Below are 111609 nucleotides of genomic sequence, written 5' to 3' on the forward strand. Positions count from 1 at the left end.
CTGACCCCATGCCGAACTCAGAAGTGAAACGCTGTAGCGCCGATGGTAGTGTGGCATTCGCCATGCGAGAGTAGGACACTGCCAGGCACCCAATTTTAGATTACGCATTGAGCGTGGTCTTTACCGGTTAGTGTGCTGATATGGCTCAGTCGGTAGAGCGCATCCTTGGTAAGGATGAGGTCCCCAGTTCGATTCTGGGTATCAGCACCATTTTCAAGCAGTACAGCTTTTGCCTGACGGCAATAGCGCCGTGGAACCACCTGATCCCATGCCGAACTCAGAAGTGAAACGCGGTAGCGCCGATGGTAGTGTGGCATTCGCCATGCGAGAGTAGGACACTGTCAGGCACCTATTCAGAAGAGGCCTCCCATACGGGAGGCCTTTTTGCATTTCTGTCCTCCCGCCGCAATTCCCTGCTTCTATTTCAGTAAAAATGCTGGGCTATCAAGGGATTGCTCGTTACTCTTTAGCCGTTGCCCGATGAACACGTGATGCTGCCTGCGAGGTATTGATGGCTACGTTGAAGGAAATTGCACAGGAGGCGGGGGTATCGCTTGCTACCGTATCCCGTGTGCTGAACGAGGATCCCAGCCTGAGCGTCAAGGACGAGACCAGGCAGAAGATCTTCGAGATTGCCGAGCGGCTGGAGTACAAGACCAGCAGCGCCCGCAAAGGGGTGCACAAGAGCAAGCTGCAGCTCCTGGCTGTCTACGCCTATCCCCAGAGCACCGAGGTCAACGATCCCTATTACCTCGCCATCCGCTACGGCATCGAGACCCAGTGCACCCGCCTCAACATCGAGCTGGCCCACTGCTACAACGGTGCCGAGGGGCGTGAGCTCTCTGCCGTCGATGGCATCCTAGTCATCGGCCATCTGCCGGAAGAACGGCTGGCCGTGCTGCGCGGCTTGTCTGCCCAGCTGGTGTTCGTGGATTGCCGCTCTCAGGGCGATTTTGACTCGATTGATGTGGATCTGGCACTCATCAGCCAGCAGGTAGTGGACTTCTTCATCGCCGAGGGCCATCAGCGCATCGGCTATATCGGTGGCCAGGATGATGGCCCGGATCTGCGGGAACTCGCCTTTCGCGATTATGGCCAGCGGCTTGGCGTGGTGCAGGAGAGCGACCTCTATCGCGGAGACTTCTCCAGTGCCTCCGGCTACAAGCTGGCGAAGGAGATGCTGGCAGGGGATTGGCCCAAGGCGCTGTTCGTCGCCTCCGACTCCATCGCCATCGGCGTGCTGCGTGCCATCCACGAGAAGGGACTGGCGATTCCCCAGCAGATCGAGCTTATCAGCGTCAACGATATCCCGACCGCCAAGTTCACCTTCCCGCCGCTCTCCACGGTGCGGATCCACTCCGAGTTGATGGGCTCCCAGGGGGTCAATCTGCTGGTTGAGCGGCTGCGAGACGAGCGTGATATTCCACTCCGGGTGTTGGTACCGAGCAAGCTGACCCTGCGTGGCACTACCCGCTAATTTTAGTAAAACACTTTGCTTTTTAGTCGCACCATCTTGCGGTGGTGCGACACCTCTCCCAAGCAAACCTCTTTCCCATATCATCCAGTAACTTCATATCATATTGTTTTATAATTGATTTTGTTGATAGTCAGCCAACTCTTATCAACATCCATGCCACTCCTCCATATCTTGCCTTCCTTTATCTCCCGCTTCTGATCTCGCTCACAAAACCATCTGTTCATTGTGATCAGGTTAAAACTTTACCAATTCAAAGCTGATATTTAGTAAATGTTTATCTAGAGTTTACCCAGTTAACGTTGCCTTGTTCCGGGAGGACATGTGAATAACTGGGAAAACGTCCAATTCGTTGGTGAAAACAGGCTGGCCCCGCGCGCCTACTTCTTCTCTTATGCCGACCACGCGCTGGCGGCCACCATGCAGCGCGAGCTGAGCCGCCGTTTTCTGAGCCTTGGCGGCCAGTGGCAGTTCTACTACTTCGACCACCCCCTGCAGGTGCCGGAGGCCTTCTATCACAGCCCCATGAACGAATGGGGCCAGATCACCGTGCCCAACATGTGGCAGATGGAAGGACATGGTCAGCTGCAGTACACCGACGAAGGCTTTCCCTTCCCCATCGACGTGCCCTTCGTGCCGACCAACAACCCCACCGGCGCCTATCAGCGCAGCTTCACGCTGAGCCCGGCCTGGGACGGCGAGCAGGTGATCATCAAGTTTGACGGGGTGGAGACCTACTTCGAGGTCTATGTGAACGGCCACTACGTCGGCTTCAGCAAGGGGAGCCGCCTTACCGCCGAGTTCGATATCAGCGCCTACGCCAAGGTTGGCGAAAACCTGCTCTCGGTGCGGGTGATGCAGTGGGCGGACTCCACCTACATCGAAGATCAGGACATGTGGTGGATGGCGGGTATCTTCCGCGACGTCTACCTGGTGGGCAAACCGGCGGTCCATGTGCAGGACTTCTTCATCCAGACCGCGCTGGCTGACGACAACCAGAGCGCCACCCTGAGCTGCGACATCCAGCTCGAAAACTTGGGCGAGTCGGCCAAGGATCACCGTCTGGTCTGGTCGCTGCTGGATCAGGGCAGCGAGATCGCCAGCGGCTCCCTCGACCATCTCGCCATCGACGGCAAGCTCGACTGCCGCTTCACGCTGGATCTGGCCAACCCCCATCTGTGGAGCGCCGAAGACCCTTACCTCTATCAGCTGCAACTCTCCCTCTACAACGCTCAGGGCGAGCTGCTGGAGGTGATCCCGCAGCGGGTCGGGGTGCGTGAAATCACCGTCAAGGATGGCCTCTTCCATGTCAACGGCCACTACCTCAAGCTGCACGGGGTGAACCGCCACGACAACGACCACCTCAAGAGCCGCGCGGTCGGCATGGACCGTGTTGAACGCGATATCGTGCTGATGAAGCAGCACAACCTCAACTCGGTGCGCACCGCCCACTACCCGAATGACCCGCGCTTCTACGAGCTGTGCGACCAGTACGGTCTGTTCGTGATGGCGGAGACCGACGTGGAGACCCACGGCTTTGCCAACGTCGGCGATCTCAGCCGCATCACCGATGACCCCTTCTGGGAGCCGGTGTTCGTGGACAGGATCGAGCGCCACGTGCACGCCCAGAAGAACCACCCCTCCATCATCATCTGGTCGCTCGGCAACGAGTCCGGCTACGGCTGCAATATCAGGGCCATGTACCAGCGCTGCAAGGGGATCGACCCGACCCGGCTGGTGCACTACGAAGAGGATCGCGATGCCGAGGTGGTGGATGTGGTGAGCACCATGTATTCCCGCGTCTCCCAGATGAACTGCTTCGGCGAGTTCCCGATGGCCAAGCCGCGTATCCTCTGCGAATACGCCCACGCCATGGGCAACGGCCCGGGTGGCCTGAGCGAATACCAGCAGGTGTTCGACCGCCATCCCCACATTCAGGGCCACTACATCTGGGAGTGGTGCGATCACGGCATTCTGGATCAGGACGAGCAGGGCCGCCCCGTCTACAAGTACGGCGGCGACTATGGCGACTACCCCAATAACTACAACTTCTGCATGGATGGCCTCATCTACCCGGATCAGACCCCGGGGCCGGGCCTGCGTGAATACAAGCAGGTGATCTGCCCGGTCAAGGTGCGGGCAGTAGATCTGGCGAGCGGCAAGCTGGCGGTGGAAAACCGCTACTGGTTCTCCACTCTCGACGATATCCGCCTGCTGGTCGAGGTGAAGGCCGAGGGCGAACTGCTGGCCAGCCAGCAGCTCCGGCTGGAAGGGGTGGCCCCCGGTGCCATCACCGAGTTGCAACTCGAACTGCCATCCCTCGATGGGCGAGAAACCTTCGTCCAGCTGCGGGTCATCAAGGCCACCGCTACCCGCTACAGCGCGGCGGAGCACGAACTGGGCCAGTACCAGTTCCAGCTGAAGGCATCGACTCGCCAGCTGCAGCCCTTTGCCAATCCCAATGCCACCCCGTTGCAGATTGCCGATGAGCGCCTCGCGCTGACCCTGAGCGGCAGCGGCTTTGCCCTGCGCTTCTCGCGCCTCGATGGCAAGCTGGTGAGCTGGCAGCAGGATGGTATCGAACTCATCGAGCGAGCCCCACGCCTCACCTTCTTCAAGCCGATGATCGACAACCACAAGCAGGAGTACGAGAGCCTGTGGCACCCGAACCACCTGCAGATCATGCAGGAGCACTTCCGCACCTTAAGCTGGCGTCAGCTGGGCGAGGCGGTCGAGGTGACGGTGGAGAGCCTGATCGCGCCGCCGGTGTTCGACTTCGGCATGCGCTGCCGCTACGTCTACACCCTGAGCCCGAACGGCCAGCTGCACGTGGCACTCTCCGGCCAGCCCTACGGCGGTTATGACGACATCATCCCCAAGATCGGCTTCGAGCTGGGCATTCGTCAGGATCTCGACCGGGTGCACTACTACGGCATGGGGCCGGGCGAAAACTATCAGGACAGCCGCCAGAGCAACTGGATCGACAGCTTCCAGAGCACAGTCAGCGAGATGTGGGAGCACTACCCCTTCCCGCAGGACAACGGCAACCGCCAGCAGGTGCGCTGGGCGACCCTGACCAATCGTCACGGTGCCGGTCTCTACGTGCGACCCGATGCCCCCATCAACCTGAGCGTCTGGCCCTACAGCTGGGAGCATATCCACGCGGCGCAGCACATCAACGAGCTGGAACCGAGCGGTTATCTCACCCTCAATCTGGATCACAAGGTGCTGGGGCTGGGTTCCAACTCCTGGGGCTCCGAGGTGCTGGACTCCTGGCGGGTGCGCTTCGAGCCGTTCAGCTTCGGCCTGACCCTGCTGCCCATCGCCCGTGGCAACCTCAATCCGGCTGCGCTGGCCGGGCTCGATCTCACCATCAACGGCGGGAGGAACCTCGCATGATCACCCTGGACAACCTGACCCTGTTCAAAAACATCTACCGGGAGGGCAAGAAGTGGGGCCGCTGCGTGGAGGCCATCAACAACCTGCCGAACCTCAAGCCAGGTATCTGCCACTCCATCGGTGACTCCCTCACCTACCGCTTGCAGGAGGGGGCCAGCCCGGCCACCTCACTGTTCGAGGGGCAGCGCCGCTACTTCGACGTTCACTACTACCTGGAAGGGGAAGAGACGGTGGAGTGGGCAGCCAAGAGCGAGCTGGTGGTCGAGCAGGCCTATGACGACACCACCGACCGCGAGTGGCTGGCTGGCGAGGTGCGTGAGCGCCAGCAGGTGGGTAATGGGCAGGTGGTGATCTTCGAGAACGACGAGGCCTACCGATTCGTCGGCGACGGGCCGGTGCGCAAGGTGATCATCAAGGTCACCGTCGAAGGCGGCTACTTCAAAAACAAATAACAAGCCGCCGGTTCTGCACTGACAAAAGCCGGAAGGGCGGGGCTCGCCCTACACATCACGCCCCGCCCTTTCGCTGAGATAACTACAGGTCTGGAGATGCACCATGTCTGATTCCAAACGCAATACGATAGGCAAGTTTGGTCTGCTGTCGCTCACCTTCGCGGCGGTATTCAGCTTCAACAACGTCATCAACAACAACATCGAGATCGGTCTGGCCTCGGCCCCGATGTTCTTTCTGGCCACCATTTTCTACTTCATTCCGTTTTGCCTGATCATTGCGGAATTTGTGTCACTGAATAAGAACTCCGAAGCGGGCGTCTATGCCTGGGTGAAGAGCTCCCTCGGCGGTCGCTGGGCCTTTATCTCGGCCTACACCTACTGGTTCGTGAACCTCTTCTTCTTCACCTCGCTGCTGCCGCGGGTTATCGCTTACGCCTCCTATGCCTTCCTCGGCTACGAGTACATTCTCACCCCGGTGGCGACCACGGCCTTGAGCATGGTGCTGTTCGCCTTTGCCACCTATGTCTCCACCAACGGCGCCAAGATGCTCGGCCCCATCACCTCGGTGACCTCGTCCCTGATGCTGCTGCTGACCCTCTCCTACATTCTGCTGGCAGGTGCGGCACTGGTGGGCGGCGTGCAACCGGCTGACCCCATCACGGTAGAGGCCATGGTCCCCGATTTCAGCTGGGCCTTCCTCGGCATCACCACCTGGATCTTTATGGCAGCCGGTGGCGCCGAGTCGGTGGCGGTCTACGTCAATGATGTGAAGGGGGGCTCCAAGTCCTTCGTGAAGGTGATCATCGTCGCCGGGATCTTTATCGGCGTGCTCTACTCCATTGCATCGCTGTTGATCAACGTGTTCGTCCACAGCGACACCCTGAAATACACCGGCGGCTCGGTGCAGGTGTTCGAGGGGCTGGCAGCCTACTTCGGCCTGCCGGAGATCCTGATGAACCGCTTCGTCGGGCTGGTCTCCTTCACCGCCATGTTCGGCTCCCTGCTGATGTGGACGGCGACCCCGGTGAAGATCTTCTTCTCCGAGATCCCGGCCGGCATCTTCGGCAAGAAGACGGTCGAGCTGAACGAGAACGGCGTGCCCGCCCGTGCAGCCTGGATCCAGTACCTCATCGTGCTGCCGCTGATGGTGATCCCGACTCTGGGCTCCAACACAGCGCAGGATCTGATGAACACCGTCATCAACATGACCGCCGCCGCTTCCATGCTGCCGCCGCTGTTCATCATGCTGGCCTACCTCAATCTGCGTCTGAAGCTCGATCACCTGCCGCGGGATTTCAGGATGGGTTCGCGCACCACCGGCATCGCCGTGGTCTCGGTGCTGATCGTCCTCTTCTCGGTGGGCTTCCTCGCCTCCACCTTCCCGACCGGCGCCGACATCATGACCATCGTCTTCTACAACGTCGGCGGGATCGTGATCTTCCTCGGCTTCGCCTGGTGGAAATACAACCGATACGAGGCCTCCCTCAGCGCCGAAGCGCGCGCGAAAGAGGCCGAGCCAGCGGCGCAGGTCGTCATCCAGCCGTCATGACCCCATCAAACCGGGTGGCCGTTGGCCACCCGCAAACCGTTGAACCAGAAAAGGAAAAGTGCATGAGCGAGACGATCGAGTTTGCCGAATTCAAGCGGGTCGAGATGAAGGTGGGCAAGGTGCTGGAGGTGGTGCGTCACCCCGGTGCCGACAAACTCTACATCGTCCAGATCGACGTGGGTGGCGAGCGGCCGCTGCAGACCGTCACCAGTCTGGTGCCTTACTACAGCGAAGAGGAGCTGATGGGCAGCCAGGTGGTGGTACTGACCAACCTCAAGCCCACCAGGATGCGCGGTGAGCGTTCCGAGTGCATGTTGCTCTGCGCCGAGACCCCGGACGAGAGCCAGAGCGTGCTGTTGCAGCCGCGGGTGCCGATGGCGCCGGGCACCCCGATCGTCTGAATGGTATTGCGAGCCGGTGCGGTGAGATTGCACCGGTTCACCAAGAAGGCCGTCCACGCGGCCCGATCATAACAAGAGAGTAAAGGGCAGGGTCGACAGACCCTTGCCAAACACATCACAGAGTCACAGCGTTACCCGCAGGGAGCGCGAGTCCACTGGAGGACACCATGTCTGAATCCGTACGCGGCACCATAGGCAAGTTTGCCCTGTTGTCGATGACCTTTGCCGCCGTGTTCAACGTGCGTAACATCGTCAACAACAACATCGAGCTGGGGCTCAGTTCCGCCCCCATCTTCCTGCTGGCGACCCTCGTCTACTTCATCCCGTTCGTCTTCATCATCGCCGAGTTCGTCTCGGCCAATAAAAACTCCGAGTCGGGGATGTACGACTGGCTGAAAAAACCGCTCGGCACCCGGATGGCCTATCTGGGCTCGTTTCTCTACTGGTTCGTGAACCTGTTCTGGTTCGTTTCCCTGCTGCCCAACGTCATCGCCTACGCCTCCTACGCCATGCTGGGCTATGAGTACAGCTTCTCGCCCATGGTCACCTCGGTCATTTCCATCGTGCTGTTTGCGGCGGCGACCCACATCTCCACCAAGGGGGCGAGCTGGCTCGGCAAGATTGCCGAAATAGTGGCCTACGGCGTCTTTGCCCTGTTCGCCATCTATGTGCTGGGCGCCCTGATGGCTCTGAGTGGCGATCATGTACCGGCCCAGCCCATCACGCTGGAGGCGATGACCCCTACCGTCAACTGGGCGACGCTGGGCATCATGTGCTGGATCTTCCAGGCGGCGGGCGGTGCCGAGACGGCGGCGGCCTACCTCAATGATGTGAAGGGGGGCCAGAAGTCCTTCATCAAGGTGATCATCAGCGCGGGTATCGTCATCGGTGCCATGTATGCGGTCGGTTCCCTGCTGGTGAACGTGTTCGTACCGCGCGAGAGCCTCACCTATGCCGGCGGCATGGTGGAGATCTTCACCGGTATGGCGCAGTATTTCGGGCTCTCCGAAGCGCTGGTGGGCCGCTTCGTCGGCGTGGTGCTGTTCATCGCCATGTTCGGCTCCATGATGATGTGGACCTCGGCACCGGTGAAGATCCACTTCTCCGAGATCCCGCAGGGGGTTTACGGCGAGAAGACCACCCAGCTCAACGAGCACGGGGTGCCGGTGCGTGCCGCCTGGTGGCAGTTTGTCTTCGTGTTCGCGATGCTGGTGGTCAACGGCTTCGGCTCCGAGTCGGTGCAGCAGATGATGAACACCGCCATCAACCTCACCGCCGGGACTGCCATGTTGCCGCCGATCTTCATCATGGTGGCCTACTTCGTGTTCCGCTGGAAACATGACGACACCCCCCGCGACTTCCGCATGGGGTCGCGCACCTTCGGGATGGGCGTGGTGTCGGTGCTGATCGCCATCTTCGTGGTGAGCATGAGCGCCTCCGCCTTCCCGGCCGGAGTGGATCTGGTGCGCGCCTTCTTCATCAACGTCTTTATGACCGCGGTCTTCTCGGCGCTGGCCTACTGGTGGATCTCCCGCTTCGAGAAGCGCCAAGCCCGCAAGCTCGGCGGTAATGAGAAGAAAAGCGGCAGCGGCAAGCTGGCCAGCCAGCGCTGACCGGCATGTGGCAAACAGGAGACGGGCGACCAGGGTCGCCCGTTTTTTGTTGGCCGGATCCGGGGCCGGAGGGGCAAACTCGTTTAGTTTTGCTGTGAGAATGTGCTTTATCGTTTAACAAAATGAAACAAATGAGGCTGCCGCTCAACTTTGCACCACAGGGTGTTCGGGGTAAGCTTGTCCCTTCGTATCCGGGGTCGCCGTCTGATGACGCCTTCCCCGTGCCCTGTCGTCCCCATCCCGTGCGGGATGCGCTTTCTCTGGAGACTCCCCGTGCGTCTGGATCCTTTTACCTCTGTGCTGATTGCCGTGGTGGCCCTGGCCTCCTTCTTCCCCTGCGAGGGACAGGTGGCCGTCTGGTTCGGTCTGCTGACCAAGCTGGCGGTGGCGCTCTTGTTCTTCATGCATGGTGCCAAGCTGTCGCGCCAGAACCTGCTGGCGGGCCTCGGCCACTGGCGGCTGCACCTGGTGGTGATGGCCAGCACCTTCCTGCTCTTCCCGCTGCTGGGGCTGCTGCTCACGCCCCTGGTGCCCCAGTGGCTGAGCCCGGCCATCTATCTCGGCTTCTTGTATCTGTGCGCCCTGCCCGCCACCGTGCAGTCGGCCATCGCCTTCACCTCCATGGCGGGGGGCAATGTGTCGGCGGCGGTGTGCAGCGCCTCGGCCTCCAGCATCCTCGGCATCTTCCTCTCGCCTGTGCTGGTGGGGCTGATGATCAATGTGCAGGGGGAGGGGGTCGATACCTGGCACTCCATTCAGGCCATCATGGTGCAGCTGATGCTGCCCTTCGTGGTGGGCCACCTGTCACGCCCCCTCATCGGTCGCTGGGTTGACAGCCACCGGCCACTCATCGGCAAGCTGGACCAGAGCTCCATCCTGCTGGTGGTCTATGTGGCCTTCAGCGAGGCGGTGGTGCAGGGGATCTGGCACCAGGTCGGCTGGTACGATCTGGCCAGTATCGTGCTGCTGAGCTGCGTGCTGCTGGCGCTGGTGCTGGGGTGGAACGTCTGGATCAGCCGTCGCCTCGGTTTCAACAGGGCGGACGAGATCACCATCGTCTTCTGCGGCTCCAAGAAGAGCCTGGCCAACGGGGTGCCCATGGCCAACGTCATGTTCCCCGCCGCCAGCGTCGGTGTCATGGTGCTGCCGCTGATGATCTTCCACCAGATCCAGCTGATGGTGTGCGCCGTGCTGGCCCGCCGCTACCGCGAGCAGGAGGCGGTGCCCCAGGTTCAGGAGGGGTAAGCGGTCCGGATAAAGAAGAGGGAGGCCAGTGGGCCTCCCTCTTTCGTTTGCCGCGTCGTCAGCGTTTGCGCCAGACGGTGAGCTGGGCCACCGTGTGCTGGTACTTGCGGGCGGTCTCGCGGATGACGAAGGGGACGTCCCTCGGGGGCATGTGCTCCTCGAACTCCTCCGCCAGCAGCCGTTGCAGCGCCTGATAGGTGCCGAGGGCCTCGCCGTTTTCCCGGATGCCACCGAGCCAGTTGGCCTTGGGGGTATAGTCGGTCAGCCAGGTGTAGGGGCTGGTGAGCACCAGCAGGCCGCCGCTGCGCAGGCGCGGAGCAATGTCCCGCAGGAAGCGGGCGGGCTCTCGCAGCCGGTCGATGAGGTTGGAGGCGAGCACCAGATCGTAGTCGCCGTACCTGGGCTTGAGGTTGCAGGCATCCCCCTGGCTGAAGTGGACCCGCTCGCTCTGCTCGCGACCGAGCTCGTGGCGGGAGAGGCGCGCCTCGCAATATTCCACCAGATCCCCTTCCACCGGCACCGCGTAGCGGAAGCTGTCCTGTCTTGCCAGGGTCAGGGCCACGTCGATGAAGCGGGCCGAGTAGTCCACCCCGTCCACGTGGGCGAAGCGGCGAGCCAGTTCGAAGCTGGCCCGGCCGGTGGCGCAGCCGATGTCGAGCGCCCGCTCATGGCGGCCGCAGAGCTCGCTGGCAAGACCGGCCAGAGCCTCGGCGTAGTTGGCGACCCCGAAGTGGCTCGGGCCGTACTGGAAGTCGAGATACTGGGCGACCAGGGTGTCGGTTTCATAAGGGTTCACGATGACGGGCTCCTGATGGCGTGAGACCAGGTAGCGGAAGCCCGCATGCTGGAAGAAGTGGCGACGGAAGGCGTAGCGGGAGGATTTGAGTGCCTCGTTGCCGGTGCTGATCCAGCTCCCGCCCTTGATGAGGGTGTGCTTGCCGTCGAAGGTGGGGGTGGAGAAGTCGTCGTAGAGGGGATGCACCTTGAACCCCTCGAAGCCGTCGATGGCGGTGCTGGTCCACTGCCAGACGTTGCCCACCAGATCGAAGAAGCTGCCCTGGGGGCAGGCATCCACCGGGCAGGAGGAGGCGAAGCGGGCCAGGTTGATGTTGCCGGGGGCCTCCATCCAGTCCGGCTGATCGCCGGCCAGTTGCTCCCGCAGCAGCATCCACTCCCCCTCGCTTGGCAACTGGACGGGCAGGCCGGTCTGATCCGCCTTCCAGCGGCAGAAGGCGGCGGCCTCCAGCTGGTTCACCTCCACCGGCCAGTCCCAGGGCATGGGGACCTGCTCGGTCATCAGCCGCAGTTGCAACTGCTCGGGTTCATTGGGATCGCCGACCCAGAAGGTGGGCATGCGGGCGTTGGCATACTGGCGCCAGCCCCGGCCCTCGTCGTCCCACCAGGCGGGCGCTTCATATCCGCCCGCCTGCACGAAGGCCAGGTATTCGGCGTTGCTCACCAGCATGCGGCTGGCCTGGAAGGGGGCCAGCTCGATGTGGCGCTCGCCGTATTCGTTGTCCCAGCCGTAGGTGGCATCCTGCTTGCCGAGTCGCACCTGGCCGCCGGCCACCGGCAGCAGGGTGTTGACGGGGACGGCGGCGAGATCGTGGCGCGCCTCGGGGCAGACCGGCCATTGGGGCTGGCTGCGCACCCAGGCCAGGGGCAGCTGGCGGATCAGCACGCTGGAGGTCTCGAGGTGGATGCGCTCGTGCTCTATGCCCATCAGGATGACCCAGGCTGGGCTCTGCCAATGGATGGGCAGCTCGATCGGCATTCGCTCGATGAACTCACACACCAGGGCGCGCACCCGGCCCCGATAGTCACGCAGCTCGGCCACAGTGGGCCAGTCGTAGTGGGTTTCGTCCAGATCGTCCCAGCTCATCTCGTCCACCCCGATGGCGACCAGGGCCTCGATGCGGGGGTCGAGCCGACTCTCGATGAGACGGGCCGCCAGCAGCTTGTTGACGAAGAAGGCGGCGGTATGGCCGTAGTAGAAGATGAGCGGGTGGCGCAGGGGGATCGCCTTGTTGAACCAGGCCCGCTCGTCGGCCAGGCAGTCGAACAGCGAGTCGTAGAGATCGAAGGTCTGGCAGAAGTAGGCGAGCAGCTCGCGGCGCTTGTGGTCGGGATCGTCGCCGGTCAGCAGCGGGGTGCGGGTGGGGGCAGGCAGGCCCGGATGGACGAATGAGTGGCTGGCTTGGGTCACGCTCTGACTCCTTGTTGATTCTGGCGGGTGAAGCAGCGATGGAGTGCTCTATACGCACCAGGTATCACTATTGGCTCAACGAACCGGGGCGGCAACCAAAAAAATGGGTCAACACCCCCCTTCGGGTGTGGTCAGATTGACCAGATTGTGGTCTGAATGACTCTTTGTTATGGACCCTTCGAGCCTCGAAATATTGAAATGGATAGATAAATCATGATGTTAGCCATATGGCACAGGGTTTGCTGATTGCCACTCACCTGCCGCGTCGTGCGGCAAAGAGGAAACGAGGAGTAGCGGGATGAAATGGATGCTGGGAGTGGTGCTGGCCCTGGGACTGACCGGATGCAGCTGGCAGGATGACGTCAAGGTGCGCGGGGAGGGGGCCGTGGTGGAGCAGCAGCATCCCCTTGGGCATGAGGTGACCCGGGTGCTGGCGGGCGTGCCCGCCAACCTGTACCTGGTGGCGGGAGAGAGCCATACCCTCAGGGTCAAGGGGGAGGCCAACCTGCTGCCCTATCTGGTGCTCACCGAGAAGGGGGAGAAGCTGGAGATCGAAGTCAAGGATGGCTACCGGCTCGACCCCACCCAGCCGCTGGAGATCACCATCACCCTGCCGACGCTGCACGAGTTGGCACTGGCGGGAGTTGGCAACGGCGCCTTGCGCGACTTCAAGGGGGATGATCTGGTGCTCTCCCTGGCGGGCACGGGGGACATCGTCGCCAGCGGGCTGACGCTGGATCGGCTGGAGGGCAACATCGCCGGGCTGGGCAACCTGGATCTGGGGCAGGGCTCCGCCCGGGTGATGACGCTGAACATCGCCGGCGCCGGTGGCGTCAAGGGGGCCGGGCTCACCAGCGAGGAGGTCGAGGTGAGCATCGCCGGCAGTGGCGAGGTCGAGGTGCGGGCCCGATCGCGGCTCAAGATAGAGATCGCCGGTGCCGGTGCGGTCAACTACTGGGGCAGCCCAGCGCTGACCAGCGAGATCGCGGGTTCGGGTCAGGTGAGCCGGTTGGGGAGCTGATCCCATCATCGCAACAATGAAAAAGGCCCCTCGGGGCCTTTTTTGCAGGATGCGACACTGTGGGACGACGCCTCACTCGAGGGGGAGTGCGAGGCCCAGATCGGCGTTCAGGCGCATCAGCAGCCACTGCATGCCGGCGAGGTGCTGGTGGTCATGGCTGACGAGCAGGCGCACCAGACCGTCCAGGGTCACCTCCCCATAGCCGCCATAGCGGGCGCGGCGATGCCAGGCGTCGGACGGCACCTTCTTCAGCGATTCGACGGTCTGCAGGCGGGCGGTGCGAAACCGGTCGAGCTGCGCGGCGGTATCCTGCCGGGGGTAATCATGGTCCAGCGCCAGCTGGTAGCCATCGAGGGAGGCGAGCTCCGGCAGGCCCTCCGCCAGGGTGCGACGAAACCGCACCTGATAGCCCAGCACCTCGATGTCCAGCAGGTGGCAGAGGTGCCCCCTGGCACTGAAACGCTCGGAGGGGATCCCGGCCCAGTTGGCGGGTTCCCAGTCCAGACGGTCGGTGGGGACCTGTGCCAGCAGTCGCTCGAACTGGTCCGGCATGGCCAGCAATGTGGTGAAGAGAGGCATCCTTGTCTCCTGTTTCCGGGTGAATGGCCGCCCGCTGACGGGGCGGCCACAAGCGGGTCAGCCTCAGGCCGGTTCGCCCAGGTGGTTGGCGTGAAAGCGCAGGTGCGCCTCGATGAAGCTCGCCACGAAGTAATAGCTGTGGTCGTAGCCGGCATGGCGGTTGAGCGTCAGGGGCCACGCCCGGGTGGCGGCCACTTCGGCCAGGGTGTCGATGCCGAGCTGCTCCGCCAGGAAGGGGTCGTCCAGCCCCACGTCCACCAGGGTCGGCAGGGGCGGGCTGTCGTGGTGGCGCAGCAGTTGGCAGGCATCCCACTCCTGCCACAGCAGGGGATTGTTGCCGAGGTAGGCGCCGAGGGCCTTCTGGCCCCAGGGGCAGCGGCTCGGGTGGCTGATGGGGCTGAAGGCCGACACCGAGCGGTAGCGACCCGGCTCGCGCAGGGCGGCGATGAGGGCGCCGTGGCCTCCCATGGAGTGGCCGCTGATGGCGCGCTTCGTCGAGACCGGGAAGTGGGTCTCGATGAGCTCGGGTAGCTCCCGGGTGACGTAATCGTACATCTGGTAGTGATCCCGCCAGGGGGTCTGGGTGGCGTTGACGTAGAAACCCGCCCCCATGCCGAGGTCATAGCCGGGATCGTCCGCCACCCCTTCACCGCGGGGGCTGGTGTCCGGCGCTACCAGAGCGATGCCGAGCTCGGCGGCGATGCGCTGGGCCCCGGCTTTTTGCATGAAGTTCTCGTCGGTGCAGGTGAGACCGGAGAGCCAGTAGAGCACCGGGACTTTCTGGCCGGTGAGGGCCTGGGGCGGCAGGTAGATGGCGAAGCGCATCTCGCACCCCAGCACATTGGAGCGGTGGCGATACTGCTTGTGCCAGCCGCCGAAGCTCTTGTTGCTGCTGATGATGTCCAGATTCATGTAAGGACTCCTTGCCCCGCCCATGCGATGGGCGGGGCGCTCATGGGATCAGTAGTGGATGACGGTGCGGATGCTCTTGCCTTCGTGCATCAGATCGAACGCCTCGTTGATCTGCTCGAGGGGCATGGTGTGGGTGATGAAGTCGTTCAGCTTGAACTCACCCTGCATGTAGCGCTGCACATAGCTCGGCAGCTCGCTGCGACCGCGCACGCCGCCGAAGGCGCTGCCGCGCCACACCCGGCCGGTGACCAGCTGGAACGGACGGGTGCTGATCTCCTGGCCCGCGCCGGCCACGCCAATGATGACCGACTCGCCCCAGCCCTTGTGGCAGCACTCCAGCGCTGCGCGCATCACCTTGACGTTGCCGATGCACTCGAAGGAGAAGTCGACGCCGCCGTCGGTCATCTCGACGATCACCTCCTGGATGGGCTTGTCGAACGTGTTCGGGTTGATGCAGTCGGTGGCACCCAGCTTGCGGGCCAGCTCGAACTTGCTCTCGTTGATGTCGATGGCGATGATGCGGCCGGCCTTGGCCAGGCGCGCGCCTATGATGGCGGAGAGGCCGATGCCCCCCAGCCCGAAGATGGCGACGCTCTCACCCTCTTTCACCTTGGCGGTGTTCATCACGGCACCGATGCCGGTGGTGACGCCGCAGCCCAGCAGGCAGACCTCTTCCAGGGGGGCGGCCGGATCCACCTTGGCGATGGAGATTTCGGGCAGTACCGTGTATTCGCTGAAGGTGGAGGTGCCCATGTAGTGGTAGATGGGCTGGCCGTCCTTGGAGAAGCGGGTGGTGCCGTCCGGCATCAGCCCCTTGCCCTGGGTGGCGCGGATCTTCTGGCACAGGTTGGTCTTGCCGGATTTGCAGAACTTGCACTCGCCGCACTCGGGGGTGTAGAGCGGGATCACGTGATCGCCGACCTTGACGCTGGTGACGCCCTCGCCGACGGACTCGACGATACCGCCCCCTTCATGGCCCAGAATGCAGGGGAAGACCCCTTCCGGATCTTCACCGGAGAGGGTGAAGGCATCGGTGTGGCAGACGCCGGTGGCGACGATCCGCACCCGTACCTCGCCGGCCTGGGGCGGCATGACCTCGACCTCTTCGATGGAGAGGGGCTGACCCGGTCCCCAGGCGATGGCGGCTTTACACTTGATGCTCTGAACCTGTGCCATGAATGACGTCCTCGTAGTGGTTGGATGAACGGAAATGAGTTCGGAGATCCAGTGTAGTTTCCCGCCGATTTGGTGATAATAACGCTAAATATCAAATCACTTTTACACACAGGTAATAATGTTCGGCTGGGAAGGGGTCTGTGAATTTGTCAGCGTGGCGGAGCAGGGGGGCTTTACCCCGGCCGCGCGCAAGCTCGGGGTGTCGGTGGCCCAGGTGAGCCGCCAGGTGGCGCAGCTCGAAGACAGGCTGCAGGCCAAGCTGCTGCTGCGCACCACCCGTCAGGTGCGTCTCACCGAACTCGGGGAGATCTATTTTCGCCACTGCCGCCAGTTGCTGGACAACCTCTACGAGGCGGAGCTGGCGGTGGGACGCCATCAGGCGGTGCCCCAGGGCTCCTTGCGCATCACGGCCCCGGTCTCCTACGGCGAGAGCCGCATCGCCCCCCTGGTGAACGACTTCATGGTGCGCTTCCCCCAGCTGGAGGTGACCCTCAACCTCACCAACCAGTTGCTGGATCTGGTGCACGAGGGGTTCGATCTGGCGATCCGCCTCGGCCACCTCAAGGATTCGACCCTGGTAGCCCGCAAGCTGGCGCAGCGGGTACCCTATGTGTGTGCCTCCCCCGCCTACACCGCCCGCCACGGCATGCCCAACAGTCTCTCGGAGCTGGCCCGTCACACCTGCCTGGTGGGCAACGGCGACGAGTGGCACTTCACCCTGAACGGTAAACCCCATAGCGTGCGGGTACGCGGTCTGCTTCAGTGCAACAGCGGCCACGCTCTGCTGGATGCGGCCATCAAGGGGATCGGCATCATCCAGCTGCCGGACTACTACGTGAGCGACCACCTGGCCCGGGGGGAGCTCATCGAGCTGCTGCCGGAGTTGCGGGCCCCCGAGGAGGGGATATGGGCCCTCTATCCCCACAACCGCCACCTCTCCCCCAAGGTGCGGCTGCTGGTGGACTATCTGGCCGAGCGCCTCAGTGATCCCCACCAACCCGCCCTGGTTCGGCCCATCGGTTGAGCCGTCGCCCGAAAAAGAAAAGGCCCGCATGTGCGGGCCTTTTGCATGGCATGAAGGGCGGGGCTATTCCCGCTCCTTGACGTAGGGGGTGCCGAGGGCCTTGGGGGCCACCGCCTTGCCGATGAAACCGGCCAGCAGGAAGACCGTCAGGATATAGGGCAGCGCCTCGATGGCCTGCACCGGGATCGGGAAATCGCCGATGCTGACCCCTTGCAGCCGGATGGCGACCGCGTCGAGGAAGCCGAACAGCAGACAGGCCGCCATGGCGTTCCAGGGGCGCCACTTGCCGAACACCAGGGCCGCCAGCGCCATGAAGCCCTTGCCCGCGCTCATGTTGGGGATGAACTGGGCGGTCTGGGCCACCGCCAGATAGGTGCCCCCTATCCCCGCCAGCAGGCCGCCGATGATGAGGGCGGTGTAACGCATGCGCACAACGGAGATACCGGCGGTATCCACCGCCGCCGGGGCTTCGCCCACCGCCCGCAGCCGCAGGCCGAAGCGGGTGCGGAACAGCACCCACCAGGCCAGGGGTACGGCGGCGAAGGCCACGTACTCCAGCAGGGAGTGACCGCTCAAGAGCTCGCTGTAGAGCTGGCCGATGACGGGCACGTCATAGAGCTCCTTGGCATAGGGCAGGTCGATGGGGGCGAAGCGCGCCGCGCCGGAGAGCGCCGGGGTCTGGCCCCCCTGATCGAACCAGTAGCGCCCCAGGGTCACGGTGAGGCCGGCCGCCAGGATGTTGATGGCCATGCCGCTCACCACCTGATCACCCCGGTGGGTGATGGTGGCGAAGCCGTGCAGCAGGGCGAACAGGATGGAGATCCCCACCCCGACCCCCAGCCCAATCCAGGCGGAACCGGTGACGGCGGCGGCCGCCGCACTGGCGAAGGCGGAGGCCAGCAGCTTGCCCTCCAGGGCGATGTTGACCACCCCGGAGCGTTCACAAAACATCCCGGCCATAGCGGCAAGAATGAGCGGCGGCGCGGTACGTATGGTCGCGTCCAGCATCAGGATCAGCATTTCAAACATGGCTTGGACTCCCTTCGGCTCGCAAAACATCCCCGTCATCCATGGCCGCCAGGATGAGCGGAGGCGCGGTACGGATGGTGGCATCCAGCATCAATATCAGCGTTTCGAACATGGTCAGGCTCCTTTGACTTGCGCGGCTGAACGGTTGGCAAAGGCCAGATAGGCCTGCTCGATGCGCGGGCGCAGCATGTGCTCCAGGGCGCCACAGAACAGGATCACCAGACCCTGCAGCACCACGACGATGTTGCGGTCCACCCCGAACTCGAAGCTGAGCTCGGCGCCACCCTGATAGAGGAAGCCGAACAGCAGGCTGGCGATGATGACGCCGACCGGGTGGTTGCGGCCCATCAGGGCTACCGCGATGCCGGTGAAGCCGAAGCCTTCCACGAAGTTGAGCTTGATCTGGTGCAGCTCACCCTGCAGCACGTTGAGGGCGAAGAAGCCCGCCAGCATGCCGGAGATCACCATGGCCAGGATCACCACCTTGGGGTAGGAGATGCCCGCATAGGCGGAGGCACTCTGGCTTGCGCCCACGGAGCGGATCTCGTAGCCCCAGCGGGTATGCCAGATGAAGACCCACACCAGGGCCGCACAGATCAGCGCCCAGAAGAAGCTGATATTGAGCGGGCTGTTCGGCACCGTCACGCCGACCGCCGCCAGCAGCTCGCTCATCTTCGGCAGCCAGCTCGCCACGGCGAACACCTTGCTCTCGGTGGCCATGGATCCTGGCGGCTTGAAGACGTCGACCAAGAGGTAGGCCATCAGGGAGGCGGCGATGAAGTTGAACATGATGGTGGTGATGACGATGTGGCTGCCCCGCTTGGCTTGCAGCCAGGCCGGGATGAAGGCCCAGGCCGCGCCGAACAGGCCGCCGGCGATGATGGCGAGCGGCAGCAGCAGGGCGAACGGCAGCACGTCCCCGAGCAGCAGACAGACCAGACCGACCCCGAGGCCGCCGATATAGGCCTGCCCCTCACCGCCGATGTTGAACAGGCCGGCGTGGAAGGCCACCGCCACCGCCAGACCGGTGAAGATGAAACCGGTGGCGTAATAGAGGGTGAAGCCTATCCCCTCGCCGGTACCGAAGGCGCCGTACCACATGATTTCGGCTGCCTCGATGGGGCTGATGTCGAGGTAATAGAACAGGATGGCCGACACCAGGAAGGCCAGCAGGATATTGACTGCGGGCAGCACGCCCACGGATATCCAGGCAGGAACACGTGCTTGGCTCATGAATGGGCCTCCTTGATATCGTCGGGGACTGGTGTGTTGACCATCATCAGGCCGAATCCGTTACAAGTGGTTGTGACCTTCATGATGTGGCTCCTTGTGATTGGCTTGCCGCCACGTCGTCAGGAACTATGTTCGCCATCATCAGGCCGATGGTGCGTTCATCCGCCCTGGCACCGTCCAGCTCGCCGACGATGCGGCCATCGGCGATGACCAGAATGCGGTCGGAGAGGCTCATGATCTCGTCCAGCTCCACCGACACCAGCAGCACCGCCTTGCCCTTGTCGCGCATGGCGATGATCTGCTGGTGGATGTACTCGATGGCGCCGATGTCGACGCCCCGGGTCGGCTGGCCGACCAGCAGCACATCCGGGTCCTGCTCCACTTCTCGGGCGATCACCAGCTTCTGCTGGTTGCCGCCGGAGAAGTTGGCGGTCTTGTGCTCCGGGCTCGGCGGGCGCACGTCCCACTTGTCCATCTTGGCCTGGCAATCCTGGCGGATTGCCTCCTTGTCCTGCAGCCAGCCCTTGTTGTACTGGGCACGGCGGTGATAACCGAGGATGAAGGCCTCTTTCGCCTCGAAGCGGTTGATGAGCCCCATCTTGTGCCTGTCTTCCGGGATGTGGCCGAGGCCGAAGTTGCGCACCTGCTCCGGATCGGCCGGGTGGCTCTGGCTCACCTCGTGGCGCTGCGCCCCGGCGATGGTGAAGCCGCCCTTGCTGGGCTTGAGGATGCCGCCGAGCATGCTGAGCAGCTCGGACTGGCCGTTGCCGGAGACCCCGGCGATGCCGACCACTTCCCCCGCCCGCACCTCGAAGCTGACGGATTTGACCCGTTCCACCCCGGCGTCATCGACGTAAGAGAGGCCCTCGACCTTGAGCTTGGCCTCGCCCGGCTGGGCGGTGCGCTTGTCGACCTTGAGGCGCACCTTGCGGCCCACCATCAGCTCGGCGAGCTGCTCCTTGTCGGTGTCTTTGGTGGCGACATGGGCCACCATTTCACCCCGGCGCATGATGGAGACCTGATCCGTGATGGCCAGGATCTCCCGCAGCTTGTGGGTGATGAGGATGACGGTCGCCCCCTGATCCCGCAGCTTTTTCAGCACCTCGAACAGGTGATCCGCCTCTTGCGGGGTCAGCACCCCGGTGGGCTCGTCGAGGATCAGGATGCGGGCACCGCGATAGAGCGCCTTGAGGATCTCGACCCGCTGTTGCAGGCCCACCGGCAGATCCTCGACCTTCTCGTGCAGCGGCACCTCGAGACCATAGTCCCGTGCCAGCTCGCCCAGCAGCTTCTCGGCGGCCGCCAGGCTCTTGCCCAGGCGCCAGCCGTTCTCGGCCCCCAGGATGACGTTTTCCAATACGGTAAAGTTGTTCACCAGCATGAAGTGCTGGTGCACCATGCCCACCCCGGCGGCAATCGCATCTTGGGAGCCATGGGGTTTGAACGGATTCCCGTCGATCAGCATCTCGCCTCTGTCGGCGTGGTAGAAACCGTAAATGATGCTCATCAGGGTCGACTTGCCGGCGCCATTTTCGCCGACGATGCCGTGAATGCTGCCTTTACGAACCTGAAGGTCGATCTGCTTGTTGGCGTACACGTCGCCGAACCGCTTATCGATACCCCTTAATTCGATGGCATAGCGATCTGTCTGGTCCATGATGCAGTCCTTGCGGGTCATGAAGTAGAGACTAAAAACCGGCCCGTGCGGGCCGGTCATCACTGGTTGAGAGTCGTAGCAGGGACTCAGTACTTGCAGGAGTTGTCGCTCATGTAGTCGTGCACCTTGATCTTGCCGGCGATGATGTCGGCCTTGATGCTCTCGACCTTGGCTTTCATTTCCGGGGTGATCAGCTTGGCGTTGTTCTCGTCCAGCGCCCAGTCAACCCCGCCTTCGGCCAGACCCAGGGACTGGATGCCCGGCTTCCAGCTGCCCTTGGCGGCGTCATCCCAGCTCTTGTACGCGGCCAGACCCACGGACTTGACCATGGAGGTCAGCATGGTGCCCGGTTGCAGGTGGTTCTGGTTGGAATCCACACCGATGGCCAGCTTGCCTTCGTCCTTGGCAGCCTGATAGACACCGATACCGGTGCCACCGGCGGCGGCATAGACCACATCGGCGCCCTTGGCGAACTGGGACTTGGCCAGTTCTGCACCCTTGGCCGGGTCGGCGAAGGCTGCCGGGGTGGAGCCGGTCATGTTCTGATAGACGTCGATCTTCGGATTGATGTACTTGGCGCCTTGCTCATAGCCGCACTGGAACTTGCGGATCAGCGGGATGTCCATGCCGCCCACGAAGCCGACCTTGCCGGTCTTGGAGGCGATGGCCGCCAGGGCACCCACCAGGAAGGAACCTTCATGCTCCTTGAAGATGAGGGACTGGACGTTCGGCTTGTCGACCACCATGTCGATGATGGTGAACTGGGTGTTCGGGAACTCGGTGGCTACTTTCTCTACCGCGGAACCCATGTTGAAGCCGACGGCGACGATGGGGCCGTTGCCACGGCTGGCCAGACGACGCAGGCCCTGCTCGCGCTGAGCTTCGTTCTGGGGTTCGAACTCCTTGACCTTGACGCCTTTGTCCTTGTTGTAGACTTCGACGCCGTTGCGGAACACGGCTTCGTTGAAGGACTTGTCGAATTTGCCTGCGGTGTCATAGATGACGGCGGGCTCGGAGGCTGCCTGGGCGGACAGGGCAGCGAGGGTGAGGGCGGCCACGGTGGCCAGCTTGAGCACTTTAGTCACGATCGTATCCTTGATTGTTATGTGAGGGTCCACAACCTGTCTTGGCAGGTCATAAAGCACGCTGGCTAACTGTAAGTGAGCCAGCCCGTTGGTCAAGGGGATCATAGAGGAAAAACGTTTGCGTTAACGGTTTGAAATATAAGCAAATTGCCTTATAAGTGTTTGTTTTATGGTGTTTTTGCAGAATTAAATTCCGAGATTAATAGGGCTCGATCGACATTTTTGTTTGGATTCATGACGTTAGGCGCAACCGTTTTCCTCCCCTGATGAAAAAACTGGCTTCCATCGGCACCAGCCCTGCGGCCTCATCGACGCCACGTTGGCGGGCGGGCTGGCCCCCGGCTGCTCACGGCTTGGTCTCTGGCGGCTCAGGCCGTATAATCCCCGCCTGTATAAATAAACAGGAGTGGTGATGGACGTTTCAACCCTGCTCGACGGGCTCAATGACAAGCAAAGAGACGCGGTGGCGGCCCCCCGTTGCAACCTGCTGGTGCTGGCCGGTGCCGGCTCGGGCAAGACCCGGGTGCTGGTGCACCGTATCGCCTGGCTGATGCAGGTGGAACGCTGTTCACCCTTCTCCATCATCGCGGTCACCTTTACCAACAAGGCGGCGGCCGAGATGCGCGGCCGGGTCGAGAAGGTGATCGGCGACGGCGTGCGCGGCATGTGGATCGGCACCTTCCACGGCATCGCCCACCGCCTGCTGCGGGCCCACCATCTGGATGCAGGGCTGCCGCAGGATTTCCAGATCCTCGACTCCGACGACCAGTACCGCCTCATCCGCCGGGTGCTCAAGGCGCTCAACCTCGACGAGAAGCACTGGGCCCCGCGCGCCGTGATGGGTTACATCAACGGCAAGAAGGACGAGGGCTTGCGCCCTGGCGACATCGACCTCTACGGCGACCCCGTCACCCGCACCTATCAGCAGATCTACAAGACCTATCAGGAGACCTGCGATCGCTCCGGGCTGGTGGACTTCGCAGAACTCCTGCTGCGCGCCCACGAGCTGTGGCTGAACAAGCCGCACATCCTCGAGCACTACCGAGACCGCTTCCAGAACATACTGGTGGACGAGTTTCAGGATACCAACGGCATCCAGTACGCCTGGCTGCGGATGCTGGCCGGCGACACCGGCAAGGTGATGATCGTCGGCGACGACGACCAGTCCATCTACGGCTGGCGCGGCGCCAAGATAGAGAACATCCAGCGCTTCCTGACCGACTATCAGGGCGCCGAGACCATCCGCCTCGAGCAGAACTATCGCTCCACCGCCAATATCCTGAAAGCCGCCAACAGCGTCATCGCCAACAACGCGGAGCGCCTCGGCAAGGAGCTGTGGACCGAGGGGGCCGAGGGCGAGCCGATTTCGCTCTACGCCGCCTTCAACGAGGTGGACGAGGCCCGCTTCGTGGTCGGTCGCCTCAAGGACTGGAAGGAGAAGGGGGGCCTGCTCACCGACTGCGCCATCCTCTATCGCTCCAACGCCCAGTCCCGGGTACTGGAAGAGGCGCTGATGCAGGACGCCATGCCGTATCGCATCTACGGCGGCCTGCGCTTCTTCGAGCGTCAGGAGATCAAGGATGCCATGGCCTACCTGCGCCTCATCAACAACAGAGGCGACGACGCCAGCTTCGAGCGGGTGGTCAACACCCCGACCCGCGGCATCGGCGATCGCACCCTGGAGATCCTGCGCAACAACGCTCGCGATCAGGGCCAGAACCTGTGGCAGTCCGCCAAGACATTGCTCAATGACAAGGTGCTGACCGGCCGCGCCGGCAACGCGGTGCGCGGCTTCGTCGAACTGATCGACGCGCTGGAGGAGCAGGTCTCCCTGCTGCCCCTGCATCAGCAGGCGGACATCGCCATCCAGCACTCCGGCCTCAAGGCCATGTATCTCGCTGAAAAAGGTGAGAAATCCCAGGCACGGGTGGAGAACCTGGACGAGTTGGTCACCGCCTGCCGTCAGTACCAGCGCCCGGACGAGTTGGAAGACATGAGCGACCTTTCCGCCTTCCTCGCCCACGCGGCGCTGGAATCCGGCGAGAATCAGGCGGACGAATACGCCGATGCGGTGCAGCTGATGACGCTGCACAGCGCCAAGGGGCTGGAATATCCCCTGGTGCTGCTGGTCGGCGTCGAGGAAGGCATGTTCCCCAGCCAGCAATCCACCGAGGAGTCGGGGCGGCTGGAGGAGGAGCGCCGCCTCTGTTACGTCGGCATGACCCGCGCCATGGAGAAGCTCTACATCTGTTATGCCGAGAGCCGCCGCATCTATGGCCGCGAGATGTTCCACAAGCCGAGCCGCTTTATCCGCGAAATGCCCGCCGAGTGTCTGGAAGAGATCCGGCTGCGCACTCAGGTCAGCCGCCCCACCCAGTACGGCCGCTTCAGCCAGAACGAGGTGCAGCAGAGCTTTGACGCCAGCGGCATCAAGCTCGGCCAGCGGGTGCTCCATCCGAAATTCGGGGAAGGCATAGTGCTTAACTTCGAAGGGGTCGGCCAGCAGAGCCGGGTGCAAATCCAGTTCGACGACGTCGGCGCCAAGTGGCTGGTGACGGCGTATGCAAGATTGGAAGCGCTCTGATTTTTCCCGCTCTTGATGTAACCAACCCGGCTTAGGCCGGGTTTTTATATCAACCATCGCAACAAGCTTAAAGACACGATTACCACATAATCTTCGACATTTGCCCCTAAACCCCTAGGGGCTTAGGCAAGATAATCAGCATTGTGTTTAAAAAAGACAATAACTCATGTAAAGTGTATAAAAATGACGCTTAGCTAAGGGCCTAGAAGCCCTTAAGTTCTAACGGGAGGTTCGTATGAGTAACTTGTCTTATGTGTTGGGCAAGGTTGGTTTTGCCACCATTCCCAACAAAACACTGAAAGATGCTATAGACGCTATTCAGGAGAAGCTGAGAAGGCAGTATCCTGTTATTGGTGCTATGACAACTATTGAATACAACCAAATTGAATTTAGTGGAGCTGGCTCACCTCAAACAGTCACTATATCTCATCCTGTTCTTGTTATGACAGATGCAGATCGTGTTTTTGGTTTTAGGTTGACACCAGACTCCTTATTTGTACATACGACATCATATGTTACGTATAAAGATTATATTACTAAGTTTACTGAAATAATTGACTCCATTACTTCTGTAATAGAGCTCACTCATGTTAACTTTATCGGCATGAGATATATCAATAAATATCAATGGGACAACCAAGCTGGTTTTAGTAATTTTGTTAAACGTGGCGAATTTCTTCAGCCTGAGCTTCTTGGTTTGCTACGAGCTGGTGGCAACATGACATCTGCTTTTTTGTCAGAGAATAAAAGACTTGTTGTCAATAGTGGAGTGACGATCGACTCTGTAAAATATCCTCACGATGTTTTCGAATTGGTTAGAGACTTCATGATTGAAAATGAGGTGAAATCAGGTCCATGGGCACATCTTGATTTTGACAGTTTTGAACCATTTGAGAAAATGATCCCTTATAATATTAATACTATAATAAACTGCTTCAGTTTACTGCATGACAACATAAAACGAGCATACTTAGACATTACTGTAAATTAACACCGGAGATAATATGGCATACGTCAACTACTCAACAGCACCAAGAGGAAGACATATTCCTTACGAGGAGAGTGGTATGCATAATGGTGGATTTTGTAAAACTGAGTCATTCGATATCGGTAAAGATATTTTTACCGGTTCAAATAGCATGGATATTACAAGAAGAGTGCGGCAGCAACAAACTTCTTCATACACTCACATTATCCAGAAAAGTATTTTTATAATTACTTTGGCGGTAGGTTCATCTGTTATACCAGTGACCTCATCTGCGCCAAAACTAGATTATGGCTATGGACAGAATGCTATAAAAAAGAGCATAGGAAATAAAACCTACGCAGCCGTTCAGCCATCTGAAAAAAAGGATGCATTGGACGACAATATAATTAAAAAATCTTTTTCATTAAAAGATTCTTTTGGTTTTTCAAAAATAGCTCAATGGGCTTCTGTTCTTAATGTTGAAAGAAAGACTATATATGATTGGCAGAAAAATCCAAAAAAGAATGTACATGAGAGAATCGCCAAGAGAATTGAAGCCTTAGATGTTCTTCACGAAGACATGCTAGAACCACATCGTAAATATCTGGCCCTATTCAGTTTTGGGAAATATTCTGATCCAATACTTAAAAATGCCTTAATTGAAGAGCCAATGGATAAAGAAAAACTTTTAGAAAGTTATGATCGTCTATTTGTTAAATTTGATGGACTAGCCGTAAGAAAAAGCTTGGAAATAGGTTAAGTTCTCAAAGGGGGGAGTGATGTCTGTTACACATGAATGTTTAACTTCCGAATCTCATAACAGAGAGGGGTGGATTAAATCTGGATGGAGCAGGGGGGTTTTTATTAGCCTGAATGATAACGCCCATCTTAAGGATATTATCCCCGCTGAGATTTTATCTTATGTAGAGAAAAAGGAATCTATTTACCTTGTTCCAGTAACTTACGACTGCGCACTTGTTGACGAGGATTTCTCTCGTGAACCATGGGCTCAAATTATCCTTCTATGGAAGGCAGATAATGAAAATGGAAATTTTAAATTCGGCAAAAACCCAAGAGTTATTCAAATACCAGTCAACATCGGTAGCAACATTGAGCATTATGAGGCTCAAGCTATTGGAATTTGCCATGTCAAACGGGACACTCTACTACGTTCGAACATAGATAAAACTCGAACGCTCTCCCCAAAATTTTTAAAAATTGTCTTAGGTTGGTGCGCGGCACGTATTACTCGTTCTGTTTTCCCTGACTCATGGAACAATAGACTAAGTAAATCAAAGAAAATTTTTGAGAAAATATGGAATGATGACACGTTCAACAGTTTAATTAGTGGTGTTTATATTAATGCAATACCATTTAATGAACAGGCTGATGATAAATTTTATGACGCCAATGTTATACTTTGTTTTGATACCGAACAGCAGGAAGTAAATCTGCGAAAGTACAAAGATAAGTTTGAGCAACAACATATAGAGATGATAAGTGGTGCATTTAAAACCACCTTGAATATAAACTTGAAATCTGTCAAAATTCTTGCCGACACGGAATTTACAAAGAGCATGGAACGAGATTTCCATCTACTAGATTTAGAGTACTTTAGTTCTAAAGAATAATTGTTAACGAAAACTCAGATTAAAATTTTCATTATTGGTATCCCGACAACGCTTGGTCAATGTTGATGGCTAGACTATCGTGCATGCAGTCAAGAAATATTCCAATCCCTTCTGGCCGATCTGCCACTTACATTAGGTAAACATGCTTGAGTGGGTTGCTCTAAATATCAACAGATGGCCGAGTTAATCCACGACCACCTATATAATACGCGACAACGTCAGCCTATCACTTAACCAACTTGCTCTCCATCACCCCTTGCTTGCCCTCCTCTTCACAGACCTGACTCGGCTTGGAACGTGCCATCAGCAGACCCATCTTGACCTCCTGCCAAACTCAACAGTTTTTGCCCGCCTCGGCACTGAGGGTCTAGGTGGTATCGTACTCCGGCTTGTGATAGCTGCGGCAGCCCCGCACCCTCTGTTTTGGTTGTAAGAAAGACAAATAAAGGTTCGCATGGAGCCTTGCTGGCACGCAACCGCTCAGGTTGATGCTGATGTGACGGGATTCAATATTTCGACAATTAACGGACATGGCGTACCGCTTTGACGCTGAAACCAGCCAAGGCATACTGCCCCGTCACCAGATGGGAGTCATTGATGTCTAAGTGGATGCCGACACTGCGCCGGATGGGGAGCTGGCTTTTGCGAAAAACGGCGCTGGCGTTGCTGACCAGCCTGCTGTTTCTGATTTCGTTTACCCTGTTCCAATACGCTTCCTGGTGGCCTGCACTGGCCGAGGATACGTCTCTCGAATGGAGCGGTTTCTCCCAAGGGCGGACCTTTGCCGAGCTGGTCCCTGCCATGCTGGAGTTTAGCGCTGTGCTCGCCTCTGCTTTCTTGCCCCTGTTTTTGCTGACGCCCCGCCCGCTGTTGCTGCCGCTCTTTGCCGGGCTCTGGTTGTGGCAGACCTATGACATCGCCTTTATGACGGCAACCGCGTCGACCTGGCTGCCCCACGAGATCATCTGGACCTTTATCCTGCCCCACACCCACTGGCTGCTGCTCACACTGCTGGCGCCATTGCTGCTGATCCGCCAGCTTGGCAGGCGGCTATTTGCTGATACATCGGCAACACAGGCAGGGGGCGTCATCCTGGACGACGGACAGTAGCCAGAGGGGGCGATTGATGACGCGATCGTCCGATTACGCTTCGCTAATCGAACCTACACGCTGCATACAGGTATCGTGGCCGAGAGGCACAAACTCCAGGTTCCCGCCTGTCGGGCTCACCGCAACTGAAACGCCTTGACGAGAAATTCGATAAAGAGCCGTACGTTGCGGGACTGCTCCTTGTGGAAGGGGTAGACGGCGAAGAGGGCGTGGGGGTCGGGTTGCCAGTCGGGGAGCAGTTTGACCAGGGTGCCGTCCGACAGGTCGTTCGACACGAATTCATCCGGTACCAGGATCACCCCGAGCCCCTGCACCGCCGCCTGTTTCAGGGCGATGCCGTTGTTGGCGCAGAAGCGGGCGGGGGGCAGCTCCACCGCCACGCTCTCCGCGTCCCGGGTGAAGAACCACTTGTTGGGGGAGGAGGAGAGGCTGTAGCGCAGGCAGTTGTGGCCCTTGAGATCCGCCGGGTGGGCGGGCTGGCCCGCCTCCTTCAGGTAGTCGGGGGCGGCGCAGAGCACCCGCTGCACCTCGCACAGGGGTTTGGCGCGCAGGGTGGAGTCCTCCAGGGTGCCTGCCCCCCGGATCACCACATCCAGCCCCTGATCCACCAGATCCATGTAGGCGTCGCTCAGGATCACCTCGATGCCGATTTCCGGATAGCGGCGCTGGAACGCGCAGACAAGGGGGTTGAGGCGGATCAGCCCGTAGGACATGGGCATGCCGATCCTCAGCCTGCCCCTGGGGGTGAAGGAGGCGGCCATGATGGACTGGTCGGCGGCCTCCAGGCTGTCCAGCACGGCGCATATCTGGCCGTAATAGGCCATGCCCGATTCGGTGACGCTAAGTCGCCTGGTGGTGCGGTTGATCAGCGCAATGCCGAGAAAGGCTTCCAGCTCGTTAATGTTCTTGCTGACCGCCGCCTGGGAGAGGCGCAGGTCGTCCGCCGCCGCCCTGAAGGTGCCCATTTCCACCACCCGGCGAAAGACGTTCAGCGCCGTGATCTTGTTCATCCTGCCCCCGTTAATTCACTACTGGTAAATGATGGCGCCATCATTGCGCACTTTTATCACAATAGTGCGGATCCCCGGGGTGTCCACCCCCCATCCCCCGCCAGACAGAGAGTTGCCCGCGGTAGAGCGGCCCGGATCATGGCCCTCCGGGGCGTGGCGGGCCCGGCAGAGACGCAGACGAAAGAGAGGCGATGAGCCCCGGACACCCCGGCCCGTGACGACAGGCATAGCAGGCATAAAAGCAGGCGGCAGGGCCCGGGCCCCGCCGCCAGATGGCACGCACCGGCTTACTGCACCTTGCCGGGGGCGGGGGGCAGGGTAATGCCGACATCGGCCCAGGGGTTGGTGCCGAGCAGCTGCGCGTGGGGCACGTCCGCCTGGTAGCGCATGGTGAACGCTTTGGGTCCGTGGGCGAAGGCCACCAGCAGCCCCTGTTTTGCGTCCATCAACCCGGCGTGCATGCCGAGCCCGTGATAGCTGATCCGCACGGCCTTGTCCTCCAGGCCCACCCTGTCTATCTGGAAGCGGGCGATGCTGCCGTCTTTGAGGGTAAAGCCCCAGCGGAAGGGGCCGCCGCTGACCACCGTCATCACCTCGTCGATGTCGGTGCCGTCCTCGGCGGAGTTGACGTGCATGCGGCCATATTTGCCGAGCACGGCGCTGCGGGTGCGCTCGTCCAGCGCCATCAGGTCATAGACCTTGGGGTAGGGGCCGACGCCTGTCTCCTCGGTGGCGACGCCGCCCCCTTGCACCGCGGGCGCGCGCCCTGCGAGCCTGGCCTGCTCCAGCAGCTCCCCCTGACTCAGGTTGAAGGCCGAGATCAGGGCGCCGTGCTCCGCTTTGGTCAACGCGCGGCGGTGGGAGGCTTCAAGCAGCGGCCTGGCGGCCTCGGGGATGTCGACGGTGACCACGTTGACGCCGATGGGGTTGAGCGCGTTGTTGACCGCCTCGACTCCGGTCACGGCGGGGCGGCCATCGCTGAACTGCACCGAGACGATGTCACCGGCGAAGGTGTTGAAAGAGAAGGCCGAGGCGAGGGTGCCGGCCAGCAACGGGATAGGGGTGAGTTTCATACAAGACTCCTCGTTAAGGTTCGAGAAGCAGTCTAGGGCGGCGATGTGTTCACTGAAATGACACTCGGATGATATGAAAATTCACTGACAGTAATGAATCGTGGGGATCAGGGTCGTCGGCCCGCCCTGGGGGAGAGCACCCTCTGCCAGGGGGGGTGAGCCCGGTTGACGCAACGGGGTCCTGCTTGTGGTATGACTCTGGACGTTACTCATCAGAACCTGTCGGAGGACGAGACAATGCTGGCGTTGATCACCATGGCGCACCACACCTGCTACCCCAATCCCATCGCCTTTCGGGCCGGAGAGCGGGTGCGCATCGGCCACGAGGACGACGAGTTTCCGGGCTGGGTGCGCACCTTTACCGCAGACGGCAACGAGGGGTGGGCGCCCCTGTCCCTGCTGACCCCGATCAGCGCCGAGGAGGCGCAGGCGCGCCAGGACTATACCGCCCGGGAGCTGGATGTGGCGGTGGGGGAGCGGGTTCGAGTGGATCGGGAGCTGGCAGGCTGGCTCTGGGTTCACAACGAAGCGGGGCAATCAGGCTGGATCCCGGCCAGCTGCATCGCCTCGCCCTCATAAGGTGGCAGCGGCTCGGAGAAGGAGTAGAGCGGAGAGAGAAACCCGGCCAGCGACGGGGCGTGCGGCCGGGTGAATTGTAAAGAGTAGGGTGACGGAAAACGGGATCAGCCTAGTCTAATCAACTCGATGGGGGCGTAGCGCTCCTGGCTGTTCGTCAGCAGCACGCACTTCTCATGCTCGGCCTGATAGGGGGTCAGGTTGTCGGTGTGCGCCTCCTTGAGGGTGTCGACTGCGCCAGTGGCGGCAATCATCACCCGTTGGCCCAGGGTCAGCACATTGCGGTTTCGATCGTAGATCTTCATGGCATTCTCCTTGTGGGATGGGTGCCCCGGCCCGTGCCGGGGCAACGGGCTCCAGACTACGCCCCTCGAAAAACGAGATGCCTGTCACAGATCAAAAAAAGGGGAAAGAGGGACTCGGTGCGGCGACGGGGCGCGGCGCTCTGGTCTCGCTGCCCGCCGGTGATCGCCACCGCCTGTCGCAGGGCAGGGAGGACGCCCTCGCTTTTCATCCCCTCGGGCTCGAACTGCAAGGGGGATGCGCTATAGTGGAGCCGCTCGTTTTACTGCCTTCAACCAACCGAGAGTGCATTATGAATCGTGATATCGCAGCCCAGTTCATCAAGATGCTGACCAACCTGGACCAGTGTCTGGCCAAGGCCGAGGCCCACGCCGAGGCGAAGAAATTCAACGTGGACAACTTCTTCAATGAGCGCCTCATCGTCGACATGCTGCCCCTGAGCAAGCAGGTGCTGATCTGCTGTGACAGCGCCCGCGCCGTGGTGGCCACCGCCAGCCTGAGCGAGCCGCCGGTGCTGGGGGATGATCCCAAGACCATGGCGGATCTGCGCGCCCACGTGGCCAAGACTATCGCCTACCTGCAAGGCAAGCTGGAGGCGGATTTCAGCCAGTACGCGAGCGGCCACTACTACCCCTACTGGGCCGGTGGCAAGGGGATGGACGGCCATAGCTGCGTCCACGAGTACGGCATCCCGAACTTCTACTTCCACCTCACCATGACCTATGCCCTGCTGCGCCAGGCCGGGGTGGATCTGGGCAAGCGGGATTACCTGGGTGGTCTGAACCTGCAATAAACCGCGCTTCAGCGACGACAAAGCCTGCCCCCTGGCAGGCTTTGTCGTTTTCGGCCCGGCTCAGCGCCCCAGGTTGTCGGCCAGTTGTTTGGCGCGACTTGCGGCCCACTGATCGATCATCTTCTCCATCTCCTCGGCGGTGATGGGGGAATCCTTGTGGGTGGTGTCCGGGCTCTCGCGAGCGTCCATCACCCGCACCAGCAGCTTGCCGCTCTGGGCGTCGAGCAACTGGGCCATGCTGCCCACCTTGAGCAGATAGGGCTCCTTGCCTATTACCTCGCGGGTGACGTTGATGGCGATCTTTGCGGGCAGCAGATCCCGCAGCTTGGGGTCGGGCCGGGTCAGGTCGAAGTTGGTGATGGCCGCCTGCACCCGCATCACGCCGGGACCGGGTTCGGTAGCCATCTTGACGCCGTGGCTCATCAGCTCCCGCTGGAAGGTGGCGTGGTAGTAGCGGCCGATCTCGTTCTGCTCGTTGGCGGTCAGCAGATACCACTGGCCGTTCTCCTGGCGGATGAATTGCAAGGGGTCGAGCAGTACCGCGTGGTACTGGCGCAGATCCACGCCGGGCTCCTTGTAGATGCGCTGGTTGGGGTTGCTTTCACTCTGCTGGAAGGCCGTCAGCGGAATCGCCTGCAGGCTGTGGGTGACCTGGTTCTTCACGGCGCACCCGCCCAGCAGGGCGGCAGCCATGGTCATCATCAAGACTCGTTTCATGGGGGCTCCTGGCGGTGGATGGTCGCTGCAAGAACGCAGCCCGCCCTGCCCACAGAGATACCTGATCAGGCCCCTCTCTCACAAGGGGTATCTGTGCGGGGGCCACCGGGGGTGCCCCCGTGTCGGGTCACTCGGCGGGGATCTCGGGCTCCACCAGGGTGGCGAGCTGCATCAGGGACTCCTGCCAGCCGAGGTAGCACATCTCCACCGGGATGACCGCCGGAATACCCGCCTGTTCGATGGCGAGATCGGTGCCGCACAGCACCTGGGTGAGGGTGATGGTGACCTGCATCTCCCCCGGCAGGTTGGGGTCGTCGAAGCGGTCGGTGTAGCGGATGCGCTTGCCCGGCTCCAGCACGAGATACTCGCCGCCGAAGGCGTGGGTGTGGCCGCTGGCGAAGTGGGTGAACGACATCCTGAACTGGCCGCCGACCCTGGCATCCAGCGCCGCCACCTTGCAGGTGAAGCCATGGGGGGGCAGCCATTTGGCCAGGGCGTCCGGCTCGATAAAGGCCTGGTATACCCGCTGTGGCGGGGCCTTGAGTACGCGATGCAGAGTGACTGTTCCTGTGCTCATCTTGGGTTCCTTCTCGGTTGTATCCGAGCAAGGATAGTCGCTCGGGGGAAGGACAACCGAGGGTCAGGAGTGGTGGCGCTCCCATTGAAGGGCTAGGTTGTCATCAGGCGGCGCGCGTCCTGGTCGCCATGAGCGGCCGCATTTGCCGCTGGCGGCTCCTCCTCTGTCAGGCACGTCTGCACGCACTCCATAAACACCCGCATGGCGGGGCTGACAAACTTGCTGGCGTGGTGGGCGCACAGGGCCGTGATGACGAGGGGCGTGGGGGAGAAGGGCAGCTCCTGCAGCTCCCCCGAACTCAGCTCCCGCTCGACGGCGAAGCGGGGCAGGAAGGAGACGCCGAGGTTGCTGGCCACGCAGCGCTTGATGCTCTCTATGCTCCACAGCTCTATGGTGCCGTCCAGAGTGATGGCTCGCTGGCGTAATGTGCTCTCGAAAATCTGACGGAAGATGCACTGGGGTTCGTTGATGATGAAGCTGACCGGCAGGTGCTGATCCGGGCGGGTGAAGTCGATATCACCGCTGAGGGCGGGGGAAGCTACCAGCACCAGGGGTTGCTCGCCAAAGCTCTCCATCAGCAGGGCGGCATCGTTGCCGACCCGATAGAAGATACCGAGATCGGCCTCGTCCGCCAGCAGCGCATCGCGAATGACGTAGCAGTTCAGGGACCGGAGCGACAGTCGGACCCCGGGAGCCAGCCGCTTGAAGCGCTCGAGCACCGCCGGCATCTTGTAGGCCAGCAGAGTTTCGCCGATGGCGACCCTGAGCTCGCCGCTCGGCTCGGCGTCCTGCTGCGCCGCCTGGCGCAGACCCGACATCACCCGGATCATCTCGTGCACATGCGGCATGATGTTCTGTCCGGCCTTGGTCAGGCACATGCGACGCCCTATTTTTTCGAACAGTTGTAGCGAAAGTTCCTGCTCCAACTGCTGGATATGGAAGGTTACCGTCGACTGGGTGCAGCAGAGCTTGCGGGATGCCTTCACGAAGGAGCCCTCCTCGATCACCGTCTTGAGGGTAATGAGACGTCGCAAATCCATGGGGACTCCAATTCATCGAAATGGTTGAATTTAGAATGCTAAAACATTCGATTTTTTGATGCCAATGGCCGCGTTAAGGTATCACTCCCATTTGGAGAAACACCATGACCACGACCCTTGTCAGCGCATTTTTGACTTACACCCTGATCACGGCCATGACGCCGGGACCGAACAACATACTGGCTCTGAGCGCCGCCAATCAGCATGGTCTGCGCCGCAGTAGCCGGGTGCTGGCGGGCATGAGTGCGGGCTTCCTGCTGATCATGCTGCTGTGTGCCCTGTTCACCTTCACCCTCATCAGCCTCTCCCCCGCGCTGGTTGGCTGGCTCAGCTGGGCCGGGGCGGCTTATGTGCTCTGGCTGGCCTGGCGCATTGCGGCCAGCGGCTCCAACCTGTCGAGCACAGATGGAGCCTTGCCCGGCTTCTGGACCAGCTTCTGGCTGCAGTTCGTGAACGTGAAGATCATCCTATACGGCATCACGGCGCTCTCCACCTTCGTGTTGCCCCACACCACAGAATTCGTCTGGGTGCTGGGCGTCAGCCTGCTGCTGGCGCTGATCGGCACGCTGGGGAACCTCTGCTGGGCCCTGGCGGGTCATCTGCTGCAGCCCCTGTTCCAGCGCCACGGCCGCATTCTGAACCTGACGCTGGCGGGCTTGTTGGTTTACTGTGCGCTTCGGATGCTGATCTGACGGAACGCAGGCCGGGGGCGTCGCCTCCTTTCGCCTGCAGAGAGGATTTTTCGTTTTCTCTTCAAGGAGTTGATCAAGATAGAGGTTATTGTCACCGTTCGCTCATATAATCGCCGCCATGCAAGCGACTCGGAAGGATTCGATGACACAGCTGATGGCGGCCCTGCTGGGGCTGTTTTACGCCAGCCTGATCTGGGCGGCGCCCGTCCCCTTCGTGACGGCCCCCGGCCCCCATGCCACGCAGGGGAGGCTGGAGCCCCTGCTCTCCTGGTTCTCGGGGGAGTTTTCCAGCCAGGAGCAGGCCACCTTCGATGCCCGCTTCACCAGTGCCGAGCTGCGGCTGGTGGAGATCTGGCCCGGGGAGGGCCCCTTTCGCTGGGTCTATGCGGAGCAGTTTCTGACCGAGCGGGCGCAGCGGCCGTTTCGCCAGCGCATCTACCGCTTCTCCTCCCTGCCCGATGGCCGCATCCTGATGGCTGAACTGACCATGCCGAGGGCCACGGATTTTGCCGGCGCCTGGCGTCGGCCCGAGCTGCTTGACTCCCTCACCCCCCAGCAACTCTCCCTGCGCGCAGGGTGCGAGATCTGGCTGACCCGCCAGCCGGGCGGGGAGTACAAGGGACAGACCCGGGTCGGGCATTGCGCCACCGATTTTGGCGGTGCCACCACCCTGGTGCAGTACCTCTGGATCGGCCCGGACAGCGTCCGGTTGCTGGACAGGGCCTATGACAACGGCGCCCATCAGCGCTGGGGCAGCCCGGGGGAGGGTTACGTCTACCTGCGCAAGGGGATGCGGCGCGGGGAGTAGTCGCGCCGTCCGTCAAGGCCCCTCCCTGCTTGCCGCCAACAAGGACGTGCCGGTCAGGCCGCCGGCCAGTGCCCTTGCAGATCCACCAGGATGGAGAGGCTGACCGCGCCAAACAGCAGGCCCGTCATCAGGTTGAGCGGGCGCTGGATGCGGCCGAGCAGGTGCTGGGCGCGGGGGGTGGAGAGGCTCCAGGCCAGGGCGCTGAACCAGACGAGGGAGAGCAGGAACAGCTCCAGGATCAGCAATCCCCGGGTCAGGCCATCCACCTGGGGTGTCACCATGGCGGCCAGCAGCCCCATGAAGAACAGCATCGCCTTGGGGTTGAGCAGATTGGTGGCCAGCCCGCTCTTCACCCCCTTGCGCCAGCCCGGCCGCTCGCCTCCGGCGCGCAGCGCCAGATCCCCGCTTCCCTGCCAGGCCGCTTTCAGCGCCCCCCAGCCCAGCCAGCCCAGATAGAGGGCACCCACCAGTTTCACGGTGAGAAAGAGCCAGGGCTGGCTTGCGATCAGCAGGCTGATGCCGGTGAGACTGAGGGTGGCGTGGAGCAGGATGGCAAGGGCGATGCCAAGGGCCGCTCCGAGGGCGGTGGGCCTGTGCAGGCTGGTGCGCAGGATGAGTGCGAAATCCGGGCCCGGGCTCGCCAGGGCGACGAGGTGGACGAGACCCAGGGTCAGAAACAGGCTGGTGAACATAAAAGACCTCCGACAGCGGTATGGAGGTGACAGCATGGGGCAGGACGGGGGACGGGAGATTGTAAAAGATTGCAGCAGCGGTGATTCAGGCGGGCAGCATCTGCTGGCGATACTCCGCCGGGGTGAGCCCGAAGGCCTGACGGAAACCGTGGTGGAAGTGGCTCTGATCGAAGAAGCCCACCGCCAGTGCCACCTCGCTCACCGGCAGACCGCTGCCGAGCAGGCGCTTGCCCTGTTCGAGGCGTAGCCGCTTGAGCCAGGCATAGGGGGTCATGCCGGTCTTCTTCTTGAACTGACGGAGGAAGGCGAAGCGATCCAGCCCGAACAGGGCGGCCAGGTCCTCCAGGGTGTGGCGCTCGTCCAGCCGGGCCAGCAGATGGTCGCGCAGGAACCTGAGCTGGGGATCCGCCAGGGCGTGGCGCTCGGGGGCGAGCCGGAACAGTTCGCCCAGCAGGGCCAGCAACTGGCTCTCCGCCAGCAGGCCGTCGGGGGCTGGGCCGTCCAGGTGCATGTGCAGTCGGGCAAAGCCCTGATAGAGGTCGGGGCGGCTCTGCAATCCCTGGTGGAAAAAGGGCTCGGGGTGCTCCGGCAGCCAGCGGGCCAGCTGCTCGGGGGCGATGGAGAAGACCCGCACTTCGTACCCTTCCGGCAGCAGGCTTAGGCCGTCGTGCATCTCGTCCGGGTTGACGGTGGAGAGTTCGCCGCGCACCAGGTTGTGGCTGTTCCCCTTGTGGATGAACTTCTGGCCGCCCCGCTGCACCAGACCGATGTGGTAGTCCAGATGCACGTGGCGGCCATAGCTGAACTCCCTGTGGTGGGAGTGGGAGAGTTCAACCCCCGGCAGCAGCCGGGATTGCCAGTAGTGGATGCGGGATTGGGGTGCGTTCATCCCCTATTGATACCCCGAAAGCGGCCCCGTGGCTTGTAGATTATTGCGCTGGCGCCTCAGCCGACCTCCTGGCGCCGCTTGCCGCTGCGCAGGCCATCCAGGCTGAACAGCACCAGGGCGCTCCAGATGCAGCCAAAGGTGATCATCTTGTCCAGCGCCAGCGCCTCGCCATACAGGGTCACCGCCAGGATGAACATCAGGCTGGGGCCTATGTACTGGAAGAAGCCCAGGGTGGAGAGCTTGAGCCGGGTGGCCGCCGCGGTGAAGCAGAGCAGGGGGGCCGTGGTGACGGCGCCCGCGGCGATGAGCAGCAGGTTCAGGTGCCAGTCATTCTGGGTGAGGTGGCTGGTGGGGCTGTCGGCGATGCCCCACAGATAGAAGGCGGCTGGCGGCAGCATGATCAGGGTCTCGATGAGCAGGCCGGTGAGGGCGTCCAGGGCCAGTTTCTTGCGAATGAGGCCGTAGATGGCGAAGCTCGAGGCCAGCACCAGGGCTATCCAGGGCAGGGAACCGAAGGCGATGAGCTGGACGGCGACACCGACAAAGGCGAGCCCTACCGCCCACCACTGCAGGCGGCGCAGCTTCTCGCTCAGAAACACCATGCCGAGCAGCACGTTGAACAGAGGGTTGATGTAGTAGCCCAGGCTCGCATCCAGCATGTGGCCGTTGTTGATGGCCCAGATGAACAGCAGCCAGTTGCCGCCGACGGTGACGGAGGTGAAGGCCAGGGTGAGCAGCACCTTGGGCTGGCGCAGCACCGCCTGCACCTTGTGCCACTGGCGTCCGAGCAGCACCAGCACCATCAGCAGGGCGCAGGACCAGATCATGCGGTGGGTCAGGATCTCGGCGGCCGGCACGGCGGAGAGGGACTTGAAGTAGATGGGTGCCAGGCCCCAAAGGGTGTAGGCGCCGAGGGCATAGAGGACGCCCTGGCGCTGGATCTGTTGTTGCATGCGGATAACCTTCACTGGAGTGCGGATGTCGGGAAACATCGCAAAAAGTCAGTGTAGCGATCCTTTTGCAGGGAAAGAAGACAATAAATGGGTCTGACGGGATTTTAACAGCAGGAGCGACTTCAGCGACCGCCCCCGCGGCGGATCTTCTCCACGTCCATCAGCAGCCACAGCATGAGGGCGATGGCGGAGATCCAGGGGCCCCAGGTGACATAGGCTTCCCCCTGACCCAGCACGAAGAACAACAGCGGCAGTCCCACCACCAGAAACAGTACACTTCCCAGAAAAAACAGCATTTTTATCTTTAAATTTAATGGCTTGCTATTTGACGATTATATCGATTGAGCGAGGGGATAAAAGAGTAAAAATGAGAAAGGGGGATTTCTCCCCCCTGTTTTGTTGATAAGCGTCATTTATGACGTTATTCGAGCTGGATCCAGGTGCTTTTCAGCTCGGTGTACTTCTCCAGGGCGTGCAGGGACTTGTCGCGCCCGTTGCCGGACTGCTTGAAGCCGCCAAACGGCATGGTCATGTCGCCGCCATCCCAGTTGTTGACGAAGACGGTGCCGGCGCGCAGGGCGCGGGAGCCCTTCACCGCCTGGTTGAGATCCGCCGTCCAGATGGCGGCCGCCAGGCCGTAGTCGGTGTCGTTGCCAAGGGCGATGGCCTCTTCCAGGGTGTCGAAGCCGGTCACCGCCAGCACGGGGCCGAAGATCTCCTCGCGGAAGATGCGCATCGTCGGGGTCACGTCGTCAAAGATGGTGGGTTCGATGTAGTAGCCGCCCTCCTCGGGCTGGGTGCGCTTGCCCCCCAGCAGCAGCTTGGCGCCCTCCTGCTGGCCGATGGCGATGTAGTTGAGCACCTGCTCCATCTGGATGTGGTCCACCATGGCGCCGATGCGGGTGGTGGGGTCGAGCGGGTTGGCCGAGATCCATTCGCGGGCGTGGGCCAGCAGCCGCTCCATGAACTGGGGCTTGATGCTGTTTTGCACCAGCAGGCGGGAGGCGGCGGTGCACACTTCCCCCTGGTTGTAGAAGATGGCGCCGACGGCGCTTCTGGCGGCGGCATCCAGATCCGGTGCATCCGCCAGCACGATGTTGGGGCTCTTGCCGCCGCACTCCATAAAGGCGCGCTTGAGGTTGGACTTGCCGGAGCACTGCACCAGATGCTTGCCGATTTTGGTGGAGCCGGTGAAGGTGATGCAGTCGACGTCCATGTGCATGGCCAGCGCCTCGCCCACGGTGTGACCAAAGCCCGGCAGCACGTTGAAGACGCCGTCGGGGATGCCCGCCTCTTTCGCCAGACCCGCGATGCGCAGGGCGGTGAGGGGGGATTTCTCGGAGGGTTTGAGGATCACCGAGTTGCCGGTGGCGAGCGCCGGGCCCAGCTTCCAGCAGGCCATCACCAGGGGGAAGTTCCAGGGCACGATGGCAGCCACGACACCGAGGGGCTCCCGGGTCACCAGGGCCAGGGCGGACTCTTCCACCGGGGCGACCTGATCGTAGATCTTGTCTATCGCCTCGGCGTTCCAGGCGATGCAGTTCGCGGCGGCGGGGGCGTCATACCCCATGGCGTCGCCGATGGGCTTGCCCATATCCAGCGACTCCAGCAGTGCCAGCTCCACCAGGTTCAGGCGCATCAGCTCGGCGAAGCGCTGCATGATGAGCTTGCGCTGCTTGGGAGAGAGGCCGCACCAGCGCTTGTCGTCGAAGGCGGCACGGGCCGCCTTGACCGCCAGCTCGGCATCGGCGGCGTCGCAGGAGGCGACCCTGGTCAGCAGTTGGCCGTTGGCCGGGTTGATGCAATCGAAGGTGGCGCCGTTGACGGCATCCCGGTAGGTGCCGTCGATAAAGGCTTGCGAGGGCAGGGTCAGATGGGCGGCCTTGTGTTGCCACTGGGCCAGGGTCAGGTCACTCATGTTCACTCCTTGAACCGGCAGAAAGTCAGTCTCCGCGTATCAATATGCTAAACATCCTGCCGCTTGTAAATCCATCTTGTAACAATTCATTAAACACTGTTCCCGAACAACCCGGGCCAACGGCGGGTCACACCGGGCGCCCTGGCCTGTGGTGTCGGGGGTCGCGCGGCGGGGCGGGAGCCCGTGTCGCGGGCCTGATCCCCGGGCCGGGCAGGGGGGGATCCCGGCGGGCTGTTCCGGGAGAAGGCCCGTCAGAAGCTGGCGGGCGTGTTGGCCGAGATCAGCACGCACTCCTGATCCCCCACGTTGCGAAAACGGTGGGGAGTGCGGCTGTCGAAGTAGTAGCCATCCCCCGGTGCCAGCAGGTGAACCTGCTCGCCCACGGTGACTTCCACCTGACCCCGGATGACGATGCCGCACTCTTCCCCTTCGTGACTCAGCATGTCGTCACCGGTGTCGGCGCCCGGGGGCAGTATCTCCTGCATCATGCCGATGGCGCGGTTGGCGCGGCTGTGACCCACCAGACGGTAGCTGATGGGGTGGGTGCCGAGATCCGGCATGTCGTCCGCACGGAAGATCACCTCGGAATCCATCTCCGTCTCGTCGGTGAAGAAGCTGGCCAATGACATGGGGATGCCTTCCAGCACCTTGCGCAGGGAGGCCACCGAGGGGCTCACCTGATTTTTCTCGATCTGGGAGATAAAGCCGTTGGTCACACCGGAGCGTTTTGCCAGCTCGCGCTGGGAGAGGGCCGCCTTGGTGCGAACCGCCTTGAGGCGGTGACCGATATCCATCGATAGACACTCCTTGACTGTTTACTATTATTAAAATTGTGTTAAATATCTTATACCACCCCTGAGGGGTGACACCAAGCCGGGCGATAAAAGCCCTTTTTTATGGATTCAGGTGTTTAATTTAATAGGCATGAGCCGGGTGTTACTAAACGCCTTAAGGATGAGGTGACCATGAAACCTGTCAGCGACATCAATACCCCCGACATGTCCGCATTCTGGATGCCGTTCACCGCCAACCAGCAGTTCAAGGCGGCGCCGCGCATCCTGAAGTCGGCAGAGGGGATGTATTATCACTCAGAGGATGGCCGCAAGATACTGGATGGCACTGCCGGACTCTGGTGTTGCAACGCAGGCCATGGTCGGCGTGAGATCGCCGAGGCGGTCTCCCAGCAGATCTCCCACCTCGATTTTGCCCCCACCTTCCAGATGGGCCACCCCCTGCCGTTCGAGCTGGCCAACCGGCTGGTGGAGATCGCCCCCAAGGGATTCGGTCACGTCTTCTATACCAACTCCGGATCGGAGTCCGTGGACACCGCGCTCAAGATTGCGCTGGCCTGGCAGCGGGCTCGCGGCCAGGGGACCCGTACCCGGCTCATCGGCCGCGAGCGCGGCTACCACGGGGTGGGTTTTGGCGGCATCTCGGTGGGGGGCATTCCCGGCAACCGCAAGTGGTTCGGCTCCCTGCTGACCGGGGTGGATCATCTGCCCCACACCCTCAATATAGGGAAAAATGCGTTCACCAAGGGATTGCCAGCAGAAGACCTCACCCTGGCCGATGAACTGGAGAAGATTGTCTTCCTGCACGACGCCAGCAACATCGCGGCGGTCATCGTCGAGCCCATCGCCGGCAGCACCGGGGTCATCATGCCCCCCAAGGGCTATCTCAAGCGGCTGCGGGAGATCTGTACCAAACACGGCATCCTGCTGATTTTTGACGAGGTGATCACCGGTTTCGGCCGCCTCGGCTCCCCCTTCGCCGCCCAGGAGTTCGACGTCATCCCCGACATGATCACCTGCGCCAAGGGGCTCACCAACGGCGCCATCCCCATGGGGGCCGTGCTGGTGCAAAACCATATCTATGACGACATGATGGCGGCGGGCAAGGGGGCCATCGAGCTGTTCCACGGCTACACCTACTCGGGCCACCCGGTGGCGGCGGCGGCGGGTCTGGCGACCCTCGAGATCTATCGCAACGAAAATCTGCTGACCCGGGCGGCCGAGCTGGCGGGCTACTGGGAGGAGGCGGCCCATTCCCTCAAGGGCTGCAAGCACGTGAAAGACGTGCGCAACTACGGCCTGGTGGCGGGCATTGAGCTCGAACCCATGCCCGATGCGCCGGGCAAGCGGGCCTACGAGGTGTTCGTGCGCTGTTTCGAGAAGGGGGCGCTGATCCGGGTGACCGGCGACATCATCGCCCTTTCGCCGCCCCTCATCATCGAGCGCAGCCAGATCGACGATCTCTTCACCCTGCTGCAGGACGCCCTGCAGGCCCAGGACTGACCCCCACATCACACAGGATGGCGCTCGTCCCGGGCGTCATCCCCCTGTGCTGCCCCGGCGCGGCGAGGGGAGGACGGATGACCCATCACGGAGGATTTATGAGTTACAGGATCGACAACTTCATCGACGGCGAGACGACCGAGAGTCGCAGCGAGCGTTTCGGTGCCATCTTCAATCCGGCCACCGGCCAGCAGCAGGGCTCCGTCGTTCTCAGCACGGCCGATGAGTGTGCCGAGGCGATTGCCTGCGCCGAGCGCGCCTTTGGGGAGTGGTCCCAGACCCCGCCGCTGGTGCGGGCCCGGGTGCTGTTTCGCTTCAAGGAGCTGATGGAGCAGCACAGGGATGAGCTGGCCCAGCTCATCAGCCGCGAGCACGGCAAGGTCTTCTCCGACGCCCAGGGGGAGCTGACCCGGGGGCTGGAGGTGGTGGAGTTTGCCTGCGGCATTCCCCATCTGCTCAAGGGGGAGCACTCCCTCAACGTGGGCCGCGGGGTGGACAGCCACTCCATGATGCAGCCGGTGGGGGTATGCGCCGGCATCACCCCGTTCAACTTCCCGGCCATGGTGCCGCTCTGGATGTTCCCGGTGGCCCTGGCCTGCGGCAACACCTTCATCCTCAAGCCCTCGGAGAAGGATCCGTCCCTCTCTCTGCGCATGGCCGAACTGCTCAAGCAGGCGGGCCTGCCGGACGGGGTGCTCAATGTGGTCAACGGCGACAAGGAGGTGGTGGACGTGCTGCTGACCGACCCGCGGGTCGGTGCCGTGTCGTTTGTCGGCTCCACCCCCATCGCCCAGTACATCTATGCCACCGCCTCGGCCCACGGCAAGCGGGTGCAGGCCCTGGGCGGCGCCAAGAACCACATGGTGGTCATGCCGGATGCCAATCTGGATCAGGCGGTTTCCGCCCTGATGGGGGCCGCCTATGGCGCAGCGGGCGAGCGTTGCATGGCGATCTCGGTGGCCGTGGTGGTGGGTGACGAGACCGCCGATGCCCTGGTGGCGAAGCTCTCTCCCCTGGTGGCTGCCCTGCGGGTCGGCCCCGGCCTCGGCCAGAGCCCGGAGAACGAGATGGGGCCCCTCATCAGCCGGGAACACCTGGCCAAGGTGCGCGGCTACGTGGATCAGGGGGTGGCCGAGGGGGCCGAGCTGGTGGTGGATGGCCGGGGCCTGAGCCATGGCGAGGGCTACTTCATCGGGGGCAGCCTGTTCGATCGGGTCGGCCCCGAGATGCGCATCTACCGGGAGGAGATCTTCGGTCCCGTACTCGCCATCGTGCGGGCCCCGGACTACGAGACGGCCCTGCGCCTCATCAACGAACACGAGTACGGCAACGGCACCGCCATCTTCACCGGTGACGGAGATACCGCAAGGGACTTCACCACGCGGGTTCAGGTCGGTATGGTAGGGGTGAACGTTCCCATTCCGGTGCCCATGGCGTTTCACAGCTTCGGTGGCTGGAAACGGTCCATCTTCGGGCCGCTCAACATGCACGGGCCGGATGGGGTGCGCTTCTACACCCGGATGAAGACGGTGACCGCCCGCTGGCCCCAGAGCCTGCGCGCCGGCGCCGAGTTTTCCATGCCGACCATGAAGTGAGCCACCGGCTCGCTGCCATGGCTTTAATCTCTTGCCCCCGCAGGCCGCCGGTCTGCGGGGGCGCTTCTGTCAAGGAGTAACAGATGCGACTGGGTATTCTCGATTGTGACCGGCTGGACCCCGATTTGGTGGGGGATTTTGGTCCCGTTTACTCCGAGATGTTTATCAAGGGTTTCCGGGCGTTGGCCCCCGAGCTGGAATTTCGGGTCTGGTCCGCCCTCGACGGCGATCTGCCCCCGGATCTGACCGAATGCGATGCCTGGCTCATCACCGGCTCGCGTCACGATGCCTACAGCGACATCCCCTGGATCCTGGCGCTGCGCGACTGGATCCGCCGGGCCCACGATGCCAACGTCAAGCTGGCCGGGGTCTGCTTCGGCCATCAGGTGATCGCCCAGGCGCTGGGAGGGGAGGTGATGAAGTCCACCAAGGGGTGGGGGCTGGGGGTGTCGGTCCATGCCATGCAGACGACAAAACCCTGGATGGCGCCGGGGCTGGACACCATCCGCATCCTGGCAAGCCACCAGGATCAGGTGGAGCAGCTTCCGCCGGGGGCGACCCTGCTCGCGGGCAACGACTTCTGCCCCAACTTCATGTTCCTGCAGGGGGATCACATCGTCGCCATCCAGGGGCACCCGGAATTCTCGGTGGCGTACAACCGGGCCCTGATCGAGCGGCGACGGGACAGGCTGCCCGATGCGCATTACCAGAGCAGTCTCTCTTCCCTGGAAGGGGAGGTGGATTCCGCCACCATGATGCAGTGGCTGCTGCAGTTCCTCGGCATCCTGCCGATCGGGGCCGACGCGCGCTGAACCCCGTTTGTCATATCCACCGCGCTGATGCTAGATTTTGTAGCAAAATGAAGGATCAAGCGGCGATATGCCCAGTCCGGATGATACACTGGCCGCCATTTTTGGCGGCCTAGTCCATCGACGAGCGCCGCGTCAGTCTGTGAGGGGGCAACCTTGAAACTACAGCAGTTGAAGTATCTGATCGCGGTGCGGGACCACAATCTCAACGTCTCCGTTGCCTCCGATGCGCTCTATACCAGCCAGCCTGGGGTGAGCAAGCAGATCGGCTTGCTGGAGAGCGAGCTGGGGGTGCGCATCTTCGAGCGCCGCGGCAAGCACCTGCACCGGATTACCCCGGTGGGGGAGGAGATCATCAAGTGTGCCGAGGCCATGCTCAATATCGAGAGCAAGATCAAGGCCATCTCCCGGGAGTACCTGGATCCGACCGTGGGCACCCTCAACATCCACACCACCCACACCATCGCCCGCTACCTGCTGCCGAAAAGCGTCACCTACTTCACCAAAAAGTACCCCAAGATCTCATTCCACCTGCATCCTGTGATGTCCGCCACCAAGGAACAGATCAGCAAGGGATACTCGGATTTTTCCATCGTGGCCCACGAGATAGGCTTCGACAAGGAGCTGATCGCGCTGCCCGCCTACCTCTGGACCCTCTCCCTGGTGGTGCCCCAGGAGCACCCCCTGGCCAAGGTGAAGAAGCCGACCCTGGAGCAGCTCTGCCAGTATCCCATCCTGAGCTACGAGAGCGGCGCCACCGGGCGTCAGGTGCAGGACAAGGTGTTCCAGGCTGCCGGCCTCACCCCCAACTACTACATGACGGTGATGGATGCCGGCGTCATCAAGCGCTACGTGGAACTGGGCTTTGGTATCGGCATCATCTCCTCCCTGGTTGCCAACGATAGCGATGCCCCCGGCCTCGTGGCCATCAATCTGGAGCACCTGTTCGAGCCCTGCCCGGCCCAGATCTGCTTCAGCAAGAGCATCCTCTTGCAGAACTACATGTATGACTTCATCAGCTCCTTCTCCCCCCATCTCACCAAGGAGATGATCCAGAACGTGATGCAGCAGCCGACCCAGGCGCGCATCGACGAGCTGTTGTCAGGGGTGGAGCTGCCCGTCTACTGATCCCGCTTCCGTTTCTGTGCCGGCACCCCGGGGGGCCGGCCTCCTCCCGCCGAGGTTTCCATGTCCCGCATCCTGCTGCTCGCCAATCTCAACTGTGATCATGTGCTCTCCCTGGCCGAACCCCTGGTGGCGGGGGCGCGGCTGCAATACGTGGATCAGGGGCGCAGGCTCGGCGGCGGCGCCGCCAATACCGGCATCGGATTGGTGTGGGCGGGGCACGAGGTGATCATCGCCTCCCGGGTCGGACTGGACGACACCGGTGACTGGCTGCTGGAGCAGGCGGCCTCATACGGCCTGGATTGCAGCCATGTGGAACGCTTTGGCGGCGAGACCGGCGAGCTGCTGGTGCTGGTGGACGCCACCGGTGAGCGCACCATCCTCAGGCGCCCACGTCGTCCGGATCTGCCGGGGGATCTGCCGACCGAAGGGGTGGACTGTCTCTATGTGAACTATCCGGGCACCGCCATCGTGGGCTACATGCGCCAGATGCTCGCCAAGAGTTTCGTGGTGGCCCAGTATCCCAAGGGGGGGCAGGCCCGCCGCCCCTGCCACGTGCTGGTGGCCTCCCGCTCCGATCTCGGCGAGGTGAGCGACCCCTGGCAGCATGCCCGCCAGCTCGCGGGGGATCAGCTCGAATGGCTGGTGCTGACCGAGGGCAAGGCGGGCGCCGTGGCCATTCACGGGGAGGAGCAGGTCAGGGTGGCGGCGCGACCGGTCTCCGTGGTGGATACCACGGGGGCGGGGGATGCCTTCGCGGGCGGCCTCATCCACGGTCTTGCGCGGGGCATGGCCATGGCCGATGCGTTGCAGTGCGCCGTAGACTGGGGCGCCTTCGCGGTGGCTTCCGAGAGCTCCATCCCCTCCCAGGCGCTGCGCAACTGGCTGAAACAGCCCCACTGAACTCGCCGGACAACGGCTCCGGCGATGGCAGAGGAGGTGGGGGTTTGTCGACGGAAACCGCCAAAACCCCTCGCTGAGGCGGCAAGTTTGCGATCAATCAAAGAAAGTGTCGATTTATGTACATCTTCGTCGACACCCGCCCGGGCTGCTCTTACCCTTGTGACTTCACGACTCGGTCGAAGAAGCCCATCCCGTGCACACGCATGTGCAGACCCCCTCTTTGGCCACCGGCTGTCGTCCTGATTTCTGGCTTGTAGTAAGAGGCAAGTGCGACCATGCAACTGACACGATTTACCGACTACGCCCTGCGTACCCTGACCTTCCTGGCCATCCAGCCCGGTGATCGCCTGTCGACCATCACGGAAGTGGCCGACACCTTCGCCATCTCCCGCAATCACGTGGTCAAGATAGTGCATCAGCTCGGCATCAAGGGTTACATCGAGACGGTGCGTGGCAAGCATGGGGGCATCCGCCTCGGCCGTGCCGCCGTCTCCATCAACCTGCGCGATGTGGTGATGGACATGGAGCACGTGCTCTGCCCGGTGGACTGCAAGCGCGAAAACTGCCGTCTCTCCGGGGGCTGCCGCATCCAGGGCATTCTACGCCGCGCCATGCACGCCTTCCTGGAGGTACTGGGGGAGTACACTTTGGCGGATGCGGTGCGGGATCCCACTCGTCTGTGCCACCTTCTCGGCATAGAGCAGGATAATATTCTGACCATGGCATGATGCCACGGTGAATGACAGAGGGGCCTGCGGGCCCCTCTGTCATTGCCAGCGGTCAGAGCTGGGGCACAAGGGTGATGGCACCGTGCAGACAGGCGAGGCCGCAAGCGCCGCAGCCATCGCAGGCGGCCATGTTGACGGTTACTCCCTCGCTGCCGACCTTGATCGCCTGCTGGGGGCAGGCATCTTCACACAGCAGGCAGTAGTAGCCCTGACGGGCCTGGCAGCTCGCCTCTATCCTGACCCGGGTCTGCACCTGACGGCCGAGGCAGAGATCCAGTGCGCCCGTGGGGCAGGCTCTGGCGCAGCTGCCGCAATAGCTGCACTGGCCACAGGCGAGATCCAGCACTGGGGTACCGGCGATGGGGCTGCCGTCATATTCGGGGCGATCGGCGGGCTTGATGAGGCCGTTGGGACACGCCTTGAAGCAGTCGCCACAACGGGTGCAGAGGGTGAGGAACTGGGACTCGTCGATGGCCCAGGGCGGGCGTGCCTCATGGCAGACCACCTCGGGTCTGCGGGGGCTCCCCCATGCGTGTGCCAGCCAGCGACAGAAAAAATGCGTCATGCCCACCTCTATACCTATTAGGGGTTAATTTTATCCAGTTTTAGGCCGGCAAGCCAGAGAATAGCGGCGGGCAGGATCGCAAGCCGGGTTGCCCTTGTGTAAGCTAGGCGGGTCTTTTTGCGGGATTGAATGAACTCATGTGGCTATTTCTGTGGCGTGCTTCTCTGCTCTATGTCTTCCCCCTGCTGATGTGGGCCTACTGCCATCTCAAGGGTATCGAGTTCAGTGAACTGGATACCGGGGTCAACAGCCACAAGTGGGTGGTGCTGGCGGCCTATCTGCTCTATGTGCTGATCTGGTTGCTGCTCAACCGCTATCTCGAACTCTTCCTGCGCCAGCGGGGGCGTCGATGACCCCGCGGTGGCCTGCCATGCTGGTTGGTGGGCTGGCGCTGCTGTTCGGCTGGTGGTGGGGGCGACGCAGCGGCCGTGAAGAGGCGCTGCTGCTGGAGGAGCGTTATCAGGGGTTGCAGGACCGCTGGGACGCGCTGCAGGACGAGAAGATGCTGGCTCAGCAGAAGCTGGATCAGCAGCAGACCCTGCTGCTCAAGCTCACCGCCCGTCTCAAGGAAGCCGAGGCGACCCTGCGCAGCGAGCGCATCGCCAGCGCCGAGAAGTTGCAGTTGCAGCAAGAGGCTGAACAGCGCCTCAGCCAGCAGTTCGAGAACCTCGCCAATCGTATCTTTGAACAAAATGCTGGAAACTTCCGCGAACTGAATCAGAACAGCATGGATCTCCTGCTCACTCCACTCAAGGAGCAGCTCGAGGGCTTTCGCCGCCAGGTGGGAGAGACCCACGCCCAGGAGACGGCCCAGCGCCACAACCTCAAGTTCGAGCTGGAGCGCCTTGCCGAGCTCAACGCCCGCATGACCGAAGAGGCGGCGGCGCTGACCCGGGCCCTCAAGGGCGACAGCAAGCAGCAGGGCAACTGGGGGGAGGTGGTGCTGGCGCGGATCCTCTCCGAGTGCGGCCTGCGCGAGGGGCATGAGTACCACACCCAGGTCAACATCGAGGTGGACAAGGGCAAGCGCTACCAGCCCGACGTCATCGTCCACCTGCCCCAGGAAAAGGACATCATCATCGACGCCAAGGTGTCGCTGACCGCCTATGAGCGCTGGTACAACGCCGCTGACGATCTGGAGAAGGCGGTGGCGCTCAAGGAGCACGTCGCCTCGGTGCGCAACCATATCCGCGAGCTGGGCCGCAAGGATTACCAGCAGTTGCCCGGGGTGCGCACCCTGGACTATGTGCTGATGTTCGTGGCGGTGGAGCCTGCCTTCCTCGCTGCCCTGGAAGCGGACCCTTCCCTGGTGCGCTACGGGCTGGAACACAACATCCTGCTGGTGAGCCCTACCAACCTGATGGTGGCGCTGCGCACCATAGAGAACCTGTGGCGCTACGAGCGGCAGAACCAGAACTCGCGCCAGATAGCGGAGCGGGCCGGCCGCCTCTACGAGAAGCTGCGGCTGTTCGTGGAGGAGATGCAGCAGATGGGGGGCAGCCTGCACAAGGCGCAGGAGAGCTACGACAAGGCGATGGGGCGGCTGGTCAACGGTCGTGGCAACCTGATCGCCCAGGCCGAGCGCTTTCGCGAGCTGGGGGTCGAGGTGACCAAGCCCTTGCCGGACGCGCTGGTGGACCGGGCGCTGGAGCGGGAGGAGTCGGCGGACTGAGGGGAGTCGTCATTCGCCGGGACAACGAAAAGGGCAGCCATTGGCTGCCCTTTTCGTTTCATGCAACAGCCTGGACGGCTGCTTATTGCTTCCAGAAGGAGGGGAAGAAGAGCACCGCCACCGTCAGGATCTCGAGGCGTCCCAGCAGCATGCCGAACGACAGTATCCACTTGGCCGCATCCGGCAGACTGGCGAAGTTGGTGCTGGGACCGATGACAGGCCCCATGCCCGGGCCCACGTTGGCCACGGCGGTGATGGAGCCCGAGATGGCGGTCAGGGGGTCCAGCCCGATGGCGGCGAGCAGGGCGGCGATGAGCAGGATGATGGCGAAGTAGACCAGCACGAAGGAGATCAGGGAGCGGATGATGGCGTCGTTGACCGGACGGCCGTTGTACTTCTGGGGAAACACGGCGGAGGGGTGCATCAGCTGGCGCATCTGTTTCTTGAACAGGGCGAAGGCCACCTGGACCCGGAAGATCTTGAGCCCGCCCGAGGTGGAGCCGGAGCAGGCGCCGAGTGCCAGCAGGATGATGAAGATAATGGTGGTGAGCGGGCCCCAGGTGCCGAAGTCGCCGAGTCCGAAACCCGTGGTGGTGAGCACGGAGACGATATTGAAGCTGCTGATGCGCAAGGCATCCATGAAGCCGTAGATGTCTCTCACCCAGAGATAGAAGGTGACGACCAGGGTCACCCAGACGATCAGCCAGAAGAAGCCCTGCACCTGGGCATCCTTGAACAGGCTGTTGTCACGGCGGGAGAGGGCCTGCACATAGAGCAGGAAGGGCAGGCCACCGAGGAACATGAAGAGGGTGCCTATCCAGTGCGCCGCGTGGGAGAAGTGGGACATGGATTGATCGGAGGTGGAGTAGCCGCCGGTGCTGAGGGTCGTCATGGCGTGGTTGACCGCTTCGAACAGGTTCATGCCACTCACCCAGTAGGCGAGGAAGCAGAGCATGGAGAGTACCAGATAGACCAGCACTATGTTGTTGGCCACCGTTTTGGCGCGGGGGGCGCTCTTGTCGGACCAATCCGAGCTCTCGGTCTGGAACAGCTTCATGCCACCGACGTTGAGGTAGGGCAGCACCGCCACCGCCATCACGATGAAGCCGACCCCGCCCAGCCACTGCAGGATGGATCGCCACAGCAGGATGCTGTGGGCCATGCCGTCCAGCCCCGACAGCACGGTGGATCCCGTGGTGGTGACCCCCGACATGGTCTCGAAGTAGGCGTCGGCAAAGTCGATATGGGTGATGAAGACGAAGGGCAGGGCCCCGAAGACGCAGGCGACCACCCAGACCGAGGTGGTGAGCAGGAACATCTCCCGCACGCCGAGGTGAAACTCTGCCTTGCGACCGTAATGGAGGCAGAGCAGGGCGGCACCGTGGGTGATCAAGACCGACTTGAGAAATTCGACGAAACCTTCCGAACCGGTCAGCAGGGCCAGCAGGGTGGGCAGCCACATGAAGAGCGCCAGCTTGGAGAGTACCAGCCCGAGCGTGAAGACGATGGGATGCAGCTTGATCATGCAAGATAACCTGGTCGTTGATTGAAAAAAGACCCGGACCTTTCCTGAGAAAAGGGGCCGGGTCCGGATACCGTTGCCAGAGACATGGCCGGCTTACAGGAAGAAGGGACTGGGCTGGAACAGACGCTCCACTTCCGGGATGTACTTCTTGTCCACCAGGAACATCACCACGTGGTCATCCTGCTGTATCTGGGTGCGATCGTGGGCGATCAGCACCTCATCACCGCGCACCACTGCGCCTATGGTGGTGCCCGGGGGCAGCTTGAGCTCGCCCACCGTCTTGCCCACCACCTTGGAGGTGTTCTCGTCCCCGTGGGCGATCGCCTCGATGGCTTCGGCCGCCCCGCGGCGCAGGCTGTAGACGTTGGCGATGTCGGCACGGCGCACATGGGTCAGCAGGGCCGAGATGGTGGCCTGCTGGGGGGAAATGGCGATGTCGATGGAGCCGCCCTGTACCAGGTCCACGTAGGCGCCGCGCTGGATCAGCACCATGGTCTTCTTGGCCCCCATCTTCTTGGCGAGCAGGGCCGACATGATGTTGGCCTCATCCTCGTTGGTCACCGCGATGAAGACGTCGATCTGGTCGATGTGCTCCTCCGCCAGCAGCTCCTGATCCGCCGCATCGCCGCAGAAGACGATGGTGTGTTCCAGGTGTTCGGAGAGCTGCTCCGCCCGCTTCTGGTTGCGCTCGATGAGCTTGACGCTGTAGCGCTTCTCGAGCTGGCGGGCGAGGCCGGCGCCTATGTTGCCGCCGCCGACGATCATGATGCGCCGGTAGGGGCTCTCGAGGCGTTGCAGTTCCGACATCACGGCGCGGATATGGCCCGCTGCGGCCACAAAGAACACCTCGTCATCGGCTTCGATGATGGTGGTGCCCTGGGGGCGGATGGAGCGCCCCTGGCGGAAGATGGCGGCGACCCGAGTTTCGATGTTGGGCATGTGTTCCCGCAGGGTGGAGAGCGCATTGCCCACCAGGGGGCCGCCGTAATAGGCCTTGACCGCCACTAGGCCCACCTTGCCGTCGGCAAAATCCACCACCTGCAACGCCCCCGGATACTCGATCAGGCGACGCACGTAGTCGGTCACCAGCTGCTCGGGGGCGATCAGGTGGTCCACGGGGACGGATTCGGGCAGGAACAGGCGATCCCGCTCCACCAAATAGGCGGGGGAGCGAATGCGCGCCACCTTGTTCGGGGTGTTGAACAGGGAGTAGGCGACCTGGCAGGCGACCATGTTGGTCTCGTCGCTGTTGGTGACGGCGACCAGCATGTCGGCATCCTGGGCGCCGGCTTCGCGCAGCACCCTGGGATGGGCGCCGTGGCCGTTCACCACCCGCAGGTCGAATTTGTCCTGCAGTTCGCGCAGGCGCTCGCTGTCGGTGTCGACGATGGTGATGTCGTTGTTCTCGCCGGCGAGATTCTCGGCCAGGGTGCCACCCACCTGACCCGCGCCCAGAATGATGATTTTCATAAGGCCATCTTACTCAAGGTTGTTGCTTCGTAATGAGGCGGCCCGTCACCGGGCCTGCCATCCGCCGGTTCGGCCTACAGCTTGATGAGCTTGGCATAGTAGAAGCCGTCCATCTCCGCCTCGCCGGGCAGGAACTGGCGACCCGGACAGGCCGGGGTGTCTTCTGCATGCAACGGCACCAGGCGGGCATCCGGGGTATCGGCCAGGAAGGCGCGGATCTGCTCCCGGTTCTCTTCCGGCAACACGGAGCAGGTGGCGTAGAGCAGAGTGCCGCCCTGCTTCAGCTTGCCCCAGAGGGCATCGAGAATGCGGCGTTGCAGCTCGGCCAGTTCGCGGATGTCCTGATCCCGGCGCAACCACTTGATGTCGGGGTGACGGCGGATGACGCCGGTGGCGGAGCAGGGGGCATCCAGCAGGATGCGGTCGAACTGCCCCTGTGGCCACCACAGATCCGGCGTGCTGGCATCACCGTGGATGACTTGGGCCTGAAGGCCGATACGATCCAGGTTCTCCTGCACCCGCTTGAGGCGGTTGTCATCAGCGTCGACGGCAACCACGCCGGCAAGGGCCGGCTGGCGTTCCAGCAGGTGGGCGGTTTTGCCGCCGGGGGCGGCGCAGGCGTCCAGCACCCACTCGCCCGGCTGGGGATCGAGCAGGGCGGCGGCCTGCTGGGCGGCACCGTCCTGCACCGAGCAGTCACCCTGCTCGAAGCCGGGCAGCTTGGTCACGTCGCAGGGGCGCTCCAGCAGGATGCAATCTTCCCCTTCCACACCGGCCATGGCCGGGATGCCCGCCTCGCTCATGCGGGCCAGCATGGCCTCGCGGCTCTGGCGCTGGCTGTTGTTGCGGATCCACATGGGCGGGCGCTGGTTGTTGGCCTCCATGATGAACTCCCAGTCATCGGGATAGGCCTGACGCAGGCGCTTGGTGAGCCATTCGGGGTGGCCGAGGCGGACGCTGGGAACGCGGTCGATGCGCAGCAGGATCACTTCGGCGCTGCGCTGGAAGTTGCGCAGTACGCCGTTGATGAGACCGCGCAGAGAAGAACCCTTGAGCAGCTTGACGGCGTTGACGGTCTCGGCCACGGCGGCGTGAGCCGGAATGCGGGTATAGATGAGCTGGTAGAGACCGACCAGGATGAGGTAGTGGAAGATGCGGCTCTTGTTCTTGAGCGGCTTGTCCATCATCTCGCTGACCGCCGCATCGAGACGGGGCAGCCAGCGCAGGGTGCCGTAGCAGAGTTCTTGCAGGAGGGCGCGATCGCGAGGGGCGACCTTCTCCTGGGCAGCAGGCAGAACGGCGGAGAGAGATTGACCCTGATCCAGCACCTGTTGAATGACGAGAGCAGCCTGTGCGCGTGTTTTCATAGCGTTACCTTAGATGCACAAGTCGGGGCCAGGGCCCCGCTTGTGTCAATTCAATCCAGATCAAATCAGTTGCGTGCCAGGTTCAAACCAGTCGCGGCGAGAGTTGAGCAGATCCGAAACGGACATGGCCTTCTTGCCGGGAGGTTGCAGGGTCAGCAGGCGCAGCACGCCCTGACCGGTGGCAACCTCGATCCCCTGCTTGTCGGCCTTGAGCAGGGTGCCGGCTGCCTGGCCGTGATCCTGTGCGACGACCTCGGCCTGCCACACCTTGACGGTCTGTCCGGCGACGTCGAACCAGCTGATGGGCCAGGGGTTGAAGGCTCGGATGCAGCGTTCGATGGCAACGGCGTCCATCGACCAGTCGATGCGGGCCTCTTCCTTGGAGAGCTTCTCGGCGTAGTTGGCCAGCGCATCGTCCTGGGGCTCGGCAGCGGTGTCGCCGGCAGCCATGGCGTCCAGGGTATCGACCAGTGCCTGCGGGCCCAGACCGGCCAGCTTGTCATAGAGGCTGGCAGAGGTCTCATCACTGGCGATGGGGCAGGTTACCTTGCGGATCATGGCGCCGGTATCCAGCCCCACGTCCATCTGCATGATGGTGACGCCGGTTTCGGCATCCCCCGCCCAGATGGAGCGTTGAATCGGGGCGGCACCGCGCCAGCGCGGCAGCAGGGAGCCGTGGACGTTGATGCAGCCCAGACGCGGCGTATCAAGCACCGCCTTGGGGAGGATCAGGCCATAAGCCACGACGACCATCAGATCGGCACCCAGAGCGGCCAGTTCGGTCTGCGCCGCTTCATTGCGCAGGGAGGCAGGCTGGTAGACCGGCAGATCGTGGGCCAGCGCCAGCTCCTTGACCGGGCTGGCGGTGAGCTTCTGGCCGCGACCGGCGGGCTTGTCCGGCTGGGTATAAACGGCGACGACCTCGTGGCCGGAAGACAACAACGCCGCCAGATGACGGGCGGCGAAGTCGGGGGTACCGGCAAAAATCAGTTTCAGCTTGTTCAATGGAGCGTATCCTCAGAGGACTTTGCGATCTTCACGGGCCATCTTTTCCAGCTTCTGACGAATGCGCTGGCGCTTGAGCGGGGACAAGTAATCCACAAACAGCTTGCCGACCAGATGATCCATCTCATGTTGTATGCAGATGGCGAGCAGATCGTCCGCTTCCAGCTCGAAGGTGTTGCCGTGGCGATCTTGCGCCCTGACCTTGACCCACTCGGCGCGCGGAACCAGAGCACGGTTGCCGGGCACGGAGAGGCAGCCCTCTTCGATGCCGGTGCTGCCGGACTGCTCCAGGATCTCCGGGTTGATCAACACCAGCTGTTCTTCGCGGTTCTCGGAGACATCGATGACGATGATGCGCTGATGAATGTCGACCTGGGTCGCGGCCAGGCCGATGCCTTCCTCCGCGTACATGGTTTCGAACATATCATCTACAATGTGTTGTAACTCGGGTGTAAAGGCTTCGACAGGGGCCGCGACTGTGCGCAGACGCTCATCGGGGAAACGCAATACATCTAGAATGGCCATAATTTTTCTTTAGTTTCATATAAACGCAGTCAATATTGACGTAATTCTAGTCATTTACGCCGACAAAAAACAGCAACACTTTGCGTGCAGAAGTAACAGGGAGTGTTATGTATCTGAAGCAAATCGTCGTCGCCTGCCTGGCGACAGCCCTGGCCGGTGGCGCCATGGCACAGCAGTTGACGCTCAAATCCGGTTACCCCGAGACTTATGTGGTGCAAAAAGGGGACACCCTCTGGGATATCTCGGGCCAGTATCTGGCCGAACCCTGGCTCTGGCCACGCCTCTGGAACATCAATCCGCAGATCGCCAATCCCCACTGGATCTATCCCGGTGACGTGCTGCACCTGAGCTGGGTAAATGGTGAGCCTCGGCTCGGCAAAGCCAATCAGGGGGGCAAGCAGGTCATCCGTCTCTCACCCAAGAACCGCTATGAAAACAAGGCCAATCCCATACCGACCCTGCCTCTGAGCGAGATAGCGCCCTTCCTGCAGACCGACCACATTCTGGCCAACAGCCAGCAGAGCAAGGACCTGCCCTATGTGCTCGGCAACAATGACAAGCATGTCGGGATGCTGGAGGGCGACATTCTCTATGTGAAAGGAGCCCTGAACCCGGGCCAGAGTTATGGCCTCTATCGCCCGGGGGTGGCATACAAGGACAAGCACACCGGCGAGTCGCTCGGTCAGGAGGCAATTTTTGTCGGCACGGTGCGGGCAGAGGAGTACCTTGCCCACGACACCACCAAAGTGACGCTGACCCATAACCGGCGTGAGGTGTATCAGGGCGACAAGGTGATGCCGCTGCCGTCGCAGGAGAGCATCTCTGCCGTGTTCATGCCAAAGGCGGCACCTTCCATTTCCCCCGGCTATGTGATCGAGCTGCCGAGCAAGGTACATGGTGGGGGCAAGTTTGATGTGGTACTCATCAACAAGGGGGAGCGTGATCAGGTGGCCCCGGGCGATGTGCTCGAGATCCTGCGCCCGGGAGCCGAGATGGTGGACAAGAATGGCAAGGTGTCATACCGGGAATATTCATCCGTCTATGACAAGGCGTTCTATTCTGCCGGCAAGTCATCGTTGCCTGCCGAGGCCGTTGCCAGAGTCATGCTGTTCAAGGTCTACGACAAATTGAGTTACGGTCTTATCCTGCAGAGTCAGGATCTGGTCGGCTCTGGTTATCAGGTCAGTAATTTCTGACGTGTCCTTGCCACTGGAGCGGTTGTCGCTATGGCTGACGCTGGATGCCGTTACAGGCATAGGCCCGGTCACCGCCGCTCGCCTGTTGGCGCATGTGGGTGGTGACATCACAACTCTGTTTGACTCAGACGATGGCGCCCTGCGAGCTCTTGGTCTGCAGAGTGCCCAGATTCAGCAGATGAGATGGCCTCTTCCTGTCGTGGAGCAGGGATTGAGCTGGGCCGCCGAGCCCGGCAATCACCTCCTCTGTCCCGATGACCCCGCATATCCTGCCCTGCTCAAAGAGATCCCCGGTGCCCCGCTCTTGCTCTACTGCCGCGGGAACGTCTCATCCCTCTCCCTGCCACAGTTGGCGATGGTGGGTACCCGCCACCCCACCTATGCCGGCAAAGACAATGCGACACGCTTGTGTGCCGAGTTGGTGGGCTGTGGTCTGGCGATCACCTCCGGCCTCGCGTTGGGCATTGATGGCGTCTGCCATCAGCAGGCGCTGGCATCGGGCGGAATCACCCTGGCGGTGCTGGGGTCCGGTCTGGATTGTCTCTACCCCAAGCGTCATCAGGGGTTGGCGATGCAGATCCTCGAGCAGGAAGGTCTGCTTGTCTCCGAGTTGGCGCCCCAGCAAGGCCCCCTGGCTGAACACTTCCCTCGCCGCAACCGTATCATCAGTGGTCTGTCGCTGGGGACACTGGTGGTGGAAGCGGCAGAACAGAGTGGTTCGCTCATCACGGCCCGTTATGCGCTGGAGCAGGGCCGCGAGGTCTTTGCCGTTCCCGGCGCCCCGCAAAATGCACAGGCAGCAGGGTGCAACCGTCTGCTTCAACAGGGTGCCAAGCTGGTCTTGAATGCCGCCGATATCCTGGAAGAGTTTCCAAGGCTGGTCTTGCCCCCCGGACCAGTCAACGGTTCTTCCGAGGCGCAGCATAATAGCGAATTGCCTTATGCCGATTTGTTGGATAACGTAGATTATGAGACCACGAGCGTGGATACCGTTGCCGAACGGGCCCGGCTTCCTGTCGATGTCGTACTGGGCAGGTTGGTAGAGCTGGAGCTGGTTGGTGCAGTGATGGCGGTAGCCGGTGGATACGTCAGAGCGAGGAGGGCGAATCATGTTTGATGTATTGATGTACCTTTTCGAGACCTACATCCACAGCGATGCAGATGTGATGGTCGAGCAGGATGAACTCACCGACGAACTGAGCCGTGCCGGTTTCGACAAGGACGAGATCGAGAAAGCGCTCAACTGGCTGGAGCGACTGGCCAACCTGCACGACAGCGAGCGGGAAGTCTATGTCACCGCAAGCCAGCAGGGCTCTATGCGGATCTATGCGCCGCAGGAGCTGGTTCGCCTCAGTACTGAATGTCGCGGTTTCCTGCTGTTCCTGGAGCAGGCGCAAGTGCTGAATGCCGAAACCCGTGAAATCTGCATCGAACGGTTGCTCGAGCTGGACAAGCCGGACATCGAGCTGGACGATCTGAAGTGGGTCGTCATGATGGTGCTGTTCAATGTGCCAGGCAGCGAAAACGCCTACCAGCAGATGGAAGAGCTGGTGTTTGACGAGTCGGACGGTGTCATCCACTGACAGCCCGGTGCCGCGCTGGTAGAATTCAGGCCATCTGGATTTCAAGGCGCGGCCCATGTCAAAGATCGATCACCACCTCTTCTCTGCCCACGAACATGCCTTCGAGCGCGAGCCGTGCCCGCAGTGTGGTGCTGAACTGGTGATCCGCCAGGGCAAGCACGGTCCCTTCCTTGGTTGTTCAGCCTATCCCGCTTGCGATTACATTCGCTCCCTCACCCCCTCTGGCCGCGATATAGAGAAAGTGCTCGAGGGGTCGTCCTGTCCGGATTGTGGCCATCCACTTGCCATCAAGAAGGGTCGTTACGGTCTGTTTGTGGGATGTACCCAGTACCCGGCCTGTCAGCATATCGAGTCCCTTCAGGAGAGTGACGATACCCAAATCCTTTGTCCGGAGTGTGGCAAAGGTCATCTGGTGAGCCGCACATCCCGTTATGGCAAACAGTTCTACTCGTGTGACGCCTATCCTCACTGCAAGTATGTGGTGAATGACAAGCCGGTTCCCATACCCTGTCCCGAGTGTGGCTGGGGCATCATGGTCGAGAAGAAGGTGCGGGGAAACCTGCGCTGGGTCTGCCCGCAAAAGAAATGCTCCCACCAGATTGAGCGGGTATAATCTCGCCGCCCGTGATCAGGCAGGCGGATTGCTGGTCAGCGTGAGGTTGTGAGCCGATGCGCATCGCCCAAATCGCCCTGCTCCTGATCGCCATCTCAAGCTCCCTGCGGTTGCTCGGTTCACTGATGCACGCAAGCGTCTGAGCCGAAATGCATGACTGAAGAGGAGCAGGGATATAGCCCATATCGCAGCAGTGATGGCCCCGATGCCGTCATGTCGGTTCAACATACAATCCAGTGATGAGAGGCGGCAGCGTGGCTGTCGCATGTGCTTATGCCAAATGAATTTGAACAAGCGGTTGCCGCCCTTCAAGGAGAAGGGGTTATCGCCTATGCCACCGAAGCCGTGTTTGGTCTGGGGTGTGATCCTGATTCCGAAGCCGCCGTGCAGCGGCTGCTGGCCATCAAGCAGCGGCCGGTGGAGAAGGGATTGATCCTGATCGCGGCAGATCTGGCGCAATTGCAGGACTACATCGACCTGAGCCAGCTCAGCGATGAGCAGCTTGCTCGCGTGCAGGCGAGCTGGCCTGGTCCCTTCACCTGGATCATGCCCGCTCGCGCGACGACGCCGTCCTGGTTGACCGGTCAGTTCGAGACCCTGGCGGTGCGGGTCACAGGCCATCCCCAGGTGCAAGGGCTTTGCCGGGCATTTGGCAAACCGCTGGTGTCCACCAGTGCCAATCTCACCGGTGAGGAGCCCGCTCGCCGGGTGGCTGATATTGGCGATCTGCTGGCAAGCCAGCTGGCTTACATTCTGCCCGGCGAAGTCGGGGGGCAAGCCAACCCGTCCGAAATCAAGGACGCCCGCACCGGGGCCATCATTCGCCCATCCTGAGTTGGGCACGGCCCTGTTTCATGCAGGTTGTGCGATGAGGTCATGACAATACGAGAAGTGCAGGCAGTGCATGCATGATGCCTGTCTGACAGGAGATAAAATGAGCAAACCGGATGTGGCCCAGGTAAAAGCCTTCCTGCTGCAATTGCAGGATGATATCTACCGTGGCCTGGAGCAGGCCGATGGATGCGGGCGCTTTGTGGAAGATGCCTGGAGTCGCGAAGGTGGTGGTGGCGGTAGAACACGGGTGCTGCGTCAGGGGGCGGTGATCGAGCAAGGTGGGGTCAACTTCTCCCATGTCTATGGCGATGCCATGCCGGCATCCGCGACCGCACATCGTCCCGAACTGGCTGGCCGCAGGTTTGAGGCCATGGGGGTATCGCTGGTGATCCACCCGCATAATCCCTATGTACCGACCAGCCATGCGAATGTGCGGTTCTTCATCGCCGAGAAAGAGGGGGAGGAGCCGATCTGGTGGTTTGGTGGCGGCTTCGATCTGACGCCCTTCTATCCGTTCGAAGAGGACGTGAGGCATTGGCACCAGGTCTCCAGCGATCTCTGTCAGCCGTTCGGCACCGACATTTATCCCGAGTTCAAATCCTGGTGCGATCGTTACTTCTTCCTCAAGCATCGGGGCGAGACGCGCGGGGTGGGCGGTCTTTTCTTCGATGACCTGAACCGCTGGCCCTTTGCCGACTGCTTTGCCTTTATGCGTGCAGTGGGTGAGGGTTACCTCGCGGCCTACTTGCCGATTGTCGAGCGACGCAAGGAGCTTGCTTATGGAGAGCGGGAACGGGCGTTCCAGCTTTATCGCCGTGGCCGCTACGTGGAGTTCAATCTGGTCTACGACCGCGGGACCCTGTTCGGACTGCAGACGGGGGGGCGTACCGAATCCATCCTGATGTCGATGCCGCCGCTGGCGCGCTGGGAGTACGACTGGCAGCCGGAGGCTGGCAGCCCGGAGGCATTGCTCTACAGCGACTACCTCAAACCGCGCGAGTGGTTGTGACCAGAGGGGCCATGATGGCCCCTTCTTATTGGCCGATATTCGGCTTGTTCCTTCATGAGAAAACCCGTTAAATCGGGATATTACCCTCAAAAGGAACGCCTTGATGGATCGTTATCTGGTTTTTGGCCACCCCGTGCGCCACAGCAAATCTCCCTTCATTCATACCCTGTTTGCCAGGCAGACCCAGCAAGAGCTGGAGTATGGTCTGGCAGAACCTGCTGTCGATGAGTTTGCCAGCGCTCTGAACCACTTCTTCGCCGAAGGAGGGAAGGGGTGCAACGTGACCGTACCTTTCAAGGAGCAAGCCTTCAGGCTGGTGGAGCGGCTGAGCCCCAGGGCCAAGCGGGCGGGAGCGGTCAACACCATCAAACTGACTGATGATGGTGTGCTGCTGGGTGACAATACCGACGGCGCCGGGCTGGTCGCCGATCTCAAGGCTCACGGAGTGAACCTTGCCGGTAGCAGGATCCTGCTTCTGGGGGCCGGTGGCGCAGCTCGTGGCGCCCTGGCCCCCCTGCTGGCGGAAGCGCCGGGCGAGATCGTCGTGGTCAACCGTACCCATGCCAAGGCGGAACAGCTGGCTGTGGAGTTCAGGGATCTGGGCAGCATCACTGCTCAATCCTATGAACAGCTGGTGGGGCCGTTCGATCTCATCATCAATTCCACCTCAGCGAGTCTGCAAGGAGAGTTGCCACCTTTGGCGCCAACCCTCATCCACCAGGACATCGCGATCTACGACATGATGTATGGCGCAACGGACACAGCCTTCATCGGCTGGGCCAAGCAACATGGTGCGCGCCATACCATGGATGGATTGGGCATGCTGGTCGAGCAGGCTGCTGAGGCCTTTACCGTATGGCGAGGGATCCGGCCCGGCACCAAGCAGGTATTGAGAGAGTTGCAGCGCAATCTGGGCGTCGTGTGAGCCAGCTAGTGCGCTCTATTGGGCGGTCGGCAGATCTGATGTAGAGATTTTGCATCTCTGGATAAGGGCATCCCTCGTGATGCGGCACGGCACGTGTGATGTGAAACGGTCGTTCTGCGGTGGGTGTGTGGCAGAACAGGTGCCATTTTTATAAAACCATTGCGTAACAATAAGTTACTTTTACTTTGCCGTCACTCGCAGAATTTTTTGAGTTTTTTCTCAAAGCAGCGGAACTTCTGTAACGGACTGCTGACTAACTGGATAGTTGAGGAAGTGCTAGCTAGTCACCTTTATAACTCCCCGGTATTCGTACTGGGGATTTTTTTATCTGCATGAAAATTATGAATATTTTTTCTTTTTCCTACCATTGAAACTAAATTACATAAATTACTTTCACTTTCTGCTGCTTTGCTGTACAGTTGTCGGCGTAGGGTACAGAGGTAAGATGTTCTATCTTTCAGACCTTTTATTTCACGTAATTGAATGTGGCTGAATAGCAGCCCCGATGAGTCATCGTCGGGGCGTTTTTTTATGCGCAACATTTAGAGTAAATGCTTTAATTGTTGCCGTTCTTTGTTAGAATGAAGGCGTTTCTTGAGGAAAACCAATCGTCTTTGTTCTCGAGAACTCGCTTTTTCCCAAATTTTTGAACTCATTTCTTCAGGCCGGTTTGCAATGGCAAGACCGGCCTCATTTTTATCCCTATATTGCCTCACCGTGTAATTAAATTTCAGTTTCGTTTGTTACAGCCTTCAATTCTGATTTTTTACTCGATATCCATGAAAACGGTATCAGGTTGATGATTAGTTAATTCTTTTCGCGTCTAAACATGCTATCAGTATGATTTAAATATATTTTTTGAGGTTTTTCTTCAGAGGTGGCGAAGGCGGGGAGGGAGGGCTCGGAGATGGGGGGATCATGAAAGCCTTTCAATCAGCGGAGGTCCAACTCCGCCAATTGCAGCCAGGGAGAGGAGTCGTTTACTCCTCGTTCTGATGATCTTCGTCGTCTACCTGGGCGTTGTCTGCTTCGGTTAGGTACCAGCCGCTCAGGGTCTGGGCCAGCTTCTCGACGCCGATATTGGTCAGAGAAGAGAATGCTTCAACCTGGATCTGCGGGCCCAGTTCTGCCACCGCCTGACGAACCTTGATCACCTGGTTGTTGCGGGGCCCCGGGCTTAACTTGTCCGCCTTGGTCAGCAACAGCATCACCGGCAGTTCACGGTGTGAACTCCATTCCAGCATGTTCATGTCGGTTTCCTTGAGCGGATGGCGGATGTCCATCAGGATCACCAGCCCTTTCAGGGACTCCCGTCGTTGCAGGTATTCAGCCAGTGACTTTTGCCACTTGAGCTTCATTTCCAGCGGAACCTGGGCATATCCATAGCCGGGCAAGTCGACCAGGCGTTTGCCCGGTTCCAGCTCAAACAGGTTGATCAGCTGAGTACGGCCAGGGGTCTTACTGGTACGTGCCAGGTTCTTGTGTTTGGTCAAGGTATTCAATGCAGACGACTTGCCAGCGTTGGAACGACCGGCAAACGCAATCTCGACACCCCCATCATTTGGCAGGTGGCGGATGTCGGGTGCGCTGGTCACAAAATGCACCTTATTGAAATTCAGAGTTTGTGTATCCAACGTAAATTCCCCATAGAGATAGAGGGTTATAGAGTTACTTTTTTGTGAAATAGTGTAAAATGGCGTCGCTTGAACGCGTTTATTTTAACATGCCTTCAGCGGCATGGGATCTGGAAGCCTAATAACGAGAAAGTTGGAACGCCATGAAGAACCTAGTCATTACACTTGCTCTGATGGTTGGCGTAACTGGGATGGCACAAGCCAAGGGCGATGCCGCTGCGGGACAAACCAAGGCTGCCGTCTGTGCGGCCTGTCATGGACCGGACGGCAACAGCCCAGTCGACATGTATCCCAAGATTGCTGGTCAGCACGCATCATATATCAAAAAACAATTAGTTGAACTGAAGGCTGCAGCTTCTGGCCAAACTGGTCGGGTTGCGCCCGTCATGGGACCCATGGCGTTGCCGTTGTCCGAGCAGGATATGGACGATCTTGCCGCCTATTTCTCCAGCCAGAAGGTGACGCCGGTTGCCGTGCCCGATGATGTGGTTGCCGCAGGCAAGGCGCTTTATATGGGGGGAGACATGGAGCGAGGCCTGGCCGCCTGTACCGCCTGTCATGGCCCACGGGGTTCCGGCGTCGAGCAAGCGAAGTATCCCAGCCTGTCAGGGCAGCATCCCGCCTATATCAAGGCCCAGCTCAGCGCTTTTCGTTCGGCGACCCGCGACAACGATCCCAATGGCATGATGCGGGATGTGGCCAAGAAGCTGACGGATCAGGACATCGAGGCGCTCTCCAAGTATGTGGCGGGGCTTCACTGATATAGCCTGTTAGTTATCTTGTTGAAAAGAACAGGGAACCATTGTGTTCCCTGTTCTTTTTTGAGGTTGTAGCGATCGCCCGTAAACAGCCTGCATTGCTGTAAGAGATCTTCTATATACGGGGCTGGTCGTGTCTGAAAGATTGCTCATGTATATTTAATTATTTTTTGTTTTTCAATGAATTAAGAAATAAAAAATCACTTTGTACCAGTTCGAAATGTGCTTTGGTTGATTGAGTCATCCAGCGAAGAAGTTACAGTAGGCAGCAAGGATTGGCCGGAGAGAGGGTGCAAGACCCGTCTTCGGTTTGACAGGATGTCGGCTCGGAGCATGCGATGAGCAATAGATGCAAAAAGCCAGGATGGTGACCGCCAGGGATGAGCGGGGCTGCGGGAGGCAACCACCCCGATGGGAGGCAGGATGTCGCCGGTTTGGGTTAGACAAACAAACACACGCACACTCAGGACTGGTCAATAAGGATCAGGATGATCCAACGAAATGATGCGCCGTGGTTCGCCCAGGGATAAGGCGATTGGCTACCAGGGAATGGAACTCGCATGATGGAAAAAGGCAGCTTCGGCTGCCTTTTTTCTATTGGGTCATTAACCCGCCAAGACATTCTGTGTCAAAATACCAGCAACATGCCCAGAGGATGCCGATCCTGCGGTGTTCAGCGACCCAACGTGGTCGAATTGGTGCGGGATCCCACTCTTGTTCCATATTTACTGTTCCCCGCTTCAGCATCCTCCCCGGACGACACGCTCCGGGGGGTTCCATTCAGTTATTTGTCGGAGTCATTCATGTCGGCCAAACAACCCAACCGCAAGCCTACCGGCAAGCGCAAAGAATCAGATGCCAGTGCTCAGGAAGGTCGTGAGCGCAAGCGCGCCGCCAAGCGCAAGGGCCTGAAGGCGGGCTCCCGCCAACAGGTCGAGCAGGCGGGCAAAAAGAGCGGCTCCAAGCAGGCCAAGGATCCACGCATCGGCTCTCGCAAGCCCATCGCGCTGATTGCCGACGAGAAGGGCAGCAAGCCGGTGGCGACCAAGCCTGCGAAAGAGAAGCGGGTGGTGATGACCCCCGAGCAGGAGCTGGCGTCCATCGAGAATGATGATCGCCTCAATGCCTTGCTGGATCGTCTGGATGCCGGTGAAACCCTGGAGGCCGCAGAGCAGGCATGGGTCGATCAGCGGGTTGACCGTTATCAGGAGCTGATGGACGAGCTCGGTATCATCGACAACGACGATGACGAAGATGGCGACATGGATTTTGATGATGCCGATTTTGACGAGCCGAGTCAGCCTGCCTCCGAAGAGGAGCTGTGGGAACGTTTCTCTCAGGCAGACTACCAGCCTGAAGCCAAACCCGAGCCGAAGAAAAAGTGATGAGTGGATGGATGCTGGCCGCCCTGTTGGGTGGCCTGATTTTGCTGGGGCTTGCCGTCTATGCCGGCACCCTGATGGCGCGTCTCAAACGCCAGCAAGAGATGCAGCAGCACGCCATTGCGGCCCGCAACGAGCGGATCCTGGAGAGTGTCAGGGTGATCGCCCACGCGGTACGAGATGGTCAGTGCGACTACTCGGAAGGTGCCATCCGGCTGACCAATCTGCTGGATGCCTTGCAAATAAAGGGGGGCCGCGCCTTTGCCACCGAGTTCCCGGGGCTCTACGGCCTCTATGAGAAGGTGAAGGAGATGCCGACCCATGAGGCGAGGCGGGCACTCAAGCGCAATGAAGTGATGAAGATGGATCTCGAACGCAGCGGCTACGAGGCCGAGCTGGAGGCGCAGATCCTTGAGGATGTCGCCAGACTGAAGGATTTTCAGTTAAGCCGGTGAGCCCATGACAAAGACAGAGGAAGCAAGCGTGCAAGCAGAACAGATTGTGTGGGATCAGGCCCTGATCGAAAAATACAACTACAGTGGTCCGCGTTACACCTCCTATCCCACTGCGCTGGAGTTCAACGAGGGGTTCGGCTATCCGGACTTTGTCCAGGCAGCGGGCCAGTATCCTGCACGCAATCTGTCGCTCTACGTGCATATTCCCTTCTGTCACAAGCTCTGCTACTACTGCGGCTGCAACAAGGTCATTACCCGGCACCAGCACAAGGCAGATCAATACCTCGACTACCTCGAACAGGAGATCAAGGGCCAGGCCCCCCTGTTCAAGGAGAGACTGGTCACCCAGCTGCACTGGGGTGGCGGCACACCCACCTATCTGAGCGAACCCCAGACTCGTCGCCTGATGGCCATGTTGCGGGAGCACTTCCACTTCGCCGAGGAGGGGGAGATCAGCATCGAGGTGGATCCCCGCGAGATCGAATTGTCCATGCTGGATGTGCTGCGGGAGCTCGGTTTCAACCGCATCAGCCTTGGCGTTCAGGACTTCAACAAGGCGGTCCAGGTCGCGGTCAATCGGGAGCAGGACAACGACTTCATCCGCGCCATGCTGGTTCGTGCCCGCGAGCTGGGGTTCCGCTCCACCAATCTGGATCTCATCTACGGTCTGCCGCACCAGAACCGGGAGAGCTTCCATCACACCCTGGAAGAGGTGCTCAAGACCGACCCGGCCCGCCTCTCCATCTTCAACTATGCCCACCTGCCGAGCCGTTTTGCCGCCCAGCACAAGCTGAAAGAAGCGGACATGCCGGCGCCGCAGGAGAAGCTGGCCATGCTGCAGGACACCATTGCCTTCCTGACCGGCCAGGGTTATCAGTTCATCGGCATGGACCACTTTGCCAAGCCCGATGACGAGCTGGCCGTCGCCCAGCGCGAGGGCAAGCTGCATCGCAACTTCCAGGGCTATACCACCCAGGGGGATTGCGATCTGCTGGGGCTGGGGGTCTCTTCCATCAGCATGATGGGGGATGCCTATTCCCAGAACCAGAAGGATCTCAAAACCTACTACGGCCAGGTCGAGTCACTGGGCCATGCCCAGTGGAAGGGGTGCTCCCTCAATCGGGACGATCTGATCCGTCGTGAGGTGATCAAGCGCCTCATCTGCGATTTTTCCCTGAACTTCGCCGCTGTGGAGCAGGCCCACGGCCTGGTGTTCAAGGAGTATTTTGCCGAGGATCTCAAGCTGTTGCAGACCTTCATCGACGACGGTCTGGTGCGCATGACCGAAGAGGGGCTGGAGGTGGTCTCCACCGGTCAGCTGCTGATCCGCAACATCTGCATGTGCTTCGATGTCTACCTGCGCAGCAAGGCGCGCCAGCAGCAGTTCTCCCGGGTGATCTAGACCGGGCAATGTCGTGGGACAATAAAAAAACCGCCTTTCGGCGGTTTTTTTATTGGGTTTTACCCTTGCTCAGCGTTGAGCCGCACGGGCACTCAGCTCGGCCTTCTCGGCTTCGCTCAGGAAGGCCAGGGTCAGGCCGTTTTGCTGGGCGGTGCGGATCTCGCTCACCGTCATGCCGGCAGCCGGGGCCGCCACCTCGTATTCATGGGGCAGGTCGATCCCCTCCACCGCCGGATCGTCGGTATTGAGGCAGGCCAGCACGCCGGCTGCCAGGAACTGGCGGATCGGGTGATCGGCCAGACTCGCCACCGTGGTGGTCTGGAGGTTGGAGGTGAGGCAGGACTCGATGCCGATGCGGTGTTCGGCCAGATAGGCCATCAGGGCCGGATCCTGGATGGCCTTGACCCCGTGGCCGATGCGCTCGGCTCCCAGCTCGCGAATGGCCTGCCACATGCTCTCGGGGCCGGCGGCTTCACCGGCGTGCACGGTGACCCGCATGCCTGCATCCCGCACCCGGCGGAAGTGGTCGGTGAAGAGCTCGCCCGGGAAGCCCAGTTCGTCGCCGGCCAGATCGATGGCAACCAGGCGATCACGATGAGCCAGACAGGCATCCAGCTCCTGCTTGCACTGCTCGGTGCCGAAGGTACGGCTCATGATGCCGATGAGATTGGTCTTGATGCCGAAGTCACGGCTGCCTGCGGCCACACCGTCGATGATGGCTTCGACCACGCCCTGCGGGTGCAGTTTGTGGGTCATCGCCATGTAGGCCGGGCTGAAGCGCAGCTCGGCATAGTCGATCCCGGCACGCAGCAGATCTTCCACGTTTTCGTAGGCGACCCGGCGGCAGGCATCGTAGTCGGCCAGCACGGCCACGCCCCAGTCCAGTTTCTTCAGGAAGGCCACCAGACTCGGCTCGTTCTCGACGATCTGCACGTGCGGGCGCAGGGCTTCCAGCTCATCGGCCGGCAGTCGGATGTTGTGCTGACGTCCCAGCTCGAGAATGGTCTGCGGGCGGATGTTGCCATCCAGATGGCGATGCAGGTCGGTCAGGGGGAGGGATCTGTCAATCATGGGGCACCTTCTGCGAGTCGGGTTGGAAAGCCTGCCATTCTAGGCGGGGCGCCTGAAAAAGATACCCCGTTTGCAAGCAAACGGGGTGTGATTGGTCAGGCTTTCCCTCAAGGCGTGATGGGAATCGTTTTTCCCGCGGGCTCAGGGAATGTCGAGCTCCTTGAGCTTGCGGGTCAGGGTATTGCGGCCCCAGCCGAGCAGGCGGGCTGCCTCCTGCTTGTGACCGTGGGTGTGATCCAGTGCCGTCTCCAGCATGATCCGTTCGAACTGGGGCATGGCATCCGCCAGGATATCGGTCTCCCCCAGCGCCAGCTTGGCGGCCACCCAGTCCTGCAACTGTTGCTGCCAGCCACCGGTCAGGGCGGGCTGGCCCGGCTCGGCGGTGCTGGTGATGGGAGTCAGCAGCTCGGTGGGCAGATCGCCTACCAGCACCTCCTGGCCCGAGGCCATCACCGTTAGCCAGCGGCAGACGTTCTCCAGCTGGCGCACGTTGCCCGGCCAGGGGAGGCGGCTGATGTAGGTCTGGGTATCCGGGTGCAGGCTCTTGGCCTCCACGTTCAGCTCCTTGGCGGCTCGCAGCAGGAAGTGCTGGGCCAGCTGGGGGATGTCCTCCCGGCGCTCCTTGAGGGCCGGAATATGGATGCGGATGACGTTGAGGCGGTGGAACAGGTCTTCCCGAAACTCGCCGTCGGCGACCCGCTTCTCCAGATTCTGGTGGGTGGCGGCAATGATCCGTACATCCACCTGCACCGGTTGGTGGCCACCAACCCGGTAGAACTGCCCGTCCGCCAGAACCCGCAGCAACCGGGTCTGCACGTCCAGCGGCATGTCGCCTATTTCGTCGAGAAACAGGGTGCCACCATCGGCCTGTTCGAAGCGGCCGTGACGAATGTTGTTGGCGCCGGTGAAGGCTCCCTTCTCATGGCCGAACAGCTCGGATTCGATGAGATCTTTCGGGATGGCCGCCATGTTGAGGGCGATGAAGTTCTTGTGGGCTCGGGGGCTGTGCTTGTGCAGAGCATGGGCAACCAGCTCCTTGCCGGTACCGCTTTGACCGTTGATGAGCACCGAGATGCTGGAGCGCGACAGCCGGCCGATGGCGCGGAACACTTCCTGCATGGCAGGGGCTTCGCCGATGATCTCCGGGGTGGTGGTGGCTTCCTGTTGGCGAGCCTTGCGCTTGGTACGTTGCTCCTTGAGGTGGTTCTCGGCTCGGCGTACCAGGGTGACCGCCTCGTCGATGTCGAACGGCTTGGGCAGGTATTCGAAGGCACCGCGCTGGTAGGCGTTGACCGCGCTGTCGAGGTCCGAGTGGGCCGTCATGATGATGATGGGCAGATCGGCCTGGCGGCGATGGATCTGCTCCAGCAGGCTCAGGCCGTCGATGCCCGGCATGCGGATATCCGAGAGGATCACGTCCGGTGAGCGCATCTCCAGTGAACTCAGCAGGGCTTCGCCGTCGGCGAAACTTTCGCATTCGAAGCCTTCGCTGCCAAGGGTGCGCTCCAGAACCCACCGGATGGAGCTGTCGTCATCGACGATCCACACTTTTGCTGTCATGAGGTTCCCTTACTTGCGAAGTGGTAAATAAATGGTGAATTCGGTGTGGCCTGGCCAGCTGATGCAGTCGATGCGACCCTTGTGCTGATCGATCAGGTTCTGGGCGATGGAGAGGCCCAGGCCCGTTCCCCCTTCCTTGCCGGTGATCATGGGGTAGAAGAGGGTGTCGCGAATGGCGTCGGGAATGCCGGGGCCGTTGTCGATGATCTTGATTTCGGCCGCCAGGCGATAGCGCTGGCCATGGATGGTGATCTGGAAGGCGGTGCGCGTCTTGATGCGGATGAGGCCGTCCTGATCCCCAAGGGCCTCGGCGGCGTTGCGCACTATGTTCAGGAACGCCTGTTGCAGCTGGTCCGATTCCATCTCGAATTCGGGGATGCTGGGGTCGTAGTCCCGCTCGATGCGGATCTGCGGCGGCAGCTCCAGGTCCACCAGACGGCGCACCTGCTCCAGCACGGAGTGAACGTTGTGCATCTGGTGACGGCCGGGACGCTGGGGACCGAGCAACCTGTCGACCAGCACCCGCAGGCGATCGGCCTGCTCGATGATGATGCCGGTGTATTCACGCAAGGCCGGGTCGGGCAACTCCTTTTGCAGCAGTTGGGCCGCGCCGCGCAATCCCCCCAGGGGGTTCTTGATCTCGTGCGCCAGGCCGCGCACCAGCTCCTTGGCGGCCTGCTGCTGGGCGTGTTGCTGCAGCTCCTGGCTGATCTTCTTCTGCTGATCGATCTTGCGCAGTTCTACCACCATCAGTCGCTGTTCATGATCGGCCATGGGGCTGACGCTGATCTCTACCAGCCTGGGCTCCCCCTCCACCACCAGGGTGACTTCGCTGTCGGTGAAGCCCTGCCCCGAAATGAGGCACTGTTTGAAACGCTGCAGATCGAGAGAGATGTGTTCCAGCAGGTGGGGCAGTTCGATGCCGATCAGTCGTCGTTCGCTGAGGGAAAGCAGCTGCTCTGCCGCCGGGTTGACGAATTGAATGCAGAGACGCTCATCCATGAGAATGACGGCGGTCAGCAGATTGTCCAAGAGTGTCTTGGCGTTGTCCGAGCGGGTTGGCACAGGTTTCTCCCTAAAACGGTGCTGTACACCTAGAATGCACCAATATAGTGCATCAAGTTTACCCGCATCGGTGCGTCACATCACCCCTAATTGGCCTTGGGGGCAGCTCTGGGAGCCTGATTCACCGACGCCCTGTGCAGGTAAAAGGTGGTTGGCTTAGATTTAGCAAGGATCGTACCGTCTTTGGCGAGCAACTCGAGCCGTGCCTCGTAAGCGCCCCTATCGAGGTTTTCCACCCTTATGGCCAGGCTGTTGTGAACCAGGGGCACCGCCTTGCCGTTCAGGATCAGGCGCACATCGTATTGCACCGGGACCTGGGGAGAGATCTCGCCCTGGAAGACGATGTTGCCGGTATTGTCGCGCAATGTGCTGCCCGGTTCCGGAGAGATGAGGTCGATCTCCAGGGGAGCCGCTTCCAGGGCTTTCCTGGCATCGACACCGGTCAGGCTGTTGAAGTTGTCCACCTGGACCGAGTGGGGGGCTGTGCCGATGAGCGGCGAGACCCGCAGGTCTACCTCTTTTGCGCTCTTGCCGGGAGGAGGGGCATCGGTGTAGTGGGTCACCCCCTGGGGATCGACCCAGGAGTAGACGCGGGCGGCCTGTGCGGAACAGGAGGCCATCAGCAGGAGGCTCAGCAGCCAGGGTACAGTGTTCATCCATCTCTCCTTGACGGGGTTCACCTTAATCCTATCAGAGAAAAACCATGGGGTCGGGGTGTGAACAGCCGAGGGTGGTACGGCTCCGTGAACGGGATCATCTTTCTGCACGATCGTGCCCGTTTGGCGGTATTTCCGTTGCCAGAATGAAAAAAAACCCGCCAGATGGCGGGTTTGTCATGGGAAAGCGGATTAGACGGAGTAGTACAGCTCGAACTCCAGCGGGTGCGGAGTCATGCGCACGCGGTCAACATCCTGCTGTTTCAGTTCCAGGTAGGAGTTGATGAAGTCATCGCTGAACACGCCACCACGGGTCAGGAACTCACGGTCTGCATCCAGTGCGGACAGCGCTTCGTCCAGGGAACCGGCAACGGTCGGCACTTCAGCGGCTTCTTCCGGCGGCAGATCGTACAGGTTCTTGTCCATGGCATCGCCCGGATGGATCTTGTTGATGATGCCGTCCAGACCGGCCATCAGCTGGGCAGCGAAGGCCAGGTACGGGTTGGCAGCCGGATCCGGGAAGCGTACTTCGATGCGGCGGGCTTTCGGGCTCGGCACGACCGGGATACGGATGGAGGCAGAACGGTTGCGGGCGGAGTAGGCCAGCATGACCGGTGCTTCATAGCCCGGCACCAGACGCTTGTAGGAGTTGGTGGTCGGGTTGGCGAAGGCGTTGATGGCCTTGGCGTGCTTGATGATGCCGCCGATGTAGTGCAGTGCCATCTCGGACAGACCGCCATACAGGTCGCCTGCGAACAGGTTGACGCCGTCTTTGGCCAGGGACTGGTGGCAGTGCATGCCGGAGCCGTTGTCACCGAACATGGGTTTCGGCATGAAGGTGACGGTCTTGTTGTAGGCGTGGGCCACGTTGTGGATCACGTACTTCAGGACCTGTACTTCGTCAGCCTTCAGGGTGAGGGTGTTGAAGCGGGTTGCGATCTCGTTCTGACCGGCGGTCGCCACTTCGTGGTGGTGAGCTTCGACGACCTGGCCCATCTCTTCCAGCACCAGGCACATGGCGGCACGGATGTCCTGGGAGGAGTCAACCGGGGCAACCGGGAAGTAACCACCCTTGACGAACGGACGGTGACCCTTGTTGCCGTGCTCGTAGTCGGTACCGGAGTTCCAGGCAGCTTCTTCGGATTCGATCTTCACGAAGCTGTGGCCCATGGTGTTGGAGAAGGTGATGTTGTCGAACATGAAGAATTCCGGCTCCGGCCCGAACAGCACGGTGTCAGCGATGCCGCTGGACTTCAGGAAATCTTCGGCACGCTTGGCGATGGAGCGCGGATCGCGGTCATAGCCTTGCATGGTGGCGGGTTCAAGCACGTCACAGACGATGTTCAGAGTGGTCTCTTCGGTGAACGGGTCCAGTTTGGCGGAAGCCGGGTCCGGCATCAGCACCATGTCAGACTCGTTGATGCCCTTCCAGCCGCCGATGGAGGAACCATCGAACATCTTGCCGTCTTCGAAGAAGTCTTCGTCAACCTGGTGGGAAGGGATGGATACGTGCTGCTCTTTACCCTTGGTGTCGGTAAAACGCAGATCAACAAACTTGACTTCGTGTTCCTGGATCAGGGCCAAAACGTTCTGGGCTGACATGCTAAGTAACCTCCGGTGTTAAAACTCTTTGGGTGAATGCGTCGTCACATTCACATAAGCCAGTATCGTGCCAAGTTTGTGACAGCTTGATTTCAGGGCACTTGCACCGTTTCAGGCTGTCGAGAAACCCGTTCTCATGCCGGTTGCTGCATTAAAGTGGTGCAACCTTGGATCGTTTTGGTGCACCGAGATGGTGCGCCAGCGTATCCAGGCCATCTAAGCAGCCTTTTGCTGCGGGGTCCATGATCCTGATCCTTTGTTGTGCGTGAATGTGTTGCAATTCTGCTAGGCAGATCACAAAGGCGAGAGTACAATTAGCGCCCAATTTTACCCGGTGATTTGAGGCGAGAATGTTAGAGAATTTACGCAATATTGCGATTATTGCGCACGTTGACCACGGCAAAACGACTCTGGTTGATAAGCTGCTGCAGCAATCCGGCACTCTGGATCGCACCAGCGAAGGTCAGGAACGGATCATGGACTCCAATGATCTGGAACGGGAACGTGGCATCACCATTCTCGCCAAGAACACTGCGATCCGCTGGAACGACTACCGCATCAACATCGTGGATACTCCGGGTCACGCCGACTTCGGTGGTGAAGTTGAGCGCGTACTCTCCATGGTTGACTCCGTGCTGCTGCTGGTCGACGCCGTTGACGGCCCGATGCCGCAGACCCGTTTCGTGACCCAGAAGGCGTTCGCCCAGGGTCTGAAGCCCATCGTGGTCATCAACAAGATCGACCGTCCGGGTGCTCGTCCTGACTGGGTAATGGATCAGGTCTTCGATCTGTTCGACAACCTGGGTGCCACCGATGAGCAACTGGACTTCAAGGTTGTTTACGCCTCTGCACTGAACGGTTGGGCCACCCTGGATCAGGACGTCCCGTCCGAGAACATGGAACCCCTGTTCCAGGCCATCGTCGACAACGTGGAAGCCCCAAAGGGCGACGTTGACGGTGCCTTCCAGATGCAGATCTCCCAGCTGGACTACAACTCCTACGTGGGCGTCATCGGTATCGGCCGCATCACTCGTGGTCGCGTCAAGACCAACCAGCAGGTCACCATCGTCGGTGCCAACGGCAAACCGCGTACCGGCAAGGTCGGTCAGGTGCTGGGCTACCTGGGCCTGTCCCGTACCGAAGTGACCGACGCGCAAGCGGGCGACATCATCGCCATCACCGGTCTGGGCGAGCTGAAGATCTCCGACACCATCTGTGACAACAGTGCCGTCGAAGCCCTGCCGCCGCTCTCCGTTGACGAGCCGACCGTGAACATGACCTTCCAGGTCAACACCTCGCCGTTCGCCGGTAAAGAAGGCAAGTTCGTCACCTCCCGCAACATTCTGGAGCGTCTGAACCAGGAGCTGGTCCACAACGTGGCCCTGCGCGTGGAAGAGACCGAAGATCCGGACAAGTTCCGCGTCTCCGGCCGTGGTGAACTGCACCTCTCCATCCTGATCGAAAACATGCGCCGCGAAGGTTACGAACTGGCGGTATCCCGTCCGGAAGTTATCCTGCGTACCGTGGATGGCGAACTGCAAGAACCGTTCGAAACCGTTACTGTGGACGTGGAAGAAGCGCATCAGGGTTCCGTGATGGAGCAGCTCGGCCTGCGTAAAGGCGAGATGACCAACATGACCCCGGATGGCAAGGGTCGCGTCCGTCTGGACTTCATCATCCCGAGCCGTGGTCTGATCGGCTTCCAGACCGAGTTCCTGACCATGACCTCTGGTACCGGTCTGCTGTACCACACCTTCGACCACTACGGTCCGCACAAGGGTGGCAGCATCGGTGAGCGTCAGAACGGTGTGCTGATCTCCAACGCCACCGGCAAGGCCCTGACCTTCGCCCTGTTCGGTCTGCAAGACCGCGGTCGTCTGTTCATCGGTCACGCGACCGAAGTGTACGAAGGCCAGGTGATCGGGATCCACTCCCGCTCCAACGACCTGACCGTCAACTGCCTGAAAGGCAAGCAGCTGACCAACATGCGTGCCTCCGGTACCGACGAAGCCCAGGTGCTGACTCCGCCGATCCGCATGACCCTGGAGCAAGCTCTGGAGTTCATCGACAACGATGAGCTGGTGGAGATCACCCCCAAGGCCATCCGTATCCGTAAAAAGCTGCTGACCGAACTGGATCGCAAGCGCGCCGGTCGTGCTTGATCGATAGCTGTTCATCGACAGACCAAAGAGAGGCCTTATGGCCTCTTTTTTTATGGGCTCGACATGAGGGCGCATGGGGCCTGAGCTCGATGGAGGCGCATCCGGCCGGTCTGCGGGTGGCCAAATGACCACCCTATCTGACACAATGTCTGCATGATCACGCTTACGAGAAACAAGATGCAGCAGCAGATCCGCGGCCGTCTGGCCCATGCACTCTCCTTCTTGCGCCACGATGGTGCCCACTTCGCCCAGTTTGTCTGGGGCCGTTTCCAGCAGGACAGATTGACGGTGACCGCCGGTTACCTGGCCTATGTCACCCTGCTCTCCCTGGTGCCCATGATCGCCGTGGTGTTCGGCATGATGTCGGCCTTTCCGGTGTTCCAGAGCCTGAAGCAGGCGATGGAGCAGTTTGTCTATCACAACTTCGTCCCCACCGCAGGGGAGATGCTCAAGGAGTACATCGACGGCTTCGTGGCCAACGCCACCAACACCACGGCCGTCGGTATCGGTGCCCTGATCGTGGTGGCCCTGATGCTCATCTCGGCCATCGACAAGAACCTCAACTACATCTGGCGATCCACCCGAAGCCGGCCCTTGGCCCAGGCATTCGCCATGTACTGGATGATCCTGACCCTGGGCCCCGTGCTCATCGGGGCCAGCATCGCCATCTCCTCCTACATTCTCTCACTCAGGTTGTTCGCGGCTGACAGCCTGTTCGGTATCGGCTATCTGCTGCTGCGCAGCCTGCCGTTCCTCTTCTCCGTGCTCACCTTCCTGCTGATCTATACCGTGGTGCCCAACTGCCGCGTGCGGCTGACCCACGCCTTCATCGGTGCCCTGGTGGCGGCCACCCTGTTCGAGCTGGCCAAGCGCGGCTTTGCCATCTACATCACCAACTTCCCCTCCTACCAGGCCATCTATGGCGCCCTGGCGACCATTCCCATCCTGTTCGTCTGGGTGTATCTGAGCTGGCTGGTGGTGTTGCTGGGGGCCGAGACCACCGCCTGCCTCGGGGAGTACGAGAAGCCCGGTGCAGAGGAGCTGGCCTGACGCCGGCCGGCCATCACACCGGATCCCGACACAAAGACGTTGGCCCGGGCAGGGCATTTATTGGTAGCATCGACGACCGCTCATCCCGCAGGATGGGTGGTCGTGCTGTTTTGAGAGGAGAGGGATGTGATTGCACTGATTCAGCGGGTCAGCGAGGCCAGCGTAACGGTAGAGGGAGAGGTGACCGGGGCCATCGGCCAGGGGTTGCTGGTGCTGCTCGGGGTGGAGCAGGGGGATGACGAGGCCAAGGCCGACAAGCTGCTGCACAAGGTGAGCGGCTATCGCATCTTCTCTGATGAGAACGGCAAGATGAACCTCAACGTGAGTCAGGTGGGTGGCAGCCTGCTGGTGGTCTCCCAGTTCACCCTGGCGGCGGATACCGGCAAGGGGATGAGACCCAGCTTCTCCGGTGGCGCCCATCCCGCAGATGCCGAGCGACTCTATGAGTACTTCGTGGCCCGCGCCAGGGAGAGCGGCGTGCCGACCGAAACCGGCCGCTTCGCCGCCGACATGAAGGTCAGGCTGCTCAACGATGGCCCCGTCACCTTCTGGCTGCAGGTATAAGGGTGGCAGGCAGGGCAGGCCTCACCGGAGGGCAGGACGCGATGCCTGCACACTTCGCAGGCTCTTCACTCTGCCGATGCTCGCCCGCCCTGGCCATGCTGACGGGTCGCGTGCAGGATGACGTTGCGGTAGCCGGGCACGTCGTGGACGTGGGTCGGGCCTATCCACTCCTCTGCCAGTCGCAGAGCCTGTGACTGTTCGAGCCGGGTGCGGGGCAGCAGATTGATGATGAGGGTGCCGCTCAGGCGGCTGGCCAGTGCCTGATAGAGCGGGGCCTGGAACAGCAGCAGGGGGTTGCCGTCCTGGCTGAACAAATCCAGCAGCACCAGATCGTAGCTCTCCTGGCTCTGGTGCAGGAAGTGCAGCGCATCGGCGTGATGCAGCCGAGGCGAGCCCCCTGATGAGGGGAGAAAGAACTGCTGGAACAGGGTGAGGATCTCGGCATCCAGATCCACGCAGTCGTGGTGGGCATCGGGCCAGCGTGCCGCCAGGTGACGGGTGAGATCCCCTCCGCCCAGCCCCAGCTCCAGGATCCGGCTTGCCTGCTTTGGCAACTGCTCCGCGATGCTCCGTTGATGAGGCAGACAGAGGCGGGCCGGCTGGTGGAGGCTCATGGCGGATTGCACCACGCCGTCCATTTCCAGCCAGCGATGACGGGCATTTTCAAGCACCGAAACGCGGCGTTCGGGTTTGGCACTGAGGTGCAATAAGTGATCGGCTTGGTACGCTTGCAGATTGAAGTCCATGAATTTGCACGGCAAGATGGCTTTCGACCAGTGTAACTCAAGGATGTTGTTATGTACCGGGTGGTCACCCCCCAAACGGCAGCCGAGCTGGATACCTACTACAGGCTGCGCCGGGAGAAATGGTTGCGTCAGTCCTTCCATCTGCCAGTCGGCGCACACTCAAGGATCGTTTTATGTACCGGGTAGTCACCCCAGAAACACCAGCGGAGCTGGATGCTTACTATCAGTTGCGCTGGGAACTACTGCGCAAACCCTTCAATCTGCCCCTTGGTTCCGAGCGTGACGAGTACGATACCGTCGCCATTCATCGGCTGATGCTCTCACCCGACGGAACGCCCATCGCCGTGGGTCGCCTCTTTGTGGGCGGCGATGAAGCCCAAATCCGCTTTATGGCGCTGCGACCCGAATTTCGCGGCCAGGGGCTGGGCGCCCGCATGGTGGAAGATCTCGAGCAGCTTGCCCGCGACGAGAAGGTAAAACGGCTGGTGATGAACGCCCGCCAGGAGGCGGTGGAGTTCTATCGCCGCTGCGGCTTCCTCGAGGTAGGGGAAGGCCCCGTCTCCTTCGGCCGCATCCCTCACCGCCAGATGATCAAGTCCCTGAGTCCCATGCAGACCATCCAGTACCGTCCGGAGTGGTGCCAGGATCTCACCACCCGCTGGTCGCGGGGCATTCCCATCAGCGAGAAGATGGGGGTGCACATCACCCACTACGATGGCCAGACCTTCCACCTCAAGGCCAACCTGGCGGCCAATCTCAACGTCCACGACACCATGTTCGCCGGCAGCATCTACAGCCAGTGCGTGCTGGCGGGTTGGGGTCTCATCTGGTTGCAGCTCAAGGAGGCAGGGCTGGGAGGGGATACCGTGCTGGCCGAGGGCAACATCAAGTATTACCGGCCGGTGAGCGAAGAACCGGAGGCGCGGGTGGCCCGGGAGGGCATGCCCGCCGTGCTCGAGCCGCTGAGGGGCGGAGAGTCCGCCAAATTCAGCCTGCGGGTGCAGCTGTTCAGCGGCCGCAAGCTGGCGGTGGAGTTTGTCGGTCAGTACGTGGTACTGCCCATCAAGCGCGGCGCACGCTGATCCCTGATGTTCACAGCAACAAGGCCTCTTCGCGAGGCCTTGTTCGTTATTGGGCGGCCGGTGGCCGTGGGCGCCAGAGCGGGCCGCTTCGTCCCTGGGCGGGGTAGCGCACACCCGCCTCCCAGCCACAGGCGTCCTGTCCCGTGGGGAAACTCCAGCCCAGGTCGGGCGCATTGAGGGGGCCGCGCCAGCGGGCGAGCAGCTCGGCGCAGCGCCCCTTGTTCAGGACCCCGAGGTCGAGCTGCCACTGGTCTGCGGCCAGGTCGACACCCCCTTGCAGTGCCAGCAGGTGGGTGATGGTGGAGGCACCGCCTTGCTCGATCCGCACCTTGCCCTGCTCCGCCCTGGCATCCAGCCTGATCTGATAGAAGGGGGTGTCTCCGCGCTGCATCGCCTGCCACAGCGTCTGCGGTGTCAGATCGGGGGGGGTCTGCTCCCTGAACCAGTCATCCAGCAAGGGGTCGATGCCGACCTTGTCCCAGAAGGGATCCTTGCTCTCCAGGCTCAGGCTGCCCTGAAGGGTCCGGCGCCAGTTGGCCGTCTGCTCGCCGGGCTGCCCGTTGAGGTCGGCTTGCAGATCTGCCGCCAGATCCACCTTGCCCGCGAAGGAGACGGGGGAGTGCAGCAACTTGCCCCACTGCTCCAGATCCAGCTGCTTGCCCTGCAACTGCAGGCGGCTCTCCTGCCCGGGCGTCCTGCCCCACTGGCCGCTCAGGTTGAGGGAGCCCTCGTCGGGCAGGGAGGTGGTGAGGGTGTTGAGCTGCCAGGAGCTGGGGGTCAGCTCGCCATCCAGGGTGCCGTTGCGAGCACTGAGACCGTCCCACACCAGCTCGAACCACTTGCTCTCGATGCGGGCACGTCCCAGCAGGGGGCCTGGCTGGTTGCCCCGCAGGGCGAGATCGTTCAGGTAGAGTTGCCAGCCGGTCAGGGAGAGGGGCAGGGTGTCGTCGAAAGAGAGCACCTTGAGCTTGTCGAAGGCCAGTTTGCGGATGTCGATCTGTTGCGGGCGCCAGCCCTGCCAATCCTGCCACCACCCCTGGGGCAAGCTGATGTCCATGCCGCTCAGGGCCAGATCCTTCAGGGTGAGCTTCTGCTGCTGGGTGTCGAGGGCCAGCTCGACGTTGAACTCCCCTTCGTATGCCTTGCCCCGCAGCTCGGCATCCAGCTGCCGGGGGGAGAAGGCAAGCTTGCCCTCGACGGCCTCAAGCTGGAACAGGCCGCGGCCCATGTCGCCCAGGGTGCCCGCCAGATAGCCGCTGGGCTGGCTGCCCGCCTGCCAGTCGAAGGCGGTGAGCTGGCCGTTGAAGTTGTTGAGGGAGAGCTCCTGATCGATGGCATTGATGCTCACCTGGGCAAGTTGACCCCTGTCCAGGGTGATGCGGCGCAGGGGGAACTCGCCAGGGGGAATGTCACCAAGCTCGAGTCGCATGGTGCGGGCCTTGAGATCGTGCAGTTGCAGGCTGCGCTCTGGCCAGTTCAGTACCATGCCGGTCTCGAGCAGGCCGTCGAACAGGTTGGTGGTCAGTCTGTCGGTGCTGAGCACCTGCCCCTCCAGCCGCCCCTTTAGGCTGAGACGGGCCAGGGTGAACATGGGGGTCTCCAGCTGGTTGATGCCCAGGGTGAGGTTGGCCTGGGGCTGGCGTCTTGGGTCGATCAGTTCCCAGTCACTCAGGGACGCACTGAGGCCGCGCAGGGTCAGGGCCTCGCTCTGCAGGCTCAGGTTGTCGATGGTGCTGTCGCTGATGGTGAGGGAGCGAACCGGCAGGCTTGGTAACTGGTTGGGGAGCGGCAGCTTGATGACGGGACGGATGAGGTCCAGGTGGGCGATGCGCACATCCCGGTTCAACCAGTCGATGTGCTCGATCTCCAGATAGAGTTTTTCCAGCTGTACCGCATCCCCATAGCGCACCTGTTCCGCCAGCAGGGTGTAGGGGTGCAGCGGATTGAACACCAGCCGGCCTATGGTGACGGGCACCCCGGTCTGCTGGCTGAGCCAGTTGGCGATGGGGCCTTTGGCGCGCTCGGCATCGAACAGGCCGAGACCGACCCAGACAAAGAGCAGCAGGAAGGCAAAGGTGTAGAGCAGGCCGCGCAGCCAGGAATTCATCAGTGCTTTCCTCCTGTTTCTGTTGCTTGGTCAGGCATTCGAGTAGTGATCCCGTAGACCGAGCCAGCATCGTATCAAGGGTTCGACATGGCTCGGGTGTTTATTCATCAGGCAAGGTGACCCTCTTCTGCATCTGCCTTGGTCAAGCATTGGAGTAGTGGTCCCGCAGGCCCAGCCAGCGGCGGATCAGGGGCTCGACATGAGCCGGGTGTTTGTCCATCAGGCAAGGTGACCCTCTTCTGCATCTGCCTTGGTCAAGCATTGGAGTAGTGGTCTCGCAGGCCCAGCCAGCGGCGGATCAGGGGCTCGACATGAGCCGGGTGTTTGTCCATCAGGAAGCGCGCCATCTTCTGTACCTGAGGGATGAGCGGCTGGTCGCGCACCAGATCGGCGATCTTGAGATCGGCCAGGCCGGTCTGGCGGGTACCGAGCAGCTCGCCTGGGCCGCGCAGTTCCAGATCCCGCTGGGCGATGAGAAAGCCGTCATTGGTCTCCCGCAGTACCCCGAGGCGGCTCTGGGCGGTCTTGGACAAGGGGGCATGATAGAGCAGCACGCAGTGAGAGGCCACCGACCCCCGCCCGACCCGGCCGCGCAGCTGGTGCAACTGGGCCAGCCCCAGTCGCTCCGGGTTTTCGATGATCATCAGGCTGGCATTGGGCACGTCCACCCCCACCTCGATGACGGTGGTGGCGACCAGCAGTTGCAGTATGCCCGCCTTGAACTCCTCCATCACCCGCTGTTTCTCGACGGGGCGCATCCGGCCGTGTACCAGGCCGATGTGCAGGCCGGGCAGCAGGGTTTGCAGCTCGGCGGCGGTGTCTTCGGCGGCCTGGCACTCCAGCACCTCCGACTCCTCGATCAGGGTGCAGACCCAGTAGGCCTGTTTGCCCTCCTCGCAGGCGAGCCTCACCCGCTCGATCACGTCCTGGCGGCGACTGTCCGGCAGGGCGACCGTGGTAATGGGAGTGCGGCCCGGCGGCAGCTCGTCGATGATGGAGGTGTCGAGGTCGGCATAGGCGGTCATCGCCAGGGTGCGGGGGATGGGAGTGGCGGTCATGATGAGCTGATGGGGATGCACCCCTTCCCGCTCTCCTTTTTCTCGCAGGGCGAGACGCTGATGCACGCCGAACCTGTGCTGTTCATCAATGATGACCAGGGCGAGGCGCTGGAATACCACCTGCTCCTGGAAGATGGCATGGGTGCCCACCACCATCTTGACGCTGCCGTCCGCGATGGCGGCCAGCGCCTCTTCCCGCGCCTTGCCCTTCTGCTTGCCCGCCAGCCAGCCCACCTTGATGCCGAGCGGATCCAGCCACCTGGCGAAGTTGATGGCGTGCTGTTCGGCCAGCAGCTCGGTCGGGGCCATCAGCCCCACCTGGCAGCCGTTGCCGATGGCCTGCAGGGCGGCCAGCGCCGCGACCAGCGTTTTACCTGAGCCCACGTCCCCCTGCACCAGCCGCATCATGGGGTGGCTCTGCTGCAGATCCCGGCCGATCTCCGCCACCACCCGGCTCTGGGCGCCGGTGGGGGTGAACGGCAGGGCGCCGAGCAGCTGCCGGACCAGCTCGGGAGCGGGTTTGAGGGCACGGGCCAGCTGGGTCTGTGCCTGGGCGCGCACCTTCAAGACCGAGAGGTTGTGGGCCAGCAGCTCTTCCAGTACCAGCCGCTGCTGTGCCGGGTGCTGGCCGCTCTCGAGCAGGGCCAGCGCCACCGAGGGAGGCGGGCGGTGCAGCAGCTTCAGGGCGGCGGCAAGATCGATCTGCTGGGGATAGAGGCCGGCAGGCAGCAGCTCCTCGACCCCGTAGAGGTCGAGCTGGGCCAGGGCCTGATCCGTGAGGCTGCGCAGGGTGAGCTGGCGCAGCCCCTCTGTGGTGGGGTAGACGGGGGTGAGGGCCTCTTCGGTCTGGCCGGCCTGCTCCTCGCCGAGCAGCTTGTACTCGGGGTGGGCCATCTCCAGGCCGTACTTGCCGGGACGGGTCTCGCCGAAGCAGCGGATAAGGCGGCCCTGGGCCAGGCTGTTTTTCTGGGCAGCGGTGAAATTGAAGAAGCGCAGGGTCAGGCTGCCGGTGCCGTCGCTGATACGGCACACCAGCATGCGGCGGCGCCCCATTACCAGCTGGGTGTCCTGGATCTCGCCCTCGACGGCACCGTGCAGGCCGGGCGGCAGATCGCCGATGGGCCACACCTGGGTGCGGTCCTCGTAGCGCAGGGGGAGGTGGAACAGCAGGTCTTGCACCGTGGCCAGCCCCAGTCGCTCGAGTTTCTCCAGCATCTTGCTGCCGACACCCTTGAGGCTGTCGAGGGAGATTTTATCCAATTTCATCAATTAGATGCCCGAAAACACTGTAAATATGTCCAGATGATAGGGGTTGTTGCGGCCTCGATGCAAGCCGCGTTGTGCCGTTCCGGGCTGGTGGGCAAGGGAGCGGGGTGAGGGTCATCCATGAAAAAGGCCTGCCGGAAACGGCAGGCCTTTTCACTGACGGGGCGCCCTGGCGGTCAGATGATGCGCTTGAGCAGCAGGTGAGCCTTGACCCTGTGGATCCGGGCCAGCAGCTTGCGCACCTGATCCGGGTAATCCTTGATCTGCTCTATCTGGTCGAAGTGACTGATGCGGCGGGTGTGGGCCAGGATGTTCTCCCGCTCCGCACTGAACTGCTCGCGCAGGTGATGGTGCTGGTCGTGTACCAGCAGGCCGTTCTCCAGATCCAGCGCCCAGGCTCGGGGATTGAGGTTGTTGCCGGTGAGCAGGGCCCACTCCTCATCCACGAAGATCCCCTTGAGGTGATAGGAGTTCTTCTCGCAGCACCAGAGCATGAGGTTGAGCCGGCCGTTGTCGATGTGGTGCTGGTTGCGCTCGGCAAACTTGCGCAGGTTGGTCTCGTAGAGATAGGGCAGACCGCCGATGGTGGAGAACTTCTCCTCCGGGGGGATGAAGAAGTCGTTGGCGGTCTTGTCGCCCACGACGATGGTCACCTTGCAGCCGCGTTTGAGCAGCGCCTCCACGTCCTTGTTCAACTCCTTGGGGGGGTTGAAGTAGGGGGTGCAGATGAAGATCTCCCGCTCGGTGGCCCGCACCAGGTTGCGGATCATCCGGTTGAGCTGGTTGCCCCGCTTGCCCAGGCCCACCATGGGGGTCACGGCGATCTCCCGATCGTTGGGCTGGATGCTCTCGAAGCGGTATTGGCAGAGGCGCAGACGCTGCTTGAAGCGGCGGATCGGTCCCTTGAGCTGCTTGGCGCCGGGGATGCTGGTGCGATCCAGCCGCTGGACGGCCTCGCTGCCGAGGAAGACGTCATCCACGTAGTTGACCATGCTGCGGGTCAGTGCCGGGCTGTGGATCTGGTGATAGCGATCGAAGCGGTAGCGCTCCTGCTGGTGCAGGTAGATGTCGTTGAGGCTGGCGCCGGAGTAAAGCAGGGTGTCGTCGAAGATGAAGCCCTTGAGGTGCAGCACCCCGAGCAGCTCGCGACCCTTGACCGGCACGCCGTAGATCTCGATCTGGTGTTGGTGGCTGGCGGCCATGGCCTGGTACATCAGGTGGTTGCCCCCCTGCTTGCCCTTGCCGATCAGGCCGCGCTGGGCGCGGTGGAAGTCGACGAACACCTTGATGTCGAGAGAGGGATTGCGCTGCTTGGCGGCATAGAGGGCGGAGAGGATCTCCCGTCCCGCCTCGTCATCCTGCAGATAGAGCGCGATCAGATAGATGCGCTGGGTCGCATGGGCGATGAGCGACAGGATCCGGCTCTTGAAGTCTTTGGCGCTGCTGAGTATCTGGAACTGATCCGCGGCAACCGCGATCTGGGGTAAGCGGGTCAGCAACTGTCGATAATGTGCCGATGAATGCATAGAGAAGCCTGAAATCACGGGATGAAGCGTTCCACTCGGGGCGAAGAATAGGCAATTCTAGCAATCTGTGGCGATGGGCCCAAGCAAGAATCCGTAAAAAGTCGGTGCAATATCACATCGGGGCCGACGGATGCGGCCCCGATGTGTTTCCGTCAGAGGATGGCGCTGGCCGTGGCCACGATGAGGAAGGCGATGGTGCCGAGCAGCGTCTCCATCACGGTCCAGGTCTTGAGGGTGGTCTTCTCGTCCATGTTCAGGAAGCGGCTGACCAGCCAGAAGCCGGAGTCATTGAAGTGGGAGAGCACGGTGGCACCCCCGGCGATGGCAATGACGATGAAGGTCAGATCCAGTTCGCTCAGGCCGGTGGTGGCGGCCACGGTCGGCGCCATCAGGGCGGCGGTAGTGGTCAGGGCCACGGTGGCGGAACCCTGAGCGACCCGCAGCGCGGCGGACACCAGGAAGGCTGCCAGGATCACCGGCATGCCGGTATCGGAGAGCACGTCGGCCAGCGCGGTGCCGATGCCGCTCGCCCGCAATACGCCGCCGAACATGCCGCCGGCACCGGTGACCAGGATGACGGCGCAGACCGGGGCCAGGGCGTCGTTGCAGAACTTCTCGAGCTGCACCTTGCCCTGGCTCTGGCGGAACATCCAGAGGGCGTACAGCACAGTGATGAGCAGGGCGACCGGAGTCTTGCCGACCATGCGCAGCACGTTGACCCAGTCCGCACCCTTGTCGATGACGCCCATGACGCTCAGGGTATTGAGGCCGGTATCCATGAAGATGAGCACCAGCGGCAGCAGCAGGATGGAGATCACCTGGCCGAAGCTCGGCGCCTTGTCGGAGAGCTGCTCGGCACTGGCAGTGAAGCTCGGGGGCAGGGGCAGCTCAAACTTCTTGCCGGACCAGAGCCCGAACAGGTAGGCACCCAGATACCAGGTGGGCAGCGCGACCAGCAGGCCCACGATGGTGAGCAGACCGATGTTGGCACCCAGCAGCTCGCTGGCGGCCACCGGGCCCGGGTGGGGCGGCAGGAAGGCGTGCATCACCGCAAAGGCACCGGCGGAGGGCAGGGCATACTTGAGGACGGAGCCGCCGAACTGCTTCGCCACGCTGAAGATGATGGGCAGCATGACGATGAGGCCGGCGTCAAAGAAGATCGGGAAGCCGAACAGCAGGGAGGCCACACCCAGCGCGAAGGGGGCGCGGTGGGAGCCGAAGCGGTTGATCAGGGTATCGGCCAGTACCTTGGCGCCCCCCGTCATCTCCAGGATCCTGCCTATCATGGCGCCGAGGCCGACCAGCAGCGCGACCGAGGCCAGGGTGCCGCCGAAACCGGTCAGCATGGTGGGGATCACCTGGTCATAGGTGACCCCGGTGGCCAGGGCCGTCAGCATGCTGACCAGGGTCAATGCCACGAAGGCATGTACCTTGAATCGCATGATCAGCACCAGCAACATGACAATGGCTCCGCCCGCTACCGAGAGCAGATAGGCGACATCGGGTGTGTTCATTGCTCCGTCCATAAAATTGTCCTCAAATGGTTCTAGTTGTTGTTCTGCACATTTCTGTGCTGCACTTCACATTGCGAAACGTTACCGGTAACATGTTACCGGTAACGTGGTAGCTTAGAACCCATCAGGCGAACGTTTTTTGAAAAGTGAGAGAGAGGTCAAATAATGGCGGGCAAGTGCATTATCGTGATGGGTGTGTGTGGCAGCGGCAAGTCCAGCATCGGCCTCAAGGTGGCCAATGCCCTGGGGGCCAAGTTCATCGACGGCGATGATCTGCACCCTCGCGCGAACATCCAGAAGATGGCGGCGGGCAACCCGCTCAACGACGAAGACAGGGCCCCCTGGCTAGAGCGGATCCGCGATGCGGCCTACAGCCTGGAGCGCAAGAACGAGCTCGGCGTCATCGTCTGCTCGGCCCTCAAGAAGCAGTACCGCGACCAGATCCGCGAGGGCAACGACTCGGTGAGTTTCCTGTTTCTGGATGGCAGCCAGTCCCTCATTCTCGAACGGATGCGGGCACGGCAGGGCCACTTCATGCGCGAAGCCATGGTACAAAGCCAGTTTGATACCCTGGAGCGACCGGATGGCGAGCCCGGCGTGTTTCGCATCGATATCGACGGGACCTTCGAACAGGTGGTCGACCGTGCCGTCACCGCGCTGACGCAGGCGCAATGAGCCATGTCGCGCGCCCGGCTGCGGCCGACCGCGCCCGTATATAGAGTTGGAGAGAAAGCTATGACCCATCCCGTGATCACCCAGGTGACCAACCGCATCCGCGAGCGCAGCACCGCCCGCCGTGCCCGCTTCCTGGCCCGCATCCAGCGCCAGGCCGATCAGGGCAAGACCCGCGCCTCCCTCTCCTGCGGCAACCTGGCCCACGCCGTGGCCGCCTCGAGCTGTGACGAGAAGGGGCGCATCCTCGACATGACCCGCGCCAACGTGGCCATCGTCACCGCCTACAACGACATGCTGAGTGCCCATCAGCCCTATCAGGGCTACCCGGACATCATCAAGGGCGCCCTGGCGGAGCTCGGCCACAGTGCCCAGGTTGCCGGCGGCGTGCCCGCCATGTGCGACGGCGTGACCCAGGGTCAGCCGGGGATGGACATGTCCCTCTTCTCCCGGGATCTCATCGCCCAGGCCACCGCGGTCTCCCTCTCCCACAACACCTTCGACGCCACCCTGCTGCTCGGCATCTGCGACAAGATTGCCCCGGGCCAGATCATGGGGGCGCTTTCCCACGCCCACCTGCCCACCGCCTTCGTGCCTGCCGGCCCCATGGCGAGCGGCATCAGCAACGACGAGAAGGTAAAGGTGCGCCAGCAGTACGCTGCCGGTGAAGTGGGCCGCGACGCCCTGCTCAAGATGGAGTGCGGCGCCTACCACGCGGCGGGCACCTGCACCTTCTACGGCACCGCCAACACCAACCAGCTGGTGTTCGAAGCCATGGGCCTGATGCTGCCGGGCTCCGCCTTCGTGCATCCGCACAGCGAGCTGCGCCACGCCCTCACCGAGGAAGCGGCCCGCCGCATCAGCGCCATGATCCCGGGCTCCCCGGCCTATCGTCCCCTGAGTGCGGTGATCGACGAGCGCGCTCTGGTCAACGGCCTGGTGGCCCTGCTTGCCTCCGGCGGCAGCACCAACCACAGCATCCACATGGTGGCGCTGGCCCGCGCCGCCGGGCTGGAGCTGACCTGGGACGACCTGAGCGATCTCTCCGACGTGGTGCCGCTCCTGGTGCGCATGTACCCGAACGGCCCGGCGGACGTCAACGCCTTCGAACAGGCGGGGGGCGTGCCCGGCCTGATGCGTCGTCTGGCCGAAGAGGGGCTGATCCACATGGATGCCACCCCGGTCTTCGGCGAGATGCAGGACTACCTCAGCCGTCCGGCACTGGTGGATGGCAAGCTGGTGTGGCAACCGGTGGGCGAGAGCGCGGATCCGAGCGTGCTCTCTCCCTCTGGCAGCGAGTTCCAGGCCACCGGCGGCACCAAGCTGCTGGCGGGCAACCTGGGCCGCGCCGTGGTCAAGGTTTCCGCCGTCGCGCCCGAGTATCGGGTCATCGAGGCCCCGGCCCGGGTCTTCTCCTCCCAGCATGCGGTGGAGGCGGCCTACAAGGCCGGTGAGTTGAACCAGGATGCCGTCATCGTGGTGCGCCACAACGGCCCGGCCGCCAACGGCATGCCGGAGCTGCACAAGCTGATGCCGGTGCTTGGCAATCTGCAGAAGGCGGGTCACAAGGTGGCCCTGGTCACCGACGGCCGCCTCTCCGGCGCCTCCGGCAAGATCCCGGCCGCCATCCACGTCACCCCGGAAGCGCTGCACGGCGGGGCCATCGGCCTGCTCGCCGATGGCGACCTGCTGCGGGTGGATGCCGAGTCTGGCCGCCTCGACTGCCTGACCGATTTGAGCGGCCGTACCCAGGCCGAGATCGACCTCACCCTGGAACAAGAGGGGTGGGGCCGTGAACTGTTCAGCGTGATGCGTCGCGCGGTATCGAGCGCCGAGTGCGGCGCCACCATCTTTGACTAAGGAAGAGCTATGCAGAACTGGAAAGTGACCCCTGCCGAGGTGTTTGCCGCCTCCCCCCTGGTACCCGTGATGGTCATCAACGACCTGGAGCAGGCCCTGCCGATGGCCAAGGCCCTGCTCGACGGCGGCATCTCGGTGTTCGAGATCACCCTGCGCACCCCGGTGGCGCTGGACGCCATCGCCCTCATCGCCAAGGCGATGCCGGATGCCATGGTCGGTGCCGGTACCGTGCTCAACTGCGCGCAGTTTGATGCCGCCGTCGCTGCCGGTGCCCGCTTCGTCATCTCCCCGGGCATGACCCCGGCCCTGCTGGCCCACGCGGCCAAGAGCACGGCGCCGCTGATCCCGGGGGTGGCCACCCCGTCCGAGGTGATGCAGGCGCTGGAAGCGGGCTATGACCACCTCAAATTCTTCCCGGCCGAGGCGAACGGCGGCACCAAGGCACTCTCCGCCATCGCGGCGCCCCTGCCCCAGGTGAAATTCTGCCCCACCGGCGGCATCGGCCCGAAAAACGTGGCCGACTACCTGGCGCTGAAATGTGTGGCCACCGTCGGCGGCTCCTGGATGCTGCCGGCAGACGCCGTCAAGAGCGGCAACTGGGAGGAGGTGACCCGCCTCTCCCGGGAAGCGGTTGAATTAGTTAAACGCTAAGCAAATATCGTTTAGAAAAATTAAACAGGCCACCCCCGGGTGGCCTGCTGTTTTTCCGCCCCCGGAGGGGGGGGCGTTTGCTTCCGACCTCGCCCTGGCTTAAGGTCGGGGGCCGCCCCTCTCCCCTGGAGCCTTCATGTCCTGTCTGCATCCATCCTACCCGCAAGGGCACTTCACCGCGCTGCACTGCCACCCCCATGCCCAATACTGCTATCTGCACGACGGGGGCGGCATCATCACGGGGCGAGGGGAGGGAGAACTGCTGGTGGCGGGCCAGATCTGCTTTATTCCGGCGGGGTGGGAGCACGAGTTTCGCGTGCTGCGCCGCTCCCGGCTCTCCCTCCTTTATGTGCCGACGTCGGCCCGCACCGCCTTCGGCCCCTTGCAGGCCAGCCCGCTGTTGGCGGGCCTCTTCGCCCGCCTGCCTGAGCTGGTCGAGGAGGAGGTGAAGGGGGCCTATCTGACGGTGCTTGGCCAGGAGCTGGAGCGCGCCGACCCGCTCGCAGCGCGCATTCACCTCGCCGGGGAGCTGGACCCGCGCCTGTTGCGGGGGCTGGACAGGGTGTGCCAGGCGCCCGCCATCCATCTGACGCTGGCTGCGCTGGCGGCAGATTGCGGCGCCTCGGTGCGTACCCTCAACCGGCTCTTCCTCCAGCAGCTGGGGTGCAGCTTTCGCCAGTGGCGGGAGCAGGTGGTGCTGGGACGGGCGCGCCAGTTGCAATACCGGGGGCTCACGCTGGCCCAGATCGCCGATCGGCTCGGCTACGAGGATCCCGGTGCCTTGTCCCGCGCCCTCCAGCGCCTTGCCCGGCGCGAACCGGCGGCCTGAGGGCCCGTCGTCTGCCTTCCTGCTCGCCATGGCGGTGTCTGCGGGTTGCCGGCAGTCAGCGCCGTGAGCCGATATCCGCATCCTCCTTGCTGCCTGCCAGCAGACAGGTCACCTCGTCGGTGTGGCAGATCCGATCGCCGCGGAAGGTGAAGAGGCCGCTCACCTTGCAGACCAGGGTGCCGCCGTCCTGGCGGGTGGCCCGTACCACATGGGTCGAGTGCACCCGCTCCCCCTGCGCCAGGGTGGCGACAAACTCGATGCTCGCCCCGGCCAGATGGCGGCGCAGTGTGGCGATGTGCTGGTGAAACGCCGGGTAGTCGAGCCGCTCGCCGTTCACCTCCTGGCAGTAGTCGGGGGTGAACCAGTCGTCGAGCTCCGCCAGGGGGAAGGCGGGATCGCAGATGACGCGCTGCAGGCAGGCTTTCAATCGTTCGGTGTGGTGCATGGTCTGCTCCTGACAGGGGGGATGGAGGAGCCAGCATAGGCCAGGGGACGGCGAGGGGAGAGGGGAGAAGGCGCCATCATGGCGGTCGAACGCGCCATGATGGCCGGGGATCAGCCGAGGCTTTCCCCCTCATAGAGGGAGAAGCCGATGTCCTTGCACCTGGTCGCCAGCGGCTGGCCGCCGAGGCGGGCCAGCAGCATGATGGCGGCTTCGCGACCTATGGTCTCGCGGGGGGTGACGATGCTGGCGAGCTTGGGGGTCATGGCGTGGCCGATGTCGAGGGCGTTGCTGCCGGCGATGGCCACCTGCTGGGGTACCGGGATCCACCTGGCCTGGCATTGCAGCAGGGCCCCCACCGCCAGGTCGTCGTTGGTGCAGAACAGGCCGTCGAGATCGGGGAAGCGCGCCATGGCCTGGGCCAGCAGCTCTCCCCCCAGGGTGAAGCTGGAGGATTGCTCCGTCAGCAGGTGCTGGCCGGTCAGACCGAAATCGGCCATCGCCTGGTAGTAGCCTTCCATTCGCAACTGGGTGCGCACGTCGAGCCGGGCGCCGAGGTAGATCACCTTGCGCCGTCCCCGGCGCAGCATCTCTGTTACCATGGCCCGGGCGGCGGCCCGGTGATCCATGCCCACCACCATGTCGATGGGGGAGAGGGGCAGATCCATGGTCTCCACCACCGGGATGCCGGCGGTGGCGATCATCTTGCGGGTGCGCTCGGTGTGCTGGGTGTCCGAGAGGATGAGCCCGTCCACGTTGTAGGAGAGGAGCGAGGCGACCTGCTCCTCCTCCCGCTCCGGGCTGTAGCCGTAGTGGGCGAGCAGGGTCTGGTAGCCGGCTGGCCGGGTCACCGCCTCGATGCCGTGGATCACCGCCGAGAAGACCTGGTTGGAGAGGGAGGGGATCAGGATGCCGATCGCCTTGCTGGTGGCGTTCGACAGCATGTCCGGCGCCCGGTTCGGGATGTAGCCGAGCTCCTCCACCGCGGCGGCGATGCGCTCGCGGGTCCCTTCGGCCACGGCGGACGGGTCGCGCAGGTAGCGGCTGACGGTCATCTTGGTGACACCGGTCAGGTCGGCAATGTCCTGCAGGGTAGGGCGGCGCTTGCGGGTGTCGTTCATCTGGGGATCCGGCAAAAAATGTTACACGTAACATTACCGTTTTTGCACGGCAATGTCAGCATATGACGCCATCAACAGGGGGCAGGGGATGATCAAGGGCAGGTGTTTCGAGGGGGTCCACTTCGAGCAGCAGGAGGTGGAGGGGGAGCAGTTCCAGGGGTGCCGCTTCATCGGCTGTCACTTCTCCTGGCTCGATCTCGGGGAGTGCCGCTTCGTCGACTGCAGCTTCTATGACAGGGAACGGGAATTGGGATGCCTGTTTCAGGGCTGCGATCTGCGGGAGGCGAGCTTCCTGCGCTGCGATCTCACCCTGGCGGACTTCGGCCGCAGCCAGTGTCTTGGGCTGGAGATGCGCGACTGCCAGGCCATGGGGATCAACTTCGCCCATGCCAGCTTCGCCAACCGGATCACCGCCAAAAGCTATTTCTGCGAGGCCCAACTCACCGGCAACAACTTCAGCTACGCCAACTTCGAAAGCTGCCTGCTGGAGCGGTGCGAGCTTGCCGGCAACCGCTGGCAGGGGGCCAACCTGCTGGGCGCCTCCCTGGCAGGCTCGGATCTCAGCGGCTCCGAGTTCGGGCAAATCGACTGGACCAGCTTCAACCTGCAAGGCTGCGATCTGCGCCAGTGCGATCTGCCCGGCCTGGATCTGCGCCGGGTCAACCTCGCCGGGGTGCAGATCACTGAAGATCAGCAGCAGGGGCTGCTGGAGCAGATCGGGCTGGTGGTCTTCCCCTGAGCGGGGTGGAAAAGAGGTAAGTTTTCATCATCGAGGCGGGCGGTGTGGTGCCTCCCCTGCCAAGCAAAAAGTCTGAGCGATGCAGACTTTTTGTCAGGTGAAGTGGTAAACGACGCGTTGTTGCTGTCTTTTGTTCCCTGCCCCCCTCGCGGGAGAAGGGCTGGGGATGAGGTAGCGGACTCCGCTCGGGCACCGCCAAGGCGGGCTTAGCGTCTGGCCAGCCACTTGGTCGGGTTGATGGCCTCGCCCTGATAGCGGATCTCGAAGTAGAGGCCGGAGCGCTCCTGTCCGCCGCTGTCGCCGACCAGGGCCACGGGCTCACCCTGCTCCACCTTTTGTCCCACCTGGCGCAGCAGCGACTGGTTGTGGCCGTAGAGGCTCATGTAGCCCTTGCCGTGGTCGATGACCAGCAGCATGCCGAAGCCGTCGAGCCAGTCGGCGTAGACCACCTGTCCCGGTGCCACCGCCTTGACCTGGGTCCCTTCGCTGGCGCCGATCAGGGTGCCCTTCCACTTCAGCTCGGCGGTACGTGGCGAGCCGTAGGAGATGAGGATAGGGCCCTGCACCGGCCAGCGCAGGTTGCCACCCGTGCTCAGACCGCCGTAGCCGTTGCTGCTTGCCTTGGCGCTGTTGCGGGCGGCCGCTTGCTGCTGCGCCACCTTGGCCTGCTGTTCGGCGACGCGTTGCTGCTGGGCCGCCAGCCGCTGCTGTTCGCCGACCTGGCGCTGCTGGGCCGCGATCCGCTGCTGCTCCTCGATGCGTTTCTGTTCGGCTGCCAGGCGCTGGGCCTCCAGACGGCGCTGGCGCTCCTGCTCGGCCTTGATCTTGGCAAGGCGCTCCCGCTCGGCCCGTTCGCGGCGTTCCTTTTCTTCCTGCTGACGACGCAGCTCTTCCAGCCGCGCCTTGAGCGCCTTCTCCGCCTTGACCAGCTTGTCGAGCTTCTGCTCGTCGGCCTGCACCGATTGCTGCAACTGGTTGCGCACCTTGGCACGGCTCTGCTGGCTGGCCAGCAGGCTCTGGTGATGCTCCTGCTGCTCGCCGAGCAGGGTCTGGAGGCGGTTCTCGGTCTCTCTGGTGGCCTGCTGGTTCTTGGCCAGCTTGTCACGGGTGGCGCGCAGGGCTTCGATGGCCTCGATACGGGCCTTGTTGAGGTAGTCGAAATAGTCGAGGGCGCGGCTCAGTTTGGCCGGATCCTGCTGGTTGAGCAGCAGTTTGAGGTAATCGTGGTTGCCCGCCTGGAAGGCGCTTTCCGCCTGCTTGGCCAGCAACTGTTTCTGATGTTTTGCTTGTTGCTCCAGTGCCAGCTTGTCCTGCTGCAGGGACGCCAGCTTCTGCTGGTTCTGCCGGAGTTGCTGTCTGGTCTGCTCGAGTTTGGCGGCGGCAGCCGAAATGGCCTGCTCGTCAGCCTTGAGCTGGGTGTTGAGCTTGGCAAGCTCCTGCTTGCTGAGCTTGAGGGTCTGTTGCTGTTCCTTGATCTGGGACTGCATGGCCCCCAACTGCTGGTTCGCAGCCTGGGCTGTGCCGGTACCGCCGATCAGGCAAAAAAACAGCGCGCCGGCCAACAGGCCGACGCGACTGGTTTTCTGTGAAATAATTTCGCATCCCCGCATGGGGCAGGATTATTTCAGAATCATCAGGGGCTTGCCAGTCATTTCCGGCGGCACCGGCAGACCCATCAGGGTCAGCATGGTGGGGGCCAGATCGGACAGTTTGCCACCTTCGGCGACCTCGGCTTTACGACCGAAGTAGATGAGGGGAACCGGCAGATTGGTGTGGGCGGTGTGGGCCTGACCAGTCTCTTCGTCCATCATCTTCTCGGCGTTGCCATGGTCTGCGGTGATGAGGCACTCGCCACCCACTTCCGCCAGGGCGTCGGTGACGCGACCGATGCAGTGGTCGACCGCTTCACAGGCTTTGACGGCCGCATCGAACACGCCGGTGTGGCCGACCATGTCGCCGTTCGGGTAGTTGCAGATGATGACGTCGTACTTGCCGCTCTTGATGGCCGCAACCAGCTTGTCGGTCAGCTCTTCGGAGCTCATCTCCGGCTGCAGGTCATAGGTAGCCACTTTCGGGCTCGCCACGATTTCGCGATCTTCGCCGCTGAAGCAGGCCTCTTCGCCACCGTTGAAGAAGAAGGTGACGTGGGCGTACTTCTCGGTCTCGGAGATGCGCAGCTGGGTCTTGCCCTGCTTGGCCAGCCACTCGCCCAGGGTATTGACCAGGGCGGTGGGCGGATAGGCGCAGGCGGTTTTGATGTCGGCCGCGTATTCGGTCAGCATCACGAAGTGCAGGGCCGGGGTGGCGGTGCGGGCGAAGCCGGTGAAGTCGGTATCGACGAAGGCGCGGGTGATTTCGCGGGCGCGGTCGGCACGGAAGTTCATGAAGATCAGCGCATCGCCGTCGATCATCGGTACAGCGTCGCCGATGCGGGTGGCTTTGACGAACTCGTCGTTCTCGTCGCGGGCATAGGCGGCGGCCAGCGCGTCGGTGGCGTTGTCGGCGGTGAATTCGCCCTTGCCCTGGGTCATCAGGTCATAGGCCTGCTGCACGCGATCCCAGCGGTTGTCGCGGTCCATGGCGTAGTAACGACCGATCATGGAGGCGAAACGACCCTTGCCCAGTCGGGCAAACAGGGCGTCGAACAGCTCGATGGAGGACTGGGCACTGCGCGGCGGGACGTCGCGGCCATCCAGGAAGGCGTGGAAGTAGATCTGCTCGGCGCCACGCTTGGCGGCCATCTCGATCATGCCCATGATGTGCTCTTCGTGGCTGTGTACGCCACCCGGGGACATCAGACCCATGATGTGCACGGCCTTGCCCTTGGTCACGGCAGCGTCGACAGCCTTGGCCAGCTCGACGTTCTGGAAGAAGTCGCCGTCCTGGATGTCCTTGGAGATGCGGGTCAGCTCCTGATAGACGACGCGACCGGCACCGATGTTGGTGTGGCCCACTTCGGAGTTGCCCATCTGGCCGTCCGGCAGACCCACGTCAAGGCCGGAGCCGGAGATCAGGGTGCTGGTGTAGTCACGGGCCAGGCGATCCAGATTGGGGGTCTTGGCAGCAGCAACGGCGTTGTACTCTTGCTTGGTGCTGTAGCCCCAACCGTCCATGATGACCAGAACCAGCGGTTTCTTAGCTGTTGACATAAGGCTATGTCCTCTCGGATAGGAATGAATTGCGGGAAGTGAAACTAGCGTAATATTACTACATCTGCCGAAATAGTCACCTGATAGCCAAGTCCCTCTCCAGCCTCGCTTTTTAACTGTTATCCCGCTGTTTTAGGCATGTTGCCGGCTTGTCTGCCGCGGCGGGTTTTCCTCTGTTTCCCCCCTCTTTTCGGCATGGAGCATCCTCTCGTTCGGCCCGGTTGGAGGAGGAAGAATCGGCAGCCATCCCTGATGGGAGCTTGCTCTCGCTTTGCCGCCAAGATGGCTGATCTTATGCAGGGCCCCATGTATACTCGGGCCCTTGTCTTGGTCCCTGGATAGTAGAAGATGCAAGAGTATTTGGATTTCGCGGCCCGCAATCCGCTGCTGACCGCAGCCTGGTTGGGCCTGGCAGGCACCCTGGTGTATACCACTGTGCGTGCTCGTTTTTCTCCGGTGAAGGCGGTCAACAACCACGCCGCTACCCTGCTTATCAACCGTGAAAATGCCACCGTCGTGGACATTCGCAGTCAGGATGAATTTGCCAAGGGCCATCTGGCCGGGGCCCATCACCTGCCGCTCGCCCAGATCCAGGCGAATAATCTGGGTCCGGTTGAAAAGCACAAGGATGCCCCCATCATAGTGGTGTGCGAGTCGGGGATGACCGCTGGTGGCGCGGGTCGCCAACTGAGCAAGGCCGGTTTCAAGCAGGTGTATGTGCTCAGCGGTGGCATGGCCCAATGGCGTGCAGACAATCTGCCGGTGACCAAAAAACGCTGATTTAAGGGCCTGCGCCCACTCATTATCTTAAAAAGGAATCAAACGAAATGGCTGACGAAATCAACAACCAGGAAGTGCAACCGGAATTCCACATCCAGCGTGTCTACACCAAGGATGTCTCCTTCGAAGCCCCGAATACTCCGCACATCTTCCAGAAAGAGTGGCAGCCGGACGTCAAGCTGGACATGGACACCAAGACCAATGTCCTGGCCGACAGCGTCTATGAAGTGGTGCTGACCCTGACTGTCACCTGCAAGCTGGAAACCGAGACCGCCTTCCTGTGCGAAGTACAGCAAGCCGGCATCTTCACCATCGGCAACCTGCCGGAGCCGCAACTGGCCCACTGCCTGGCGGCCTTCTGCCCGAACATCCTGTTCCCGTATGCCCGCGAAGCGGTATCCAACCTGGTGAGCAAGGGTTCCTTCCCGCAGCTGAACCTGGCACCGGTCAACTTCGACGCCCTGTTCGCCCAGCACATGGCGCAGGTACAGGCCCAGCAGGCGACTGCGGAAGCCTGATAATGGCCGACCAGATCGCAATCTCGGTCCTGGGGGCGGGGTCTTATGGCTCCGCCCTTGCCATTTCTCTGGCGCGCAATGGTCATCCGACCCTGCTGTGGGGTCACGACCCTGCCCATGTCGCCGAGCTGGAACAGGATCGCTGCAACAAGGCATTCTTGCCGGATGTCCCCTTCCCGGCCGATCTGCAACTGACGTCGGATCTGCAGGCGGCGGTGCAAGCCGCTCCCGTGCTGCTGCTGGTGGTGCCGAGCCATGTGTTCGGCCAGGTACTGGCCCGGGTCAAACCCTTCCTGCGCCCGGATACCCGGATCGCCTGGGCCACCAAGGGGCTGGAGCCGGACAGCGGCCGTCTGCTGCAAGAGGTGGCGCGGGAGGTGCTGGGGGATGCCATTCCACTGGCGGTCATCTCGGGCCCGACCTTCGCCCGCGAGCTGGCTGCCGGTCTGCCGACCGCCATCTCGGTGGCCTCGACCCACGACGACTTTGCCGACGATCTCTCCCACCTGCTGCACTGCGGCCGCTCGTTCCGGGTCTATACCAATCCGGACTTCATCGGTCTGCAGCTGGGCGGGGCGGTCAAGAACGTCATCGCCATCGGTGCCGGTCTCTCTGACGGACTCGGCTTTGGCGCCAATGCCAGAACCGCGCTCATCACCCGGGGTCTGGTGGAGATGCAGCGTCTGGGCGCCGCCCTCGGGGCCGACGCCAAGACCTTCATGGGGATGGCGGGGCTCGGGGATCTGGTGCTGACCTGTACCGACAACCAGTCGCGCAACCGCCGTTTCGGTCTGGCGCTGGGAGCGGGCAAGTCGGTTGACACCGCCATGGCCGAGATAGGCCAGGTGGTGGAAGGCTATCGCAACACCAAAGAAGTGCATCTGCTGGCGGCCCGTTGCGGCGTCGAGATGCCCATCTGCGAACAGATCTTCAAGGTGCTGTACGAGGGCAAGAATCCGAAAGAGGCAGCCATCGCCTTGCTGTCGCGAGACAAGAAGGACGAGTGATCTTCTGCCAGCCGCAGCATGCAAAAGGCCCCGCCAGCTGGCGGGGCCTTTTCTTTGCCGCAAGGGGCAAATCAGTAGTAGGAGTGGTCGCCGCGCTGGTGCTCGGTGGCATCCTTGACGCCGTTGAGCTCGCCCGGGAATTTCTCCAGCAGCTGCTTCTCGATCCCCTCTTTCAGGGTGTAGTCGACCATGGAGCAACCGTTGCAACCGCCGCCAAACTGCAGGATGGCCAGTTTGTCGTCGGTCAGCTCGACCAGGGTGACCTTGCCGCCGTGACCGGCCAGCATGGGGTTCACCTCGGACATCAACACGTACTCGATACGGTCGATCAGCGGGGCGTCGTCGGCCACCTTGCGCATCTTGGCGTTGGGTGCCTTCAGGGTGAGCTGGGAGCCCATCTGATCGGTGACGAAGTCGATGGTGGCATCCACCAGGAAGGGGGCGCTCAGGGGATCGACCAGGCAGTCGAAGCCGCTGAACGGCAGGTGCTGATCTTCCGGATCGACCGCGTCGGGTGGGCAATAGGATACGCCGCACTCGGCATTCTGGGTTCCCGGATTGACCACAAACACCCGGATGTTGGTGCCATCAGGCTGCTTCTCCAGCAACTTGCGGAAGTGGGCCTGGGCGGTGTCGGAAATGCTGATCATCACTATCCTCATAAACCTGAGTGTACGACTAGGGTATTCATGATAACTCGCTTGGCGGGGCTTGGGTAGCGTGCCGATGGCGAGCCTGTGAGCCCGGGCGTATCGGAATCATGCCGCCAGCGGACTCCCGGGCCGGATCCCTGCCCGGTTATTTCAGGTGTCGGAGGGTACGGCAGATGGCCCACACCTCTACCGTGGTGACGCCGTGCTCATGAAGCAACCGGGTGAGCTGACCTGCGGTGGCGCCCGTGGTGACCACATCATCGAGCAGTGCCACATGCCGGTAGTGGTGAGGTGCCATGTCGAAGGCGCCACGCAGATTGCGTCGCCGCTGGCCGGCACTGAGCCGGGTCTGTTGCGGGGTCGACCTTGTCCGGCGCAGTACGCGGGTGTCGCAAGGAATCCCGGTGAGTGCGCTCAGGGCATGGCCGATTTCTTCTGCCTGATTGAAGCCTCGCCACCACTGGCGCCACCAGTGCAGGGGAACCGGAATGATGACCTGCGGCGGGTTGGCGAGGTCCAGATGGTCTGCCAGCAGGCGGGCAAGCAGCGGCGCGAGCAGGATCTGACCGGAATACTTCAGCCGGGGGATGAGTTGGGCATAAGGTGCCTGATAATCGCCGATCACCTGCAAACGCTCCCAGGGGGCGGGTCTGCGCTGGCATCGTCCGCACAGCAGTTCGCTCTCGCGATGTTGCTCCGGCAGCGGTGCTGCACACATCAGGCATTGTCTGTCGTGCTGGCGCTGGGCGTGGCGGCACCAGGAGCACAACAAGGGCGTCTCGTCACAGGGTTGGCGACAGAGCAGGCACAGACCGAGCCAGTCGGACTGGGTGCCAAGGATCGGACTTGCTTTGGCGAGCAGCCGCTTTAACATGCAGGCTCCAAGCAGATAAACAGGGATCTTGAGTCTAGATGAGCGTATCGGTTGAGCGGTTTGGCCAGGGCCCGGACCTGGTGTTGTTGCATGGCTGGGGCATGAACGGGGCCGTCTGGCATGGTATTGCCCAAGAACTGGCTGCCCACTATCGGCTGCATCTGGTGGACCTGCCCGGCTTTGGCAACAGCCCCCTGCAAGCAGGGACAGACTACACCCTGCCCTGGCTGGCAGAGCAGGTGGCGGCCATATTGCCCGAAAAATGCCATCTGCTCGGCTGGTCCCTCGGTGGTCTGGTGGCGAGCCAGTTGGCGCTGACCATGCCTGAGCGCCTTCACTCTCTCATTACCGTAGCCAGCTCTCCCTGCTTCATGGCCCGCGACGAGTGGCCCGGGATTGCCCCCAAGGTGCTGGCGGGGTTCAACCAGATGCTGGCCGGCGACTTCATGCAGACCATAGAGCGCTTCCTCGCGATCCAGGCCATGGGCAGCGAGCACGCCAGAAACGACATTCGCCAGTTGCGTCACTGGCTGGCGGAGCGACCCGCTCCCCGGCTTGCGGCCCTGGAGGCGGGTCTGGGCCTGCTGGCCGAGGTCGATCTGCGGGATGAACTGATCGGCCTGGATCTGCCCTGGCTGCGTCTCTACGGCAGGCTGGATACCCTGGTGCCGAAGGCGGCGATCCCCTTGCTGGATGCGCGCTACCCTGCCAGCCACAGTCTGGTGCTGGAGAAGGCATCCCATGCTCCCTTCATCTCCCATCCAGAGCAGTTCATCACCCTCCTGCGGCGGTTCATTGACTGAGATTTGAGCGGCAGGCTTCAATAACTCGTCAGGTTGGTGGATAATTAGCCAACCCTACAGAGGAGTGTGCCAATGCGTATCGAATCAGCCATGACGGCGGGCGTGCAGGGGTTCCAACGGGCCGAGCAGTTGGCTGGCCAGGCGTCCAGCCAGATCGCCCGTCTCAATACGCCAGCGGGTGATCAGGTGCAGTTGCCGGATGAACTGGTGAATCTCAAGGTGGCCGAGCTGCATGCCGGGGCATCCGCCAAGGTGATACAGACGGCCAGCGACATGCTGGGCACCCTGATCGATATCCGGGTGTGACATGAACATCAACGTCAGTCTGCCGACCATCATTCCGAATCAACTGCAGCCGCAGACGGAATCGGCACAGACTGACAACCGCCGTGCAGAACTGGTGCCCCCCAGCCGCCAGAGCGAAGCGTCCAACGCCGAGTCCGGCGTCGGTTCCCAGAAAGAGAGATCCCGGGCCGCCCAGGCCAATCCCGCCACCCCATCCTCGTCCACGAAAGAGAACGGCCAGACCGGCCCCGTGATGGTGGCGCACCGTTTTGTCGAGGCAACGGGGGAGGAGGGGGAGCGTCGACAACGTCAGGAGGGTGAACAGCAGGAGCAGCAAAAGCAGCAGCGTCAGGTGGCTGCGCTGGTCGAGCGGGATCTCGAAGTTCGCAAGCACGAGCAGGCGCACCAGGCAGCCGGCGGCGAGCATGCGGGGAGCCCTACCTACCAGTTTTCCCGTGGGCCGGATGGCAAGCGTTATGCCACCGGGGGGGAGGTGGTCATCGACATGGGGACCATTCCCGGGGATCCCGCCGCGACCATCGCCAAGATGCAGCAGGTGCGTGCCGCTGCACTGGCTCCCGATGAACCATCGTCACAAGACCTGAGTGTGGCCCGTGCCGCCTCTGGCAAGGAGGCACAGGCCCGCAAGGATCTGATGACCCTCAGGCAGGAAACCACAGGCCCGCTCGGTGCTTATATGGACAATCGAAACCAGGTGATTGCCAGGCACTATCAGCAAGCGGTGAGGCCAGCCTCCCCGCATAGCCTGAGTCAGGACGTTTGATCCCGCTCCGTGCAGGCATGAAAAAGCCCCTTTCGGGGCTTTTTTGCATTCTGGGGACTTATTTCTTCAGTTTCGACAGGGCAGCCGCGAAGGCGTTGCCCATGGCACCCTCGGTCGGAGCACTCTGACGGGGCGCCTGTTTCGGTCGGGCGTTGCCGGTGTGACGCGGCTCGGCCGGTTTGCGTGCAGGCTGGCCGGCTTTTTCATCCAGACGCATGGTCAGACTGATGCGTTTGCGCGGTACGTCGACTTCCAGCACCTTGACCCGGACGATGTCACCGGCTTTGACCACCTCACGGGGATCCTTGACGAAGCGATCGGTGAGGGAAGAAATGTGCACCAGCCCGTCCTGATGGACGCCGATGTCGACGAAGGCGCCGAAGTTGGTGACGTTGGTGACCACACCCTCCAGCACCATCTCGGGCACCAGATCGCTGATTTTTTCTACCCCTTCCTTGAAGGTGGCGGTCTTGAACTCGGGACGCGGGTCGCGGCCTGGCTTGTCCAGCTCGCCGATGATGTCCGTGACGGTAGGCACCCCGAACTGCTCGTCGGTGTAGTCGGTGGGCTTGAGGGTGCGCAGCAGGCTGCTGTTGCCGAGCAGGCTGTCCACGGTCTGCTCCAGCTTGGCGAGGATCCGCTCCACCACCGGGTAGGATTCCGGGTGCACCGCCGAGCCGTCCAGCGGATTGCTGCCGCCCCGAATGCGCAGGAAGCCGGCGCACTGCTCGAATGCCTTGGGCCCGAGCCGGCTTACTTTCAGCAACTGCTGACGACTCTTGAAGGCGCCGTTCTCGTCGCGGTAGGCGACGATGTTCTGGGCCAGGGTCTGGGAGAGGCCGGAAACCCGGTTGAGCAGGGCGACCGAGGCGGTATTCACATCCACCCCGACCGCGTTCACGCAATCCTCGACCACGGCATCGAGGCGGCGGGCCAGCTGGCTCTGGCCGACGTCGTGCTGGTACTGGCCGACACCTATGCTCTTGGGATCGATCTTGACCAGCTCGGCCAGGGGATCCTGCAGCCGGCGAGCAATGGAGACGGCGCCACGAATGGAGACGTCGAGATCCGGGAATTCTTGGGAGGCGAGCTCGGAGGCGGAGTAGACCGATGCCCCCGCCTCGCTCACCACGATTTTCTGCGCCTTGGCGGCCGGGTAGCGCTCGAACAGATCGCTCACCAGGCGGTCGGTCTCCCGCGAGGCGGTGCCGTTGCCGATGCTGATGAGCTCGACCTTGTGCTTCTGGCACAGCTCGCTCAGGGTCTTGAGACTCTGGTCAACCTGGCGCTTGGGTTCGAACGGATAGATGGTCGCGTGATCGACCAGCTTGCCGGTGGCATCGACCACCGCCACCTTGACGCCGGTACGGATGCCGGGATCCAGCCCCATGGTGCAGCGCATGCCGGCCGGCGCTGCCATCAGCAGATCCTTGAGGTTCATGGCGAACACCTTGATCGCCTCGTCTTCTGCCGATTCGCGGATGCGGCCGATCAGCTCGGTTTCCATCTGCAGGGAGAGCTTGATCTTCCAGGTCCAGCTCACCACCCCCTGCAGCCACTTGTCGGCCGGGCGGTGTTGCAGGTTGAGTCTGAGGTGATGGGCGATGATCCCTTCGCAGGGGCTGGCACCCTCATCGTCGCCGGCGACCAGCGCCAGGTTGAGGATCCCCTCGTTGCGGCCGCGCAACATGGCCAGCACCCGGTGGGAGGGGGCCTTGTGCAGGGGTTCGTCATGTTCGAAGTAATCCTTGAACTTGGCCCCTTCCTGCTCCTTGCCGGCCACCACGCGAGCGCGCAGGGTGGCGTTGTGCCACAGGTAGTCCCGCAGCTTCTCCAGCAGGTCGGCCTGCTCGGCGAAGCGCTCCATCAGGATATAGCGGGCACCGTCGAGGGCGGCCTTGCCGTCGGTGATCCCCTGCTCGGCATTGAGGAAGCGAACCGCCTCCTGCTCGGGATCTTTCAGCGGGTCGCTCAGCAGCAGGTCGGCCAGTGGCTCCAACCCCGCTTCGATGGCCATCTGCCCCTTGGTGCGGCGCTTGGGCTTGTAGGGGAGGTAGAGGTCTTCCAGCCGGGTCTTGCTGTCGGCGTCGTTCAGCTCGCGGGCCAGCTCGGTGGTCAGTTTGCCCTGCTCTTCGATGGAGCGCAGGATCACCTGGCGGCGATCCGCCAGTTCACGCAGGTAGCCGAGGCGACTCTCCAGGGTACGCAGCTGGCTGTCGTCCAGACCGCCGGTCACCTCTTTGCGATAACGGGCGATGAAGGGGACGGTGGCACCTTCGTCCAGCAGGCGAACGGCGGCCTGCACCTGCTCCGGGCGGGCATTCAGCTCACCGGCAATCTGATGTTCTATTACGTGGCTTTGCATCGAGGGTCTCTTGGTCGGGTCCTGGTCAACGGGCAGGCGCGAGGCGATGTCGCCGGGCAGGGGTCTGTCCTGGCGGTACTCAAGGTACCAGCCGGACCACTGCCGCGCGGGCCGGTTGGCGCCGCAAGGCGCCGGGTGTGAGCACTATATGGGGTCGGGCAGCGGGATGCCACCCCGGCAGAAATGACGTTTCTCATACCCGGTGGGCGGACATGCTCGGTCTCTCCTGGCCTTGTCAGCCGATTTGGCAGTGAGGCTCGGCCTGGCTTATTTGGGATAGCTGATCTCATTGATGTACCAGCAGGCGTCACCCACTGGCGTTTGAACCATGGCTTCATCGCCCACCTCTTTCTTGAGCAGGGCACGGGCCATGGGGGAGTCGATGGAGATGTAATCCTTGCGGCCGAAGATCTCGTCATAGCCGACGATGCGAAAGCGCTTGGTCTCACCCTCGTCGTTTTCCACCTCGACCCAGGCGCCGAAGAAGACCTTGCCCTCCTGGGAGGGGGAGTAGTCGACTATGGTCAGCTCTTCCAGGCACTTGCGCAGGTAGCGAACCCGGCGGTCGATCTCCCGCAGGCGTTTCTTGTTGTACTGGTAATCGGCATTCTCGCTGCGATCACCCAGGCTCGCTGCCCAGGCCACTTTTTTGGTGACATCGGGCCTCTCCTCCCGCCAGAGCATGTCGTGCTCCTGCCGGAGCCTGGTGTAGCCTTCACGGGTAATGAGTTTGGTTTTCATGGGGTTATCACTCCCTCGCCAATTGCATCCGGTTGCCCGGGATCTTAGTCATTGTCGCCGCCCTGTCGAGCAAAAAGCGGAGCTGGTCATCCATCCTTCCCGGCTCCGGGGCCGAATGAGGGCAATAACCGGTAACATATTTATGCTTTGTGGTTGCAGGGGGCGGCTCTAGTATGAGGGGAGACAGAGAAGAGAGGTGGCAATGAGTCAGCAATACAAGGTCCTGGTGGTGGACGACGATCTGAAACTGCGTTCCTTGCTGGAGCGCTACCTCACCGAGCAGGGGTTTGTAGTGCGAGGTGTTGCCAACGGGGAGCAGGCCGATCGCCTGCTGACGCGTGAAAACTTCAGCCTGATGGTGCTTGATCTGATGCTGCCGGGGGAAGATGGCCTCTCCATCTGCCGCCGCCTGCGCGAGGCCGGCAACCAGATCCCCGTCTTGATGCTCACCGCCAAGGGAGACGAGGTTGATCGCATCGTCGGTCTGGAGATGGGGGCCGACGATTATCTGCCCAAACCGTTCAACCCCCGTGAGCTGCTGGCCCGGATCCGCGCCGTGCTACGCCGCCATACCGTGGAGCTGCCCGGCGCCCCTTCCGCGGCGGAGAAGATGGTGAGTTTCGGGGCCTACCAGCTCAATCTGGCGACCCGTGAACTGAGCCGTGATGGCGAACCGGTTGCCCTGACCAGCGGGGAGTTCGCTGTGCTCAAGGTGCTGGTGAGTCATCCTCGCGAACCGCTCTCCCGTGACAAGCTGATGAACCTGGCCCGTGGTCGCGAGTACACGGCCACCGAGCGCAGCATCGACGTGCAGGTCTCCCGCCTGCGCCGCCTGCTGGAACAGGACCCGGCCCAGCCTCGCTATCTGCAGACCGTCTGGGGTCTGGGGTATGTGTTCGTACCGGACGGTGAGAACGCATGAAGAAAGTGGGCAGCATGTTCTCCCGCATGCTCTGGTTTCTGGCTGCCGTGCTGGTGGTCTATCAAGTCGTCTCCTACGTTACCTTCTACAACTACCTGCTGGCGCCGACCGTCAAGCAGATCAGCCACCTGCTGGCAAACCAGGTCAAACTCATCTTCCCGGTGGACAACAACCAGCTGGCGCTCAGTGAAGATGCCGAGGCGCTGGTCTATGTGACCACTGGCAGCGACATCTATACCCAGAGCGAGGCGGAGCAGCACGGGCTGAATGATTCCAAGCCCTACCCCTATCTGGAGCAGAGCATCAGCCGCGAATTGAAAGGGGATACCAGGGTCAGGGTTGAAATCCAGGATCACTACATCATCTGGATCCAGCCTCCCCAGGCCAGCCAGATGTGGGTGCGTATTCCCCTGACGGAAATTGAAGATGACGACATCGAACCGCTCATCCTCTATATGAGCGTCTTGCTGGTTGTGACCCTGTTTGCGGCCTGGCGTTTTGCCCGTCAGCTGGTGCGGCCGCTGGAGGATCTGGAAGCGGGGGCCGTGGCGGTAGCGCGCGGCAACTTTCCCGATGCCCTGGGGGAGCAGGGCTCGCGGGAGGTGCGCCGCCTGACCCGCACCTTCAACCACATGTCGAGCTCCATCAAGGGGCTGATCGAGGAGCGCAACCTGATGATGGCCGGGGTATCCCACGATTTGCGCACCCCTCTTACCCGTATTCGTCTCGCGACCGAGATGATGTCCTCCGGGGATGAGTACCTCAAGGAGAGCATCAATGCGGACATCGATGAGTCGAACGGCATCATCGATCAGTTCATCGACTACATTCGCCCGAACGAGGGGCTCGATGCCCGGCCCGTCGACCTGACCCAGCTCATTCACGATGCGTTGCTGATGCAGACCGATCAGGGACTGGAAGTGGAGCTGCTCCTGCCGGAGGAGGCGGTGCGTGTGGCCTGCCATCCCATCAGCATTCGCCGTATCCTCAACAATCTGTCGGGCAACTCCCTGCGCTATGGCGCGACCCGGTTGCAGGCCGAGCTCAGGGATGATGGCCACTGGGTGCGGCTGCGACTCTCCGACAATGGCCCGGGGATCGCAGAAGAGGACTACTCCCGGGTGCTCAAGCCCTTCACCCAGGGCAATGTGGCGCGCACCGGTGGCGGGAGTGGGCTGGGGCTGGCCATCGTTGCCAAGATAGTCTCCCAGCATCACGGCACCATCAGGCTGGGGCGCTCCGAACTGGGGGGCTTGCAGGTGGAGATCCGGCTACCCAAGAACCAGCCGCTGGAGTGGATGGATTGAAAGCAGGGCGTATCGAGGGATACGCCCTTTGTCTGTCAGGGGTGGGGGTCGCTCACCTTGCGGTAGCGCTTGCCATATTTGAGTTGCTGGATAAGCAGGGCGGCGACGATGAGAACCAGCCCGATGGGGGTTGCCGGGTGAATGGTTTCGCCGATCAACAGGTTGAGCAGCACCAGAGAGGCAAACGGCGAGATGAAGATAAGGTTGCTGATGGGGGCCGTGTTGGTGGCGTGGCGCAGGGCCATCAGCCAGAGCACGAAACCGAAACCCATCTCGAACAGCCCCACATAGATGGCGCCAGCCCATCCCTGCCAGGCAGTCATGGCAAAGTCCGAGAGCAACCAGGTCGCCACGATGATGAAGGGCAGGCTGATGAGGAAGCCGAGCAGCAGGCTGACGACGGGATCCCCCTGATTGCGGGTGTTGAGGATCCAGTAACCGGCCCAGATCAGGGTCGACACCAGCGCCAGCGTGACGCCGAGCGGACTGTCGAACTGCAGACCGAACACGTCCCCCCTGGTGGCGATCACCAGGGCGCCGAAATAGCCGAGCACGATGGCGACGCCATCGCGGCGGCGCAGCTTTTGACCGAGGAAGGGAACGGCCAGCAGGCTGAGGGTGATGGCCCAGGTGTAGTTGAGAGTCTGCGCCTGCTGGGCGGGCAGCAGATCATATGCCTTGAACAGCAGCAGGTAATAGAGAAAGGGGTTCAGGACCCCGAGAGCGAGGTAGTAGAGGGGGCGACGCTTGATGTAGTCGAGCAGTAGTGGCAGTTTGCCCTGACAGGCCACGATGCACCCCAGGGTCAGGGTCGAGGTGCAGGCCGCGACCAGCAGCAGCTGTACCGGTTCAAAGTAGGCGAGGGAGATCTTGAAGGCGCTGGCCACCGTGGACCAGAGGGCGACGGCACAGAGCCCGTACTGGTAGGCTTTCTTCTGATTCTTGAGCATGGGATGGGTTCCGCAGACAGGGGCGAGGGCGCAGTCTATCAGCCTGTTTGCAACATTGTCGTTACCATCTTGCCGAGGGCGATGGGCCGATCGCAGGGAGATCCATCCGCCACACAAAATTGCGCACAATCTGTCCGCCTTCACTTGCGTGAGTGGAAAAAATCCGTATAATCCCCTCCGCTTGCCCATGAGGCAGCCAGACGATATGTCTGCTTGCTGAGCTTCCCGTTTACGAGTTGCCAGCCATACAGTCCTCCCGATATGGGAGGAAACGTGAAAAATCACACCTCTGGCGGGAGTAGTCCCGGTCGGGCGGTGTTGATTTATGTTCTTTTATCTATTGGAGCTCTGTCAATGCAGAACCAAAGAATCCGTATCCGCCTGAAGGCTTTTGATCATCGCCTGATCGATCAATCCACTGCGGAAATCGTTGAAACTGCTAAGCGCACTGGCGCGCAGGTTCGCGGTCCTATCCCGCTGCCGACTCGCAAAGAGCGTTTCACCGTTCTGATCTCCCCGCACGTCAACAAAGACGCGCGTGATCAGTACGAGATCCGCACTCACAAGCGTCTGGTAGACATCGTTGAACCGACTGACAAGACCGTTGACGCTCTGATGCGTCTGGATCTGGCAGCTGGTGTAGACGTCCAGATCAGCCTGGGTTAATTACGGAAAGAGGTTGATAACAATGACAATCGGTCTTGTAGGTCGCAAAGTGGGTATGACTCGCATCTTCACTGAAGATGGCGTTTCTATCCCGGTGACTGTTATCGAAGTTGAAGCTAACCGTGTAACTCAGGTCAAATCTGTAGAAACCGACGGCTACAACGCTATTCAGGTTACCACTGGCGCCAAGAAAGCCAGCCGCGTAACCAAGCCGGAAGCTGGCCACTTCGCCAAAGCTGGTGTAGAAGCCGGTCGCGGTCTGTGGGAATTCCGCCTGAACAACGGTGAAACTTTCACTGTTGGTAGCGAGCTGAAAGTAGATCTTCTCGCTGACGTTAAGCTGGTAGACGTTACCGGCACATCCAAGGGTAAAGGTTTTGCCGGTACTGTTAAGCGCTGGAACTTCCGTACCCAGGATATGACCCACGGTAACTCCCTGTCCCACCGTGTACCTGGCTCCATCGGTCAAAACCAGACCCCGGGCCGTGTATTCAAGGGCAAGAAGATGGCTGGTCACATGGGTGCTGAGCGTGTAACGACTCAGAACCTGGAACTGGTTCGTGTTGACGCTGAACGCAACCTGCTGCTCATCAAAGGCGCAGTACCGGGTGCAACCAACGGCAATGTGATCGTTAAACCTGCCGTCAAAGCGTAACGTCTGAGGAGATAGTAATGGAATTGGTAATGAAAGACGCCAAGAGCGCTCTTGAAGTTTCCGAGACTACCTTCGGGCGCGAATTCAACGAAGCTCTGGTTCACCAGGTTGTCGTTGCATATGCCGCTGGTGCCCGTCAGGGTACTCGTGCGCAGCTGACTCGCTCTGAAGTGTCTGGTGGCGGCAAAAAGCCGTGGCGTCAGAAGGGTACTGGTCGTGCCCGTGCTGGCTCCATCCGTTCGCCCATCTGGCGTTCCGGTGGTGTGACCTTTGCTGCTAAGCCGCAAGATCACAGCCAGAAAGTAAACAAGAAGATGTACCGCGGCGCTATCCGTAGCATCCTGTCCGAGCTGGTACGTCAAGAGCGCCTGATCGTTGTTGAGAAGTTCGGCATCGAAGCGCCGAAGACCAAAGAACTGATCGCCAAGCTGAAAGAAATGGAACTGACTGACGTTCTGATCGTGACTGCTGAAGTCGATGAGAACCTGTTCCTGGCTGCTCGTAACCTGTACAAAGTTGACGTGCGTGACGTTGCCGGTATCGACCCGGTCAGCCTGATCGCTTTCGACAAGGTTCTGATGACTGCTGACGCAGTTAAGCAAATCGAGGAGATGCTGGCATGATCCGTGAAGAGCGTCTGCTGAAAGTTCTGAAGGCTCCGCACATCTCTGAAAAGAGCACCATGGTCGCAGAAAAGCAGAACACTATCGTGTTCAAAGTTGCTGTTGATGCCACCAAGGCGGAAGTCAAAGCTGCAGTTGCGAAACTGTTCGAGGTCGAAGTTGAGACCGTCCGTACCCTGAACATGAAGGGTAAGACCAAGCGCGCAGGTGCACGCGTAGGCCGTCGTTCCGATTGGAAAAAGGCTTATGTGACCCTGAAAGCTGGTCAGGACATCGACTTCATGGGCGCAGCCGAGTAAGAGGAGTTCTGAAAAATGGCAATCGTTAAGTGCAAGCCTACTTCTCCGGGCCGCCGCCACGTCGTCAAGATCGTCAACCAAGAGCTGTACAAGGGCAAGCCCTTCGCCGCTCTGCTGGACAGCAAAAGCAAGTCCGGTGGCCGTAACAACAACGGCCGTATCACCACTCGTCATATCGGTGGTGGTCACAAGCAACACTACCGTCTGATCGACTTCAAGCGCGACAAAGACGGCATTCCGGCCAAAGTTGAGCGTCTGGAATACGATCCCAACCGTACCGCAAACATCGCCCTGGTGCTGTATGCAGACGGTGAGCGTCGTTACATTCTGGCTCCGAAAGGCCTGAAAGCTGGTGATGCAATCGCCTCTGGTGCTGATGCTGCCATCAAGGTAGGTAACACCCTGCCGATGCGCAACATCCCGGTCGGTTCTACCGTTCACGCCGTTGAGATGAAACCTGGTAAAGGTGCCCAGCTGGCTCGTTCCGCTGGTACTTTCATCCAGATCCTGGCTCGTGAAGGTAACTATGTAACTCTGCGTCTGCGTTCCGGCGAAGTACGTAAAGTTCTGGCCGAGTGCCGCGCTACCATCGGTGAAGTGGGTAACTCCGAGCACATGCTGCGTCAACTGGGTAAAGCCGGTGCTAACCGCTGGCGTGGTATTCGTCCGACCGTTCGCGGTATGGCGATGAACCCGGTTGATCACCCGCACGGTGGTGGTGAGGGTCGTAACAAGGGCATGCAGCCTGTGTCCCCATGGGGCCAGAAGGCTAAGGGCTTCAAGACCCGTAAGAACAAGCGTACCGACAAGTACATCGTACGTCGTCGTAACAAGTAATTGTTAACATAGAGGAATCACCATGCCACGTTCTCTCAAGAAGGGTCCATTTATCGACCTGCACTTGCTGAAGAAGGTAGAGAAAGCGGTGGAAAGCGGGGATAAAAAGCCGGTTAAGACCTGGTCCCGTCGTTCAATGATCATCCCGAACATGATCGGTTTGACCATCGCTGTCCATAATGGTCGTCAGCACGTTCCGGTTTTCGTTACCGAAGAAATGATCGGTCACAAACTGGGTGAATTCGCACCGACTCGTACTTATCGCGGCCATGCTGCTGATAAGAAG

106 protein-coding genes, 1 tRNA gene and 1 rRNA gene (1 of these 108 only partly in view) are annotated in these 111609 nt (G+C 61.6%); 62 read left to right on the top strand and 46 right to left on the bottom strand.

Annotated elements, in window-relative coordinates; genetic code table 11:
• Positions 1 to 134 precede the first annotated feature (134 nt).
• The 9 genes from AB5Y68_RS10850 (at position 135) to AB5Y68_RS10890 (ending at position 10133) form a co-directional block, all read left to right on the top strand.
• Positions 135 to 210 (top strand) — tRNA-Thr (locus AB5Y68_RS10850).
• A 22-nt stretch (positions 211 to 232) separates the two neighbouring features.
• Positions 233 to 347: ribosomal RNA gene (rrf, locus tag AB5Y68_RS10855) — 5S ribosomal RNA — on the top strand.
• A gap of 164 nt (positions 348 to 511) precedes the next feature.
• Positions 512 to 1477, top strand: coding sequence for a transcriptional regulator EbgR (gene ebgR, locus AB5Y68_RS10860; RefSeq protein WP_039039553.1), 966 nt, complete (start codon positions 512 to 514; stop codon positions 1475 to 1477).
• 321 nt (positions 1478 to 1798) lie between these two features.
• The gene (gene ebgA / locus AB5Y68_RS10865; protein ID WP_039039552.1) at positions 1799 to 4873 is read left to right on the top strand and encodes a beta-galactosidase subunit alpha; all 3075 of its coding nucleotides are present in this window, start codon (positions 1799 to 1801) and stop codon (positions 4871 to 4873) included.
• Complete coding sequence (locus tag AB5Y68_RS10870) at positions 4870 to 5325, top strand: beta-galactosidase subunit beta (RefSeq protein ID WP_039039551.1); 456 nt, start codon at positions 4870 to 4872, stop codon at positions 5323 to 5325. Before ebgA ends, AB5Y68_RS10870 begins: the two co-directional genes overlap by 4 nt.
• A 103-nt stretch (positions 5326 to 5428) precedes the next feature.
• Complete coding sequence (locus AB5Y68_RS10875) at positions 5429 to 6874, top strand: amino acid permease (RefSeq protein WP_039039550.1); 1446 nt, start codon at positions 5429 to 5431, stop codon at positions 6872 to 6874.
• 62 nt (positions 6875 to 6936) lie between these two features.
• Positions 6937 to 7275: a tRNA-binding protein gene (locus AB5Y68_RS10880; RefSeq protein WP_039039549.1), complete on the top strand. Its 339-nt coding sequence runs from the start codon at positions 6937 to 6939 to the stop codon at positions 7273 to 7275.
• Positions 7276 to 7442: 167 nt separating this feature from the next.
• Entirely contained in the window at positions 7443 to 8888 is a 1446-nt protein-coding gene (locus AB5Y68_RS10885) for an amino acid permease (protein ID WP_039039548.1), read from the top strand.
• Positions 8889 to 9161: 273 nt separating this feature from the next.
• Positions 9162 to 10133: a bile acid:sodium symporter family protein gene (locus AB5Y68_RS10890; RefSeq protein WP_039039547.1), complete on the top strand. Its 972-nt coding sequence runs from the start codon at positions 9162 to 9164 to the stop codon at positions 10131 to 10133.
• A 58-nt stretch (positions 10134 to 10191) separates the two neighbouring features.
• Here AB5Y68_RS10890 and ovoA read toward each other — a convergent pair whose 3' ends face one another.
• The gene (gene ovoA, locus AB5Y68_RS10895; protein WP_039039546.1) at positions 10192 to 12339 is read right to left on the bottom strand and encodes a 5-histidylcysteine sulfoxide synthase; all 2148 of its coding nucleotides are present in this window, start codon (positions 12337 to 12339) and stop codon (positions 10192 to 10194) included.
• Between the two features lie 298 nt (positions 12340 to 12637).
• On the opposite strand from ovoA, the gene AB5Y68_RS10900 reads away from it, so the two are divergent.
• Positions 12638 to 13360 carry a head GIN domain-containing protein gene (locus AB5Y68_RS10900; protein WP_039039545.1) on the top strand — a complete coding sequence of 241 codons (723 nt, stop codon included), beginning with the start codon at positions 12638 to 12640 and terminating at the stop codon, positions 13358 to 13360.
• 72 nt (positions 13361 to 13432) lie between these two features.
• Here the strand turns inward: AB5Y68_RS10900 and AB5Y68_RS10905 are convergent, their stop codons facing one another.
• The 3 genes from AB5Y68_RS10905 to AB5Y68_RS10915 form a co-directional block, all read right to left on the bottom strand.
• On the bottom strand, positions 13433 to 13939 hold the full coding sequence (locus tag AB5Y68_RS10905) for a DinB family protein (RefSeq protein WP_039039544.1): 507 nt from the start codon (positions 13937 to 13939) through the stop codon (positions 13433 to 13435).
• 63 nt (positions 13940 to 14002) lie between these two features.
• Positions 14003 to 14851, bottom strand: a complete 849-nt coding sequence (gene fghA, locus AB5Y68_RS10910; protein WP_039039543.1) for an S-formylglutathione hydrolase — start codon at positions 14849 to 14851, stop codon at positions 14003 to 14005.
• 48 nt (positions 14852 to 14899) lie between these two features.
• Positions 14900 to 16027 carry an S-(hydroxymethyl)glutathione dehydrogenase/class III alcohol dehydrogenase gene (locus AB5Y68_RS10915; protein WP_039039542.1) on the bottom strand — a complete coding sequence of 376 codons (1128 nt, stop codon included), beginning with the start codon at positions 16025 to 16027 and terminating at the stop codon, positions 14900 to 14902.
• Between the two features lie 118 nt (positions 16028 to 16145).
• Here AB5Y68_RS10915 and AB5Y68_RS10920 point away from each other — a divergent pair, with 118 nt between their 5' ends.
• On the top strand, positions 16146 to 17051 hold the full coding sequence (locus AB5Y68_RS10920; protein WP_039039541.1) for a LysR substrate-binding domain-containing protein: 906 nt from the start codon (positions 16146 to 16148) through the stop codon (positions 17049 to 17051).
• Positions 17052 to 17114: 63 nt separating this feature from the next.
• Here the strand turns inward: AB5Y68_RS10920 and AB5Y68_RS10925 are convergent, their stop codons facing one another.
• From AB5Y68_RS10925 to AB5Y68_RS10940, 4 genes are all read right to left on the bottom strand, one after another.
• Positions 17115 to 18080, bottom strand: a complete 966-nt coding sequence (locus tag AB5Y68_RS10925) for an ABC transporter permease (RefSeq protein ID WP_010672471.1) — start codon at positions 18078 to 18080, stop codon at positions 17115 to 17117.
• Positions 18081 to 18194: 114 nt separating this feature from the next.
• The gene (locus AB5Y68_RS10930; RefSeq protein ID WP_201927498.1) at positions 18195 to 19313 is read right to left on the bottom strand and encodes an ABC transporter permease; all 1119 of its coding nucleotides are present in this window, start codon (positions 19311 to 19313) and stop codon (positions 18195 to 18197) included.
• Positions 19314 to 19392: 79 nt separating this feature from the next.
• Positions 19393 to 20970 carry an ABC transporter ATP-binding protein gene (locus tag AB5Y68_RS10935; RefSeq protein ID WP_368207151.1) on the bottom strand — a complete coding sequence of 526 codons (1578 nt, stop codon included), beginning with the start codon at positions 20968 to 20970 and terminating at the stop codon, positions 19393 to 19395.
• 86 nt (positions 20971 to 21056) lie between these two features.
• Positions 21057 to 22055, bottom strand: coding sequence for a BMP family protein (locus AB5Y68_RS10940; protein ID WP_041212138.1), 999 nt, complete (start codon positions 22053 to 22055; stop codon positions 21057 to 21059).
• A 412-nt stretch (positions 22056 to 22467) separates the two neighbouring features.
• Between AB5Y68_RS10940 and uvrD the strand changes: the two genes are divergently transcribed.
• The 5 genes from uvrD to AB5Y68_RS10965 all read left to right on the top strand — a co-directional run bounded on the left by uvrD (position 22468) and on the right by AB5Y68_RS10965 (position 28347).
• On the top strand, positions 22468 to 24639 hold the full coding sequence (uvrD, locus tag AB5Y68_RS10945) for a DNA helicase II (protein WP_368207153.1): 2172 nt from the start codon (positions 22468 to 22470) through the stop codon (positions 24637 to 24639).
• Positions 24640 to 24874: 235 nt separating this feature from the next.
• A complete protein-coding gene (locus AB5Y68_RS10950) occupies positions 24875 to 25630 on the top strand; it encodes a TIGR04255 family protein (RefSeq protein WP_080769945.1) in 756 nt (251 codons plus the stop codon).
• A gap of 13 nt (positions 25631 to 25643) precedes the next feature.
• On the top strand, positions 25644 to 26366 hold the full coding sequence (locus tag AB5Y68_RS10955; protein ID WP_152610175.1) for a hypothetical protein: 723 nt from the start codon (positions 25644 to 25646) through the stop codon (positions 26364 to 26366).
• 19 nt (positions 26367 to 26385) lie between these two features.
• Entirely contained in the window at positions 26386 to 27237 is an 852-nt protein-coding gene (locus AB5Y68_RS10960) for a hypothetical protein (RefSeq protein WP_152610174.1), read from the top strand.
• A 597-nt stretch (positions 27238 to 27834) separates the two neighbouring features.
• Positions 27835 to 28347, top strand: a complete 513-nt coding sequence (locus AB5Y68_RS10965; RefSeq protein WP_080769944.1) for a hypothetical protein — start codon at positions 27835 to 27837, stop codon at positions 28345 to 28347.
• A gap of 116 nt (positions 28348 to 28463) precedes the next feature.
• Here the strand turns inward: AB5Y68_RS10965 and AB5Y68_RS10970 are convergent, their stop codons facing one another.
• Both AB5Y68_RS10970 and AB5Y68_RS10975 read right to left on the bottom strand, forming a co-directional pair.
• Positions 28464 to 29357 (bottom strand): LysR family transcriptional regulator, encoded by an 894-nt coding sequence (locus tag AB5Y68_RS10970; protein ID WP_039039537.1) that lies wholly within the window; start codon positions 29355 to 29357, stop codon positions 28464 to 28466.
• A 287-nt stretch (positions 29358 to 29644) separates the two neighbouring features.
• A complete protein-coding gene (locus AB5Y68_RS10975; protein WP_039039536.1) occupies positions 29645 to 30430 on the bottom strand; it encodes a hypothetical protein in 786 nt (261 codons plus the stop codon).
• A gap of 237 nt (positions 30431 to 30667) precedes the next feature.
• On the opposite strand from AB5Y68_RS10975, the gene AB5Y68_RS10980 reads away from it, so the two are divergent.
• Entirely contained in the window at positions 30668 to 31009 is a 342-nt protein-coding gene (locus AB5Y68_RS10980) for an SH3 domain-containing protein (protein ID WP_039039535.1), read from the top strand.
• A gap of 104 nt (positions 31010 to 31113) precedes the next feature.
• Here the strand turns inward: AB5Y68_RS10980 and ydfZ are convergent, their stop codons facing one another.
• Positions 31114 to 31311: a putative selenium delivery protein YdfZ gene (gene ydfZ / locus AB5Y68_RS10985; protein ID WP_039039534.1), complete on the bottom strand. Its 198-nt coding sequence runs from the start codon at positions 31309 to 31311 to the stop codon at positions 31114 to 31116.
• Positions 31312 to 31601: 290 nt separating this feature from the next.
• Here ydfZ and AB5Y68_RS10990 point away from each other — a divergent pair, with 290 nt between their 5' ends.
• Positions 31602 to 32102, top strand: a complete 501-nt coding sequence (locus tag AB5Y68_RS10990) for a DUF1993 domain-containing protein (protein WP_039039533.1) — start codon at positions 31602 to 31604, stop codon at positions 32100 to 32102.
• A 60-nt stretch (positions 32103 to 32162) separates the two neighbouring features.
• Here AB5Y68_RS10990 and AB5Y68_RS10995 read toward each other — a convergent pair whose 3' ends face one another.
• The 3 genes from AB5Y68_RS10995 to AB5Y68_RS11005 all read right to left on the bottom strand — a co-directional run bounded on the left by AB5Y68_RS10995 (position 32163) and on the right by AB5Y68_RS11005 (position 34436).
• A complete protein-coding gene (locus AB5Y68_RS10995; protein ID WP_039039532.1) occupies positions 32163 to 32819 on the bottom strand; it encodes a DUF3313 domain-containing protein in 657 nt (218 codons plus the stop codon).
• 127 nt (positions 32820 to 32946) lie between these two features.
• Positions 32947 to 33396: an SRPBCC family protein gene (locus tag AB5Y68_RS11000; protein ID WP_039039531.1), complete on the bottom strand. Its 450-nt coding sequence runs from the start codon at positions 33394 to 33396 to the stop codon at positions 32947 to 32949.
• Between the two features lie 92 nt (positions 33397 to 33488).
• Positions 33489 to 34436, bottom strand: coding sequence for a LysR family transcriptional regulator (locus tag AB5Y68_RS11005; RefSeq protein WP_080769943.1), 948 nt, complete (start codon positions 34434 to 34436; stop codon positions 33489 to 33491).
• A gap of 104 nt (positions 34437 to 34540) precedes the next feature.
• On the opposite strand from AB5Y68_RS11005, the gene eamB reads away from it, so the two are divergent.
• Together eamB and AB5Y68_RS11015 are read left to right on the top strand one after the other, a co-directional pair.
• Positions 34541 to 35128: a cysteine/O-acetylserine transporter gene (gene eamB / locus AB5Y68_RS11010; protein ID WP_039039530.1), complete on the top strand. Its 588-nt coding sequence runs from the start codon at positions 34541 to 34543 to the stop codon at positions 35126 to 35128.
• Between the two features lie 142 nt (positions 35129 to 35270).
• Positions 35271 to 35936, top strand: coding sequence for a chromophore lyase CpcT/CpeT (locus tag AB5Y68_RS11015; RefSeq protein WP_039039529.1), 666 nt, complete (start codon positions 35271 to 35273; stop codon positions 35934 to 35936).
• Between the two features lie 53 nt (positions 35937 to 35989).
• On the opposite strand, the gene AB5Y68_RS11020 is transcribed toward AB5Y68_RS11015, so the two are convergent.
• From AB5Y68_RS11020 to AB5Y68_RS11045, 6 genes are all read right to left on the bottom strand, one after another.
• Positions 35990 to 36628 (bottom strand): LysE family translocator, encoded by a 639-nt coding sequence (locus AB5Y68_RS11020; RefSeq protein ID WP_039039528.1) that lies wholly within the window; start codon positions 36626 to 36628, stop codon positions 35990 to 35992.
• A gap of 85 nt (positions 36629 to 36713) precedes the next feature.
• Positions 36714 to 37517 (bottom strand): AraC family transcriptional regulator, encoded by an 804-nt coding sequence (locus AB5Y68_RS11025; protein ID WP_010672489.1) that lies wholly within the window; start codon positions 37515 to 37517, stop codon positions 36714 to 36716.
• 56 nt (positions 37518 to 37573) lie between these two features.
• Positions 37574 to 38470 (bottom strand): EamA family transporter RarD, encoded by an 897-nt coding sequence (rarD, locus tag AB5Y68_RS11030; RefSeq protein WP_039039527.1) that lies wholly within the window; start codon positions 38468 to 38470, stop codon positions 37574 to 37576.
• 122 nt (positions 38471 to 38592) lie between these two features.
• The gene (locus tag AB5Y68_RS11035; protein ID WP_010672491.1) at positions 38593 to 38766 is read right to left on the bottom strand and encodes a hypothetical protein; all 174 of its coding nucleotides are present in this window, start codon (positions 38764 to 38766) and stop codon (positions 38593 to 38595) included.
• A 125-nt stretch (positions 38767 to 38891) separates the two neighbouring features.
• On the bottom strand, positions 38892 to 40388 hold the full coding sequence (locus tag AB5Y68_RS11040) for an aldehyde dehydrogenase (RefSeq protein ID WP_039039526.1): 1497 nt from the start codon (positions 40386 to 40388) through the stop codon (positions 38892 to 38894).
• Positions 40389 to 40639: 251 nt separating this feature from the next.
• Positions 40640 to 41182, bottom strand: coding sequence for a cupin domain-containing protein (locus tag AB5Y68_RS11045; protein WP_010672493.1), 543 nt, complete (start codon positions 41180 to 41182; stop codon positions 40640 to 40642).
• Positions 41183 to 41353: 171 nt separating this feature from the next.
• Between AB5Y68_RS11045 and AB5Y68_RS11050 the strand changes: the two genes are divergently transcribed.
• From AB5Y68_RS11050 to AB5Y68_RS11075, 6 genes are all read left to right on the top strand, one after another.
• Positions 41354 to 42682, top strand: coding sequence for an aspartate aminotransferase family protein (locus AB5Y68_RS11050; RefSeq protein WP_039039525.1), 1329 nt, complete (start codon positions 41354 to 41356; stop codon positions 42680 to 42682).
• A 98-nt stretch (positions 42683 to 42780) separates the two neighbouring features.
• Positions 42781 to 44277, top strand: coding sequence for a CoA-acylating methylmalonate-semialdehyde dehydrogenase (locus AB5Y68_RS11055; RefSeq protein ID WP_039039524.1), 1497 nt, complete (start codon positions 42781 to 42783; stop codon positions 44275 to 44277).
• 83 nt (positions 44278 to 44360) lie between these two features.
• Complete coding sequence (locus AB5Y68_RS11060; RefSeq protein ID WP_010672496.1) at positions 44361 to 45089, top strand: glutamine amidotransferase; 729 nt, start codon at positions 44361 to 44363, stop codon at positions 45087 to 45089.
• A 153-nt stretch (positions 45090 to 45242) separates the two neighbouring features.
• Entirely contained in the window at positions 45243 to 46214 is a 972-nt protein-coding gene (locus AB5Y68_RS11065) for a LysR substrate-binding domain-containing protein (RefSeq protein ID WP_029313477.1), read from the top strand.
• 60 nt (positions 46215 to 46274) lie between these two features.
• Complete coding sequence (locus AB5Y68_RS11070; RefSeq protein WP_010672498.1) at positions 46275 to 47114, top strand: PfkB family carbohydrate kinase; 840 nt, start codon at positions 46275 to 46277, stop codon at positions 47112 to 47114.
• A 275-nt stretch (positions 47115 to 47389) separates the two neighbouring features.
• The gene (locus AB5Y68_RS11075; protein ID WP_010672499.1) at positions 47390 to 47842 is read left to right on the top strand and encodes an Rrf2 family transcriptional regulator; all 453 of its coding nucleotides are present in this window, start codon (positions 47390 to 47392) and stop codon (positions 47840 to 47842) included.
• A 52-nt stretch (positions 47843 to 47894) separates the two neighbouring features.
• Here the strand turns inward: AB5Y68_RS11075 and AB5Y68_RS11080 are convergent, their stop codons facing one another.
• A complete protein-coding gene (locus tag AB5Y68_RS11080; protein WP_010672500.1) occupies positions 47895 to 48407 on the bottom strand; it encodes a ferredoxin-type protein NapF in 513 nt (170 codons plus the stop codon).
• A gap of 137 nt (positions 48408 to 48544) precedes the next feature.
• Here AB5Y68_RS11080 and AB5Y68_RS11085 point away from each other — a divergent pair, with 137 nt between their 5' ends.
• Both AB5Y68_RS11085 and rmuC read left to right on the top strand, forming a co-directional pair.
• Positions 48545 to 48760, top strand: coding sequence for a hypothetical protein (locus tag AB5Y68_RS11085; protein ID WP_010672501.1), 216 nt, complete (start codon positions 48545 to 48547; stop codon positions 48758 to 48760).
• Positions 48757 to 50079 (top strand): DNA recombination protein RmuC, encoded by a 1323-nt coding sequence (rmuC, locus tag AB5Y68_RS11090; protein WP_368207155.1) that lies wholly within the window; start codon positions 48757 to 48759, stop codon positions 50077 to 50079. Before AB5Y68_RS11085 ends, rmuC begins: the two co-directional genes overlap by 4 nt.
• A gap of 82 nt (positions 50080 to 50161) precedes the next feature.
• Here rmuC and AB5Y68_RS11095 read toward each other — a convergent pair whose 3' ends face one another.
• From AB5Y68_RS11095 to def, 5 genes are all read right to left on the bottom strand, one after another.
• Positions 50162 to 51604, bottom strand: a complete 1443-nt coding sequence (locus tag AB5Y68_RS11095; RefSeq protein ID WP_010672503.1) for a TrkH family potassium uptake protein — start codon at positions 51602 to 51604, stop codon at positions 50162 to 50164.
• A gap of 93 nt (positions 51605 to 51697) precedes the next feature.
• A complete protein-coding gene (gene trkA / locus AB5Y68_RS11100; RefSeq protein ID WP_010672504.1) occupies positions 51698 to 53074 on the bottom strand; it encodes a Trk system potassium transporter TrkA in 1377 nt (458 codons plus the stop codon).
• Between the two features lie 74 nt (positions 53075 to 53148).
• The gene (rsmB, locus tag AB5Y68_RS11105; protein ID WP_010672505.1) at positions 53149 to 54441 is read right to left on the bottom strand and encodes a 16S rRNA (cytosine(967)-C(5))-methyltransferase RsmB; all 1293 of its coding nucleotides are present in this window, start codon (positions 54439 to 54441) and stop codon (positions 53149 to 53151) included.
• Between the two features lie 60 nt (positions 54442 to 54501).
• On the bottom strand, positions 54502 to 55446 hold the full coding sequence (fmt, locus tag AB5Y68_RS11110) for a methionyl-tRNA formyltransferase (RefSeq protein WP_010672506.1): 945 nt from the start codon (positions 55444 to 55446) through the stop codon (positions 54502 to 54504).
• A 12-nt stretch (positions 55447 to 55458) separates the two neighbouring features.
• The gene (def, locus tag AB5Y68_RS11115; RefSeq protein WP_010672507.1) at positions 55459 to 55971 is read right to left on the bottom strand and encodes a peptide deformylase; all 513 of its coding nucleotides are present in this window, start codon (positions 55969 to 55971) and stop codon (positions 55459 to 55461) included.
• 107 nt (positions 55972 to 56078) lie between these two features.
• Here def and AB5Y68_RS11120 point away from each other — a divergent pair, with 107 nt between their 5' ends.
• From AB5Y68_RS11120 to aroE, 7 genes are all read left to right on the top strand, one after another.
• Positions 56079 to 57167, top strand: a complete 1089-nt coding sequence (locus tag AB5Y68_RS11120) for a LysM peptidoglycan-binding domain-containing protein (RefSeq protein ID WP_039039523.1) — start codon at positions 56079 to 56081, stop codon at positions 57165 to 57167.
• Position 57168: 1 nt separating this feature from the next.
• A complete protein-coding gene (gene dprA / locus AB5Y68_RS11125) occupies positions 57169 to 58284 on the top strand; it encodes a DNA-processing protein DprA (RefSeq protein ID WP_039039522.1) in 1116 nt (371 codons plus the stop codon).
• Positions 58277 to 58750, top strand: a complete 474-nt coding sequence (locus tag AB5Y68_RS11130; protein ID WP_010672510.1) for a DUF494 family protein — start codon at positions 58277 to 58279, stop codon at positions 58748 to 58750. The genes dprA and AB5Y68_RS11130 overlap by 8 nt, the downstream gene beginning before the upstream one ends.
• Positions 58751 to 58805: 55 nt before the next feature.
• Positions 58806 to 59363 (top strand): type I DNA topoisomerase, encoded by a 558-nt coding sequence (locus tag AB5Y68_RS11135; protein ID WP_080769941.1) that lies wholly within the window; start codon positions 58806 to 58808, stop codon positions 59361 to 59363.
• 273 nt (positions 59364 to 59636) lie between these two features.
• On the top strand, positions 59637 to 60197 hold the full coding sequence (locus AB5Y68_RS11140) for a Sua5/YciO/YrdC/YwlC family protein (protein ID WP_039039520.1): 561 nt from the start codon (positions 59637 to 59639) through the stop codon (positions 60195 to 60197).
• A gap of 100 nt (positions 60198 to 60297) precedes the next feature.
• Positions 60298 to 61206, top strand: coding sequence for an oxygen-dependent coproporphyrinogen oxidase (gene hemF, locus AB5Y68_RS11145; RefSeq protein WP_039039519.1), 909 nt, complete (start codon positions 60298 to 60300; stop codon positions 61204 to 61206).
• A 103-nt stretch (positions 61207 to 61309) separates the two neighbouring features.
• Entirely contained in the window at positions 61310 to 62131 is an 822-nt protein-coding gene (aroE, locus tag AB5Y68_RS11150; RefSeq protein WP_039039518.1) for a shikimate dehydrogenase, read from the top strand.
• A 980-nt stretch (positions 62132 to 63111) separates the two neighbouring features.
• Here the strand turns inward: aroE and yihA are convergent.
• The gene (gene yihA, locus AB5Y68_RS11155) at positions 63112 to 63765 is read right to left on the bottom strand and encodes a ribosome biogenesis GTP-binding protein YihA/YsxC (RefSeq protein WP_039039517.1); all 654 of its coding nucleotides are present in this window, start codon (positions 63763 to 63765) and stop codon (positions 63112 to 63114) included.
• A gap of 143 nt (positions 63766 to 63908) precedes the next feature.
• Here yihA and AB5Y68_RS11160 point away from each other — a divergent pair, with 143 nt between their 5' ends.
• From AB5Y68_RS11160 to hemN, 4 genes are all read left to right on the top strand, one after another.
• Complete coding sequence (locus tag AB5Y68_RS11160; RefSeq protein ID WP_039039516.1) at positions 63909 to 64526, top strand: cytochrome c; 618 nt, start codon at positions 63909 to 63911, stop codon at positions 64524 to 64526.
• Positions 64527 to 65326: 800 nt separating this feature from the next.
• On the top strand, positions 65327 to 65908 hold the full coding sequence (gene yihI, locus AB5Y68_RS11165; RefSeq protein WP_039039515.1) for a Der GTPase-activating protein YihI: 582 nt from the start codon (positions 65327 to 65329) through the stop codon (positions 65906 to 65908).
• An 11-nt stretch (positions 65909 to 65919) separates the two neighbouring features.
• A complete protein-coding gene (locus AB5Y68_RS11170; protein WP_039039514.1) occupies positions 65920 to 66360 on the top strand; it encodes a DUF2489 domain-containing protein in 441 nt (146 codons plus the stop codon).
• A gap of 28 nt (positions 66361 to 66388) precedes the next feature.
• Complete coding sequence (gene hemN, locus AB5Y68_RS11175) at positions 66389 to 67762, top strand: oxygen-independent coproporphyrinogen III oxidase (RefSeq protein WP_039039513.1); 1374 nt, start codon at positions 66389 to 66391, stop codon at positions 67760 to 67762.
• Positions 67763 to 67831: 69 nt separating this feature from the next.
• Here hemN and add read toward each other — a convergent pair whose 3' ends face one another.
• The 5 genes from add to glnA all read right to left on the bottom strand — a co-directional run bounded on the left by add (position 67832) and on the right by glnA (position 73716).
• The gene (gene add / locus AB5Y68_RS11180; RefSeq protein WP_010672522.1) at positions 67832 to 68833 is read right to left on the bottom strand and encodes an adenosine deaminase; all 1002 of its coding nucleotides are present in this window, start codon (positions 68831 to 68833) and stop codon (positions 67832 to 67834) included.
• A 141-nt stretch (positions 68834 to 68974) separates the two neighbouring features.
• Positions 68975 to 70393 carry a nitrogen regulation protein NR(I) gene (gene glnG / locus AB5Y68_RS11185; protein WP_010672523.1) on the bottom strand — a complete coding sequence of 473 codons (1419 nt, stop codon included), beginning with the start codon at positions 70391 to 70393 and terminating at the stop codon, positions 68975 to 68977.
• Positions 70394 to 70402: 9 nt separating this feature from the next.
• The gene (glnL, locus tag AB5Y68_RS11190; protein ID WP_010672524.1) at positions 70403 to 71458 is read right to left on the bottom strand and encodes a nitrogen regulation protein NR(II); all 1056 of its coding nucleotides are present in this window, start codon (positions 71456 to 71458) and stop codon (positions 70403 to 70405) included.
• Positions 71459 to 71544: 86 nt separating this feature from the next.
• Entirely contained in the window at positions 71545 to 72114 is a 570-nt protein-coding gene (locus tag AB5Y68_RS11195; RefSeq protein WP_010672525.1) for a DUF4124 domain-containing protein, read from the bottom strand.
• Positions 72115 to 72306: 192 nt separating this feature from the next.
• Entirely contained in the window at positions 72307 to 73716 is a 1410-nt protein-coding gene (glnA, locus tag AB5Y68_RS11200; RefSeq protein ID WP_010672526.1) for a glutamate--ammonia ligase, read from the bottom strand.
• 350 nt (positions 73717 to 74066) lie between these two features.
• Here glnA and typA point away from each other — a divergent pair, with 350 nt between their 5' ends.
• The 3 genes from typA to dtd all read left to right on the top strand — a co-directional run bounded on the left by typA (position 74067) and on the right by dtd (position 77492).
• Positions 74067 to 75878, top strand: a complete 1812-nt coding sequence (typA, locus tag AB5Y68_RS11205) for a translational GTPase TypA (RefSeq protein WP_039039512.1) — start codon at positions 74067 to 74069, stop codon at positions 75876 to 75878.
• 177 nt (positions 75879 to 76055) lie between these two features.
• Positions 76056 to 76928 carry a virulence factor BrkB family protein gene (locus AB5Y68_RS11210; RefSeq protein ID WP_039039511.1) on the top strand — a complete coding sequence of 291 codons (873 nt, stop codon included), beginning with the start codon at positions 76056 to 76058 and terminating at the stop codon, positions 76926 to 76928.
• A 126-nt stretch (positions 76929 to 77054) separates the two neighbouring features.
• Complete coding sequence (gene dtd, locus AB5Y68_RS11215; protein ID WP_039039510.1) at positions 77055 to 77492, top strand: D-aminoacyl-tRNA deacylase; 438 nt, start codon at positions 77055 to 77057, stop codon at positions 77490 to 77492.
• Between the two features lie 65 nt (positions 77493 to 77557).
• On the opposite strand, the gene AB5Y68_RS11220 is transcribed toward dtd, so the two are convergent.
• Positions 77558 to 78238: a spermidine synthase gene (locus AB5Y68_RS11220; RefSeq protein ID WP_039039554.1), complete on the bottom strand. Its 681-nt coding sequence runs from the start codon at positions 78236 to 78238 to the stop codon at positions 77558 to 77560.
• A 173-nt stretch (positions 78239 to 78411) separates the two neighbouring features.
• Between AB5Y68_RS11220 and AB5Y68_RS11225 the strand changes: the two genes are divergently transcribed.
• On the top strand, positions 78412 to 79320 hold the full coding sequence (locus AB5Y68_RS11225) for a bifunctional GNAT family N-acetyltransferase/hotdog fold thioesterase (protein ID WP_010672532.1): 909 nt from the start codon (positions 78412 to 78414) through the stop codon (positions 79318 to 79320).
• A 46-nt stretch (positions 79321 to 79366) separates the two neighbouring features.
• On the opposite strand, the gene AB5Y68_RS11230 is transcribed toward AB5Y68_RS11225, so the two are convergent.
• The 4 genes from AB5Y68_RS11230 to AB5Y68_RS11245 form a co-directional block, all read right to left on the bottom strand.
• Entirely contained in the window at positions 79367 to 81427 is a 2061-nt protein-coding gene (locus tag AB5Y68_RS11230; RefSeq protein ID WP_039039508.1) for an AsmA-like C-terminal region-containing protein, read from the bottom strand.
• A gap of 254 nt (positions 81428 to 81681) precedes the next feature.
• A complete protein-coding gene (gene recG / locus AB5Y68_RS11235) occupies positions 81682 to 83751 on the bottom strand; it encodes an ATP-dependent DNA helicase RecG (RefSeq protein ID WP_039039507.1) in 2070 nt (689 codons plus the stop codon).
• A 176-nt stretch (positions 83752 to 83927) separates the two neighbouring features.
• Positions 83928 to 85277, bottom strand: coding sequence for a CDP-diacylglycerol--serine O-phosphatidyltransferase (gene pssA / locus AB5Y68_RS11240; protein WP_039039506.1), 1350 nt, complete (start codon positions 85275 to 85277; stop codon positions 83928 to 83930).
• 152 nt (positions 85278 to 85429) lie between these two features.
• Positions 85430 to 86791 (bottom strand): GntP family permease, encoded by a 1362-nt coding sequence (locus AB5Y68_RS11245; RefSeq protein WP_223918078.1) that lies wholly within the window; start codon positions 86789 to 86791, stop codon positions 85430 to 85432.
• Between the two features lie 165 nt (positions 86792 to 86956).
• Here AB5Y68_RS11245 and AB5Y68_RS11250 point away from each other — a divergent pair, with 165 nt between their 5' ends.
• The 4 genes from AB5Y68_RS11250 to AB5Y68_RS11265 all read left to right on the top strand — a co-directional run bounded on the left by AB5Y68_RS11250 (position 86957) and on the right by AB5Y68_RS11265 (position 90803).
• The gene (locus AB5Y68_RS11250; protein WP_039039504.1) at positions 86957 to 87466 is read left to right on the top strand and encodes a gluconokinase; all 510 of its coding nucleotides are present in this window, start codon (positions 86957 to 86959) and stop codon (positions 87464 to 87466) included.
• Between the two features lie 60 nt (positions 87467 to 87526).
• A complete protein-coding gene (gene edd / locus AB5Y68_RS11255) occupies positions 87527 to 89323 on the top strand; it encodes a phosphogluconate dehydratase (RefSeq protein ID WP_039039503.1) in 1797 nt (598 codons plus the stop codon).
• A 9-nt stretch (positions 89324 to 89332) separates the two neighbouring features.
• On the top strand, positions 89333 to 89974 hold the full coding sequence (locus tag AB5Y68_RS11260; protein ID WP_039039502.1) for a bifunctional 4-hydroxy-2-oxoglutarate aldolase/2-dehydro-3-deoxy-phosphogluconate aldolase: 642 nt from the start codon (positions 89333 to 89335) through the stop codon (positions 89972 to 89974).
• Between the two features lie 136 nt (positions 89975 to 90110).
• Positions 90111 to 90803, top strand: a complete 693-nt coding sequence (locus AB5Y68_RS11265; protein ID WP_039039501.1) for an AraC family transcriptional regulator — start codon at positions 90111 to 90113, stop codon at positions 90801 to 90803.
• Positions 90804 to 90858: 55 nt separating this feature from the next.
• Here AB5Y68_RS11265 and AB5Y68_RS11270 read toward each other — a convergent pair whose 3' ends face one another.
• Both AB5Y68_RS11270 and AB5Y68_RS11275 read right to left on the bottom strand, forming a co-directional pair.
• Positions 90859 to 91248 carry a nuclear transport factor 2 family protein gene (locus AB5Y68_RS11270; protein WP_039039500.1) on the bottom strand — a complete coding sequence of 130 codons (390 nt, stop codon included), beginning with the start codon at positions 91246 to 91248 and terminating at the stop codon, positions 90859 to 90861.
• 110 nt (positions 91249 to 91358) lie between these two features.
• Positions 91359 to 92366 (bottom strand): substrate-binding domain-containing protein, encoded by a 1008-nt coding sequence (locus AB5Y68_RS11275; RefSeq protein ID WP_039039499.1) that lies wholly within the window; start codon positions 92364 to 92366, stop codon positions 91359 to 91361.
• Positions 92367 to 92454: 88 nt separating this feature from the next.
• Between AB5Y68_RS11275 and AB5Y68_RS11280 the strand changes: the two genes are divergently transcribed.
• The gene (locus AB5Y68_RS11280; protein ID WP_039039498.1) at positions 92455 to 93105 is read left to right on the top strand and encodes a Qnr family pentapeptide repeat protein; all 651 of its coding nucleotides are present in this window, start codon (positions 92455 to 92457) and stop codon (positions 93103 to 93105) included.
• Positions 93106 to 93311: 206 nt separating this feature from the next.
• Here AB5Y68_RS11280 and AB5Y68_RS11285 read toward each other — a convergent pair whose 3' ends face one another.
• Together AB5Y68_RS11285 and gpmM are read right to left on the bottom strand one after the other, a co-directional pair.
• A complete protein-coding gene (locus AB5Y68_RS11285; RefSeq protein WP_039039497.1) occupies positions 93312 to 94715 on the bottom strand; it encodes a peptidoglycan DD-metalloendopeptidase family protein in 1404 nt (467 codons plus the stop codon).
• Between the two features lie 9 nt (positions 94716 to 94724).
• Positions 94725 to 96254 (bottom strand): 2,3-bisphosphoglycerate-independent phosphoglycerate mutase, encoded by a 1530-nt coding sequence (gpmM, locus tag AB5Y68_RS11290; RefSeq protein WP_039039496.1) that lies wholly within the window; start codon positions 96252 to 96254, stop codon positions 94725 to 94727.
• A gap of 348 nt (positions 96255 to 96602) precedes the next feature.
• On the opposite strand from gpmM, the gene AB5Y68_RS11295 reads away from it, so the two are divergent.
• From AB5Y68_RS11295 to gpsA, 3 genes are read left to right on the top strand one after another with little or no spacing between them, the layout of a single operon-like run.
• The gene (locus tag AB5Y68_RS11295) at positions 96603 to 97034 is read left to right on the top strand and encodes a rhodanese-like domain-containing protein (protein ID WP_010672546.1); all 432 of its coding nucleotides are present in this window, start codon (positions 96603 to 96605) and stop codon (positions 97032 to 97034) included.
• Positions 97035 to 97081: 47 nt separating this feature from the next.
• Complete coding sequence (gene secB / locus AB5Y68_RS11300; RefSeq protein WP_010672547.1) at positions 97082 to 97552, top strand: protein-export chaperone SecB; 471 nt, start codon at positions 97082 to 97084, stop codon at positions 97550 to 97552.
• Positions 97553 to 97554: 2 nt separating this feature from the next.
• Positions 97555 to 98559 carry an NAD(P)H-dependent glycerol-3-phosphate dehydrogenase gene (gene gpsA, locus AB5Y68_RS11305; RefSeq protein WP_010672548.1) on the top strand — a complete coding sequence of 335 codons (1005 nt, stop codon included), beginning with the start codon at positions 97555 to 97557 and terminating at the stop codon, positions 98557 to 98559.
• 71 nt (positions 98560 to 98630) lie between these two features.
• Here gpsA and nfuA read toward each other — a convergent pair whose 3' ends face one another.
• Positions 98631 to 99209: a Fe-S biogenesis protein NfuA gene (gene nfuA / locus AB5Y68_RS11310; protein WP_010672549.1), complete on the bottom strand. Its 579-nt coding sequence runs from the start codon at positions 99207 to 99209 to the stop codon at positions 98631 to 98633.
• Positions 99210 to 99357: 148 nt separating this feature from the next.
• The gene (locus AB5Y68_RS11315; RefSeq protein WP_039039495.1) at positions 99358 to 100086 is read right to left on the bottom strand and encodes a ComF family protein; all 729 of its coding nucleotides are present in this window, start codon (positions 100084 to 100086) and stop codon (positions 99358 to 99360) included.
• 38 nt (positions 100087 to 100124) lie between these two features.
• On the opposite strand from AB5Y68_RS11315, the gene bioH reads away from it, so the two are divergent.
• The 3 genes from bioH to AB5Y68_RS11330 all read left to right on the top strand — a co-directional run bounded on the left by bioH (position 100125) and on the right by AB5Y68_RS11330 (position 101958).
• The gene (gene bioH / locus AB5Y68_RS11320) at positions 100125 to 100889 is read left to right on the top strand and encodes a pimeloyl-ACP methyl ester esterase BioH (RefSeq protein WP_010672551.1); all 765 of its coding nucleotides are present in this window, start codon (positions 100125 to 100127) and stop codon (positions 100887 to 100889) included.
• Between the two features lie 72 nt (positions 100890 to 100961).
• Positions 100962 to 101195, top strand: coding sequence for a hypothetical protein (locus AB5Y68_RS11325; RefSeq protein WP_010672552.1), 234 nt, complete (start codon positions 100962 to 100964; stop codon positions 101193 to 101195).
• Position 101196: 1 nt separating this feature from the next.
• The gene (locus tag AB5Y68_RS11330) at positions 101197 to 101958 is read left to right on the top strand and encodes a putative metalloprotease CJM1_0395 family protein (RefSeq protein ID WP_039039494.1); all 762 of its coding nucleotides are present in this window, start codon (positions 101197 to 101199) and stop codon (positions 101956 to 101958) included.
• Between the two features lie 58 nt (positions 101959 to 102016).
• Here AB5Y68_RS11330 and AB5Y68_RS11335 read toward each other — a convergent pair whose 3' ends face one another.
• On the bottom strand, positions 102017 to 104323 hold the full coding sequence (locus tag AB5Y68_RS11335) for a Tex family protein (protein ID WP_039039493.1): 2307 nt from the start codon (positions 104321 to 104323) through the stop codon (positions 102017 to 102019).
• A gap of 267 nt (positions 104324 to 104590) precedes the next feature.
• Positions 104591 to 105064, bottom strand: a complete 474-nt coding sequence (greB, locus tag AB5Y68_RS11340) for a transcription elongation factor GreB (RefSeq protein WP_039039492.1) — start codon at positions 105062 to 105064, stop codon at positions 104591 to 104593.
• Positions 105065 to 105266: 202 nt separating this feature from the next.
• Here greB and ompR point away from each other — a divergent pair, with 202 nt between their 5' ends.
• Positions 105267 to 105986, top strand: a complete 720-nt coding sequence (gene ompR, locus AB5Y68_RS11345) for a two-component system response regulator OmpR (RefSeq protein ID WP_010672556.1) — start codon at positions 105267 to 105269, stop codon at positions 105984 to 105986.
• On the top strand, positions 105983 to 107293 hold the full coding sequence (gene envZ, locus AB5Y68_RS11350; RefSeq protein ID WP_010672557.1) for a two-component system sensor histidine kinase EnvZ: 1311 nt from the start codon (positions 105983 to 105985) through the stop codon (positions 107291 to 107293). Before ompR ends, envZ begins: the two co-directional genes overlap by 4 nt.
• Positions 107294 to 107328: 35 nt before the next feature.
• Here the strand turns inward: envZ and AB5Y68_RS11355 are convergent, their stop codons facing one another.
• Positions 107329 to 108243 (bottom strand): DMT family transporter, encoded by a 915-nt coding sequence (locus tag AB5Y68_RS11355; RefSeq protein WP_039039491.1) that lies wholly within the window; start codon positions 108241 to 108243, stop codon positions 107329 to 107331.
• A gap of 354 nt (positions 108244 to 108597) precedes the next feature.
• Between AB5Y68_RS11355 and rpsJ the strand changes: the two genes are divergently transcribed.
• The 6 genes in view from rpsJ to rpsS are tightly spaced (at most 22 nt apart) and all read left to right on the top strand, a layout consistent with a single transcriptional unit that may run on beyond the window.
• Positions 108598 to 108909 carry a 30S ribosomal protein S10 gene (gene rpsJ, locus AB5Y68_RS11360; RefSeq protein ID WP_005307944.1) on the top strand — a complete coding sequence of 104 codons (312 nt, stop codon included), beginning with the start codon at positions 108598 to 108600 and terminating at the stop codon, positions 108907 to 108909.
• A 22-nt stretch (positions 108910 to 108931) separates the two neighbouring features.
• A complete protein-coding gene (gene rplC / locus AB5Y68_RS11365; RefSeq protein WP_010672559.1) occupies positions 108932 to 109564 on the top strand; it encodes a 50S ribosomal protein L3 in 633 nt (210 codons plus the stop codon).
• A 17-nt stretch (positions 109565 to 109581) separates the two neighbouring features.
• Positions 109582 to 110187, top strand: a complete 606-nt coding sequence (rplD, locus tag AB5Y68_RS11370) for a 50S ribosomal protein L4 (protein WP_005340616.1) — start codon at positions 109582 to 109584, stop codon at positions 110185 to 110187.
• Positions 110187 to 110486, top strand: a complete 300-nt coding sequence (gene rplW / locus AB5Y68_RS11375) for a 50S ribosomal protein L23 (protein ID WP_342690021.1) — start codon at positions 110187 to 110189, stop codon at positions 110484 to 110486. Before rplD ends, rplW begins: the two co-directional genes overlap by 1 nt.
• A gap of 15 nt (positions 110487 to 110501) precedes the next feature.
• Positions 110502 to 111323 (top strand): 50S ribosomal protein L2, encoded by an 822-nt coding sequence (gene rplB, locus AB5Y68_RS11380; RefSeq protein ID WP_010672560.1) that lies wholly within the window; start codon positions 110502 to 110504, stop codon positions 111321 to 111323.
• A gap of 22 nt (positions 111324 to 111345) precedes the next feature.
• Positions 111346 to 111609, top strand: partial view of a 30S ribosomal protein S19 gene (gene rpsS, locus AB5Y68_RS11385; protein ID WP_005307960.1) — the 5' portion only. 15 nt of this gene lie beyond the right edge of the window; 264 of the gene's 279 nt are visible here — the first part of the coding sequence; it begins with the start codon at positions 111346 to 111348; its stop codon lies beyond the right edge, outside the window.

Origin of the sequence: Aeromonas sp. R6-1 (assembly GCF_040908165.1) — a bacterium.
In the GTDB taxonomy this organism is placed as follows: Bacteria; Pseudomonadota; Gammaproteobacteria; order Enterobacterales; family Aeromonadaceae; genus Aeromonas; species Aeromonas caviae.

Bases quoted from the DNA above. Each gene is read 5' to 3' on its own strand.
- ebgR (WP_039039553.1), top strand. From the start codon at position 512: ATGGCTACGTTGAAGGAAATTGCACAGGAGGCGGGGGTATCGCTTGCT.
- AB5Y68_RS10870 (WP_039039551.1), top strand. From the start codon at position 4,870: ATGATCACCCTGGACAACCTGACCCTGTTCAAAAACATCTACCGGGAG.
- AB5Y68_RS10875 (WP_039039550.1), top strand. From the start codon at position 5,429: ATGTCTGATTCCAAACGCAATACGATAGGCAAGTTTGGTCTGCTGTCG.
- AB5Y68_RS10880 (WP_039039549.1), top strand. From the start codon at position 6,937: ATGAGCGAGACGATCGAGTTTGCCGAATTCAAGCGGGTCGAGATGAAG.
- AB5Y68_RS10885 (WP_039039548.1), top strand. From the start codon at position 7,443: ATGTCTGAATCCGTACGCGGCACCATAGGCAAGTTTGCCCTGTTGTCG.
- AB5Y68_RS10900 (WP_039039545.1), top strand. From the start codon at position 12,638: ATGAAATGGATGCTGGGAGTGGTGCTGGCCCTGGGACTGACCGGATGC.
- AB5Y68_RS10905 (WP_039039544.1), bottom strand. From the start codon at position 13,939: ATGCCTCTCTTCACCACATTGCTGGCCATGCCGGACCAGTTCGAGCGA.
- fghA (WP_039039543.1), bottom strand. From the start codon at position 14,851: ATGAATCTGGACATCATCAGCAGCAACAAGAGCTTCGGCGGCTGGCAC.
- AB5Y68_RS10915 (WP_039039542.1), bottom strand. From the start codon at position 16,027: ATGGCACAGGTTCAGAGCATCAAGTGTAAAGCCGCCATCGCCTGGGGA.
- AB5Y68_RS10920 (WP_039039541.1), top strand. From the start codon at position 16,146: ATGTTCGGCTGGGAAGGGGTCTGTGAATTTGTCAGCGTGGCGGAGCAG.
- AB5Y68_RS10925 (WP_010672471.1), bottom strand. From the start codon at position 18,080: ATGTTTGAAATGCTGATCCTGATGCTGGACGCGACCATACGTACCGCG.
- AB5Y68_RS10930 (WP_201927498.1), bottom strand. From the start codon at position 19,313: ATGAGCCAAGCACGTGTTCCTGCCTGGATATCCGTGGGCGTGCTGCCC.
- AB5Y68_RS10935 (WP_368207151.1), bottom strand. From the start codon at position 20,970: ATGGACCAGACAGATCGCTATGCCATCGAATTAAGGGGTATCGATAAG.
- uvrD (WP_368207153.1), top strand. From the start codon at position 22,468: ATGGACGTTTCAACCCTGCTCGACGGGCTCAATGACAAGCAAAGAGAC.
- AB5Y68_RS10950 (WP_080769945.1), top strand. From the start codon at position 24,875: ATGAGTAACTTGTCTTATGTGTTGGGCAAGGTTGGTTTTGCCACCATT.
- AB5Y68_RS10955 (WP_152610175.1), top strand. From the start codon at position 25,644: ATGGCATACGTCAACTACTCAACAGCACCAAGAGGAAGACATATTCCT.
- AB5Y68_RS10960 (WP_152610174.1), top strand. From the start codon at position 26,386: ATGTCTGTTACACATGAATGTTTAACTTCCGAATCTCATAACAGAGAG.
- AB5Y68_RS10965 (WP_080769944.1), top strand. From the start codon at position 27,835: ATGTCTAAGTGGATGCCGACACTGCGCCGGATGGGGAGCTGGCTTTTG.
- AB5Y68_RS10970 (WP_039039537.1), bottom strand. From the start codon at position 29,357: ATGAACAAGATCACGGCGCTGAACGTCTTTCGCCGGGTGGTGGAAATG.
- AB5Y68_RS10975 (WP_039039536.1), bottom strand. From the start codon at position 30,430: ATGAAACTCACCCCTATCCCGTTGCTGGCCGGCACCCTCGCCTCGGCC.
- AB5Y68_RS10980 (WP_039039535.1), top strand. From the start codon at position 30,668: ATGCTGGCGTTGATCACCATGGCGCACCACACCTGCTACCCCAATCCC.
- ydfZ (WP_039039534.1), bottom strand. From the start codon at position 31,311: ATGAAGATCTACGATCGAAACCGCAATGTGCTGACCCTGGGCCAACGG.
- AB5Y68_RS10990 (WP_039039533.1), top strand. From the start codon at position 31,602: ATGAATCGTGATATCGCAGCCCAGTTCATCAAGATGCTGACCAACCTG.
- AB5Y68_RS10995 (WP_039039532.1), bottom strand. From the start codon at position 32,819: ATGAAACGAGTCTTGATGATGACCATGGCTGCCGCCCTGCTGGGCGGG.
- AB5Y68_RS11000 (WP_039039531.1), bottom strand. From the start codon at position 33,396: ATGAGCACAGGAACAGTCACTCTGCATCGCGTACTCAAGGCCCCGCCA.
- AB5Y68_RS11005 (WP_080769943.1), bottom strand. From the start codon at position 34,436: ATGGATTTGCGACGTCTCATTACCCTCAAGACGGTGATCGAGGAGGGC.
- eamB (WP_039039530.1), top strand. From the start codon at position 34,541: ATGACCACGACCCTTGTCAGCGCATTTTTGACTTACACCCTGATCACG.
- AB5Y68_RS11015 (WP_039039529.1), top strand. From the start codon at position 35,271: ATGACACAGCTGATGGCGGCCCTGCTGGGGCTGTTTTACGCCAGCCTG.
- AB5Y68_RS11020 (WP_039039528.1), bottom strand. From the start codon at position 36,628: ATGTTCACCAGCCTGTTTCTGACCCTGGGTCTCGTCCACCTCGTCGCC.
- AB5Y68_RS11025 (WP_010672489.1), bottom strand. From the start codon at position 37,517: ATGAACGCACCCCAATCCCGCATCCACTACTGGCAATCCCGGCTGCTG.
- rarD (WP_039039527.1), bottom strand. From the start codon at position 38,470: ATGCAACAACAGATCCAGCGCCAGGGCGTCCTCTATGCCCTCGGCGCC.
- AB5Y68_RS11035 (WP_010672491.1), bottom strand. From the start codon at position 38,766: ATGCTGTTTTTTCTGGGAAGTGTACTGTTTCTGGTGGTGGGACTGCCG.
- AB5Y68_RS11040 (WP_039039526.1), bottom strand. From the start codon at position 40,388: ATGAGTGACCTGACCCTGGCCCAGTGGCAACACAAGGCCGCCCATCTG.
- AB5Y68_RS11045 (WP_010672493.1), bottom strand. From the start codon at position 41,182: ATGGATATCGGTCACCGCCTCAAGGCGGTTCGCACCAAGGCGGCCCTC.
- AB5Y68_RS11050 (WP_039039525.1), top strand. From the start codon at position 41,354: ATGAAACCTGTCAGCGACATCAATACCCCCGACATGTCCGCATTCTGG.
- AB5Y68_RS11055 (WP_039039524.1), top strand. From the start codon at position 42,781: ATGAGTTACAGGATCGACAACTTCATCGACGGCGAGACGACCGAGAGT.
- AB5Y68_RS11060 (WP_010672496.1), top strand. From the start codon at position 44,361: ATGCGACTGGGTATTCTCGATTGTGACCGGCTGGACCCCGATTTGGTG.
- AB5Y68_RS11070 (WP_010672498.1), top strand. From the start codon at position 46,275: ATGTCCCGCATCCTGCTGCTCGCCAATCTCAACTGTGATCATGTGCTC.
- AB5Y68_RS11075 (WP_010672499.1), top strand. From the start codon at position 47,390: ATGCAACTGACACGATTTACCGACTACGCCCTGCGTACCCTGACCTTC.
- AB5Y68_RS11080 (WP_010672500.1), bottom strand. From the start codon at position 48,407: ATGACGCATTTTTTCTGTCGCTGGCTGGCACACGCATGGGGGAGCCCC.
- AB5Y68_RS11085 (WP_010672501.1), top strand. From the start codon at position 48,545: ATGTGGCTATTTCTGTGGCGTGCTTCTCTGCTCTATGTCTTCCCCCTG.
- rmuC (WP_368207155.1), top strand. From the start codon at position 48,757: ATGACCCCGCGGTGGCCTGCCATGCTGGTTGGTGGGCTGGCGCTGCTG.
- AB5Y68_RS11095 (WP_010672503.1), bottom strand. From the start codon at position 51,604: ATGATCAAGCTGCATCCCATCGTCTTCACGCTCGGGCTGGTACTCTCC.
- trkA (WP_010672504.1), bottom strand. From the start codon at position 53,074: ATGAAAATCATCATTCTGGGCGCGGGTCAGGTGGGTGGCACCCTGGCC.
- rsmB (WP_010672505.1), bottom strand. From the start codon at position 54,441: ATGAAAACACGCGCACAGGCTGCTCTCGTCATTCAACAGGTGCTGGAT.
- def (WP_010672507.1), bottom strand. From the start codon at position 55,971: ATGGCCATTCTAGATGTATTGCGTTTCCCCGATGAGCGTCTGCGCACA.
- AB5Y68_RS11120 (WP_039039523.1), top strand. From the start codon at position 56,079: ATGTATCTGAAGCAAATCGTCGTCGCCTGCCTGGCGACAGCCCTGGCC.
- AB5Y68_RS11130 (WP_010672510.1), top strand. From the start codon at position 58,277: ATGTTTGATGTATTGATGTACCTTTTCGAGACCTACATCCACAGCGAT.
- AB5Y68_RS11135 (WP_080769941.1), top strand. From the start codon at position 58,806: ATGTCAAAGATCGATCACCACCTCTTCTCTGCCCACGAACATGCCTTC.
- AB5Y68_RS11140 (WP_039039520.1), top strand. From the start codon at position 59,637: ATGCCAAATGAATTTGAACAAGCGGTTGCCGCCCTTCAAGGAGAAGGG.
- hemF (WP_039039519.1), top strand. From the start codon at position 60,298: ATGAGCAAACCGGATGTGGCCCAGGTAAAAGCCTTCCTGCTGCAATTG.
- aroE (WP_039039518.1), top strand. From the start codon at position 61,310: ATGGATCGTTATCTGGTTTTTGGCCACCCCGTGCGCCACAGCAAATCT.
- AB5Y68_RS11160 (WP_039039516.1), top strand. From the start codon at position 63,909: ATGAAGAACCTAGTCATTACACTTGCTCTGATGGTTGGCGTAACTGGG.
- yihI (WP_039039515.1), top strand. From the start codon at position 65,327: ATGTCGGCCAAACAACCCAACCGCAAGCCTACCGGCAAGCGCAAAGAA.
- AB5Y68_RS11170 (WP_039039514.1), top strand. From the start codon at position 65,920: ATGCTGGCCGCCCTGTTGGGTGGCCTGATTTTGCTGGGGCTTGCCGTC.
- add (WP_010672522.1), bottom strand. From the start codon at position 68,833: ATGATTGACAGATCCCTCCCCCTGACCGACCTGCATCGCCATCTGGAT.
- glnG (WP_010672523.1), bottom strand. From the start codon at position 70,393: ATGACAGCAAAAGTGTGGATCGTCGATGACGACAGCTCCATCCGGTGG.
- AB5Y68_RS11195 (WP_010672525.1), bottom strand. From the start codon at position 72,114: ATGAACACTGTACCCTGGCTGCTGAGCCTCCTGCTGATGGCCTCCTGT.
- glnA (WP_010672526.1), bottom strand. From the start codon at position 73,716: ATGTCAGCCCAGAACGTTTTGGCCCTGATCCAGGAACACGAAGTCAAG.
- typA (WP_039039512.1), top strand. From the start codon at position 74,067: ATGTTAGAGAATTTACGCAATATTGCGATTATTGCGCACGTTGACCAC.
- AB5Y68_RS11210 (WP_039039511.1), top strand. From the start codon at position 76,056: ATGCAGCAGCAGATCCGCGGCCGTCTGGCCCATGCACTCTCCTTCTTG.
- AB5Y68_RS11220 (WP_039039554.1), bottom strand. From the start codon at position 78,238: ATGGACTTCAATCTGCAAGCGTACCAAGCCGATCACTTATTGCACCTC.
- AB5Y68_RS11225 (WP_010672532.1), top strand. From the start codon at position 78,412: ATGTACCGGGTAGTCACCCCAGAAACACCAGCGGAGCTGGATGCTTAC.
- AB5Y68_RS11230 (WP_039039508.1), bottom strand. From the start codon at position 81,427: ATGAATTCCTGGCTGCGCGGCCTGCTCTACACCTTTGCCTTCCTGCTG.
- recG (WP_039039507.1), bottom strand. From the start codon at position 83,751: ATGAAATTGGATAAAATCTCCCTCGACAGCCTCAAGGGTGTCGGCAGC.
- pssA (WP_039039506.1), bottom strand. From the start codon at position 85,277: ATGCATTCATCGGCACATTATCGACAGTTGCTGACCCGCTTACCCCAG.
- AB5Y68_RS11245 (WP_223918078.1), bottom strand. From the start codon at position 86,791: ATGAACACACCCGATGTCGCCTATCTGCTCTCGGTAGCGGGCGGAGCC.
- AB5Y68_RS11250 (WP_039039504.1), top strand. From the start codon at position 86,957: ATGGCGGGCAAGTGCATTATCGTGATGGGTGTGTGTGGCAGCGGCAAG.
- edd (WP_039039503.1), top strand. From the start codon at position 87,527: ATGACCCATCCCGTGATCACCCAGGTGACCAACCGCATCCGCGAGCGC.
- AB5Y68_RS11260 (WP_039039502.1), top strand. From the start codon at position 89,333: ATGCAGAACTGGAAAGTGACCCCTGCCGAGGTGTTTGCCGCCTCCCCC.
- AB5Y68_RS11265 (WP_039039501.1), top strand. From the start codon at position 90,111: ATGTCCTGTCTGCATCCATCCTACCCGCAAGGGCACTTCACCGCGCTG.
- AB5Y68_RS11270 (WP_039039500.1), bottom strand. From the start codon at position 91,248: ATGCACCACACCGAACGATTGAAAGCCTGCCTGCAGCGCGTCATCTGC.
- AB5Y68_RS11275 (WP_039039499.1), bottom strand. From the start codon at position 92,366: ATGAACGACACCCGCAAGCGCCGCCCTACCCTGCAGGACATTGCCGAC.
- AB5Y68_RS11280 (WP_039039498.1), top strand. From the start codon at position 92,455: ATGATCAAGGGCAGGTGTTTCGAGGGGGTCCACTTCGAGCAGCAGGAG.
- AB5Y68_RS11285 (WP_039039497.1), bottom strand. From the start codon at position 94,715: ATGCGGGGATGCGAAATTATTTCACAGAAAACCAGTCGCGTCGGCCTG.
- gpmM (WP_039039496.1), bottom strand. From the start codon at position 96,254: ATGTCAACAGCTAAGAAACCGCTGGTTCTGGTCATCATGGACGGTTGG.
- AB5Y68_RS11295 (WP_010672546.1), top strand. From the start codon at position 96,603: ATGCAAGAGTATTTGGATTTCGCGGCCCGCAATCCGCTGCTGACCGCA.
- secB (WP_010672547.1), top strand. From the start codon at position 97,082: ATGGCTGACGAAATCAACAACCAGGAAGTGCAACCGGAATTCCACATC.
- gpsA (WP_010672548.1), top strand. From the start codon at position 97,555: ATGGCCGACCAGATCGCAATCTCGGTCCTGGGGGCGGGGTCTTATGGC.
- nfuA (WP_010672549.1), bottom strand. From the start codon at position 99,209: ATGATCAGCATTTCCGACACCGCCCAGGCCCACTTCCGCAAGTTGCTG.
- AB5Y68_RS11315 (WP_039039495.1), bottom strand. From the start codon at position 100,086: ATGTTAAAGCGGCTGCTCGCCAAAGCAAGTCCGATCCTTGGCACCCAG.
- bioH (WP_010672551.1), top strand. From the start codon at position 100,125: ATGAGCGTATCGGTTGAGCGGTTTGGCCAGGGCCCGGACCTGGTGTTG.
- AB5Y68_RS11325 (WP_010672552.1), top strand. From the start codon at position 100,962: ATGCGTATCGAATCAGCCATGACGGCGGGCGTGCAGGGGTTCCAACGG.
- AB5Y68_RS11330 (WP_039039494.1), top strand. From the start codon at position 101,197: ATGAACATCAACGTCAGTCTGCCGACCATCATTCCGAATCAACTGCAG.
- AB5Y68_RS11335 (WP_039039493.1), bottom strand. From the start codon at position 104,323: ATGCAAAGCCACGTAATAGAACATCAGATTGCCGGTGAGCTGAATGCC.
- greB (WP_039039492.1), bottom strand. From the start codon at position 105,064: ATGAAAACCAAACTCATTACCCGTGAAGGCTACACCAGGCTCCGGCAG.
- ompR (WP_010672556.1), top strand. From the start codon at position 105,267: ATGAGTCAGCAATACAAGGTCCTGGTGGTGGACGACGATCTGAAACTG.
- envZ (WP_010672557.1), top strand. From the start codon at position 105,983: ATGAAGAAAGTGGGCAGCATGTTCTCCCGCATGCTCTGGTTTCTGGCT.
- AB5Y68_RS11355 (WP_039039491.1), bottom strand. From the start codon at position 108,243: ATGCTCAAGAATCAGAAGAAAGCCTACCAGTACGGGCTCTGTGCCGTC.
- rpsJ (WP_005307944.1), top strand. From the start codon at position 108,598: ATGCAGAACCAAAGAATCCGTATCCGCCTGAAGGCTTTTGATCATCGC.
- rplC (WP_010672559.1), top strand. From the start codon at position 108,932: ATGACAATCGGTCTTGTAGGTCGCAAAGTGGGTATGACTCGCATCTTC.
- rplD (WP_005340616.1), top strand. From the start codon at position 109,582: ATGGAATTGGTAATGAAAGACGCCAAGAGCGCTCTTGAAGTTTCCGAG.
- rplB (WP_010672560.1), top strand. From the start codon at position 110,502: ATGGCAATCGTTAAGTGCAAGCCTACTTCTCCGGGCCGCCGCCACGTC.